The organism is Paenibacillus sp. FSL M7-1046 (assembly GCF_038007405.1).
Taxonomy (GTDB): Bacteria; Bacillota; Bacilli; order Paenibacillales; family Paenibacillaceae; genus Paenibacillus_AQ.
Window position 1 is genome coordinate 7552055 of record NZ_JBBOXB010000001.1, and the last position, 115343, is coordinate 7667397.

The 115343-nt window shown below is 47.0% G+C and carries 89 protein-coding genes and 2 pseudogenes (2 of these 91 running past the window's edge); 25 read left to right on the plus strand and 66 right to left on the minus strand.

Annotated elements, in window-relative coordinates; translation table 11 throughout:
* A protein-coding gene (locus tag NYE29_RS33975) for a bleomycin resistance protein (protein WP_083675615.1) crosses the window boundary here: on the plus strand, positions 1-143 show its 3' end. 580 nt of this gene lie to the left of the window's left edge; only the last 143 of its 723 coding nucleotides appear in the window; its start codon lies beyond the left edge, outside the window; it ends in the stop codon at positions 141-143.
* Here the strand turns inward: NYE29_RS33975 and NYE29_RS33980 are convergent.
* On the minus strand, positions 118-381 hold the full coding sequence (locus NYE29_RS33980; RefSeq protein WP_340899481.1) for a hypothetical protein: 264 nt from the start codon (positions 379-381) through the stop codon (positions 118-120). The two genes, NYE29_RS33975 and NYE29_RS33980, sit on opposite strands and share 26 nt — an antisense overlap.
* Positions 382-401: 20 nt before the next feature.
* Here NYE29_RS33980 and NYE29_RS33985 point away from each other — a divergent pair, with 20 nt between their 5' ends.
* The gene (locus NYE29_RS33985) at positions 402-1595 is read left to right on the plus strand and encodes a transposase (protein WP_076114670.1); all 1194 of its coding nucleotides are present in this window, start codon (positions 402-404) and stop codon (positions 1593-1595) included.
* A gap of 91 nt (positions 1596-1686) precedes the next feature.
* Here NYE29_RS33985 and NYE29_RS33990 read toward each other — a convergent pair whose 3' ends face one another.
* Positions 1687-1998: a hypothetical protein gene (locus tag NYE29_RS33990; RefSeq protein WP_340899484.1), complete on the minus strand. Its 312-nt coding sequence runs from the start codon at positions 1996-1998 to the stop codon at positions 1687-1689.
* A gap of 517 nt (positions 1999-2515) precedes the next feature.
* Between NYE29_RS33990 and NYE29_RS33995 the strand changes: the two genes are divergently transcribed.
* Complete coding sequence (locus NYE29_RS33995) at positions 2516-3979, plus strand: discoidin domain-containing protein (protein WP_076110681.1); 1464 nt, start codon at positions 2516-2518, stop codon at positions 3977-3979.
* A 55-nt stretch (positions 3980-4034) separates the two neighbouring features.
* A complete protein-coding gene (locus NYE29_RS34000; RefSeq protein WP_076110682.1) occupies positions 4035-4817 on the plus strand; it encodes a hypothetical protein in 783 nt (260 codons plus the stop codon).
* On the opposite strand, the gene NYE29_RS34005 is transcribed toward NYE29_RS34000, so the two are convergent.
* From NYE29_RS34005 to NYE29_RS34080, 16 genes and pseudogenes are all read right to left on the minus strand, one after another.
* Complete coding sequence (locus tag NYE29_RS34005; protein WP_340899888.1) at positions 4798-6498, minus strand: DUF4127 family protein; 1701 nt, start codon at positions 6496-6498, stop codon at positions 4798-4800. The two genes, NYE29_RS34000 and NYE29_RS34005, sit on opposite strands and share 20 nt — an antisense overlap.
* Before the next feature lie 905 nt (positions 6499-7403).
* Complete coding sequence (locus tag NYE29_RS34010; protein WP_340899486.1) at positions 7404-8042, minus strand: hypothetical protein; 639 nt, start codon at positions 8040-8042, stop codon at positions 7404-7406.
* Between the two features lie 217 nt (positions 8043-8259).
* Positions 8260-8646: a DUF5071 domain-containing protein gene (locus NYE29_RS34015; protein WP_340899487.1), complete on the minus strand. Its 387-nt coding sequence runs from the start codon at positions 8644-8646 to the stop codon at positions 8260-8262.
* Positions 8647-8863: 217 nt separating this feature from the next.
* Complete coding sequence (locus NYE29_RS34020; protein ID WP_340899488.1) at positions 8864-9343, minus strand: hypothetical protein; 480 nt, start codon at positions 9341-9343, stop codon at positions 8864-8866.
* Positions 9344-9508: pseudogene (locus tag NYE29_RS34705) on the minus strand (ParB N-terminal domain-containing protein); the annotation flags it as partial.
* Positions 9509-9792: 284 nt separating this feature from the next.
* Positions 9793-10515, minus strand: a complete 723-nt coding sequence (locus tag NYE29_RS34025; RefSeq protein WP_340899490.1) for a hypothetical protein — start codon at positions 10513-10515, stop codon at positions 9793-9795.
* Positions 10516-11118: 603 nt separating this feature from the next.
* Positions 11119-11520, minus strand: a complete 402-nt coding sequence (locus NYE29_RS34030) for a CDI toxin immunity protein (RefSeq protein ID WP_340899491.1) — start codon at positions 11518-11520, stop codon at positions 11119-11121.
* A gap of 8 nt (positions 11521-11528) precedes the next feature.
* Entirely contained in the window at positions 11529-13328 is a 1800-nt protein-coding gene (locus tag NYE29_RS34035; RefSeq protein WP_340899891.1) for an RHS repeat-associated core domain-containing protein, read from the minus strand.
* Positions 13329-14773: 1445 nt separating this feature from the next.
* Positions 14774-15160 carry a DUF5071 domain-containing protein gene (locus NYE29_RS34045; protein ID WP_340899493.1) on the minus strand — a complete coding sequence of 129 codons (387 nt, stop codon included), beginning with the start codon at positions 15158-15160 and terminating at the stop codon, positions 14774-14776.
* A 10-nt stretch (positions 15161-15170) separates the two neighbouring features.
* A complete protein-coding gene (locus tag NYE29_RS34050) occupies positions 15171-17879 on the minus strand; it encodes an RHS repeat domain-containing protein (RefSeq protein WP_340899495.1) in 2709 nt (902 codons plus the stop codon).
* Between the two features lie 318 nt (positions 17880-18197).
* Positions 18198-18671 (minus strand): contact-dependent growth inhibition system immunity protein, encoded by a 474-nt coding sequence (locus NYE29_RS34055; protein ID WP_340899496.1) that lies wholly within the window; start codon positions 18669-18671, stop codon positions 18198-18200.
* A 12-nt stretch (positions 18672-18683) separates the two neighbouring features.
* Positions 18684-24167 carry an RHS repeat-associated core domain-containing protein gene (locus NYE29_RS34060; RefSeq protein WP_340899499.1) on the minus strand — a complete coding sequence of 1828 codons (5484 nt, stop codon included), beginning with the start codon at positions 24165-24167 and terminating at the stop codon, positions 18684-18686.
* 282 nt (positions 24168-24449) lie between these two features.
* Complete coding sequence (locus NYE29_RS34065) at positions 24450-26453, minus strand: RHS repeat domain-containing protein (RefSeq protein WP_340899500.1); 2004 nt, start codon at positions 26451-26453, stop codon at positions 24450-24452.
* A gap of 69 nt (positions 26454-26522) precedes the next feature.
* The gene (locus NYE29_RS34070) at positions 26523-27644 is read right to left on the minus strand and encodes a GBS Bsp-like repeat-containing protein (protein ID WP_340899502.1); all 1122 of its coding nucleotides are present in this window, start codon (positions 27642-27644) and stop codon (positions 26523-26525) included.
* 239 nt (positions 27645-27883) lie between these two features.
* Positions 27884-29005: a GBS Bsp-like repeat-containing protein gene (locus tag NYE29_RS34075; RefSeq protein ID WP_076110692.1), complete on the minus strand. Its 1122-nt coding sequence runs from the start codon at positions 29003-29005 to the stop codon at positions 27884-27886.
* 38 nt (positions 29006-29043) lie between these two features.
* Positions 29044-30207, minus strand: a complete 1164-nt coding sequence (locus tag NYE29_RS34080) for an RICIN domain-containing protein (RefSeq protein WP_340899506.1) — start codon at positions 30205-30207, stop codon at positions 29044-29046.
* 154 nt (positions 30208-30361) lie between these two features.
* Here NYE29_RS34080 and NYE29_RS34085 point away from each other — a divergent pair, with 154 nt between their 5' ends.
* Positions 30362-30829, plus strand: a complete 468-nt coding sequence (locus NYE29_RS34085; protein ID WP_076114293.1) for a MarR family winged helix-turn-helix transcriptional regulator — start codon at positions 30362-30364, stop codon at positions 30827-30829.
* Positions 30830-30884: 55 nt separating this feature from the next.
* Here the strand turns inward: NYE29_RS34085 and NYE29_RS34090 are convergent, their stop codons facing one another.
* From NYE29_RS34090 to NYE29_RS34130, 9 genes are all read right to left on the minus strand, one after another.
* Positions 30885-32750, minus strand: coding sequence for an LTA synthase family protein (locus NYE29_RS34090; RefSeq protein WP_340899508.1), 1866 nt, complete (start codon positions 32748-32750; stop codon positions 30885-30887).
* A gap of 71 nt (positions 32751-32821) precedes the next feature.
* Positions 32822-33541 (minus strand): glycosyltransferase family 2 protein, encoded by a 720-nt coding sequence (locus NYE29_RS34095; RefSeq protein ID WP_340899509.1) that lies wholly within the window; start codon positions 33539-33541, stop codon positions 32822-32824.
* A 310-nt stretch (positions 33542-33851) separates the two neighbouring features.
* Positions 33852-34523 (minus strand): HAD family hydrolase, encoded by a 672-nt coding sequence (locus NYE29_RS34100; protein ID WP_439823196.1) that lies wholly within the window; start codon positions 34521-34523, stop codon positions 33852-33854.
* Between the two features lie 206 nt (positions 34524-34729).
* Positions 34730-34987: an AbrB/MazE/SpoVT family DNA-binding domain-containing protein gene (locus NYE29_RS34105; RefSeq protein ID WP_038588784.1), complete on the minus strand. Its 258-nt coding sequence runs from the start codon at positions 34985-34987 to the stop codon at positions 34730-34732.
* A 388-nt stretch (positions 34988-35375) separates the two neighbouring features.
* A complete protein-coding gene (locus tag NYE29_RS34110) occupies positions 35376-36011 on the minus strand; it encodes a DUF6033 family protein (protein ID WP_340899511.1) in 636 nt (211 codons plus the stop codon).
* 167 nt (positions 36012-36178) lie between these two features.
* Positions 36179-38275, minus strand: a complete 2097-nt coding sequence (locus NYE29_RS34115) for a glycoside hydrolase family 36 protein (RefSeq protein WP_340899512.1) — start codon at positions 38273-38275, stop codon at positions 36179-36181.
* 270 nt (positions 38276-38545) lie between these two features.
* Positions 38546-39874, minus strand: coding sequence for a sugar ABC transporter substrate-binding protein (locus NYE29_RS34120; protein WP_340899513.1), 1329 nt, complete (start codon positions 39872-39874; stop codon positions 38546-38548).
* A gap of 124 nt (positions 39875-39998) precedes the next feature.
* Entirely contained in the window at positions 39999-41645 is a 1647-nt protein-coding gene (locus NYE29_RS34125) for a response regulator transcription factor (protein WP_340899514.1), read from the minus strand.
* Positions 41638-43545 (minus strand): sensor histidine kinase, encoded by a 1908-nt coding sequence (locus NYE29_RS34130; protein ID WP_340899515.1) that lies wholly within the window; start codon positions 43543-43545, stop codon positions 41638-41640. Before NYE29_RS34130 ends, NYE29_RS34125 begins: the two co-directional genes overlap by 8 nt.
* 204 nt (positions 43546-43749) lie before the next feature.
* Between NYE29_RS34130 and NYE29_RS34135 the strand changes: the two genes are divergently transcribed.
* Positions 43750-44640: a carbohydrate ABC transporter permease gene (locus tag NYE29_RS34135; protein WP_038588766.1), complete on the plus strand. Its 891-nt coding sequence runs from the start codon at positions 43750-43752 to the stop codon at positions 44638-44640.
* Positions 44640-45476 carry a carbohydrate ABC transporter permease gene (locus NYE29_RS34140; protein ID WP_038588763.1) on the plus strand — a complete coding sequence of 279 codons (837 nt, stop codon included), beginning with the start codon at positions 44640-44642 and terminating at the stop codon, positions 45474-45476. The genes NYE29_RS34135 and NYE29_RS34140 overlap by 1 nt, the downstream gene beginning before the upstream one ends.
* An 88-nt stretch (positions 45477-45564) precedes the next feature.
* Here the strand turns inward: NYE29_RS34140 and NYE29_RS34145 are convergent, their stop codons facing one another.
* The 4 genes from NYE29_RS34145 to NYE29_RS34160 all read right to left on the minus strand — a co-directional run bounded on the left by NYE29_RS34145 (position 45565) and on the right by NYE29_RS34160 (position 49481).
* Positions 45565-46593 (minus strand): CapA family protein, encoded by a 1029-nt coding sequence (locus NYE29_RS34145; protein WP_340899517.1) that lies wholly within the window; start codon positions 46591-46593, stop codon positions 45565-45567.
* 76 nt (positions 46594-46669) lie between these two features.
* The gene (locus tag NYE29_RS34150) at positions 46670-47329 is read right to left on the minus strand and encodes a class I SAM-dependent methyltransferase (protein ID WP_340899519.1); all 660 of its coding nucleotides are present in this window, start codon (positions 47327-47329) and stop codon (positions 46670-46672) included.
* Between the two features lie 172 nt (positions 47330-47501).
* Positions 47502-48524, minus strand: a complete 1023-nt coding sequence (locus NYE29_RS34155; protein ID WP_340899520.1) for an SDR family oxidoreductase — start codon at positions 48522-48524, stop codon at positions 47502-47504.
* 18 nt (positions 48525-48542) lie between these two features.
* On the minus strand, positions 48543-49481 hold the full coding sequence (locus tag NYE29_RS34160; protein ID WP_340899521.1) for an aldo/keto reductase family protein: 939 nt from the start codon (positions 49479-49481) through the stop codon (positions 48543-48545).
* A gap of 189 nt (positions 49482-49670) precedes the next feature.
* Here NYE29_RS34160 and NYE29_RS34165 point away from each other — a divergent pair, with 189 nt between their 5' ends.
* The 4 genes from NYE29_RS34165 (at position 49671) to NYE29_RS34180 (ending at position 52952) form a co-directional block, all read left to right on the plus strand.
* Positions 49671-50258, plus strand: coding sequence for a sugar O-acetyltransferase (locus tag NYE29_RS34165; RefSeq protein WP_340899523.1), 588 nt, complete (start codon positions 49671-49673; stop codon positions 50256-50258).
* Positions 50259-50419: 161 nt separating this feature from the next.
* Entirely contained in the window at positions 50420-51451 is a 1032-nt protein-coding gene (locus NYE29_RS34170; protein WP_076114282.1) for an ROK family protein, read from the plus strand.
* Between the two features lie 56 nt (positions 51452-51507).
* Positions 51508-52131 (plus strand): sugar O-acetyltransferase, encoded by a 624-nt coding sequence (locus NYE29_RS34175; RefSeq protein WP_340899525.1) that lies wholly within the window; start codon positions 51508-51510, stop codon positions 52129-52131.
* 278 nt (positions 52132-52409) lie between these two features.
* Positions 52410-52952: an NADPH-dependent FMN reductase gene (locus NYE29_RS34180; protein WP_076113308.1), complete on the plus strand. Its 543-nt coding sequence runs from the start codon at positions 52410-52412 to the stop codon at positions 52950-52952.
* Between the two features lie 91 nt (positions 52953-53043).
* Here the strand turns inward: NYE29_RS34180 and NYE29_RS34185 are convergent, their stop codons facing one another.
* On the minus strand, positions 53044-54543 hold the full coding sequence (locus NYE29_RS34185; protein WP_340899526.1) for an MFS transporter: 1500 nt from the start codon (positions 54541-54543) through the stop codon (positions 53044-53046).
* Positions 54544-54928: 385 nt separating this feature from the next.
* Here NYE29_RS34185 and NYE29_RS34190 point away from each other — a divergent pair, with 385 nt between their 5' ends.
* Complete coding sequence (locus tag NYE29_RS34190) at positions 54929-55753, plus strand: MerR family transcriptional regulator (RefSeq protein ID WP_340899528.1); 825 nt, start codon at positions 54929-54931, stop codon at positions 55751-55753.
* A 58-nt stretch (positions 55754-55811) separates the two neighbouring features.
* Here NYE29_RS34190 and NYE29_RS34195 read toward each other — a convergent pair whose 3' ends face one another.
* The 4 genes from NYE29_RS34195 to NYE29_RS34210 form a co-directional block, all read right to left on the minus strand.
* Positions 55812-56576, minus strand: a complete 765-nt coding sequence (locus tag NYE29_RS34195; RefSeq protein ID WP_340899530.1) for a hypothetical protein — start codon at positions 56574-56576, stop codon at positions 55812-55814.
* A gap of 89 nt (positions 56577-56665) precedes the next feature.
* Positions 56666-56896: a hypothetical protein gene (locus NYE29_RS34200; protein WP_340899531.1), complete on the minus strand. Its 231-nt coding sequence runs from the start codon at positions 56894-56896 to the stop codon at positions 56666-56668.
* A gap of 5 nt (positions 56897-56901) precedes the next feature.
* Positions 56902-58125, minus strand: coding sequence for a Ger(x)C family spore germination protein (locus tag NYE29_RS34205; RefSeq protein WP_340899532.1), 1224 nt, complete (start codon positions 58123-58125; stop codon positions 56902-56904).
* The gene (locus tag NYE29_RS34210) at positions 58106-59635 is read right to left on the minus strand and encodes a spore germination protein (protein ID WP_340899533.1); all 1530 of its coding nucleotides are present in this window, start codon (positions 59633-59635) and stop codon (positions 58106-58108) included. The genes NYE29_RS34205 and NYE29_RS34210 overlap by 20 nt, the downstream gene beginning before the upstream one ends.
* 175 nt (positions 59636-59810) lie before the next feature.
* Here NYE29_RS34210 and NYE29_RS34215 point away from each other — a divergent pair, with 175 nt between their 5' ends.
* The gene (locus tag NYE29_RS34215) at positions 59811-60902 is read left to right on the plus strand and encodes a GerAB/ArcD/ProY family transporter (RefSeq protein ID WP_340899534.1); all 1092 of its coding nucleotides are present in this window, start codon (positions 59811-59813) and stop codon (positions 60900-60902) included.
* 2 nt (positions 60903-60904) lie between these two features.
* On the opposite strand, the gene NYE29_RS34220 is transcribed toward NYE29_RS34215, so the two are convergent.
* Positions 60905-63787 (minus strand): glycosyl hydrolase 115 family protein, encoded by a 2883-nt coding sequence (locus tag NYE29_RS34220; RefSeq protein ID WP_340899536.1) that lies wholly within the window; start codon positions 63785-63787, stop codon positions 60905-60907.
* A gap of 315 nt (positions 63788-64102) precedes the next feature.
* On the opposite strand from NYE29_RS34220, the gene NYE29_RS34225 reads away from it, so the two are divergent.
* Positions 64103-65752 carry an SGNH/GDSL hydrolase family protein gene (locus tag NYE29_RS34225; protein WP_445322193.1) on the plus strand — a complete coding sequence of 550 codons (1650 nt, stop codon included), beginning with the start codon at positions 64103-64105 and terminating at the stop codon, positions 65750-65752.
* Positions 65753-65901: 149 nt separating this feature from the next.
* Here NYE29_RS34225 and NYE29_RS34230 read toward each other — a convergent pair whose 3' ends face one another.
* Positions 65902-66786 carry a LysR family transcriptional regulator gene (locus NYE29_RS34230; protein WP_340899538.1) on the minus strand — a complete coding sequence of 295 codons (885 nt, stop codon included), beginning with the start codon at positions 66784-66786 and terminating at the stop codon, positions 65902-65904.
* Between the two features lie 176 nt (positions 66787-66962).
* Between NYE29_RS34230 and NYE29_RS34235 the strand changes: the two genes are divergently transcribed.
* Positions 66963-67757: an SDR family oxidoreductase gene (locus NYE29_RS34235; protein ID WP_076113297.1), complete on the plus strand. Its 795-nt coding sequence runs from the start codon at positions 66963-66965 to the stop codon at positions 67755-67757.
* A gap of 29 nt (positions 67758-67786) precedes the next feature.
* On the plus strand, positions 67787-68128 hold the full coding sequence (locus NYE29_RS34240; RefSeq protein WP_340899541.1) for a nuclear transport factor 2 family protein: 342 nt from the start codon (positions 67787-67789) through the stop codon (positions 68126-68128).
* Between the two features lie 76 nt (positions 68129-68204).
* Here the strand turns inward: NYE29_RS34240 and NYE29_RS34245 are convergent.
* From NYE29_RS34245 to NYE29_RS34255, 3 genes and pseudogenes are all read right to left on the minus strand, one after another.
* Positions 68205-68279: pseudogene (locus NYE29_RS34245) on the minus strand (spore coat protein CotJC); the annotation flags it as partial.
* 105 nt (positions 68280-68384) lie between these two features.
* Positions 68385-72932: an S-layer homology domain-containing protein gene (locus NYE29_RS34250; RefSeq protein ID WP_340899542.1), complete on the minus strand. Its 4548-nt coding sequence runs from the start codon at positions 72930-72932 to the stop codon at positions 68385-68387.
* Positions 72933-73206: 274 nt separating this feature from the next.
* A complete protein-coding gene (locus tag NYE29_RS34255) occupies positions 73207-74085 on the minus strand; it encodes a ketopantoate reductase family protein (protein ID WP_340899543.1) in 879 nt (292 codons plus the stop codon).
* A gap of 205 nt (positions 74086-74290) precedes the next feature.
* Between NYE29_RS34255 and NYE29_RS34260 the strand changes: the two genes are divergently transcribed.
* Entirely contained in the window at positions 74291-74815 is a 525-nt protein-coding gene (locus NYE29_RS34260; protein ID WP_340899893.1) for a TetR/AcrR family transcriptional regulator, read from the plus strand.
* Positions 74816-74914: 99 nt separating this feature from the next.
* Here the strand turns inward: NYE29_RS34260 and NYE29_RS34265 are convergent, their stop codons facing one another.
* The 8 genes from NYE29_RS34265 to NYE29_RS34300 form a co-directional block, all read right to left on the minus strand.
* On the minus strand, positions 74915-75484 hold the full coding sequence (locus NYE29_RS34265; protein WP_076113292.1) for a manganese catalase family protein: 570 nt from the start codon (positions 75482-75484) through the stop codon (positions 74915-74917).
* Positions 75485-75546: 62 nt separating this feature from the next.
* A complete protein-coding gene (locus NYE29_RS34270; protein ID WP_076113291.1) occupies positions 75547-75813 on the minus strand; it encodes a spore coat protein CotJB in 267 nt (88 codons plus the stop codon).
* Between the two features lie 4 nt (positions 75814-75817).
* The gene (locus NYE29_RS34275; protein ID WP_340899545.1) at positions 75818-76045 is read right to left on the minus strand and encodes a spore coat associated protein CotJA; all 228 of its coding nucleotides are present in this window, start codon (positions 76043-76045) and stop codon (positions 75818-75820) included.
* Between the two features lie 247 nt (positions 76046-76292).
* Positions 76293-77651, minus strand: a complete 1359-nt coding sequence (locus tag NYE29_RS34280; RefSeq protein ID WP_445322231.1) for a hemolysin family protein — start codon at positions 77649-77651, stop codon at positions 76293-76295.
* 21 nt (positions 77652-77672) lie between these two features.
* Positions 77673-78809 (minus strand): radical SAM/CxCxxxxC motif protein YfkAB, encoded by a 1137-nt coding sequence (gene yfkAB / locus NYE29_RS34285; RefSeq protein WP_076113289.1) that lies wholly within the window; start codon positions 78807-78809, stop codon positions 77673-77675.
* Positions 78810-79107: 298 nt separating this feature from the next.
* On the minus strand, positions 79108-80211 hold the full coding sequence (locus NYE29_RS34290; protein ID WP_340899546.1) for an HD-GYP domain-containing protein: 1104 nt from the start codon (positions 80209-80211) through the stop codon (positions 79108-79110).
* Between the two features lie 150 nt (positions 80212-80361).
* Positions 80362-81189, minus strand: coding sequence for an undecaprenyl-diphosphate phosphatase (locus tag NYE29_RS34295; RefSeq protein ID WP_038588572.1), 828 nt, complete (start codon positions 81187-81189; stop codon positions 80362-80364).
* A gap of 77 nt (positions 81190-81266) precedes the next feature.
* Positions 81267-82718 (minus strand): bifunctional metallophosphatase/5'-nucleotidase, encoded by a 1452-nt coding sequence (locus NYE29_RS34300; RefSeq protein WP_076113288.1) that lies wholly within the window; start codon positions 82716-82718, stop codon positions 81267-81269.
* A 137-nt stretch (positions 82719-82855) separates the two neighbouring features.
* Between NYE29_RS34300 and NYE29_RS34305 the strand changes: the two genes are divergently transcribed.
* Together NYE29_RS34305 and NYE29_RS34310 are read left to right on the plus strand one after the other, a co-directional pair.
* Entirely contained in the window at positions 82856-83569 is a 714-nt protein-coding gene (locus NYE29_RS34305; RefSeq protein WP_340899548.1) for a molybdenum cofactor biosynthesis protein, read from the plus strand.
* Positions 83570-83648: 79 nt separating this feature from the next.
* Positions 83649-84689: an HD-GYP domain-containing protein gene (locus NYE29_RS34310; RefSeq protein ID WP_340899549.1), complete on the plus strand. Its 1041-nt coding sequence runs from the start codon at positions 83649-83651 to the stop codon at positions 84687-84689.
* A gap of 128 nt (positions 84690-84817) precedes the next feature.
* Here NYE29_RS34310 and NYE29_RS34315 read toward each other — a convergent pair whose 3' ends face one another.
* The 3 genes from NYE29_RS34315 to licT form a co-directional block, all read right to left on the minus strand.
* The gene (locus NYE29_RS34315) at positions 84818-86275 is read right to left on the minus strand and encodes a glycoside hydrolase family 1 protein (protein ID WP_076113285.1); all 1458 of its coding nucleotides are present in this window, start codon (positions 86273-86275) and stop codon (positions 84818-84820) included.
* 19 nt (positions 86276-86294) lie between these two features.
* Positions 86295-88151 (minus strand): beta-glucoside-specific PTS transporter subunit IIABC, encoded by a 1857-nt coding sequence (locus tag NYE29_RS34320; protein ID WP_076113284.1) that lies wholly within the window; start codon positions 88149-88151, stop codon positions 86295-86297.
* Between the two features lie 220 nt (positions 88152-88371).
* A complete protein-coding gene (gene licT, locus NYE29_RS34325; RefSeq protein ID WP_076113283.1) occupies positions 88372-89217 on the minus strand; it encodes a BglG family transcription antiterminator LicT in 846 nt (281 codons plus the stop codon).
* Between the two features lie 300 nt (positions 89218-89517).
* Here licT and NYE29_RS34330 point away from each other — a divergent pair, with 300 nt between their 5' ends.
* The gene (locus NYE29_RS34330; protein WP_076113282.1) at positions 89518-89766 is read left to right on the plus strand and encodes a DUF7667 family protein; all 249 of its coding nucleotides are present in this window, start codon (positions 89518-89520) and stop codon (positions 89764-89766) included.
* 94 nt (positions 89767-89860) lie between these two features.
* Here NYE29_RS34330 and NYE29_RS34335 read toward each other — a convergent pair whose 3' ends face one another.
* From NYE29_RS34335 to NYE29_RS34385, 11 genes are all read right to left on the minus strand, one after another.
* Positions 89861-91720, minus strand: a complete 1860-nt coding sequence (locus NYE29_RS34335; RefSeq protein WP_340899550.1) for an ABC transporter ATP-binding protein — start codon at positions 91718-91720, stop codon at positions 89861-89863.
* Positions 91710-93485: an ABC transporter ATP-binding protein gene (locus NYE29_RS34340; RefSeq protein ID WP_340899552.1), complete on the minus strand. Its 1776-nt coding sequence runs from the start codon at positions 93483-93485 to the stop codon at positions 91710-91712. Before NYE29_RS34340 ends, NYE29_RS34335 begins: the two co-directional genes overlap by 11 nt.
* A gap of 501 nt (positions 93486-93986) precedes the next feature.
* Entirely contained in the window at positions 93987-94535 is a 549-nt protein-coding gene (locus NYE29_RS34345; protein ID WP_038588548.1) for a dihydrofolate reductase family protein, read from the minus strand.
* A gap of 155 nt (positions 94536-94690) precedes the next feature.
* Positions 94691-96088 carry a Fe-S cluster assembly protein SufB gene (gene sufB, locus NYE29_RS34350; protein ID WP_038588545.1) on the minus strand — a complete coding sequence of 466 codons (1398 nt, stop codon included), beginning with the start codon at positions 96086-96088 and terminating at the stop codon, positions 94691-94693.
* Between the two features lie 20 nt (positions 96089-96108).
* Complete coding sequence (gene sufU, locus NYE29_RS34355; protein ID WP_038588542.1) at positions 96109-96546, minus strand: Fe-S cluster assembly sulfur transfer protein SufU; 438 nt, start codon at positions 96544-96546, stop codon at positions 96109-96111.
* Positions 96533-97759 carry a cysteine desulfurase gene (locus tag NYE29_RS34360; protein WP_076113278.1) on the minus strand — a complete coding sequence of 409 codons (1227 nt, stop codon included), beginning with the start codon at positions 97757-97759 and terminating at the stop codon, positions 96533-96535. The genes sufU and NYE29_RS34360 overlap by 14 nt, the downstream gene beginning before the upstream one ends.
* On the minus strand, positions 97756-99057 hold the full coding sequence (sufD, locus tag NYE29_RS34365) for a Fe-S cluster assembly protein SufD (protein WP_340899554.1): 1302 nt from the start codon (positions 99055-99057) through the stop codon (positions 97756-97758). Before sufD ends, NYE29_RS34360 begins: the two co-directional genes overlap by 4 nt.
* A gap of 28 nt (positions 99058-99085) precedes the next feature.
* On the minus strand, positions 99086-99868 hold the full coding sequence (sufC, locus tag NYE29_RS34370; protein WP_038588534.1) for a Fe-S cluster assembly ATPase SufC: 783 nt from the start codon (positions 99866-99868) through the stop codon (positions 99086-99088).
* A 230-nt stretch (positions 99869-100098) separates the two neighbouring features.
* Entirely contained in the window at positions 100099-100671 is a 573-nt protein-coding gene (locus NYE29_RS34375) for a DUF1802 family protein (protein ID WP_340899556.1), read from the minus strand.
* A gap of 183 nt (positions 100672-100854) precedes the next feature.
* Entirely contained in the window at positions 100855-101316 is a 462-nt protein-coding gene (locus NYE29_RS34380; protein ID WP_076113275.1) for a Dps family protein, read from the minus strand.
* 371 nt (positions 101317-101687) lie between these two features.
* Complete coding sequence (locus NYE29_RS34385) at positions 101688-101990, minus strand: YunC family protein (RefSeq protein ID WP_076113274.1); 303 nt, start codon at positions 101988-101990, stop codon at positions 101688-101690.
* A gap of 201 nt (positions 101991-102191) precedes the next feature.
* Here NYE29_RS34385 and NYE29_RS34390 point away from each other — a divergent pair, with 201 nt between their 5' ends.
* Complete coding sequence (locus NYE29_RS34390) at positions 102192-102698, plus strand: hypothetical protein (protein ID WP_340899557.1); 507 nt, start codon at positions 102192-102194, stop codon at positions 102696-102698.
* Positions 102699-102788: 90 nt separating this feature from the next.
* Here the strand turns inward: NYE29_RS34390 and NYE29_RS34395 are convergent, their stop codons facing one another.
* Positions 102789-103166, minus strand: a complete 378-nt coding sequence (locus tag NYE29_RS34395) for a DUF423 domain-containing protein (RefSeq protein WP_038588519.1) — start codon at positions 103164-103166, stop codon at positions 102789-102791.
* Positions 103167-103338: 172 nt separating this feature from the next.
* On the opposite strand from NYE29_RS34395, the gene NYE29_RS34400 reads away from it, so the two are divergent.
* Entirely contained in the window at positions 103339-103803 is a 465-nt protein-coding gene (locus NYE29_RS34400; RefSeq protein WP_144024441.1) for a hypothetical protein, read from the plus strand.
* A 107-nt stretch (positions 103804-103910) separates the two neighbouring features.
* On the opposite strand, the gene NYE29_RS34405 is transcribed toward NYE29_RS34400, so the two are convergent.
* Positions 103911-104798: a hypothetical protein gene (locus NYE29_RS34405; protein ID WP_340899558.1), complete on the minus strand. Its 888-nt coding sequence runs from the start codon at positions 104796-104798 to the stop codon at positions 103911-103913.
* A 173-nt stretch (positions 104799-104971) separates the two neighbouring features.
* Positions 104972-106564, minus strand: a complete 1593-nt coding sequence (locus NYE29_RS34410; RefSeq protein WP_340899559.1) for an amidohydrolase — start codon at positions 106562-106564, stop codon at positions 104972-104974.
* 142 nt (positions 106565-106706) lie between these two features.
* Here NYE29_RS34410 and NYE29_RS34415 point away from each other — a divergent pair, with 142 nt between their 5' ends.
* The 3 genes from NYE29_RS34415 to NYE29_RS34425 all read left to right on the plus strand — a co-directional run.
* Complete coding sequence (locus NYE29_RS34415) at positions 106707-107354, plus strand: hypothetical protein (RefSeq protein WP_076113268.1); 648 nt, start codon at positions 106707-106709, stop codon at positions 107352-107354.
* A 139-nt stretch (positions 107355-107493) separates the two neighbouring features.
* Entirely contained in the window at positions 107494-114243 is a 6750-nt protein-coding gene (locus NYE29_RS34420) for a DUF7507 domain-containing protein (RefSeq protein ID WP_340899562.1), read from the plus strand.
* A 26-nt stretch (positions 114244-114269) separates the two neighbouring features.
* Positions 114270-115343: the 5' portion of a hypothetical protein gene (locus tag NYE29_RS34425; protein WP_340899564.1), read on the plus strand. 582 nt of this gene lie beyond the right edge of the window; 1074 of the gene's 1656 nt are visible here — the first part of the coding sequence; its start codon is at positions 114270-114272; its stop codon lies beyond the right edge, outside the window.

A 115343-nucleotide genomic window follows, 5' to 3' on the forward strand; every position in this document is an offset into this window, starting at 1 on the left:
CTGCATCCATGGATGAAATCGAACTTATGAGTAGTTTTATTGAAAAAGTCGACAGTTTATCTTTGACAGGTGCAGAGCTTGAAGAAGTGGTAGAAGCAACCGCAAGATTAGATGAACTCAAAGCCAAACAACCGCCAATCTGAATGAGTCAGAAGGGGCGGCTGTTTTAGAAATAACAACAGGCCATTCATTCTCAGTTATTTCCATTTCATCACACTCATCATTTGGATAGCAGTATGTAATACCTTTCTCATAATGCACAAATATTTTTATATGAGCATTTTGCATTAATCTAAGCCCTTGGTACACAAAGAGATTTTGAGCATAAAAAAGGACTTCACCCCAACTTGGAGAAGTTTTTTGGTAACGACACCAAAACACTCAAGAGGAGGAAGTCCCCTTTGTATATTCTCCAAGAAAGTCTATTTTCCTTTGAGGAGCTTCAAAAAATCGAATCAAAAGAGCGATTGCCCATCTTTTTCAGCGCACTGGACCTGCGACCTTACGCGAGACAATTGAGAAATCCTTCACCCCGAGGAGCGGACGGGCACTGCCGTCAAGGCATTCTTCGCGCATTACTCGCGGCTCCCTTAGAGAACATCGATACGTTCACCGGCCTAGCGCGCAGACTGGAGTTTGACCTTCGTTTCCGTTACCAATGTGGACTTCGGCTGGACATCCCCGCCCCTTCAATTTCCACGTTAAGCCGGGTTTTTGCCGAGTTGACTCGCAAAAGCCTTGCCAAGCAGTTGTTTGAGGATCTTGTGGCTCAGTGCCAAGAAGCTGGAATCATCGACGGCACTCATGTCGCCATCGACAGCGCAGCCATTCACGCCTACGAGAAAAAAGAACCCAAGCGAAAAAGCGAGCTCACTGGCCATGCCAACTGGGGTGCAAAGTTCGACACCTTCGGCAACAAAGTCAAGTGGTTTGGCTATAAGCTGCATCTGGCCGTCGATGCCAAGAGTGAACTTCCTATGGTGCTCCAGGTGACTCCTGCCCATGTGAACGACGGAGACGAAGGGCCTGCACTCATGACGATTGTCGCTGCAAAATCCAAAGTGAAATTCTTCATGCTGGATGCGGGCTACGACCAAATGAAAAACTACGAGGCGGCCCGGAACGTCAAGGCGCAAGCCATTATTCCGCTGAATCCACGAAATGAAAAGGAACCGCCAGCGGGGATCACCCGCAAAGGCACGCCTTGTTGTTCGATGGGATTTCCTATGACGTATTGGGGACAGGAAAAGGTACATTTGAAATTTCGTTGTCCACATGCGACAGGTCAAGTGGATTGTCCTTTGGGTATGGTCACTTGTTCGTCGTCCAATTATGGAATGGTGGTTAAAATCAACAGTCAAACGGATCTCCGGCGTTACGCGTTGCCGCATCGGGAAAGCCGAGGCTGGAAGGAACTTTACAATAAACGAACCAGTGTAGAACGCTGCAACTCTCGAATGAAGACCTATTTAACTGCAGACCAGCTTCACGTCTGGGGGATTCAAAAAGTGACAACACACCAATATTTGAATGCGATTGTGTTACTTGCCTCTGCACTTGCCATCGTCAAGCAACGAGTCCAAAACGCCGCTTGAAATTTCAAATTCATTGAAATTCTGCCCGTCTGTCCATTTATCGCTCCGCTCTCACAACACTGAGATTTCGCTGTGGCCTAACCATGGACTCTCAATCGAAATATGAATTATGCAAAATGCTCATATAATTCGCTTTAGATAGATCATAAAATAATAAACTCACTTTTTTAAATTTTTTGCTTTTAGCCACATCCACAAAAAATTCGACCTCATCTTTTGTAATGGCTCCCTCACTTTGTTTCACTAGTACTACAACATAATATGTTTTTAATTCCTTTACTCTTTCCTCGCTTGTTTGAGAATCGATTAGATATGGAATATGTTGATTGTTAATATCCGCTTGGATTTTGTTTATGAATTTATCATTACTTTCTATACTCACTTTATGGAAATAATCGTCCACATTAGATATCCACCCTAGAACTAGAGGGGCCACAAGAAAAAAGACTATTGAAATAATAAAACAGATTATCATCAGGTTCTGATTATTGTTTTTTATCGAGTGTATTATGAATAGTAGATAGCAGAGCACAATTGCCAATAAGATGAGACTGGGAATTACAGAACTGTCATATTGAGGCTCAATATAATTGGTTCCCCTATTCGTATTGAATACTATATTCACTACTGACAACCAAATTCCCACTCCCGCAACGGCACTAAATATGATGAATAATATGCTAACTAGAACAACCAGGATATATCTCCTCCTTTCGATTTCCCCTTTTAGGTAATTATCGGATTATATCCCTTGTTTGCATACGTACCACGAGGCATTAGGAGGAATTACAATGGCTTCCACTCTTTTGAACCGAATTCCCGTATACAAGTTACATTCAATCTTAGTATAATTTAACAGGAAATTATTTCATTTACCATTGTTGAAAAATACTATGTGACTTATGAAAGGTGCTAAAAGAATGAAGCTTTTAAAAAAAGCATGCTTGATATCGTCAATACTTGTGCTTCTTTGTAACTTGAGCCAAGTGTATGCTGAACCAGCCGATGTAGAGTCATTGAAAAATAACGCCAGCTATTATCAATACTCCAATGGGAGCAGCAGATTGAATTATAAAATATCCCCCTCTGAAACAACTTATTACCTATACGACTCCAACGGCAATACGACTAAAAAAATCAGTTCAAAAAAACCTCCCATGTTTACCTCTTCTGAATATAGTGGTTTTGAAGCTTATAGATTAGGTGACAGCAGCTCTAGCACCTTTTGGTCAAGTAATGGTCACCCTGTAGAAACTGGACAGGAATGGGTTGCTACGGATTTAGGTGAAAATCATATGATTAGTGGAATCAGTTTAACTCCCAGAACCACATTAGGCTTTCCAAAAGATTTCAAAATCCAATTCAGTGATAACGCTGTAACATGGTCTGACGTCCCACATCAGTCTTATACAAACTATGTTAATAACGGTTCTGTGCAATCGTTTAAATTTGATAGTTCAGTGGTGGCCAGATATGTTCGGGTGTATGCAACAAAGTTGGGGAAAGATGATATGGGCAACTATTACTTTCAATTATCCGAGTTCAATGCTGATCTTAGCAATATTGCAGCCTCATCTAGCTTGCAAGGTTGGTCTGTTAACAGATTAACTGATAATAATACCTCCACCCTTTGGTCTACTCCGGCTCATGGGAGTGAATCAGCTACAGAGTGGATTGCCTTCGATTTAGGCAACATGGAGACCGTAGGCAGTATTAGCTTAACTCCCCGAGGAACCTATAGTTTCCCTAAAGATTTCAAGATCCAGACCAGCAATGATGCTTTAACTTGGTCTGATGTTCCAAACCAAAGCTATACCAATTATGTAAATAACGGAAGTGTGCAAACCTTTACTTTTGAGAGCTCAGTACTGGCTAAGTATATCCGGGTCCACGCCACTAAACTAAGTAAGGATGACATGGGCTCGTACTATTTCCAGCTTGCCGAATTCAAGGCTAACATCACCAATGTGGCTGCATCATCAAGCTTAATTGACTGGCCTGCCAGCAGATTATCAGATAATAATACTGCGACTTCGTGGTCAAGTGTGGCACATAACAATGAGTCAAACACAGAATGGGTTATTTTGAATTTAGGAAGTATAAAATCGGTTAGCGGAATTACGCTAACCTCGCGGGCAACCTTAAGCTTCCCAAAGGATTTCAGTATTCAAGCTAGCAATAACGCTATACTGTGGACAGATATTCCAAATCAATCATATGCCAATTATGTTAATAACGGATCTGCGAAGAATTTCAATTTCACTACTCCCGTTTCAGCAAAGTTTATAAGGATTTATGCGGCGAAACTTAATGCTGATGATAGGGGGAGTTATTATTTTCAACTGAATGAAATAAAGGCTACTCTCAGTAGCCTAAAACTCTAATCATAGCAAAAACCCACCTGAATCAGGTGGGTTTTTATCAAGGAGACTTTATTTAATGAAAAAGAAATGGTTTTTTTCTTCTTTCCTCATATTTAATCTCTTGTTATTTAACTTTAATAACTTCATCTTTGCTGATTCTTACGAGCCGGCTCCGAATGAACAGATTAAAACAACTATACAAAATGAATTCAAATTAAAGTATCTTAATTCGTTGAATTCAGTGAAATCAGAATACGGCCTCGATGGAAAAGAAAATTTTGAAAATGTACAATTAAGTTCAGGAACTGCTTACTACAAAATATCTGATAATGCAAATAGTAGTGAGTTAGTTTTTGCAGGTTATATCTTTTCAATAAAGTTGAATAATATAGATGTTGGAACAATTTATTCAAACAATGACTCAGGCTCGTGGGAGATATTCAACATTACTAGTAATATAAATAATGAGCAATCATTTTTAGCAACACAATCATCCCTTAAAGAAGGAGAAGACATAAAACTTGTTAGTGACGTTAGATATGGTATAGATGCTTTATACATCCATGGGATAGCAGGGGAACGCGTAATAGATCTGAACAGCAACAACGCTACATCAGGTAGCCTCCACGCAGAGAATACAATATCCAAATCCGTTTTTGATGAAAAAATAAAAAACATTAAGGAAAAACGGGCTGCTTCTCCTACTAAAAACGGAGTCCTTGAAATGGGGGCAGGACAAGTTAATTTCACTGAACCTGAGGCTACCTCTAATAACCTTCCAGTAATTTTATTTCTTTTTGGCGTTATCTTAGTTATTCCTGTCTTATTTGTCTTAACACTTATTCTAAGGTTACATTAGGACTCAAGGTAATCTCAAAAGCACGGCCCCAAATAAAATCAGGATCATCATGAAGGAGTTCTGCACTGACATATTCCGAAAATGACCAAGTGGTTCCACAAATCTGGCGGACGTTATAAGCCGTTCCAGAACCGCCGTTAAGGAATGTACTTTTCCCGGAAAGTGAGGCTGTATGCGTCTGCATCCGCTCCCTCAGCACGTCTTGTAAATGCAAATAGTCTGCTGGACTATTGAACAAAATCATATTTTGATCTGCAATCGTAGCGATATTTGTATACAAAGAATTGGCTCTCGAGTACTCCCGGATTTCACCAATGGCCAACGTTTTGTAATAATAGTCTTTCAAGAATCGCTTAAACAAAAGCGTACCGTGAGCGTTGACTGCTGAACTGAGTGCCTCAGCATCTTTTTCCGTAACCAAGTACGTATACCGCGCCTGGCCCATACCCAGTGCAATCCCGATCTTGTTACCTGGTGTGTTCCAGCCACTGTATCCTAAAATACTCCCCGTATGCTCGCTACTCAGCAATGCTTCGGTTACAGTGGCATTCGCTGCGCCACCACCCACGAAATCAATGACTACAGTTGGAACGTGCTGGGTACTATTGGCAGCAATCCGGCTGACCGCAGCCGTTACCTGATTCGCAGCAGTTATCGCGATAATTTCTAAGGTAGGTGAAGTGCTCACAGACTTTCCGCCAACAATATCCACATGACGCAAAATATTTTGATGCACATCCATATATTCATATGGACTGGTGATGGTGGAGCCATGTGGTCCAAAGTATTGCACGGCATACCTTGGCTTTATTCCGCAGCGGTAGAGCTGATTCGCCATACGTGCCACTAGCGCCTGCCCCAGTCCGTCTGCATCTGGAAGAATAATAGCCCGATCTGGGTTTTGACCATTCGTTCCGCCAAGACAAGTATTGATGCGCCCTTCCAGAAAGTTAATCTCATTGATTTGTACCCCCTGCGTATTGGCATCATCGACACCCACCGCAAGGAAATCAATGTATCCCGCTTGGACCAGCTTCTCTAGAATGTAACGATTACTCTTGAACTTGTGCTGTCTGGTATTGTAATACTGGTCTTTATTAAAATGGGCCGTACTGCCATAAGAACCGGTTGGCGACAAGTGATATCCGGTGAGAATATCAGCAAACTGTGAAAAACTTTTCCGTGGCTGCAACATGAAACTGCGTGATTCTGTATAGGCTTCAAAGGTTAAACCTTCTGCATAAATCGTTGTGGCCAACCTCAAAATGGTATCCATTACATAGACCGGCTTCTTAGGATAAGATTGTTTAACTAAACGAATCACGTCGAGCAAATTCGTGATAGTCGCATCATAATCCGGGTAAGCTCCGCCTGCACTCGTCCGAAGACGGCGACTTCCGATCAAGCCCCCATAAGCTAGCATATCTGTTGAGATGATAAAGCCATCTACAGAGGCTGCATTATCAAGAATAAACTGCCGGATGTTTGCGGTATTTCCATAGGCGGGCGAAGAGGTCGCCAGTAATGTTGTTCCCGATGCTGTCTTTTGTGAATCCAGCCGGTTTCTAAGGTCGCCCACGCTTGGCGTGATCACATTGATCCCCGCCGATCTCCCTTGGACAATGACATCATCCAGATTGACCGGTCTATCATCCAACGGTACATACAGTACATTTTTCATTTTTATCAAGCTCCCTCCTAAACCCATGTCGTTCTCCTTTATTTGCGCCTTCACTTACAGGGTAATTTAAGCGGACGTAATACAACCAAAAAAAATATTTTGTTTGTTGTTCGTCCAGCGAGGTACTGGGGCACCGGGGGGCAAAAAAAAGACCTTGAGGACTATTATATCCTCAAGGTCTTACACCGAAAACCTGTTATTGTATTTGCCTTTTTAACTCTTCAATATCATCAGTAGTTTTTAGCATGCATTTCTTTAAGTACTTTTTTCGAAGCTTTTGCAATTGATTTTTTCAAAAAGTAAACTTCTGTATCAAGTGAAGCAACTACCTCCAAGCCAAACCTTATTTCTTCGTATAAAATGATGTTCTAACAGGTGAAGATTCATGTGATTTTATGCATTTATTCCACCCTGTCAAAATGAGGAACGAGTGCAAAGCAAACTAAACAAACTGACGCCAGTGGAGTACCGGCGCCGCTTTGCAGCCTAGGTGTTTTTTCAAAGTTTATTTTTGGGATCTTGACCGCTAGTCCTAAGCGTGGTTGTCCATCAGAAATTAGTGGTTTAAGTTTTAAAGTTGTCCTATAGGGTTCCAATTGGGATGAGATTTCCTACCCTTGGAAAACCATAAACATCCTCCATTAACCCATTTCTCGTTTCATATCTTGTATACAATTTTTTATCATCCATATCGTCATCATCAAAGCCAAAGTGAAATCCACAACATCGACATATATTCGTCATGTTGATCTCCCCAAGATAATCAAAAATCCCTACATTATCACCAGCTTGCCTTTGCAAAAATGTTACAACTAAACATTACCTTGGTTTCAGAACCCCAAATTTTTGTGACCTGACCCAAGCCTCGGTTCTTGAACGCAACTTATCTTACGCCAATATTATTTCTATGATAAATACACAGCCTCATCAATAAAGTCTTCAACAATCGATAAGTTTAATACGGGAATAAGTATTATCCTGTTACTTCTTCTTAGTACATCCGAACAATGGGCCAACCTTCCTCTTATTAAATTTTTCCACTCATCGTCCAACCACGGAAAACAAAAAACTTGCTTTCCATGCGCCAATCCAATAGCGGCTGAAGCATTCCATCGTTCGTTACTGATATACCTTATCTCCCGATCCAGTCGTGAAGGTGAAAGCTCAAAAGAATCAACTAATTCATCAACAGTATAATCAACTGATGTTCCCCTCTCCAGTTGTTCTCGTACTGTCAATTGTCTTTTAAACAAGCCTCCTTTAAGACCCTCTCCAACGTACCAGCCGTTTGTATAAAGCAGGTTCCTCTCCACCAGCCGATCATTTATTAGGATTTCGCCTTGGAACTTCTTGCAATTACCTGAAAGTAAATAGGATAAAGCCCAGCCACCCTTGGTTGGTTGGCCTACAATACCATAGACTTTTCCTGAATGAAACCGACAGGAAAAGTGCTGAAGCTGATCTGTCCAAGAAACAAAATTTCGCATAGTCGGTTTACATTTTACAGATATATCTTGCATTTCAAGAGAAGCAATTTGTTCCACTATTTAAACCTCACTTTTCTAATATTTGTGATATTAAGCGGCCCATTCGCAGCTCTTGCTATTTGTTGCAATTCGAGGCTACGGTCCTATCAATACTCAGTACACCTCGCGGTATTTCGAATTCAATAACAGTCTCCAGTGAACGGGCCCCGGAATTCCTTGCTTGAGCCAATGTGGCTTCAAGGTCCTTTTTTTTCAAATAATACAATATCCATATTTACTGTAGAAGCGCTAAAATCTCGGTTGCCTCTTCGTCAACATATTCTTGTCTTTCACGTTCAGTAGGGTTTAAAGCTAACCTTTTTAGATCAGCCTCCATTTCCGATAATACAGTTGGTGGTAATTTGTTCACCAAATTCACAAGTATTGAGTATTTCCAACAGTCATCATTAGAATCGAAAATCCCCCTTAGATAAGGTATTAATTCAGTGCCTAAGGGAACGAGCATATCTCCGATTTCCTCTGTAATTGGCCAATTTGAATCTTTAGTCCACTCTAATAGATCAGAAATAATAGGTTTAATTATGTTTATATCCAATGTTTTCAAAGTATTAACTGAATTGAGATCGAATTTATCCTTTGGGATTAAACTATTGATATCCATTACTATTCCCCCTACTTAAAATTATTTTTAACTGTAATTGCCTTTAAACTAAAGTTAGATAATAAGGACTAACCTCGGCATTCTCTCTTGATTCCATCCATAACATGGTGGTATCTGATGATTTGGTGAAGCATAGCAGCCCGACTCATTCAGCACTGGTTGGGGGATACAATAAAGAAAAACCACATGGAGTTGTCCACTCGCATGTGGTTCTATACTATTTAAATAGCTTTCTAAAAATACTTTTCTTACTTTTTCCTTTAATAAAGTTGTAAAATCTTTCTCTTGGTAAGCATTTAACATTCATTGAACCATATCGAATGTTAAACTCTTTATATTTTTCTTGGTACAATTCATTAATAAAAATCAAAAAATCCTCTTGACTCGAAAAAGTAAGACAATTACCATCATGATCCTTCAACAATATTGGAAAAATGTGATTGTTAATCATTGATGAAATTTCATAAATTTTAAGAGAGCAATCATGAAACCAAGAAAAACAGCCCTCAATTGAAAGTTCCTTTATAATTTCAAAGTCCGAATGTACTGTCATAATCAAAAATTCTTCCACTTCATATTCATTTGCACTATTCGAACTATATTTAATCTTCATCTCATTTAGTTTATTTAGAAATTCATTTTTTGAAATGCCATTGTCTACAACGGATAACTTAATATAGAAACTCTCTGCTCCCATTTATTTCTCCACCTTAATAGGTACTTGTTTTAGACCAGCTTGCTGCGCTGGCCACCAACGATGATGGCCATCCACGATCTGCATAGTCCCATCATCAAGTATTCTCACTAATATTGTACCATTCTGATATATATATTCTCTAGCTGATTTCAATGCCTCTGTATTATAATTACCACGATTGTAATCAAATTCATCTAATGGATTTCACCAAATTCGATATATTCGTTTTAATCTTTTCATAAGAATTTAATAAGCTATACAGATTGCAAATAATAGACTAACCGATCTACTCCAAACACCAAACAGGGTAAGAATAGTAACTTTAACCCAAGGTGGCGATGAAGATGAAGAGTGAAGAAATTCAACGATTGAATACAGCCATGAAAGAACTCTTAGATAAATGCAAGAAAAAACCACAAGGAGTTACGATAGTAATCAAAGTTTCCACTTCATTGAGCTATTAAATTTCGAAGTGATTGGATATAGCTGTTTGAGGATTTTACCAATAGCTTTTCATAATCATGGAATTGCGTATTTTTCCACTCTTGAAAATCACTTTCGTTATTAACACCTTGTTGTCTTAAATAATATTCAATGCCCATGATAGATAAATTACAAAAAGAGATGTAATCGTTAAAACTCACTTCGCTATTCACTATTGAACTAAATCTCTTTTGTGCTTTATCAACAGCCTGATTAAGAATCCCCTTCCAAAGGTCTTTACTAAAGACCCCTCTTTCAAAGAAATGTTGTAATATCTCATAATTAAGAACTTCATAATTAGCAGTGACATTAAATAAGGTCTTCTCAAAATCAAACAAGTCATTATTAGCAAAACCATTAAATAAATAATCAAAATGACCATATGTATCATCTATTGAAAACCACTCAACTATCTTTTCTGCGATAACAGGAATCAATTCATTAATGTGTCCTAATAAGAATGAACCTATAATTTCATGTTCATCATCATGATTTTTATACAATTTTCGAAATAAGTTTAGTAAAATCTTATAAGAACCTGGCTCGTGTTTTAGCGCATTCTGTTGAAGTGATTCTATAACATTGTTAATATCCATTTCACACCCCTCACCAGTTTTTCCTACGATAGATTTGAGTATAGTAGTGTCAACACTATCACATTTATCCGTATTGAATTCATCCACACTCACACCGAGTCTAGTAGTAACTCATTCACCTTTTATTACCCAATATCAGGATGGTTAGAGAAGTGATTGTTCGGCCCTTTCCGAGAAATAAAAACTTCTGGGTACTACGGCCTCTGCTGACTTCTCACAGCAAGCGCTACTCCGTCTTTCGGATTTTTTCCCTACCGGGCGTCTGTGAGATCTCCCCGGGTAAGAGCGATAACTTTCTCCTCATCCATCTGCCACATTTACATCCTGGGATTCGGGCAGTATTGGACTTCGCTTTGTTAGGCAAGCTCGTCCGTCCCAGCATGCCTTCTATGTGATTTCTGTTCGTCAGACCGAGGGTTTGCCTCTGGCTTCCTTCAGATTCCGCCTCACGGCGGACACCCTTGCCTTTGGCTAACAGTTCCTACTGCCAAGCCTGTAGCGGACTTTCACCGCCTAGTTATTGCCTATGCCGGGCGCACCTATAAAAAAACCTTTGCTTAGTAGGACTAAGAAAGGTCTTTGAGTGACTATTATACCATTACATTTAGAGTACTAATTCGTATCATCAGAACTACTGAAGCCCAAATCAGAAAATATATGATACAAGGTCATTATAAATCTATTTAATAAAAGCAATCAGTCTTTGAAGCCAAGCATTACTTGTCCTTCATGAAAATACTCAATTACATAACCGGATGATGGACAAAAAATCCATGTATCTGAACCTACTGCAGTAACGTCATCGATGTTATTTAATACTTGACTTAACTCTGTATAAATGCTAGGAGCATCAGTATAATTCCAGAGTAGAAACACTTTCGAATTAAAATCACCGTTAAGTTCATTCTTTATAATTGATATAACCTCTTGAGGCTTTGAGATTTCATAGCGCCTTGATATGTTATCCCAATTTATTCTTCCCCAAGATGTGACTGGAAACCAGCTCACAAGATGATTAAACAGTTCTTCTGTTTTTTGAATAGTTACTATCTCCGTACCGTCTCCTAGCGCTTGAATACATTCCTCAAATAAAGTCATATAGCCTCCTATGGTTGAAGGTGCTTTAATAGCGACCTAAATGTATCTTCATTTCCTTCAAAGGGAATTACCAGTTTAATTGCATTATTACCTTTGCCACCACGATAGTCTTCAATATTAATGTGAGTCCCCTTATTTGGATCGTAATCTAGTCTCCATAATAACTTCCCATCAGCAGATTGTCTCCCAACAACTTGACCGTATCCTGCACTACTAGGTAATCGACCAATTACTGACTTAGAGCCTGGGCCTAGGTCACCAACAATATCAAGTGCTAAGTTTCTAGCCTGTTCGTAAGACTTAAGAGTGGATTCAAGCGTTTTTTTTACTCCGATACCAGTAAAAGTAATAGCCCTCTCAATTTGCCTACCTTCTTTGCTTGCCAACTTAACAATAAGTCGACCACCTTTAAACAATTTTGCAATAGGTATAAAATTAGCAGCGGCAAGGGTTTTATCAAATGATGATGCATTAGGGTTTAATATTGTATTTATGTCATCTACAACTAAAAAGTCTGCAACTGCGATGGAGGCTTCGATAGTCCCCGCCCTAAATTCATTCCAACATGTTCCAGCACCAACATTCATACAATGCTGAATCATTTTTTTGTTACTATAGCCTGTTCCAGTTGGAGATAGTTGATGTCCACTGGGGTCAGTATAAATCAACGGATTATTACTCACATACGTATACAAATTCTGACTCAGCGGATTATCAATCTGCCCTTCAACCGTATCCTCATTTAAAAACCGCCCGATACTCGGATCATAATACCGTGCACGCAGATAGTAAAGTCCCGTTTCTGCGTCGTAAATCTCACCAGCATATTTAAAGGAGTTTTGTATCCCTTCCGTCTGGCTCGTGATATTCCCCCATTCGTCATAGCTGTAGGTGTTAACTGGTGTTCCGCTGGTATTGACGATTTGCACCACATCGCCATGACCGTTGTACAAATAGTAGTAATCCTTTGCTGCCGTCTTGTCCTTTTTCACCAATACCCGGTCTCCACGGACAAAGGAGGATTTTTGTATTACAGTGCTGCCGCTTAATTTCTCCTCTGCGATAACTTGACCACTAAAATCATAGTTGACCTGAGTATGGCTCGTTCCAGTGCTCTTCAAATACCGAAGGCCGTCTGCATAGTAGGTAAAGCTGGTCGTATTCCCATTTTTGGTCAATCCGGTCAAGGTGTTTTGTAAATCATAGGTGTAGCTTGTATCGCTCAGATCCAGACTGGAGCTGACGCTCTCGCTTGAGGTTAGACGATTGCCACGCACATCATACGTGTACTGTGTGCTTTGACCATTGGGCCGTTTGATTGACAGTAGACGATTTAAAGCATCGTATCCGTAACTTGTCGTTTTTGCTGCTCCATTATTGAGGACTTCAGTTACCGCTGTAATATTCCCATTATGATCATAGCTGTAGTTGTATCCCGAAAGCACGGAGCTACCCTTTGTATTCTTCATGCTTTCAATCCAACCGAGTGCTTTGTTGTACGTGTACTCTGTTTTTAAGATACTTCCATCCGTCAACGGCGGGTACGTAATTGTCTTGACTCGGCCATTGGCATAGTAGCTGTACTGTACATTGTCGGATGCGGCTTTGCTTAGGGACGCGCTGCCGTTGGTTTGGACGTTGATCAGGCGCTGACTGTCAAACTGGTAGTTTACATAAAACCCAAGATTGTAATCATTTATTTGTGTCATTCGGCCCAGTACATCCAACTCGTTTAAGATGTACGACGCGTGGCCACCCGCACCCGTAGAAGAATATCCAACGGAGTAGTCGTTGCGTACTTGGTTCATGCTATCCAGGTAACGCTTCTGCGTTGCCCTTATGGTTCCATCAACATAACTATTGATCGTACGGTACTTTGGCGATCCATCTCCATAGATAACATCGATTTTTTGCGTCGTAGACGTATTATTGATTACTCCACTAACGGAACTGCTCTTTAGTTGACCTCTCTCGTCGTAGTTGTAACTGAACACACTGCCCATACGGTCCGTTTTACCGGTCTGTTGACCCAGATTATTATAGGACAACTTTGGGCTAATTGGTCATAGGAAGATGTGTGACATTCGGAAATGTTGAATACGATCCTGACTTGCATTACTGTAATTACATCTTCAAACAGTTTAAGATAGTTCCAGAAGGGGTTACTTCACCAAAAAAATCAGAAATTTTGATGATTTCTTAACCAAAACAGATGAACATGAAGAAGTTGAGGTTACAACCGAGATGATGAAGGATACTAATACACAACAATACAGCACTATTTGCAGAATAGGCACCTTATTGAGTGCATTCAGGAGAACAAAAACAGGAACGGCTAATTGAACAGTTAAATGCATTACTGACATACTGATCCAATCGAAGCAAATGAAAATCAACGTTTAATTCTCGATTCTGAATAAATTGGACAGTTGCTCGAGAAGGTTTACCGAATTTTACGTCTTTCTTGATCCAATCCTGAATCGTTTGTTTCTAAACACAAATTTCTTTTGCAACTTTTTTGTACTCCATGTGAAACCTATCTGCTATTATTGTAATCCTATCATCTTATTCACTGACATACTCAGTCAGTCAAATGTCTTTTCAAAAGAAAAACCACATGGAGTATTAATCTCACGTGGCTTTGATAACTAAAACTACATTTATTCATTGGAGTAATTAAGTATCTTTCTTATATATGTCGCCGCTTCACTCATTAATTGAAATAGATCAGATAATTGTTTAGAACGTCTTTCCCAAAGTGAATTAGACCAATCCAAAGATTCTATAATCAATATTGCGTATTCTGTTCCATACCAGCCTAAATCAAGGACATACTTATCGTCACCGTATGTCACTTGAAATAAGTCTTCTTCTTTTAAATATCTAGGTTCGTTTATCTCATTATAAGTAATAGTCCCTGGGGAAAAGTTGATTTATTCAAACATAATTCACCTCTATATAGACCGATTAAGATTAAAACCTGACAAGCAGACGATCCTTTGTTTCCATCGGTGCTGATTGATTCGCTTCATAAATTGGCTACCATGAAGCTTATTTCAAAAAGATGTTGTGACCACATCAGCTTTGAGTCACAGCTACAGCCCTTCCGGCCGGATTCGGGATTTAAGTTGTAAGGCGGCAGAAGGAACACCTGCAGACCTGTTCATAATGCAAGAGCAGCCCCTATTGATAAAACAATGGGCTTGCCCTACATTTTGAAATAAAGAATATCACTCCTCAGTTTCCTTCATATTTACTGTAGAAGCGATAAAATCTCGGCTGCCTCTTCGTTGACTAATTCTTGTCTTTCACGTTCAGTAGGGTTTAAAGCTAACCTTTTAAGATCAGCCTCCATTTCCGATAATACAGATTTCGGTAAATTTTTAACCAACTTCACTAGTATTGAATATTTCCAACAGTCATCATCAGAAGCGAAAATTCTCCTTAGATGAGGAATTAATTCACTGCCCAAGGGTAGCAGCAACTTCCCAATTTCTTTTGTAGTAGGCCAATTTGCATCTTCAGTCCACTCTAATAAATCAGGTATAATAGGTCTAATTAAATTGATATCCAATGTTTTCAATTTATTAACTGACTCGATATCCATTTTATCTTTCGGGATTAATCTTTTGATATCCATCTTTATCCCCCTACCTATGATCATATTGAAAAGTGATTGCTTTCAAAACTAAAGTTAAATAATAAGGATTAGTATCCGCACTCACTCTTGATTCCATCCATAACTTATGTTCGTATGGATCAGCAGCTCTGATACTCACATGACCTGTTACAGGATTATCTACCTTTGCAGTCAAGACTCCTGTAGCGTTAATCGCTTCGATTGATGTAAACCAACCTTTAGGTTCATCTGGCGTAAGAAACGCGGATAATCCCTTTGTATCTTTAAGTCGAGGTGTATGATTTGTATTGGTCATTGAGCCACTATGATATATTATCTGCTGTTTCTTATCTGAGGTAGTAGTATCACTTATAGCGGTGTCCATAGACAGTGCAGCCGTTATTCCTACAGCTTGAACGAATGCATTAAGTATTGAACCCACTTGTGCACCAGGAAGTGGAACGGCTGCTGCACCGCCTTTGACCACGTAATTATGGGGGTCAATCTTTGCAGCATTAACAACCGCTTGTGCTTGAGCGTTTTTATAGATTTGCAGTAGTTCTGTTATGCGTTTTCCAGAGTTGTTATTCTTAATGGAATCTGGAACATATATAGAGCTAGATCTGCTACACCCCCCACTATGCCCATATCGACCATTACCAGACTCACAATAATGTCCTGTAGGATCAGTATTAATTAGTGGATTATTATGCACATACGTATACAGATTCTGACTCAGCGGATTATCAATCTGCCCCTCAACCGTATCCTCATTTAAAAACCGCCCGATACTCGGATCATAATACCGTGCACGCAGATAGTAAAGGCCCGTTTCTTCGTCGTAAATCTCACCAGCATATTTAAAGGAATTTTGTATCCCTTCCGTCTGGCTGGTGATATTCCCCCATTCGTCATAGCTGTAGGTGTTAACCGGTGTTCCGCTGGTGTTGACGATTTGCACCACATCGCCATGACCATTGTACAAATAGTAGTAATCCTTTGCTGCCGTCTTGTCCTTTTTCACCAATACCCGGTCTCCACGGACAAAGGAGGACTTTTGTATTACAGTGCTGCCGCTTAATTTCTCCTCTGCGATAACTTGACCATTAAAATCATAGTTGACTTGTGTATGGGTCGTTCCAGTGCTCTTCAAATACCGAAGGCCGTCCGCATAGTAGGTGAAGATGGTCGTGTTCCCATTTTTGGTCAATCCGGTCAAGGTGTTTTGTAAATCATAGGTGTAGCTTGTATCGCTCAGATCCAGACTGGTGCTGACGCTCTCGCTTGAGGTTAGACGATTGCCACGCACATCATACGTGTACTGCGTACTTTGACCATTCGGCCGTTTGATTGACAGAAGACGATTTAAAGCATCGTATCCGTAACTTGTCGTTTTTGCTGCTCCATTATTGAGGACTTCAGTTACCGCTGTAATATTCCCATTATGATCATAGCTGTAGTTGTATCCCGATAGCACGGAGCTTCCTTTTGTATTCTTCATGCTTTCAATCCAACCGAGTGCTTTGTTGTACGTGTACTCTGTTTTTAAGATACTTCCATCCGTCAACGGCGGGTACGTAATTGTCTTGACTCGGCCATTGGCATAGTAGCTGTACTGTACATTGTCGGATGCGGCTTTGCTTAGGGACGCGCTGCCATTGGTTTGAACGTTGATCAGCCGCTGACTGTCAAATTGGTAGTTTACATAAAACCCAAGATTGGAATCATTTATTTGTGTCATTCGGCCCAGTACATCCAACTGGTTTAAGATGGACGACGAGTGGTTACCCGCACCCGTAGTAGAATATCCAACGGAGTAATCGTTGCGTACTTGATTCATGCTATCCAGGTAACGCTTCTGCGTTGCCCTTAAGGTTCCATTCACATAACTATTGATTGTACGGTACTTTGGCGATCCATCTCCATAGATAACATCGATTTTTTGCGTCGCAGACGTATTATTGATTACTCCACTAACGGAACTGCTCTTTAGCTGACCTCTCTCGTCGTAGTTGTAACTGAACACACTGCCCATACGGTCCGTTTTACCGGTCTGTTGACCCAGATTATTATAGGGCACACTTTCGCTTTGGGCGGCGGCGTCCTGCTTCGTCGTCATCAGTCCGATTTCGTTGTAACTCTTCGTGTTTAAGGTTTGTTCCGACTCACCCTTGCCCTGAATGGTCACCTTAGATATTTGTCCATTTCCGTCATAGCTGTACCGTGTGGTCTGATTCAGCGCATCCTTAACACCAGTTAACTGATTTAATGCGTTGTAACTGTAAAGGGTTGTCACGCCAGCCTCATTGAGATGGTTCATCGGGTCGGTATATCCCGTAAGATTGCCGATAATATCGTAACTGTAGCGTTCTGTGATGGGCTGCGACTGATTCGGCCAATCTCTAAACGTCCGCTTCGAAATCACCCGGCCCCAAGCATCATACCCCACCGTTATTTCATTGGAAAGCGCGTCTTTCTGATAGATGGGTCTGCCCATATCGTCATAGTGATACTGGGTGAACACCCACTTTCCAGCGTTATCATCCAAGTGTTCCTCTAAAAGGGCCAAACCCATTCCGTTATAAAGCACATTCGCATAGGTTTTGACCACGCTGTTATTCGATAACTGAGTGACAGTTCGGATAGAATCCACTTTTAAGACTGGTGTTCCCGTATTGACAGCATCAAAGTTTAGGGAACTTGTGTTGTAGTAGTTGTAATCTACTACCTCGCTGTACACTTCTCCGTTAGCGTTGGAGCGATTTGGATAGGTCTCTTTTTTCAGACGCCCTGCGGCATCATATTCAATGATGCCCTACCTCCCTATCCAATTTTCTTACAATATAATCCTACACTCTTTAGGCACGCAAATCGTTCGAAGGACGTGCTAAAATTCTTCAAAACCTCTATAAAGCACACGACTCAATCTTAGGATGCCTCATGAACAACAAAAGAGCTGCGCAAATGCAGCTCTTCTGAATTTATTATAATTTTGTTAGGTGTTGCTATTATTTCCAATATATACACAAAGTTAACATTATATGGTAATTCATAAAAATTAGTGTTTAGATTTTTGAAGTGTATTTTTAATTTTCAATAATAATTGATAGTATTCTTCTCTTTCTTGATCAGAATATACCTCTTTATCTTCCGGAAAATTCAGTTCATTATTTTTTAGTAAACATAAAAACTCCTCCACAAAAGAACTAAGCATACTTGTAACAATCGAATTTTCATCCCATTCGTTTTCGTTAACTTGCGCAATTGCTTCCATTATTTCTCCATCCCCTAAATAACCAACAAGAGGGTTTATTCTTAACCTATTCAATGCTTCTGGAATAATGTATTGAAGATGCATCGTTTGTCTAATCAACTTCGCTATGTCTCCATGATTTAAATTTTTTATTTTTTTCTTCTGAATACTGTTATACCAAACCGAAAGCGGTACATCTTCGTCAACCTCAAAATCCTCAGTAAAACCTTCTAATTTTGATATTTCATTAATTGTAAGTTCACTTAAGTTTTCATTCATAATATCACTCTCCTATGGATTAACCGAATCTCTAATTTTCTTTACTTCATTTAGAAATTTTTGTCCTTTATTAATTGCATCTTGAACTGCCTTTTTTGTTACTTCTGAATTATTCTCGATAAATGGTTTGCTTCTTTGAGCATTTTTCAGTTTTTCTATCAATTTTTCAATCTTGGCTTCTGATTGCTCAACTTCCCTAATATGATTCCACGGTTTACCATTTCTAGGATTTAATTTCACCTTTCCATCTTTATCATATAAGAAACCATCTTTTAACTCTTTTTCGTATGCTTCAAGATGATCTTCATCATTTACAGCTTCTAAGTTTCTTTCAATTTTGTCGATTTGATCTTTTTGTGTTTTTGATAGTTCGTTATCAATAATCTCTTTATCACTAAGCGGCTTATCACTTGTAGCCCATCGGTATAGTTTATAGATACCATATCCTGCCGCTACAACACCCGTAGCAGCTAATGCTATTTCCCCAACTCCTGGAACTAAATAAATACTGGCAGCCGCTGCAACATGACCACTAGGATCAATATAAATCAAAGGATTATTATGCACATACGTATACAAATTCTGGCTCAGCGGATTATCAATCTGCCCCTCAACCGTATCCTCATTTAAAAACCGCCCGATACTCGGATCATAATACCGTGCACGCAGATAGTAAAGTCCCGTTTCTGCATCGTAAATCTCACCTGCATATTTAAAGGAATTTTGTATCCCTTCCGTCTGGCTGGTGATATTCCCCCATTCGTCATAGCTGTAGGTGTTGACCGGTGTTCCGCTGGTATTGACGATTTGCACCACATCGCCATGACCGTTGTACAAATAGTAGTAATCCTTTGCTGCCGTCTTGTCCTTTTTTACCAATACCCGGTCTCCACGGACAAAGGAGGATTTTTGTATTACAGTGCTGCCGCTTAGTTTCTCCTCTGCGATAACTTGGCCACTAAAATCATAGTTGACTTGTGTATGGCTCGTTCCAGTGCTCTTCAAATACCGAAGGCCGTCTGCATAGTAGGTAAAGCTGGTCGTATTCCCATTTTTGGTCAATCCGGTCAAGGTGTTTTGTAAATCATAGGTGTAGCTTGTATCGCTCAGATCCAGACTGGAGCTGACGCTCTCGCTTGAGGTTAGACGATTGCCACGCACATCATACGTGTACTGTGTGCTTTGACCATTGGGCCGTTTGATTGACAGTAGACGATTTAAAGCATCGTATCCGTAACTTGTCGTTTTTGCTGCTCCATTATTGAGGACTTCAGTTACCGCTGTAATATTCCCATTATGATCATAGCTGTAGTTGTATCCCGATAGCACGGAGCTTCCTTTTGTATTCTTCATGCTTTCAATCCAACCCAGTGCTTTGTTGTACGTGTACTCTGTTTTTAAGATACTTCCATCCGTCAACGGCGGGTACGTAATTGTCTTGACTCGGCCATTGGCATAGTAGCTGTACTGTACATTGTCGGATGCGGCTTTGCTTAGGGACGCGCTGCCATTGGTTTGAACGTTGATCAGCCGCTGACTGTCAAATTGGTAGTTTACATAAAACCCAAGATTGGAATCGTTTATTTGTGTCATTCGGCCCAGTACATCCAACTGGTTTAAAATGGACGACGAGTGGTTACCCGCACCCGTAGTAGAATATCCAACGGAGTAATCGTTACGTACTTGGTTCATGCTATCCAGGTAACGTTTCTGCGTTGCCCTTAAGGTTCCATTCACATAACTATTGATCGTACGGTACTTTGGCGATCCATCTCCATAGATAACATCAGTTTTTTGCGTCGCAGACGTATTATTGATTACTCCACTAACGGAACTGCTCTTTAGTTGACCTCTCTCGTCGTAGTTGTAACTGAACACACTGCCCATACGGTCCGTTTTACCGGTCTGTTGACCCAGATGATTATAGGACACACTTTCGCTTTGGGCGGCGGCGTCCTGCTTCGTCGTCATCAGTCCGATTTCGTTGTAACTCTTCGTGTTTAAGGTTTGTTCCGACTCACCCTTGCCCTGAATGGTCACCTTAGATATTTGTCCATTTCCGTCATAGCTGTACCGTGTGGTCTGATTCAGCGCATCCTTAACACCAGTTAACTGATTTAATGCGTTGTAACTGTAAAGGGTTGTCACGCCAGCCTCATTGAGATGGTTCATCGGGTCGGTATATCCCGTAAGATTGCCGATAATATCGTAACTGAAGCGTTCAGTGATGGGCTGTGACTGATTCGGCCAATCTCTAAACGTCCGCTTCGAAATCACCCGGCCCCACGGATCATAAGACTCCTCGATGTAATTCATCGTTTCGGAGGTGCCCGCCGCAGTCAGGTAGCTTACCGCTTTCCGCTGCTTCAAATTATAATTTGTCACAAAGACATTACGATAGGAATCCGTTAAACTTTTTTGTTGGCCCCAAGCATCATAACCCACCGTTATTTCATTGGATAGCGCGTCTTTCTGATAGATGGGTCTGCCCATATCGTCATAGTGATACTGGGTGAACACCCACTTTCCAGCGTTATCATCAAAGTGTTCCTCTAAAAGGGCCAAACCCATTCCGTTATAAAGTACATTGGCATAAGTTTTAACCACGCTGTTATTCGATAACTGAGTGACAGTTCGGATAGAGTCCACTTTTAAGACCGGCATTCCCGTATTGACAGCATCAAAGTTTGCGGAACTTGTATTAGAGTAGTTGTACTCTACTACCTCGCTGTACACTTCTCCGTTGGCATTGGAACGATTTGGATAGGTCTCTTTTTTCAGACGCCCTGCGGCATCATATTCATATGTTGTGGTCTTGCCATTCCCGTCGCTCTGACTTTTCAGCAACCCGTAACCCATCTCATAGCTCATCGTGGTTTTCACAATCTGCTGATTGGATGTACCAATGTTGAACCACTGCTGTTGTTCGGTAGGGTAGGCACGGCGGCCTTCGGGCCCGTACTGGGTCACGCTTTTGGCCACCAGTTGGCCTTGGGCAGTCTTCTCCGCCGTTGCCTGGGATATCCCTCCCGTACTATTAAAATAATTATAACTGTATACCGTCCTGTCTCCTAACGCATTGGTTACCGTTGCCGGCCGCCCTTCAGCAGTATAGGTATAACGTTCGTTTTGCGGCGTTGCATCATTTTCATTGGTATACCAGGACTGCGTTTCCAGCAAATGATACTTAGGTTCATACTGGTAGGTGGTTGTATAATGCTGTTTGATTGCCGGATTATTAAACTGATCTCCGGTCAACGGCTTCGTTTGACTCTCAACCTGCCCCCAGCTGTTATACACGGTTTCGGTGTATAAATGATTTGCGGTTGCTTCACTGTCTTGGGGAGCATACTCCGAGAGGGTAGTCCTTGTGGGATACCGGGTAAAGACTCCATGAAACGCCGTATTGTCAGTGATCTTCCGCTCGCCTCCAGCCTCACGGGTTTCCGTCCGAAGCACTCTGCCATCTTTATCAAATGTATGAGTGGTTTGGAGCCCATTACTGGCAGTCGTGCTAACCACAGTTGATGTCGTACTAAACCGAAAATCCGCAGGCAAAACAGCGGGATATTGATCCGGGGTATTCCCCGTATAATCACCTGTATACGAATAGTTTATTTCCTGATACGTCTTGGATGCCGTCTTGTCCTTTCTAGATTTCGCCCGATACTCTACGACGGTGGAATTCGGGCCGGTATGACGATCGGCTTGTTCATATTCATATTCTGTAACAGAATTGGGATACGTAATTTTTTTCAGTAACGAATTAAAAAGAAATCCGTCGTAAGAACCAATATAAGACGAAAAGCCATTTTGATACTCGAAATAGGTTTTCTCTCCGTTTTGATCGGTAATTGACGCAAGGTACGGAATATACTTTTGAAGTGGGGGTATGCCTATATTTCTTTGAATTTCCCCCAATACTCTCCCTTTCGTCAATACCACCTTCTGAACTTCTTGCGTTGCGTTCTCTTCGCTATAGACCCGAATATCTACGTTTTCCCCATCAAACACCTCGGAATCCAGGTCTTCCTCGTAATTAAATTTCACCACACGGCCAACGGTATCCGTTATCGAGAACAATCTTCTTGATCCGTCGTATTTAAATGTAATCGTATTGCCGAAGCGATCTACGATTCCAATTAAATCCCCATCAATGGTAAAGTATTCTCGTTTAAGATCTAAGTACTCAATATAGAAACTTGATCTTTCTTGCCCGTTACTGAATGCGCCGTCTGTATTCGCATTTTCTGATACCAGTCGCTTGTCTTTGCCTTTATAATTGAGTAAATTTGTATAAAGTGAGAGTTCATCATTACTATAGTCATCACGAACTCTATACGCATTGCCTGTTCCATCGTGGTAAATCCACCCAAACTGACTAACCCTTTGTAAGTGAGGGAATTGATACGACCACCCACTGCCTAAGACCGGAAGACGATAATTGTAGCTATATTCCCAACTCTGAAAGTTGGGATTCCACCATGTACTAATAAGAAAGGGAATACTTTGGTTGGAATTGTACATAAGGCCAATATCTAAGTCCAGTCCGTCCACACCGGGCAAATGAATCAGGTTTTCTTTCCGGGTCACACTTCCTGACACCGGATCGACCATTTCACTGGAAGTGTTGCGGTCATTAAACTGTGGCTTATAAGTTTGATTGATTTGAGCTTGAATGACCAAGTTGTTGATCACACCGGATACGGCTGCATCGAAGGTACTCATGGAGAGGGCTAATTCTGATCGATATCCTTTTCCGGTACCCTCTTCTTGTCCATATACTGAGGAGGAAACTGTTTGCTTTCCGTTAAAAGAAAAATGGTTCATAATCTCAGCTGCATATACATTTTCCTGTACAGTGGGCTTACTGAATATTCCTGCTTCTTTTTCAAGCTCCTGCTGGATATCTTCCCAGGATCTTTTCTCATTCAGTTTCCATTTCCAAAGTTCCAGCGGGGTTCGCTTCTCCTGTAGCAAGCTCAGATAGTTTACCCAATATACATCAACCTTGGAGGCTCCAGCCAGAACAAGCGGTTCAATTTCTGTTTGGGTTAAATCCAGGGACCTGGGTTTAGATGCACGGGCAAGAGGCTTCTCTGAATTTTCCTTTGTGTTCCTGGGAACTAATTTCACACGCGTTTCATAGGTTTTCTCTCTTAACATTTGAATGGTTAACATGTTCGGATCGTAAACGTCTCCAGTTACGGATACAACCTCGTCTATAAGCTTTTTATTTTCAGCAAAGGCTGATTTCATCTGGATATTTCCGGGATTAAATGTAGGCTCAATTTGCTGTTTGGATATTGTATTCAATGGGGCTGGAGAAGGAGCAGGACTTTCCACCTTAGTTTCGGCCTTCACATATTCAGAGGAAAGGTTCGGATTGCTCTCAGCAGCGGCTATACGTTCATTTGTAACTGGAAAACCGCCTACTAATATAGTAAAGGATAAAGCAACGTTGAGAAATGAATTCATCTTTTTTCTATTCTTCAAATAAATACTCCCCTATCATTCATTTTTAAAGTCATGTATAGCAAAGAACGAATCTAGTGCAAGAGCGGTCCACCCCCTAATTCAATTCACATAAGCTATTACCGGTCTCCAGATTGTTCCGTCATAGGCGGCTTCGGCATTTTTACCCGAGTTTCCGAAAACAAAGGGAGGTTCTATAAAGAAAGCTGATAATAGTAAAACTATGACGCCAAATATCCATACAGCTGACCTTTTCTTCATTAGCATTCCTCTTTCGTAAATTACTTTCAGCGCATAGTAGCACTATTCCGTTCGAGTCCCCTTCAGATTGCCATTCGAGTCATAGTTATAGTAAATAATCTTATTGTTGGGTTGTTTGATCTGCACCAGCCTTCCATTATCATCGTATAGATAAGTTGTCGCTTGCTTAATAATAATGTCATCAATGGAGAGAGCGCCTCCACCATAAATTCCCCAGAACAAATAGTAGTTTTCTTGATTCCCGGTAGTAAAGCTGACCGTTTCTACTCCTTTTGTTCCCGAGGCACTATTCCATGTAGTCCAGCCTTTGGTTTCAATATCATCTAGCCCACGTGCTGAGAAGTAAAAATAGCGGTTGGCATTGGTTGAATCCATATCAATAGATTTATAAGAAAAGGTCACTGAATAAGTCGTATTGCTCTGAAACTTCACTTGATCCAAATCTGTACTTGCGAAATTCGCCCACTGCTGGGAAGCTGTGGAGCTTAAATAGGCAGAATATGAACCGCTGACGGTTTTTGAGGATTCATTGGTAATCATTCCGGATACGGGTGAAAAGCCAGTCCCGCTATACGAGCCACCTTCAAAAGATTCGCTTACTTTAGAGATTTCTATATCATCCAGCGAAAGAGCACCACCTTGACAGATGCCCCAAACCAGAAAGTAATTATCCTTGCTCCCTGTCGTGAACGTAACGGTTTTGCTGCCCTTACTGCCACTAGGGTTCTGCCAAGTAGTCATTCCTTTCTCTTCTAGCTTGTCTGAACTTCGGGCCAGGAAATAGAAATACCGGTTGGCGTTCGAAGAATCCATGTCAGCTGATTTATAGGAGAAAGTTACTGAATAAGTCGTATTAGGTTCGAATTTATACTTATTAAGATCTGTATTTACAAATTCCTTTGTTGGTTCGGTCGCCAGTGATTTAAGGTAAGCTGAATATTGTCCAGTAACCACTTTGGACGATTCATTAGTAATGACTCCAGAGCCAGCATTGAAATTAGTATTGGTAAACGAACCACTCTCAAAGGATTCATTCACTTTTGTGATTTCTATATCGTCAATGGACAGGGCGCCGCCTTTAAATATTCCCCAGATCAAATAGTAATTCTCTTTGTTTCCCGTTGTGAATGTTATCGACTTTCTTCCCTTATTCCCACTTGCGTCGCTCCAGGCCGTCCAGCCTTTATCATCTGTATTATCCGTACTTCTGGCTAAAAAATAAAAACGGCGATCACTTCCGGTTGGCACCATATCGATAGTTTTATAGGAAAATGTAACTTTGTAGGTCGTATTTTTTTCAAACTTCACTTTGTTAGTATCCGTATAGGAAAATGCTTTCCAATCCTCTGAGTTTAATGAAGAGAGGTAAGCTGAATATTGACCATTAACTATTTTTGCTGGGTCACTCGTAATAACACCAGATCCGGCAAGGAAATTAGTCTGATCAAATGAACCCTTTTCAAATGATTCGCTCTGTGCGGAAATTTTCTTCACGATTGTTATATCATCAACAGAAAGGGCACCCCCTGCGTGGATTCCCCAAATTAAGTAATAGTTAGCTTTATTTCCGGTTGTGAACGTCATCGTTTTTATGCCGTTTCCCCCACTTGCATCATTCCAGGTTGTAAACTGCTTGTCTTCCAGGTTGTCAGTACTGCGAGCAAGGAAATAAAAAAAACGGTTCGCATCCAGCGGCTGCATATCCAATGATTTGTAGGAAAAAGTCACCGAGTAGGTTGTGTTTTTTTCAAACTTAATTTTGCTTTGATCTGTATAGGAAAATTCCTTCCACTCCTCTGATGCTTGAGAACTCAAATAGGCGGAATACTTTCCACTAACTATCTTTTGTGCATCACTGGTAATTGTCCCATTCACAGGGAGATAGCTGGTTCCATTAAAAGTACCACTTTCAAATGATTCTTTAGGAGCCACTACGTTATCTGCAGCAAAAGCCTTGTTCTGAAGAAGGCTGAATACAACAATAATCATTAAAAATGGCAGTACATAGCTAGTAATTTTATTGGTTTGCATTCTTGCTCTAATCATCCTCTCCACTTTTCCAACTCCGTTCTAATTACTACTTGGCATTCGTTATCTCTGCTATTTGTACCTCAGCTACCTGTTAACATTACAAACTAAAGCCCCGGCATATTTATTATCAGCATAGATATGCGTGATATAGCTTCCCACCTCAGAGTTATGTCTTTGAAAGAATACCGTGGCTTTCCAGACTCCAGGGGCAACCTTCACACCTTCAATCCACTCAAGATCATCCTGCTCTTTATTAGAAGTCCATGTAGGGAACTGAACACGTTTTATATTAGGGTCTAGTCCGTATATCAAAACATCGTATGAACCGGCCGAGATATTGGCTGTTTTCGGTCCTGATACACCTACACCTCCCTTAACAGCAACTGACGTTCCTCCGATATAGTTTGAATTGCCATACTTGTCATGGGCATAGATATGTGTGAAATAGTTACCTGCTTCATAATTGTGCTTACTGAAGGGTATCCGTATCTTCCACGTTGTATTGCCAATCCGCTCACCGATCACATAGGGCCGCTCAATATCATCCTGGTCATTCTTTTCTGTCCATGTCGGGAATTTCACTTCTTGTATGGTTCTGGACACGCCTTCTATAACCACCTCATAGTATTCAGCATCTAATCCGACCGTTTGAGGAGCTCTGACGGTTTGAGTATTCTTAACTTGAGTCGTTACACCCGCTACAACTTTGTTATCCGCATAAACATGTGTTGCATATGCACCAGTTTCCATCCCATGTTTGGACAGAACGACCGTACCTCTCCAGAGATTTGGAGCAACCTTCACACCATCAATCCATTCGAGATCATCTTGCTGATTGTATTCCGTCCATGTCGGAAAACGTACGGTTTTAACACTGTCAGGAACCCCTTTCAGATAAATATCATAGGAGACTACCGAAGTGCTGAAGATATACGGTTCTGCGGGTGTGGCCTTACTGCGCTTAAGAAGGTTTCCATTCGCATCATAGGTATACTGAATCATTGAATTATCGGGAAGAATCTCCATCTCAAGCCGACTCTGATTGTAAATGTTGATCTTCTGCCGCTGTGACGTGCCGTTCATATCTTTGATTATATAATTGGAATCAACACCTTCTAATACCGCAGCCGCTGAAGTCTGAGAATTAAAGATAAAAAAAGTTAAAAAGACACTGGCTAGCAGGGTCACTATCATTGATTTTTTCAAGAACGTCCCTCCAAAATCCTGTTATTTATTGATAAAAATATTAGATTGCAATTCCTAGAATCGATTTATTATAGCAAATCATTTATCCAGAAATTGTCGAACTTTGTTATAAAATTCTGTGTAAATTTATTTAATGCTATCTCATAAAAAAAACCACATGGAGTATGTGACTCACATGTGGTTAACATTACATTATTTACACAAGCAGGTTAACTATTCTACATTAGATCGGGCATCTGTTAACGATTAACATTGCACGTCCAGACTCCGGCATATTTATTATCAGCATAGATATGCGTGATATAGCTTCCCACCTCAGAGTTATGCCTTTGAAAGACTACCGTGGCTTTCCAGACTCTAGGAGCAACCTTTACACCTTCAATCCACTCAATGTCATCCTGATCTTTATTAGAAGTCCAGGTAGGGAACTGAACACGTTTCACATTAGGGTCTAGTCCGTATATCAAAACATCGTATGAATCCGCCGAGATATTGGCTGTTTTCGGTCCGGATACACCTATACCTCCCTTAACAGCAACTGACGTTCCTCCGACTCCAAGCATGTTACCAGATTGATCAAAAAAATAAAGGTGTGTTGAATAGTTTCCTGTTTCGAAATTATATTCGCTAAAGGGTATGCGAATTTTCCATGTCGTATCGTTTACCTTTTCTCCGATGATCCATGGATCCTTAATGTCATCTTGACCTTTATACTCTGTCCATGTGGGAAACCGTACTTCTTTAATTGTTCGTGCGACTCCTTCCACATAAACTTCGTAATATCCGTCAGTTAATGACACTGTTTGAGGAGAGATGATTTTTGTAGTATCTTGGATGTTAATATTAAGACCTTTCACTAACTGATTGTCTGCGTAGATATGTGTATTGTACGCACCTCTTTGCCCCCCGTGTTTCGACAGGATAACCTTACCTTTCCAGAGGTTTGGGGCAACTTTCACACCAGCTATCCATTCGATATCATCTTGCCCTTTGTCTTCCGTCCATGTTGGAAAATGTACATTTTGAACACTGTCAGGAACCCCTTTAAGATAGATATCATAAGAGACTGCTGAAGTGCTGAAGAGGTACGGTTCTGCAGGTGTAACCTTATTTCGCTTAAGAAGATTTCCATTTGCATCATAGCTATACCGGATCATTGAGTTATCCGCAAGAATCTCTGTCTCTAGTTGATTGTAATTGTAAATGCTGATCTTCTGCCGCTGTGGCGTACCATTCATATCTACAATCAGATAATTGGAATCGATCCCCTCCGGTCTCCCAGCCGCTGAAGTCTGAGCATTAAAGCTAAAAAGAGTTAAAAGCACACTTACAAACATGGTCACTATTGTTGATTTTTTCAAGAAAGTTCCTCCAAGATTCTATGATTGGTTGCAGGTGATTAAAATAAGGAATAACGGGCTAAGTTAAGACTATTGCTTTTCATTTTACTAGCTTCCATTTTTGAGAGGATGTTCCGTTGTCTGTGTATATCTGCAAGCGTGTTCCATCCGCATTGCTTCCTCCGGGTATGTCCAGCACCTTGTTGCTGTTTACATTCTTCAGAACCATCTTCATTCTCATTTATTGTCCAATGTTGAGAAGCCGTTCCATTATCTGTCCATACCTGTACAGCTGATCCATTGTTTGTGCCTCCCCCGGACACTTCAAGCGCCTTCCCACTGTTTACATTAATCAGTTTATACTTGTTGCCTCCTGTATCGAACACTTGCCATCGTTGAGAGGCAGTACTATTATCTGTCCAAATTTGTACCGGGGTGCCATCAGCAGTGTTTCCTCCAGTAACATCTAACGCTTTTTGATTTCCATAATTCAACACTTTGAATTCAGCTCCGTTAGAAATTGCCTTGACCAGTCTCCACTTCTGTGCCGATGTTCCATTAGCTGTCCATATCCGAACAGCTGATCCGTTGCTCACGCTCCCGTCTGCTACATCAAGCACTTTATTACTGTATACATTTAAAAGTGTATAGGAGCTATCACGGTTATCCACCATACGCCATGCTTGAGCCTCGGTTCCATTATCATCCCAAAGTTGAACTGATGTACCCTCAGCCGTTTTTCCTCCCGTAATATCAAGCGCTTTTCCACTATTCACATTGATTAATTTATAGGTTTCATTTGGTGCATTACAAATCAGCCAGCGCTGCGCATCAGTCCCATTGTCTTCCTCAATCTGTATTTTCGTACCGTTGCTTGTGTTCCCTGCAAAAACATCCAAAGCTTTATTACTATTTACATTGATTAATTTGAACTCAGAAGTTTTGCAGGTTAAGCTTTTCCTCCCAATCATATTTCCATTGTTGTCGTACTGAAAATTCATATATTTACCTTCAGAAATGCTGATAAGACCTAACTGTCCTGTTTTTAGATAGGTATATTTCATCGCAGTAGTTGTACTGGGATAAAACAAGATGCACATACAAAATACTATAAAGAATATGAACTTTTTCATTAATAACATCTTCCTATCTTCTGATAATTTTCTTGATTTCCCAATGAAAAGTATAGGCGCGATCTTCAGAATCCATTTAATATAGCTCAATCTAAAAACACCTCTCGTTTCTTAAAGGCATTATAGCAAATCATTTATACGGAAATTGTCGAACCTTGCTATAAATTCTGAGTATATTTATTGACTCCTAAAGTGATTAAATCTGGGCTATAATAATAGGTAAATAAGCTTATGAGGTGTATTAGTGAAAGAAGACAGATATGAACATGTGGATGAATTATTGGGGGCTTTTCAGCAATTCTCCAAGATGAATTGGCAGAAGCTAACGATGTTTGGGCTAAAGCCCAGTGAAATACGGGTGCTGATCACGATCAGGCTCCGCAATACAAAAGCGGACAAGCAGGTACTGACTGTCTCCGAGATCAGCAAGCTGCTTAAGGTAACTTCCCCTACGATTACGCAGATGGTGAACAGCCTGCTGTCACAAGGTTTTGTTGTGCGCACCAGCGACTCACAGGACCGGAGAATCAGCAGCATTGTATTGACGGAAAAAGGCGAGCTGCTCGCAGATAAAGCCGTCGCCAAGATCCGGGAGATGTTTAAAGGCATGGTCGATTATTTGGGCCAGGAGCAAAGTGAAACTTTAATTGATCTCCTGAACAGGGTACATGCCTACTTTGAACAAATACAGGATCAGCCGGATGGCTACTAGAGTGTACAAAAAAAGCACAAAGCGTAGGTTGACAACCTATACTTTGTGCTTTTGATTATTGTTCCAGGTCCGGCAGCTGTAAAATATAGCTGTTGGACAGATGCAACAGACGCTGTACAGCATCAAATTGCGCTTCTGTAGATCCGCCCTCAAGACTGGAGTTATCCAGCTGACTGTAGTTGGTACCGTCCGCGTAGGCATCTCCTGTTACATAAATGCTCTTGTCGTTAATGAAGGAGCCTGTCGGCAGGAAATGTCTGACCGGCAGCAGGTTGGTCTGCTGATTAAACAGATCTTCACCAAAATGCAGCTGATTCTGAACCGATACTCCCAGCAGATTGGCCACCGTCGGCAAGATGTCGACTTGGCCGCCTGTGTGATCCATTACCGCAGGCAGTTTAGCACTCGGCGAATGGACGATGAACGGAATGTTGAACATATCGGTGTAGCCATATTCATGGCCGACCAGTCCATTGATCAGTTCCTTCTCATCGCTGCCAAGCGTGTACATCGGCAGTCCCTGGTGATCGCCATAGAAGACGACAAGGCTGTCATCCCACAGGCCGCTTGTCTTCAGTTCCTCAAGGAATTGCCCCATCGCATAATCCGCGTAATTCTGGGCGCGAATATAATTGCCTAGCAGCGTTCCCTCGAAGCGCTCCGGCAACTCCATCTTATATTTATCTTCCGGCATATGGTAGGGATGATGGGCAGTCATCGAAATCACCATCGCATAAAACGGCTTATCCCCGGCATCCATCTGGGAAAGCTGCGGCACTGTTTTGGCAAACAGTACTTCATCCGATGCGCCAAAGGCAATATGGTCATCGTCGCCAAAAAAGGCCTGGTCATAATAGGTGTCAAAGCCTACCGCTTTGTATAACTCCTTGCGGTTCCAGAAATCCACACTATTGGTGTGGAAGGTTGCCGTGTCATAGCCATTCGAGGCTAGCAGCTTCGGCAAACTCGGTACAGATTTCTCCATATACGCCGAAGAGGTAGCCGGCTCATTCTTGGGAACGTAGAAAGAGGTGTTCACCACAAACTCCGCATCCGAAGTTGTCCCTTGGCCCGCATTCGTATAAAAATTATTGAAATACGTGTTTTCTTGTACCAGCGTATTAAGATTGGGAGTGATCTCCTGGCCGTCAATGGTCAGTCCGAGCAGGAAGCTCTGGAACGACTCCATTTGCACTACAATAAGGTTTTTGCCTTTATCAGCCCCATAAAATTGCGCTGTTACCGGCTCCTGGATTCCTTTCACCTCATTGACCGCCTGCTGGGTAATCTCCTTGCTGTCAATAAGCTCCTCGTCCTCGGTGGTATCCGCAAACAGGGTATACAGTTCGTAATTGAGAATCCCCATACTCTCTGCTTTTTTAATCTCATTCATGCTCGCATGATTAGGCCAGATGCTAAAGAAGCAGAGTCCGATGGAAACGGCCGTGATGACCAGCAGAACTGCCCGGTTCATGCGCTTCAAACCTCGTTCCTTCCATTTGGCAATATATTTGGGACGGAACATAAAGAAGAGGAAGAAAATAATATCCACAAAAATAAACAGGTAATAGGGGGCGATCAGAGAATACGTGCTCTCTCCTACCTTAATGACTTTATCCGCTTGCTGCAAAGCATGATATGTAGCGATCACACCGTAATACTTGTAATACATCAGAACGGAAAAATAAATAACCGTAATCAGCAGATTGGCGATCATGTAGTACAATATCTTCCGCTTCGAGGCCAGCCATTCAATCAGACTGAACACAATAATGAAAAAGGGGATTTCCGTTAACACCATACTCCAGTTGGGACCGTCGTTAAAGACGACAAACCAGGCAACTGCACTCTTTATAAGCAAAACTAAGCTGAATAATACTATAGGCTTGTATAATTTATTTTTAATATTGAATTTGTTCATAATGACTCTATCCCTTTCTTTAAAAACTTGGCCAGCCGCCGCACCTCCTCCCGATTTCAGAAAGCTTCTCGTTAATCCGGATTAGGCATAGATCTGATGCGGTACCGGATGACCCTTTTTTTCAGCCAACCGATGACAACAGCGTCTACGAATCCTGTAATTGCCGGACTGAGCACACCATATTTGGAATGTCCGTGTTTTCGCTCTTGATGCGTTACTGTAACCTCGATGACTGTAAATCCGTTCATTTTGGCCAGTGTAGGCAAAAAACGGTGCATGCCATTGTATAAAAAGAAGCTGTCCGCCACTTCCCGCCTCATAAGTTTTAAGGGAGATACAGAATCCTGGATCCTTTCGCCTGTAAGCCAATTCCTTACTCCGTCGCCGATCCATGAGGATATCCTTTTCAAAAAAGTAACCTTCCGGTTCTCCCGTTTGCCGTTCACAAAATCCACTCTGCCGATAAAGGGCATCAGCCTGAATATATCGCGCGGGTCGCTTTGCAGATCGGCGTCCATGAGTGCGACCAGTTCTCCCCTGGACTGCCTTATGCCCGCCCAGACAGCAGCCGTCTGCCCGCAATGTTTCTCGAAATGAATGACCTTCACCGACTTGTCAGACCGTGCAATCTCATCCAGAATCAAGGCGGTCCGGTCCTTGCTGCCATCGTCGACTAGCACAATTTCATAGCTGTCCATCTTTTCTTGCACCGCATCCGTTATGCTCTGGTGAAGCTCCCGGATATTGCCTTCTTCATTATAAACCGGTACGACCACAGACAATCTAACCAAACAGACTCACCTCAGTACCAATTAATATATTCACGCCGCACCCGACGGGTTACAGGACAGTAAAAAAACGCAGGTTAGTGCGTTCCGGTCCGATCCAAAAGATTTAACAGTACTACTGCATTAAATCACAAAATAGATAGGTTATCAACCTATTTTTCCAGGCGTTTTGTCCGGCAAACCGCCGAAATACTTAATCTTTTCCAGAGTAGAAAAATAACGCCCCTTGTCCGCAGCACCGCGGAGCAAGGGGTGTTTGTAGGCAGGCTTGAACTGCAGATGTACCAGGAATGGAGCATCCCGCTTCTATCCGTTACTCAGCCCGGTCGTACAATCCGATTAATTCATCGAAGGAAGTAATAATAACGTCTGAGCCCTTCAGCTCATCCTGACGTCCGAAGCCTGCATAGGCACAGCCGATTACGGTCTGTCCGTTTCCTTTGCCGGCCTGCACATCGGAGGAACGGTCCCCAACCATCCATGCGCTGCTGATCCCGTGATTGTCCAGCAGAATGCGCAGCAGCTCGGTTTTGGTCGCAGTGCCTTGTCCACCAGCGCTGTACAAGCCCTCGAACAAATCCTTCAGCTCATGCACAACAACGATGCTGTGGATGTAATCCTCCAACCCGTTGCTGGCCACGAACAGCTTGACTCCACGTTCATGAAGTGCGGCAAGGGTCTCCTTAACCATTGGATAGAGCAAGGTGCCGCCTGCTTCCAATCCCTCAACCTCCATCTGCAGCAGCAGTTCATCCGCCCGGCGGTGTACAGCTTCATCGGCATCCGGCATTACATTCTTCCAAATTTGCTCCAGCAGCATGCCAAGACTGCCCAGAATAAGTTCCTCCGGCGGAGTCGGCCCGGTATGCAGCCCTTCTTCCCGCAGGATATCGAACATTTTATGGTAAGCAGGCAATAACAGGGTTTCCGTCTGGAACAACGTTCCATCCATATCAAATACAATTGCTTCCGGTTTCTTTAGCATCAGGTGACTCATCCTTTCCAAATTGTTTTGCGAGTGATCTCTGCTCTGCACATGCAGCTCTAGGTTACATTCCTTTATGATATAGGAAAGCAGTGTGAATTGTCTATGGAGTCGAGATTAACAAAAGGGGACCAGTGGCGGACACTGTAACGTGTCTGCCACCGGTCCCCCGCTGTCATTGGAATCTGTAAGGTTAGGAAAAGAAATTAGATATGGTCAAAACTTGAAATCAATTCATCAAGAACATCTTTGCTTACCATTTTACCTTTGAAGTTAATCAGGTTTTCCGCACTTCCAGAGAAAATGCAGGTAGGCTCATATTTTCTGAGAATGATTTTTTCACCATCAACAAAGATCTCCAGTGGGTCTTTTATGTCAATTCCCATTGTTCTGCGAAGCTCAATCGGAATCACGATACGTCCCAGTTCATCTACTTTTCTTACAATACCTGTTGCTTTCATCATTATGCATCCTCCCTTGATATAAACACTTTATATAATCATTTGTGTTAAAAGCTATCATAGCTTCTAAATAGTAGTAATGATTACGCTATATCTGCATTTTAAAGTGCTATTTCTTTCCTGTCAATTTTATTTCTACAACTTTTGATATTTATCGACAAATTATTCGTTATAATCTAGAGTCGATTCGACAAAATATTCGAAGTTTATACATTATAATAGCCGAAAACGGCTACCATTGACAGTTTTTTATGGAAAAATGTTAAATTAAAATTTATTAATTGTAAGCAATAGAATGAAGATTCAAATGGCATAGCAAAAACCGCCTAAATGGTCGCAAACGCGTTGACCTAGGCGGTTATCATGTTCCAAGAAGTTATTAATCAATTAATTAAAACAGATCCTTTTTCCGCAGCATTGAATCCAGACTGGCTTGACGCACACTATTTATATACACGCTATTTGCTTCTTCATTGCTACTGGAGGTCTCTGTAAATGACCCGAATTGTGAGAGGAGCGTGCTGCTGTTTAATTTACTCAACAAGTCCAACTGCTCGGCCTTCTTCTTTTGGTCTGCCTCTACTTCTTTCTGAATCTTTTCCCGCTCGGCAGGTGTCAAATAATCACCAATAACCCAAAACGTAGCTGTTCCATCCGGATGTATAATTACCCCGCTGGCATCACCCGGTTTATCATTAGCGCTGGACGCAAAATGGTCCTGTATGATATCTTCTACTTTTTTTTGCAATTGTGGATCTGTTGCCGACTGAATCAGTATATTGGGAGCGATCGTAACATTTCCTTTGCCAACACTATGGGAATACACACTCTTTACTGCTTCTTCGGTCTTGGGTATAGCTTGCACATTGATCTTAATGCCGAATTTATTTTCCAATTCCGTCAAAACTGCTTCCGAATTCGTTGTCGATAATGCATCTTGAAAAGAAATCCCTGAATTCTGACTTTTCTGGCTTGCTATTGTTGCCCCCGCACGATTAAGGCTGCTGAGTGGAGCTACATTCAACAAATTAAACCAACTCCTTTATTCTTTTTTTCCGAAGCATCCATTTAGTATATCGGCTTCCGGAATTTGTATTTTAGACTTTCCTCAATATGTACAAAAAAAGAACCAGCACCCGCTCCCCAAGAATCAGGTTGAGGGGGAGCCGGCCCTGGCTGCAAGCTTTACGAACTTTACGAAGTAATCTCAAACAATCTCGCTGTTTTTCCCGGTGGGAGGGCCACCGTCAGTACTCCTGCTGATTTATCCCAATTCCAGGCCAAGTCATGCTGCTGCGGATAGGCACAGGCGATGGCTGGTTCAAGCCCCTTCAGCTCTTCTATCGGCAATTGGACATTCTCGGCTTCTCCGGCAATCCGCCATACCGCGACGTACCTGCGTTCCCCGCGCCGCAGCCCGAGGCTAACCCATTCGCCCCCGCTATCCGGCAAGCCGAGCGGCCAGAAAGGCGTGGCATGCGGGATATCACTGCGGATGGTTTTGTAATAATCCAAAGCTTCCTTCACCAGTTTTCTGCGGCGGGGCTCTAGCTCCGCCAAATGTCCGCTCTGGTGCACACGCAGCAGCAGCGCATTGACCATATTGAAGATGACTTCCTCATCATCGCCCTCACGCAGCGGATACGACCAGACCGCGGACTGCTCCGGTGTCAGTGCCGCCGGCGAGCCTGCGGCTATGGCCGCGTACTGTACATAATCCTCCTGGTCGCTGGTCGACTGGATACTGTGCCGGCTGAGCATCGCATAATCCATACGCATGCCGCCGCTGGAACAGTTCTCAATCACAAGATTTGGATAACGCACAAAGATGCTGTCCAGCCACGCCAGATAGGCACGGTTATGCTGCAGCAGCCCATCGCCGAAGCTGTCCGCATCTGTCTCTGTTCCAATGCCTGCATTGATGTTGTAATCCATCTTAATGTATCCTACGCCGTACTGCTCAACCAGACGGGCAATAACACCGTTAGCATGTTCAATCACTTTCGGGCTGCGGTAATCGAGCTGGTAGCGGCTGCGGTCCTTAACCCGTTTGCCATGCCGCATGAAAAACCAGCTGCCATCGGTCTCCGCCAGCTTCGGACTGTTGATGCCTATAACCTCCAGCTCCAGCCATAGCCCGGGAATCATTCCTTTGCTGCGGATATAGTCCAGCACATATTTAATCCCTTCCGGGAACCGCTCACTGGAAGGCTCCCACTGCCCTACGCCATCCCACCACTCTCCAGGCGCATACCATCCGGCATCGATGCAGAAATATTCACAGCCGACATCGGCGGCGGCGTCGATTAAGGGCAGCAGCTTCTCCGTCGTCGGGCTTCCCCACAGGCAGTTCATATAGTCGTTAAAAATAATCCGCAGCAGCTCATTATCCTCATTGGGTCTGCGGATCATCCGGCGGTACGCCGTAAGCTGTTCCGCTGCTCCCTGGAATCCTCCCTGTACAGCACCCACAGCTACAGGCACCGAGGTGAACTCCTCACCCGGGGCCAGCTTCAGCCACCAGTGATTGTCATGCTCTGTAGGCCCGCTGGCCAGCAGTGTAAGCTGATCATACTGATCCGTCAGCTCCCAATGCCAGGAGCCGTTATGCTCAATCTGCCAGAACAGGCTTGTCCCGCTCTCCTTGTTGTGCAGCACAGCCATGGGAAGCAATTCTGCCGCTGACCAGGAGCCTGTATTGCTTGCGGCAATCCGTTTCGAGCCGCGGTCGGCCAGATGGGACATCCCCAGCTCAGGCAGCCGGTAGGTCCGCCACTGCAGCTCACTCTGCCACCCGCTATGCGCGAGGGTTACCTCGATCTTGTCGTTGCGGTCTCCGCTTCCCTCCTTGTCTACACCTGTAAGAGCAAATGAGGAGATGTATTCCACGGCCGCCTCTGCTTCCCCGGCATTCTTCAGCACTGTCCAGCTGCGTACAATCTGCACGCCCTTATAGAACTGAAAATGCTGTACCGCCTGAATTCCCGTAATGTGATCGGTCAAGGTTAGCTCCAGCTTGCGTCCCAGCGCATTCCCCGTGTCGCTGTGCCCGGCATATACCATCCGGAGCCCCGGATAGGAGGCCCGGTGGGTGCGCCCGTGATATTCGGCGCGGTCTTCACCCGACAATTGCAGCTCCAGCAGCCGGAAGCCCGGTTTATTCTTGTCGGCGATAGCCCCGGCTTCCAAAGGTGACGCTCCGAAGTGCAGCAGCCGGACATCCTGCTCCGCTGTAATTTCAATCGTAAGATAAAGTCCATTTTCGGCGATTTCAATGATCTTGCTGTCCATATTTAATTTAGCCTCCTGCCATATGTTGGTGTCTCTCCTGATTATAAGGTCTGTTTTTGTATTCGTAACTGTTCGCGCTCTACAACTACAAAATAAACTCCCAGCGGTGAAAGAGTAACGGAGGGGAATTTTGGAATTGGAGGAGCGGAAGCGGCCGGAAATCCAAACATTCACCGCAGTTACGGCATTCACCGCCTCCCGCCAACAAAAAAGGGACGGCCCCCCCGGTAAATGAATCTTACCTTCGAGACCGTCCCACATCGAAATGTTTTATTGAGCCGATCCGAATTGGATCCAGGCTTTCTGAATTTCGTTGACCGCTTGATCCTTAGTTTTGCTGCCGCCGATGTAAGCCTGCATCAGTTCACCAAATTTCTGGTGGAAGGTATCCAGGGAGTAGTTGACCGACAGGTCGCCGGATTTCTCCGTCTTCAGGATTTCTTCCATTTCCTTAGGCATTTGCAGGTCAGGCATTGGGGCATCCTTGATTGGCGGGATTACCTTAGCCACGGTGGAGAACCAGTTTTTGCCGTACTCGGAAGTATACAGCCAGTTGAAGAACTCAATAGTTTCCTTAACTACAGCAGAATCCTTGTTGATGCGCAGCGCCTGGTCAGCACCAGTAATAATCTGGGACTGTTCCGGTTTGTCGCTGACAGGGTAGCCGGCGATGCCAAGGTCAAAGTCTGGTGTAATTTTCTTAATGGCTTCTTCATCCCATGCGCCTTTACCGTTCATGAATGCGGTTTTGCCAAGAGCGAAGTCGCTGACTTGAGCATTGCTGTCGCGCTCCAGCGGCTTGTCCGTACCGTGCTTAACTGTAGTGTCAATGTAATTAAAGAAGTTATTGTACAGCAGCGGGTGATCCTTGATGGTCGTCTTGCCGGCGATGAAATCTGCTACAAGCGTTTTAGCGTCTGTTCCCGCATCGATTGCAGCCGCATCCACAAAGTGTTGGAAGATGTGCTTCCATACCCACCACTCTTTGTAGGCATTGGCGAACGGTGTAATGCCTTTTGCCTCCAGCTTGGTGATCGCATCATCCAGCTGGGCGGTTGTCTTTGGAATTTCTGTGATTCCGGCATCAGACAGCAGTTTTTTGTTATACATCAGTACGAACAGGTTGCCTTTCACTGGAAGTCCCAGCACCTTGCCGTCGGTAGAGCTCATATTGGAGCGGACCGCATCGGTCATCGCTGCCGCAAGCGGCTCATTCGTAAGATCGGCACTGTATTCAGCAAAGGTATCAATATCTCCACCGGCTGTCGTCTGGAACACGTCAGGAGTGCTGCCGGCAGCAATTTTCGATTTAAGTACCGTATTGTAGTCAGCCTGCATAATTTCCAGGTTGATGGTAACGTTCGGTTTTACCTTTTTGTATTCTGCGATGTAGGCATTGAACGCCTCGGTGTACTCCGGAGATGCGGTAAACATATTAATCGTTACGGGCTTGGAAGAATCAGTTGTGGCAGCATTATCCGTCCCATTTGTACCAGCCGTATTATTAGTAGCGGCATTATTGTTGTTCCCGCCGCAACCGGCCAGCAGACCGCCGACGAGCAGCAGACTTGCAGATAGTCCCATAAATCGTTTTAACATGATGTTGCCCCCTCTTTCTTATGCATCTTGTGTGGTCTTGTTGCTATTCTAAATAAAAAGAAAAAGGATAAGAATGTACATAAGTGAACTTATAAGGGTAAAAAAGTGGGCTAATGTAACCGTTTCACTTTTCTACCCCGGGCAGCAGGAGCCTGAATTCAGAAGGTGAACAGTCGTAATAATTGCGGAACGCCTTGCTGAAATAGTTTTTGTCCTTATAGCCCAGCATCTCGGAGATATCCTGGATTTTGAGGGCAGGATCAGACAGCAGGTCCTTGGCCTTGTCCATTCTTACCTTTTGTACATACTCATGAATGCCGTAACTGTATTGGGCCTTGAACAGCTTCATCAAGTATTCTCTGCTCAGGAAATATTTATCCGTGAACATCGATATTTTAATATTCTCGAAATAGTGGTTATCAATGTATGCTTTAATATTTTCCAGTACATTGCCACGGTTACCGGCAAGGGATCTGCCGATTTCACCGGCATAGACATCCAGAATATGATTCAGCACGCCTTCAAACTGCTCAAAGGAGGCAAAATCACCGGCGATCCCCAGCCCGCGCAATCCCTTGTCTTTGCCGCCGCGCAGCCGTTCAGGAACCGCATTCAGTTCCTTGGCGATATCGTTCAGCAGAATAATGAACTCTTGAATCGTCCGGTCAGCCGCACCGAGGCTGAAATGCCCGGAAGACTGCCATTGTCCGGTGAATTCGCCGAGGATGCTTTTGGCATGATTCACATTTCCGCTCTCCAAAACATTGCGGATAAGCGGCATCCGGCCAGTCAGAGAAGGGCTGTCCTTAACTGGTAGTTTAGTACCTGCACCGGCAGCAACAATGCCGCTCTTTAGATTCAGCAGATCAATGGCGTCCAGCGACGCTGTGGCGGTGTCATACGACTGTGCGATATCCATACAATCGCTATAAGGCTCTCCAATGCCTCCTGCACAGGCAATTCCGAACAACTCCTTCAAAGTCGAAGCAGCCTTTTTCATATGATGCAGGGACAGAAAGGCCGCATCCTGCCCGTAACCGCCCTTCATGGTAAAGATAGCGATAAATTCACGCTCTGCCCGGGGGCTGACGAAGCTGAACGCTTCAAAATCCCCGCCGCTGTTCTCATTAATGACATTCGTTACGGCAAAATGCATCAGATCCCGGTCCTCATGAAATCTACCCTTGCGGACCTGCTCCAGATTGAGCAGCCGGACAATCCCGACAGCAAAAAAATGGCCGGGTGTATCTGCACCGATCAGCGGCAAAAAGGCTTCATTGGACTGGTTCTTGAAGCTGCGCTCGATAATCGACAGATACATTTTCTCCTTCAGCTTCGGAATGGACATGTTCAGCGTGATGTTCTGGCTGATAAATTCGCTTTCTTTCTTGCGTTTCGCCTCCAGCAGGTCGACGGCCTTGTGCAGCGCACTGTTCAGATCAGTCCGGTTAACCGGCTTCAGCAAATAGTCGACAACCTTGGAACGGATGGCCTGCCGGGTATATTCGAAATCATTGTAGCCACTGATAACAATCAGCAGCAGATCCGGAAATTCATGCTCGGCGATTTGCAGCAGCTGGCTGCCATTCAGCTCCGGCATCTTCATATCGACAAGCGCGATATCTATTTTGTGCTGCCGCAGCATGGCCAGTCCAACGTTGCCGTCTGTAGCCTCCAGCACCTGATCTACCCCTAGTCCCTTCCAGTCCCCCAGAATGTTTATGGCTTCGCGCAGCGGCTCTTCATCATCTATGATCAGTACTTTATACATGTTGTCCCAGACCTCCCTGCGGTAATTGCATTTCCATTGCCGTTCCGTGCTCATTACTGCTGATCGCCAACCCCGCTTCTTCTCCATATAAGAGCTTCAGCCGTGTATTCAAATTTTTCAGCCCGATGCTTTCATTTCCGTCATCGGACAGGTCTCCTCCAAATTCCTCCCACTGGATCTGCAGCGAGCTCAGCACTTCCGCAAGCCGTTCCCCGCTAATGCCAGGCCCGTCATCCAGTACAGAAATCACATTGTAGGTTGGAGTAATCCGCGCCACAATCCTGATCGTGACTGTAGAGGATACCCTCTCCAGCGCATGCTTAATGCAGTTCTCCACCAGCGTCTGAATGGACAGCTTGGGAATACTCAGCTCCAGCAAGGTCTCGTCCCAATCGTAGACGATCTGCATCCGGCTCCCGAAACGGGCCTTCTGCAGCGCCAAATAGCGTTCAATATGCCTCAGCTCTTCCCTGGCCGCAACAACATCACGTCCGCTGATGCAGTAACGCAACGTCAAAGCCAGATTATCAACCATCTCAACGATATCGTCATTGTTGTTCTTCAATGCCTTCGTAGAAATCGCCTGAAGGGCATTGTATAAGAAATGCGGGTTAATCTCCGCCTCCAGCGCTTTGAGCACCGCGTTTTTCTCGACGATTTTCATTTTATAACGTTCATTGATCAGTTCATTGGTTTTCTCCACCATCTTATTGAAATGGCGCGACAGATACGCGATCTCATCGTTGCCCTCCACCTGTGCCTCGGCATCAAAGCTGCCGGTACTGAACCGCTTCATTTGCAGCGACAGATTTTTCAGCGGATTTGTGATCCTGTTGGAGATGAAGCTGACAAGGATCACCGAGACGATCAGAAACAGCAGGCCAATGAAGTAGTTTAATTTACGTGTCGTTGTCGCCGCTTCATAAATTTCTTTGTAGGGAATCGGCTTGATCAGCTTCCAGCCCTCTTTTTTATTAATGTCATAGATCACCAGATATTTTTGTTCATCAGCCGACCACGTAAGTCGTCCGCCTTGGGCTGGGGTCAGCTGGTCCAGCAGGCCTGCCGCTTCACTTTTGGCATAAAATTCACGGTCATCCACCACAAACGCCTCATTATCCGGGCTGACATACATCAAATGCTCTCCGCTGTTGAACGGAATGTCCTTCATGATCTCATCGGTGACGCTGGAGTTGAAGTACAAGGACAATACCGCCTGCGGTTCTCTGGACGCGATTGAACGGAGCAGCCTGTGGTAGCCCATGAAGCTTTTGTCTTTATTAATAGGATAGTCATCCTGTTCCGAAGTGTCCTGCACAAAGGATTGATAAGAACGGTTAAACGGGCTTGCCAGCGCACGCTTATACCAGGTGAGATTCTCAATCGGGGGGTGCTGGGCGACCCGGATTGTAATATTATAGTTCTCTTTGGTGACATAATAATACTTCTGCTCTTTGATCACGTAGAGGGTTATGGCCTCCAGGTCATTGCGTGAAAAATAGAGGTTCTTCAGGTAATCCTCCACATACATCTTGGAAGCATAATCTTCCGATTCGTGCATGATGGCGTAAGTAATCTCATCATAGGAGATTTGCGGCAGGGACAGCTGCTCGATCCCGTCAAGGTAACTCTCCAGATTACGGCCGACCAGCAGCAAGTTGTTGCTTGTGCTCGTTATTCTGCTGTTCACTGATTCCTTGCGCAGCATTCCATAGGAAATGAACGTCAGCGAGGTAACCACCAGGATAATAATGGTCGTGAACAGCAGAATCAGCTTATTCGCCAGACGGCGTGAAATCCGCTCCAGTAAAGGCTCAAACAGCTTATGCAGAATTGATCTAATGATGTGCGGCGGCCTCCTTTGCTTGCAGGGTTCAATACCGGAAATGGTGGCCTCCATAAAATGCCAGGACCCTTTTCTCCAGCTTCAGCATCTTTTTGGTGTTCTTTTCAGTTCACCTTTTTACCCCTAACTGTACTCTTAAATCCATTTTTGAGTATAGGGGTCTGCTCTATAATACACAATATAGACTAACCGGAATGGTTATGTGTGGCAAGCCAGGCACATTACTCCCACCCTATAAATACAAGAAGAGGTGCTTCCATGTTAAAAACACTCGGCAGAAAATGGCGTGAGAAAATAGAATTCGGAATTTTCACGCTTCCTGTTCTGATCTGTATCGCTGTAGCATTCTACATTCCTTTTGCCATGACCATCCGTTATTCGATGACCAAATGGAACGGGATATCCAAACACCCCAAATTTGTCGGACTGGATAACTTCAAGCAGATCTTCACCGGAGATACCAACTTCTCCGATTCGGCGTGGTTCACCATCAAATATGCGGTGCTCTACATCATACTTGTTAACGTGCTGGCCATCCTGCTGGCCGTGCTTCTGGACATGAAGCTGAAGACGACTTCCTGGCTGAGAGCGGCTTTCTTTATCCCTTATATCCTCAGTCTTGTTATCGTCGGCTTCATCTGGAAATTCATCTTCATGCAAGGCTTCAACTCCCTCGGAGAAAGTACAGGCTGGGGCATATTCGGCCTAAGCTGGCTAGGGACGCCGGGACTGGCCTTTATCTCGATCTTAGGAGTCTCCATATGGCAATCGGTCGGCTTCTATCTCGTCATCTATATTGCCGGTCTGCAATCTGTACCTGAAGACCTGAAGGAAGCAGCCACCGTGGACGGTGCCGGACCGCTGAGAAGATTCTTCAGCATCACCCTGCCGCTGCTTGCTCCATCCATCACCATTTCGGTATTTATGGCCCTGACCAACTCGATCAAGGTGTTCGACGTTATCCTGTCGCTGACCGGCGGCGGCCCTGGCGGAACTACCTACAGTATCGCTTATGATATTTACCGGGATACCTTCCAGAACAATCTGTACGGATATGGTACGGCAAAAGCGCTCATCCTCTTCCTGGCTGTGCTTGTCGTGACGATCATCCAGCTTACGTTCTTCAAGAGAAGAGAGGTTGAGGCATAATGAAAACAAACAACAGCAAAGCGGGCAAGATCATTCTGGAAGTTGTTCTGGTCCTCCTATCTCTTTTGTTCTTGTATCCGCTGTTCCTGACCGTAATCAACTCTCTGAAAAGCTTCAGTGAGGTCATGACTGACGTTATTGCCCTGCCGAAGAAGTTGACCTTCAGCAACTACTCCTATGTGTGGGAGTTCATCAATTATCCAAGATTGTTCCTGAACAATTTCATTATTACCGGCGTCGGCCTGCTGGGAATCGTGTTCATTTCGTCCATTGCGGCTTATAAGCTTGCACGGACAAAATCCAGATGGAGCGGAGTGATCTACTTCCTCTGCATCATGCCGATGCTCATTCCGTTCCAGTCGATCATGCTGACCGTACTGCAGACTGCCAAGAACCTGAACCTGTCCGAAAGCACTTGGGGACTGGGTCTGCTGTATTGGGGCTTCGGAGCTCCGCTGGCTGTATTTATCTATCACGGCTTCGTCAAAGGCATTCCGCTGGAAATCGATGAAAGCGCCACGATCGACGGGGCTTCCGGCTTCCGCCTGTTCTTCAGTGTAATCTTCCCGCTGCTGAAATCGGTAACGACGACCATCGTCATCATCGACGTCATGTGGATCTGGAATGACTTCCTGCTTCCGCTGCTTATGGTCAACGGCTCGCCGGATACGAAGACACTTACACTTGCAGCTTATACATTCGTGGGCCAATACACTTCGGACTGGCAATATGCGATGACGGCCATGGTAATGGCTGTACTGCCGTCCATCGTCGTATTCATCTTCCTGCAGAAGTATATTGTTAAAGGCGTTGTCGCCGGGGCAGTGAAGGGCTGATTTCAATACAGTGTTAAACTTCATATGACAAAAAAAGAGCATGTGATTAGCCATTAGGCTCGATCACATGCTCTTTATATTATTGAGGTCAAAGATCCTCTGTAACTGTACCGTCTGCCGCTATGACAGCATTGAACGACAGCTTGTTCATTCGCTTGATGGTCTCCTGATTATAGGCATTGCCCATAAAATTCGGCTGTCCGCCGATAATCTTAACCGGCGTAATTTTGCCGGTTACGCCGCTATCGCTGATTGTAAAGTTGACCAGCATCGAATGCAGGGTCTTCTCTCCGCCGCGCGTAGAACGGTTGAACACAAAATTGCCCAGCGAATAGTAGATCGGCTTATGCTTGTAATATTCGATCCCCATCAGGTTGTGGCTGTGCGCGCCAAGGATAATATCCGCACCGCAGTCGATCATTTGCTTCGCCAGCGTCCGGGCGTAGTCCTCGGGATAGTCCTTGAACTCCTGGTTCCAATGGATATACACAATGGTATAATCGTTGTCCTTAGCCGACTTCTTAATCGCACCCATCAGCGGCTCCGCAGTGTAGGCTGAAGCAGCTCCGGGATTGTTTTTCCCGGCATACCAGGAGGTGCCGGATAACACGCGGCTTGTGCCCAGCACAGCTATCCGTTTGCCTTTGACAGTCTTAATATACGGTTTGAAGGCTTCCTCAATATTGTTGCCTGCACCTGTATGGCCGATCTTGTGCCGGTCCAGATGCACCAACGTATCCAGCATGGCGTTCTGCCCGTAATCCAGGATATGGTTGTTGGCCACGGTCACGCCGTCAATTCCCGCATAGGTGAGTCCACCCAGTGTTTCCGGCTTGGAGCGGAAGGCAAAGTTCTTCTCGGCCGCCTTCCCTCTAACCGATACCGGCGTCTCCAGATTCGCAAACGCAAGATCCGCTTTCTGCAGGACCGGTGCCACTTTGGTGAATGGAAAATGAACCCCGTATTTTGCAATCTGCTCACCTACAAAACCGTCCAGCAGAATATCTCCGGCAAAAGCAAGTGTGATGTTCTCCTGCCCCCCTGCTCCTTTGCTAAATACAGCAGACGAGGGAACAAGCAGGCACAAAATAACTGTAATGATTGCCAATCTTTTCAATACTCTAGCCCCTTTTTATAAGATATTGTTCTACTATACTGAAAGCAGATTCTTAAAAGAAGGGTATAAAGTCCTGCTAGTTTTGCGCTTTTTTGAGCACAGCTCTGAAACAATTCAGTCCGCCCCACAAATCCGTTCGCACAGCATCCTCAGGAAGATTGAAATCCGTCTCCCCCCAATACTGGAATCCGGACTGCAGCAGCACGTCGTTCATCAGCGGCAGATTGACTGTAGGATAATCAAAGGTCAGTACCAGCAGGCCCTCTCCGTTCAGCGTTCTGTGGAACTCCTGCACCGCACGCACAGAATCCTCCAGCGACAGATGCTCCAGTACCGAGATGCAAAAAATCGTATCAAAGCTCTCATCGGCATACGGCAGCTTGGTGAGATCGGCCTGGGCCAGATGAAGACTTGTTGTCCGTCTCGCCCCCGCCTGCCGCGCCGCTTCGGCTCCGATATCTTCGGCAATGTTCTGGAGGATCGCTTCCTTTGACAGGATGCGGGCATCAAGATCACAGGCATAAACCTCGTCGCTGAATCCGGCGAGATAGAACTTCAGCGGATGGGAAATGCCGCAAGCGGCATCCAGCACCACATCATGGGGTGAAATAAAGTTTGTACACCACTCGTATTCATAAGGGCGGCTCCACCAGGATTCCGGCAGATCGTAAATCAGCTTCTCACGGCGTGCATCGGAATTTACAAAAAAACGGGAGACATACGGATGTGTCGGCATGGCCAGGACTCCTTTTAAGGGAATTTCGGTAGTGAGAGTATATTCAAGATTCCCCGTTTCATGCCACGCCTCACATCAGCACGTATAAGCAACAAAATTCCCCACAAAAAGACGGTGATCCTTATTAGGAATCACCGTCTTTTGAGCTTATGTGCACCCTATGAGCTTAAACTTAAACGTAATAAGAAAGCAGCTTGGGATCAATGCCATGTTTGCTGATCAGGTTGTCCAGCATCTTCGACCATTCCTGGTCCATCAAGCACAGCTTAGGATGACGCTCAAACCACGCCACCGACAGCTTCACTCCTTCTGCGAATGGAACCGTAGCCTCGTAATCCGGCACAAGCCGTTTGATTTTACTGTTGTCGAACACACTGCTTACCGCCTGGTCCCCGATCAGGCCATCCGCTGTGCCCGCCGGTGTATGGGCTGCGATGAAATCCGTGGAGATATGCACAACCTTCGGCTCTCTGCCTGCAGCCTCCCCAATGGCAGCATAAATCTGATTCCAGCTCAGCACTTCATCAGAAGTGATATGGACAGCCTCTCCAATGGCTTCAGCATGTCCCAGCAGGCCGACAAACCCTTTGGCAAAATCGGTATTGTGGGTCAGCGTCCAGAGTGAGGTTCCGTCCCCATGAATCACGAGGGGCTGGCCTTTGCGGATACGCTCTACCAGTGACCAGGGATGCTGCCAGCTCGTCAAAGCTGCAGGAATTGCTGTAACGCCATAAGTATGCGACGGACGGACAATCGTAACCGGGAAGCCGTTGCTGTGATGGGCTTCCAGCAGCAGTTCCTCACAGGCGATTTTATCGCGTGAATACTGCCAGTATGGATTGACAAGCGGCGTCTCTTCCGTGATCCGGTAATGCCGCTGCGGCTTCTGGTAAGCCGATGCCGAGCTGATAAAGACATATTGCTTCGTCTTGCCGGTAAACAGTTCGATGTCGAGCTGTACCTGCTCAGGAGTGAACGCGATCCAGTCTACCACAACATCAAATTCATACCCCTTCAGCACTTCACGGGCTTCCGCCCCCTTGCGGATATCTCCCTGGATCACCTTCGCACCTTCCGGCACGAATTCGCCCCGCTCTCCGCGATTAAACAGATACAGCTCTATCCCGCGCTGAACGGCCAGTCTGGAGACGGCCTCGCTGATTAATCCTGTCCCTCCGATAAATAATACCTTCATCTCTGTCTGCTCCTCTCTTTAGCCCAGAATTTCTTCAATCTTGGTCACAATATCCCCGGAGAGTTCTATGCCTGAGGCCAGAACATTCTCCTCAACCTGCTCCGGACGGCTTGCACCGACCAGCGCGCTTGCCACATTTGGCTGTCGCAGAATCCAGGCCAGCGCCAAATTGCCGACAGAAATGTCCAGTTCAGCCGCAACACCCTCAAGCAGACGCACTTTGGCAATCTTCTCATCCGTTATCCCTTTGCGCATCCAGTCCAGCTTAGCTGCCCGGCTATCCTCAGGAATATCAGAGACGGAGCTGTATTTCCCCGTCAGCAGACCTTGGGCCAGCGGGGAAAAGACAACCTGTCCGATTCCTTTGCGCTGGCCGAGCGGAATGATTTCTTTCTCAATATAACGTTCGAACATATTATAAATAGGCTGGTTAACAACGATATGATCCAGCAGGTAACGGTCGGCGACCGCGAGTGCTTCCGTCATTTGTGCTGCCGTCCATTCACTTACACCCACATAGAGCACCTTGCCCTGACGGACCAGATCATCCAGTGTCCGCAGTGTTTCTTCAATAGGAGTTTCCGGATCATAGCGATGGCAGTACATAATGTCCACATATTCGGCCCCAAGCCGTTTCAGACTGGCATGGCACTGCTCGGTAATATGCTTGCGGGACAATCCGCGGTCATTGGGCCCCTCCCCCATAACGCCGAAAACCTTGGTCGCCAGAACATAGGACTCGCGGGGAAATCCGCGTAAAGTTTCGCCCAGCACTTTCTCCGCCGCTCCTTTTTCATATACATTGGCCGTATCAAAAAAATTAACACCCAATCCGTAAGCGGTTTCAATGGCTTTAACGGCATTCTCACGTTCCACGTAACCGCCGTAAGTCAGCCAGCTTCCCAAGCTGATTTCACTGACCTTAAGCCCTGTTCCACCCAATCTGCGATACTTCATTTCACACTGCTCCTCTCCATAGATCCGGCTCTAATGGCTCCGGTTGTTTTGTACACAACTTTTATTCTAGATCAGTTCACCTGTAAATTCCATCCTATTTGAATAAAATAGAAATCGTATGGTAAAATTTAAAGGTCTATTTTACCAATATACGGCAATAAAATGATAGGAAGTGGAGACCAGATGGTTATGACAGAAAAAGAAAAATCACATTTAGGTTTATTGTACGATGCAAATTATGACAAGGAATTGATCGAAGAACGTTTATACGCTAAGGGAATGTGTTATGAATACAACCGGCTGCATCCGGCAAATACCGAAGGTAGAGAAGAAATCATCAGAAAACTTCTGGGAAGCACAGCAGAGCGGTTCCTGATCGAACAACCTTTTGTCTGCGACTATGGCTATAATATTGAGATCGGAGAAAATTTCTATATCAACCACAACAGTGTAATGCTCGATGGGGCGAAGATTACCTTCGGCGACAATGTATTCGTAGCGCCCAACTGCGGATTTTATACTGCAGGGCACGCACTTGACGTGGAACAGCGCAATCAAGGGCTGGAAGTTGCCTTTCCGATTGCAGTTGGAAACAACGTCTGGATTGGCGGCGGCGTAAGCGTCCTGCCGGGCGTGGCCATCGGTGACAACACGGTCATCGGCGCCGGAAGTGTCGTAACCAAGGACATTCCCTCCGGTGTGCTGGCAGCCGGCAATCCCTGCCGGGTCATCCGTGAAATTACGGAAGCAGACCGGGATAAATACCGGCGGGAATAGCCGTTAGAGTCCATTGGATATTGTGATCTTAAAAAAGCAGCCCTGGTGAGGGCTGCTTTTTTCTTTGGCTTGCTGGACAATAGCAAAAACTCAGGGTATATTATTTACAATACTTTTAATAACCAATATCGAAAGTGTCAAAGGTATGGAGGATGCACCCAATGAATCAGATCGCCAACAATTCCATTCGCGTCAAAAGGATAAATCAGGAACTGATCAAGGAAGCCTTAAAAGCGATGAAGCAAGGCACAAAGGCTGCGGTAGCCAGCGTTACAGGGTTAAGTATAGCGACCTGCGGAAACATCCTCAATGAGCTGGTCGAAACCGGCGAGGTTATTGAAACCGAACTGGAAGCTTCCAGCGGAGGACGCCCGGCAAGGCGTTTCCTGTACAATGCCGATTTCTCCTATATCGCCTGCATCTATGCCAAAACGGAGGACGGCTCGTTATCCTTAACCTTTGCGGTAACGAATTCAACCGGTGAACTTGTGGAAAAGGGTCTGCTGGAACCCGAGCTTATCGACGCGGCAAGCTTTGATCATCTGGTCGCAACGCTCACACAGAAATATAACAATATTAAGGCCGTTGGCATAGGTATTCCGGGTCTTGTACATCAAGGCGTTATTAATATATGTGATATCCATTCGTTAATCAATGTTCCGCTGGAATCACTGCTTAAGGAGAAGTACAACGTCGAGGTCACTGTTGAAAATGATATGAATCTCACCGCCTACGGATTCTACAACAAACAGTCCTATGATGAAGACAAAACCATCGTGGTGCTGACCTTTATCCGCGGCAGCTTTCCGGGCTCGGGGATTATAATTGACGGACATATTCACAAGGGAAATACCCGGTTTGCTGGCGAAGTTTCTTTTTTGCCCTTTGGAATTTCCCGGGAAGAGCAGTTCATCCGCTTGGGTGGGGATGACACCTTTCTCCCTTTGGCAGTGCATGCTGTAGCTTCATTGACCGCGGTTATTAATCCGAAGACCATTGCACTTACGGGAGAGCAATTCAGACAAGAAGATGTGCAGCACATTCTGGAAAGCTGTCTGGAGATCATCCCCGCAGAACATATGCCTCAGCTTATTCTGCTAGATGACCCTGATGATGATTACATGAACGGCCTTATTGCCATCACACTCGAAAGCATGACCTATTCTTTACAGCTTATAGAGAAACGCCGGTAATTCTGGCGGCAATCTTGCAGTAAAGATAATAAAGAACACTTCAGGAGGCCGAAATCATGGCGACAAACAAAGAAAACATGCTAGCGGGCAAGCTCTACCTTGCCGGAGGCGGGGATTTAGCCCGAGACCATAAGAAATCCAGAATGCTCACCCGTTTGTTCAACAACAGTACGGAAGAACAGTTAGGATATAGAGTGGAATTGCTCAAGGAATTATTCTGTTCTACAGGGGAATCCTTGTATATTGAACCCCCTTTCCGCTGCGATTATGGCTGCAACATCTCAATCGGCAATAACTTCTATGCAAATTATGACTGCATCATCATTGACGTGGCACCCGTAACCATCGGCAGCAATGTGTTATTTGGTCCAAGGGTAGGTGTATATACTGCCGGCCACCCCATTGATGCGGAGGTCCGCAATACCATGCTCGAATTTGGCAAACCGATTACCATTGGAAACAACGTGTGGGTCGGCGCAAATACAGTAATAAATCCCGGTGTAAACATCGGCAACAATGTGATCATCGGTTCCGGGGCCGTAGTCACCAAGGATATTCCCGATAATGTTATTGCTGTGGGCAACCCCTGCAAAGTGCTTAGAACCATTACCGATGAAGACAAACAGCATTGGGAAACTCTCAAAGACGAATATTATAGAGATATTGAGATTGATCAATAAGCAGCATTAGAATCCGCCGTTTTGGCGGATTTTTTTAAATATAAGAATTTATATGCTTCACGCTATAAATTATCCTTCTATTTCTCGCTGAAACGGATACCGTCCTTTTGAGGACGGCGAAGCCGTTTCCACTTGTAGTACGCCTAGTAATTTCTGCTCAAATTCAAAAAAATTAATAGTTTCGAAAAACCACTTGCTTTAAAAAAGTAATATGCTATAATAAACGCATAGAAGTTATTAGAAACTATAACTAAGAAATCACTCAGGAGGTAATTCAAATGACAAAGTTAAACATCGGTATTATACTCGGCAGCACTCGCCAAGGACGGGTAAGCCCGCAAGTAGGTGAATGGGTAAAAGGAATCGCAGACGCACGCGGAGATGCCAACTATGAGATCGTGGACATTGCTGATTTCAAATTGCCGCTGCTTGGTGAAAGTGATGATTACGCACCCGCTCAGGCTTGGGGAGCAAAGCTTGCCACACTCGACGGATTCGTATTTATTGCCCAGGAATATAATCACAGCCTTACGGGAGCACTCAAGAATGCACTGGATTCTGCCCGTGATGAATGGAACAATAAAGCTGCAGGTATCGTAAGTTATGGTTCTGCAGGCGGTGTACGCGCCGCTGAACACTTGCGTGGAATTCTCGGTGAACTGCAGGTTGCGGATGTCCGGGTACACCCGCTGTTGTCCTTGTTCACAGACTTCGAGAACGGTACAGTCTTCAAACCGGCTGATCTGCATACCGCAAATGTAAACGCGATGCTTGATCAAGTGCTGGCCTGGAGCGGAGCGCTAAAGACATTGCGTCAATAATAGTAGAACGGTATTTCGGGCCACTTCACACCGTGAAGTGGCTTTTTTGCGTTACTCCCTTTCCCCTCTCCTCATCTCCTGGTGCCCAGCGCTAAAGTTTTAAAAGATCATGAGCCTTGGACCGCCCTCCGGCTAACCGGACGATTAGCGACGCTGCTGCCAAAAATACAGTTACACCCGCAAGAATAATAATAAAAGAGTGGTCAAAGGCAGTACGGCCTGCCTCTTTCAATGCTTCTGCAGCCTGAGGAGGCAAGCCTTCTGCAACCAGCAGTGCTTCATCCAGACTGTCCTTCACAATCGCAGGCACCTTAAGGCCCGAAGGGATTTTCATAGACAGGGAATACACTAGCGCCGACATACTTCCGATGATAGCTATGCCCGATGCTCCCCCCATCTCATATGCAACCTCTTCAATGGACGCAGCCATCCCTGCTTTATGTGAAGGGGCATAGTTCATAATCGAATGAGAGGCTGCTGTCATACCTGCTCCCAATCCGGCACCCAATAAAGCCAGTCCAACAATTTGCCCGGCTATACCTGCATTAAACTGCGTTAAATAGATGCCCATCCCCAGACTGGCAATCAGCAGAGAGAGGCTCTTCAACCGGATAACATCAAAACGATGCATGACAGCCCCCGTTATCGGGCCGGCAATTAGAGCTGCAGCCGGGATGCTTATCGTGAACAACCCTGCTTGGAGCGGTGTCAGACCTTCCACCAATTGAAGACGCTGGGTCACAATATATTGGATCCCCATTTGTGCAAATGCACCAACCAGGGCAGTGATAAAACCAGTGGAGAATCTTGTGATTTTGAATAAAGAAAGATCAATTAGCGGACTGCTGCTTTTGTTCTGGCGGCGGATAAAGATAATCAGTGCCAGGGCACCGGCAACGGCCCCCATTATAGCGAATGTTATGGATCCGTCACGCCGCGCAAATTCTTTAATTGAATAGATAAGTCCCACCATAGCGATCATGATTTGGATCGAACCGATGAGGTCCCATTTCTTATCTTTATTGCCAGCATGTTGCGGAACATAAATTACTGTTAAGGCCAAGGCAATGATCGCAATCGGCAGGTTAATCAGAAACACGGAACCCCACCAGAAATGTTCCAGCAAAAGCCCGCCGACAATCGGACCAAGTCCTGCACCGCCGGAGGAAATGGAGCCCCAAATGCCGATTGCGAGTGCACGTTCACGATCATCCGTAAAGGTAACTCTGATAATGGACAATGTCGCAGGCATCATCATGGACGCTCCAACTGCAAGAAGAACCCGGGCTGCAACCAATACTAGAGGGACGGGGGAAAAGGCTGCGGTAAGTGAAGCAACAGAAAATACGAGCAACCCGAGGGTGAAAATTTTTTTATAACCCAAACGGTCCCCAAGTGTCCCCATCGCCGGAAGCAAACCCGCCATAACGAGAGAGTAACCATTGAGAATCCATAATTTTTCTGACGCAGACGCACCGAGATCATGCGTTAAGCTGGGCAATGCAGTATACAGGATGGTCATATCCATCACAATAAGCAAAAGTGCGCTTGATACGATAGCCAGAATCATCCAAAGTTTGAACTTAGACATGTTGTTCCTCCAATAATACAAAGTATATTTTACATTTCAAACGTTAAACTATAGGGTAACCCTATAGTCAAGCGATGATTTTCAGGATAAAATATTAAGCTATATAGATTGAACTTGAGAATTACATTTAGGGAAAAGTGGCGGAGGGGAATTTTAGAACTGGAGGAGCGATAGCGTCCGCCTGAAAGCTTTCCGTAGGAAAGCTCTCTTCGGAAGCATGGGCAAGGTTTGGATTTCTACCGCGATTCGCGGTTAAATTCAGGAAATCCAAACCTAACAACGGCCGGAAGTCCAAACATTCTCTGGAGTCACGGCCATTCCCAGAATAGAAGAATTATAAGTTCAATTTATATAACACATCTAGAATCGGATGGAGGAACTGCATATGCCGGAAAATCACAGTCAATACCTTACTACCAGCGAATTTGCCAAAACTTGCGGAGTCACCAAACATACCCTGTTTCATTATGATGAAATCGGGCTATTAAAACCGGAATATACCAACTCAAAGGGCTACCGTTATTATTCCATTCCGCAATCTTACACGCTTGATATTATAAATGTGCTGAAAAAGGCGGGAAGTTCACTTCAGGAGATCAAGGGATTCATGCAAAATCAGAACACCCCTTTGCTCCTGGAGCTGCTCAAACAGAAGCTGGATGTCCTGGAAGTCGAGCGGAATAAAATTAAAAGGATGCAAAGCCTGTTGAAAGGCGCTATTGAAATGACGGAGCAAGCTCAGGGGAAGGCAGACGATGGGCCGTCGATAGAGGAATGTGAAGAGGAGTATTTCATTGCCGTGCAATTACAACAGGGCGATGGTGATAAGGAGTTTGCACACAAATTAAGCGAACACCGGGAATATTGCGAGCATCACTTTATTGATTGCGAGTTCCCGATTTGGACCATTTTAGGCAAGGACCGCCTGGAGTCGGGAGATTATTATGCGGATTATATTGCCAATAGGCTCAAGACCCCGATTCCGGGGGAGCGGATGATCATCAAACCCAAAGGACGCTATGTCATCATGAATCATAGAGGATCGTATGAAACAATGCCCGTAACGTACTCAATTATAAATAAATATATAAGCAGCAAAGGAATGGCTATCTCCGGGAGTGCTTACTCAGTGGATCTCCTCAACTATTTGGCAGAAAAAAATCCGGACAACTATGTCATACAAATATCAGTTGAAGTTTCAGACAGCTAACCTGCACGGAACAGAAGGCGGAGCATTCCTGGGAATCCTCCGCTTTGGTTAGATAGGATCATGACCTTGTGATCTGCGTTGTCGGAATAATGCTGTATGCATATCTATTATCATATTGTAATGGAGCAGTTGTTGCCTTCCCCAATGATACGCGAATCGGCATCTCCTGGAGTTGTCTTAACGGCCCCTCTTCTCTTCCTCTTATAGCGGATGCTTCCTTCTCAGCGGATGGTTGTGCCGAAGGCCCATCACAAACTGTTACATGCAATCCGATTTGTCCATCTTCTGTAATTGAAACCGCCTGTGACATCTGTTCAACCGACTTCGGATCTATCGCTTTATTGATCTTTATGTCGTTTTCAAAATATTTCTCGATTTTATCTGCAATCCATTTCGCATATTCAGGATCTTTGTCCATCTTTTCCTGTGTGGCAGGATGTATAAAAACTACATGAAGACCTTTTTGTATTTTTTCAAGATCACGTTGCACCCATGGTTCATAGCCTGTCGCAGTCTGGGTGGTTGGTTTCCAGGTTTTTAAGGCCTCAGCATCTATATGATCTTCAAAAAGCTTTGAATCAGGAAAGTCCAGCCTGTTCCAATACGTAAATTGAGACGAATCCAACACATGATATTTTAAGTCAGGGTAAGTCTCTTGCAGACTCTGCTTCGCACTGATAAATGTATTTGTTTTTTCCACTTTTTGTTCAACGCCATTTAATAGGTTCTTGAAATCAGACACATTTGCTTTGCTATTGTTGAGATTATTATTGGTAATAAGCGGTCTGAAAGAATTCAATAACGCAACTCCCTGCATACCCATCACTCATCCTCCTCATTTTGAATAGGATACCATTTTTTTCAAAACCATGCTGTTAATTTTTGCAGACATCAGGCAACCCATTTACGAACCTAATAAAACCATGATTGAAACAGGCTGTTGACGGGCCTATAGATCACCATGACCAGAAGGAGCGGGCTTGGTACTTTGATTCTGTACAAGAAGCAGACAGTCGCACCAAGGCCCATGATCCAGAGCGTACCCCAGACCAGCAAATCCCGGGTCCTGCTTCCCCGCTTTAGCAAAGGCACATCGACGGCTATACAGACAGCCGCAATAGCCAGAAATAACAGCAACAGCATTTCGCTCACTCCTTGACATCGTCAATAAAAGATCTGTCTGTAATACCGATCCGGTTAATCGACATGGTGGCTTTGTAATGGACAGGCAGCGATTTCAGGTAATTGTCCCCCTTTGTCTGCTGCAGCCTGGCCCAAGCTTTAGGATTGGCACGGTAGATCATCTGTCCAAAGCCCATGACATCCACATTGTAGCGCTCGATAATTTGCTTGACGGTAGTTTCCATCCGCAGAATTATCCGCTCTTCCGATTTCCTTTCCAGTTGTCTAATCACACTCTCCGCCTCCAGGTTATCCTTGCTCTGGACTTCTTGCACATTGCCCTCCGCCTTTACATGAATATAAATATGCGGTTCACCGCCGACCATCTTCATTTTCCGTTTAGTGGTTGTCCGTATCGCTTCAATAACAATAGGCCGGCCGTCGTCCCCTATTACATTACCTGAGGTTTTGACAACGTTATCGGTGATGTAATTGTAGCCGATTGTCTCTTTATCACTTAACCACCCGACCATCCTGTCTTTCTTGAATACAGCTAAGCTACGGTATTGTAAATTGGCTTTAGGTACGCTCTGTTCCAGATTGCTCATCTTGTCGCCTTCGCTGGTATTGCCATCCACCTCCACTCCGGTCAACACCGGGTTAATTCCTTCATACAGCAGATCATCAACGAACTTGTTAAGGGAGACAGCAGTTGTTTTGGCTGATATCTTGTAGGATTTGTCCAGGGAACTAAACAATTTATTCGCCGGTATTTTATCAAGCGGGGTGAGAACCTTCAGCACTTCTTCGGCTGTGGTCCCTTTCGCGACCATGACAAAGTAATCATTCCGCGGCTCCCGGCTGCGCTTCAGTACATCAAGTGTCTCGGCGATCCCGGCCCGGGCTAGCTCCTCTCCGATCACCAGTACACGGATATGCCCTTTGTAGCTGGTTCTCGAACTGATGAGAGTGTATTGCCGGTCCGCTTCATAGATCGTGGGCACTGTGAAGCTGGATACAACCACTGGTACCCCGCCGCCGCCGCCCGCTCCTCCAGCTGTCTGTGAAGAAATCGAAGAAGGAATAACCACCTGCATCGTGACCTTGTAGCCGGATTCTGACTTATCCAGTCCCATTCCCAGCACAAAGGCTATTTCATTTAATTCCTTTCTTTCCCAGCAACCGCTAAGCAGCAGGGGAATGAGAAGGGCAAGCAGCAGCCGAAGGAGTTTACTTTTTATTGGGCTCATAAGCCGGTTCCTTCCCCTTGGAAGTGTCTTGACGGTTTAAATTCTGTACTTTCAAGTTAGCCGGCCTTGTCTTTAAAAGCGGCCAAGGAAGGCGGAAGATCGAATCCTTCAGATCTTTCGATTCGTATGGAGCGATTGGACTCATATAAGGCATGCCGAATGAACGAAGGCTTGCTAAATGCAGCACAATCAAAAACACGCCAAACAATATCCCGTACAATCCTATAAAACCAGCAAGCACGATAAATACAAAACGAATCATTCTTGCGGCAATGGCCATGCCCGACTCCGGTATGACAAAGCTGGAAATGGCCGTAATGGATACAATAATAACCATCGCCGATGAGATAAAACCCGCCGCAACAGCTGCCTGGCCAATGACCAGCGTACCGACGATAGAGATGGCCTGCCCTATATTCTTCGGTATTCTCACGCCCGCTTCCCGGAGAATCTCATACGTCAATTCCATAAGCAGCGCCTCCACGAAAGCCGGAACCGGGACGCTCTCCCGTTGTGCGGCAAGGCTTATGACCAGACTGGTAGGGATCATCTCCTGATGATACGTAGTAACCGCCACGTAAAAGGAGGGGGCAAGCATCGTAATAAAAAAAGAAAGAAAGCGAACAAACCGCAGCAAGGTACCAATATCGGACCGCTGATAATAATCTTCGGCAGATTGGAAAAAGGAGACAAAAAAGCAAGGCACCAACAGGACAAAAGGCGTTCCGTCCACAAGAATCGCCACTTTCCCTTCCAGAATTCCCGCCGCGATGGTATCCGGCCGGTCACTGTTATAGATTGTCGGGAAAGGCGTGGCAGTCTTATCCTGAATAAATTCTTCGATATATCCGCTCTCCAGAATGCTGTCTGTATCTATTTGGTCCAATCGGCGCTTTACCTCCAGCACCAGGTCAGGGCTTGCGATATTAGTGAGATACATAATGGACACGCTGGTCTGCGTCACCTTGCCGATCTGGAAGGTTTCGAGCCACAGGTGACTGTCTTTTATTTTTCTTCGGATCAATGACGTGTTCGTTCTCATATTCTCTGTGAACGCCTCCATCGGTCCCCTCACAACCGATTGCGAGCTGGGTTCACTTACACTCCGGTCATCCCACCCGGGAAGCCCGATCCGCAGGGCACTCGATATTCCGTCCACCAGCACCATCACATTGCCGGACATCAGCTGATACACAAATTGTCTCAGATCATCAGTAACAGATAGATCTCCTGCGATGAGGATACGTTTCTGCAGAAGCTCAAACTTCTGCCCGGCATCAAGATCCCGCAGCAGCTCGGGGGCACAGCCTTCCTGAAGGGAAAAAAGAATAGAGTTATGCAGCACCTGCGTGTCTATAAGACCATCTATATAGATCACTGCAATTTGCGTACATGGATCCAGCTGCAATTCTTTGATTATCAGATCGGTGCTTTTCCCGAGCAATTGGGATAGCTGCTTCTGATTATCCTCTAGCCGGTGTGACAATGGGCTCCTAAGGATATCCTCCATAACGTAACCTCCGTTTTTCGTGAACAAGCTGTCCTTAGTATGATGCGGAATTTGATAATTATCCCGATTCCACCTCTATTTTGTTTAGGGTGCATAATTATGGAAGGATATTGCATGCTAAGGAAAATGATATTGAAACGCTGAAGAGGGCTTGCAGCAGATACGGAGGAATCACATGGGACTTGAAAAGGACCAGATCAGTACCGCTCAAATGATAGTACTCGGGCTTTTTACTCTTATTGGGGACATGGCGCTTACATATCCTTCTGTAATGACAGCAGGAGCTCACGAAGATGCGTGGATCGCCGGCCTCATTAGTATTCCCTTGGGTCTCGCAACCCTAAAGCTGATGATAACTACAGCCAATATTGATCCTAATAAAACAATTATCGAGCTTTCACAACAAATTTTAGGAAAATGGGCAGGTGGAGCGGTAGCTCTGAGTTATTTATTCTTTTTTCTCATTGCTGCCTCTACCTATGTCAGGGAAATTGAAGATTTTATGTGCACACAGGTTTACGAGGCGACCCCCGGGGGAGTTATCCGCTTCATGGCCATTGTTCTGCTGGTGTATGGCTTAAGACTGGGTCTGGAAACGCTGGGGCGGGCGGCCCAGATTTTCCTCCCTTTCTTTACGGTTTTTCTGATTGGTATGCTCGCTCTGCTGATTCCCGATATGCGTATAGAGCAGATCTATCCGATTATGAATACACCGTTTCCTGACATGCTGCACACGGTTTTTTTCGGGGTGTTTTATCCGTTTGGGGAATTATGCGTATTCTTCATGGTGTATCCCTATGCCAAAAAACAAAGCAATACAAGCCGGAATATATTCATCGCCCTGCTCATCGGAGGGGTTGGACTAAACCTTATTTTGTTTCTTTCCCTGACGGTGTTGGGTGCTTATTTCTCCGAGCACAACTTCTATGCAGCCTATATTCTTGCCCAAAGAATCAACATTGGCAATTTTCTCCAGCGGCTGGAGGCTTTAATGGCTACCACATGGATTATTAGCACCTATTTCAAAACAGCGCTTTACTTCTACGCCTTTGTCTTAGGGACCGCCCAGCTGCTGAAGCTGAAATCATACCGTCCCCTAATTTTTCCGGTGGCATTTTTGCTTTACGGGCTGACCCATCTGATTGCAAAAGATATTATTTTCTACGTCAAAGAAGTCCCCGCCTCCTGGGTAGACTGGGACTTCACTTATTCCATCGTTTTCCCGCTGATGCTGCTCATTGTCTATCACATCAAAAAACGCATCTGAACCTACGCCCGTCCCGTACTGTAGCTCTCCTCCGGCCCAAGGCAGGTATAGGGCAGTGTGAAAGCAGACAGCACTAGCTTTTGCACAACCAGGCCGGCAGTGAGTCCGTAAAAACGAAGAGTGTGCACCCCTTGGGTCAGTGCATGACGGGTGACGGGCGTATGAATATTATCCATAACGGCGCGGCACCAAGGTTCATTGTCATGGTTTCCGCCTTCATAATCCGGCGGCAGGGCGTCTGCAATCACCGGAGTTTCGCCATCAAAACCTGCCGCATATTTCAATCCTCTGACCGGTGACAGATTGTTCGTCGGGGCAAGATAAGCGGTCAAGGTGTACTCCCCGTCCTGACGCACCAGAATCCGGTACTCGAGATATGGCGCATGCTCCGGCCCGGCAAAAGATGCTCCGTCCGGGAACATTTTGACTGAGGATAAAGAACGGCCATAGTTCTTGATAATCCTCCATTCAACTCCAGATTTCGAAACACGGCTTAGGGCATGCTCCGCCTCAATCGCCACGATATTATGAGCTTCAATAAAGGTTGCCGGCGGCACCTCCCGGAGGTCAAACCAGTCCAAGGATACCTCGATCCTAACCGTTCCTCCGACACCGGTGAGGGTAATTTCACCCGATTCCTTCCCCTTTGCTTTCTCCCAGTCCACACTTACCTGTATCGTCTTCCCTGTGTCCACCCACTCCTGCGTGCTATCCAGCCTGATCCAGTCCGCATTGCAGTCTGCCCTATACATGAAGCCCGCCGCTCCGCCATTGCTGATCGTAATCTCATACGTCTCTTGGTGCAGATTGCTGAATACCGGGAGATTAGCCGTACCCGTAACATATCCTTGCTCCGTTCCCTCTACATCAACGATCATTTGAGATTTCTGGCCAGGAATTATGGTGTGCACCGCCGGATACTTCCACCCTTCCGCATCCCAGTGGACATACCCGACATGAGCGGAACTCATCATCCCCTGCCATTTCCCTCCTGAAAGCCGGGTATTATAATAACGCTCCAGTTCCTTATCCCGCTCGATTGCTTCCGTTGTCAACTTCGCATAGGTATTGGCCAGAACACTGCCCCGCTCAGCGTACAGCTTGCTCAGTCCGGCATAGATGTGCATTTTGACCACATTGGCCGAAGCTACCGCAGGATAATAGACGAGCTGATAATAGGCATCTGTCTGCGAATCAGGGATCAACGCATTATAGGTATCGGCTGCGTTCTCAATTCCAAGCGCCAGCTGCAAAACTCTCTGTGCCTCGTGACCGTTCACAAGACTAAAGGTTGAAGTGCTGATAATTTCCGGTTTGCGCCGGCCGTTCATTCTAGTGTAATCCGATAACAACTGGCCGATTCCTTCTACACTTCCTGCCTCCAGAGAATGGCTGAATTGCTGCTCCACCCACCGTCTGGTATATTCGCCAGTCCGGTTGATTGCACGGCTCCCCCAAGCTTCAAAGTCATATGCCAAATCCAGAAAATAGGATATCGGCAATTCCATGGGCTTAAGGTCTCCTACATTAACGACCCATACTTCGCGGATGCCGTAATCGAACGCCATGGACATTTGCTCCCAGATCTTCTCCAGCGGAATGGTATTCACCCATTCATAGGAATGCGGACCGCCATGATAGTCAAAATGATAATACATGCCCCAGCCGGCACTGCGGTGCTGCTCGTGTACCGCGGGGATTTTCCGCAGATTGCCGAAGTTGTCGTCAGCCAGCAGAATCGTAACATCCTTCAGTACCTCCCAGTCCTTCAGTCCCTTTACCTCTGCAGTGCCGTACCAGTATTTCTCTACTTCCTTGTATACAGCGAGAATTTGCGGCGCATGGTCCAGATTATATTTCCGTAGTAAGTCTTTCTGGGTCAGGATGATGTCCTTAAGCAGTTCAATATTCTCCCGGTCAGAACCCTCCAGGGCGGAATCGGCCTCCCCCCGCATGCCGAGGGTGATCAGGTTATGAAAGCTCTTATTACGCTTGATTCCGTCTTCCCAGAAATCGGTGATCGCCTGTTTATTCCGGGCAAAATCCCACAGGTTGCTTGTTCCATACTGCTTGTATACCTTCTGCCATTCGCTGCCTGCCCGGAACAGAGGTTCATGATGGGAGGTTCCCATGATGATGCCGTATGCTTCAGCATGCCTGGCATTGGCGATCGGGCTGCTTTTGCCGTTCAGGCTGAATTCAGCGCTCCACATGGCCGGCCATAAATAATTCCCTTTCAGCCTGAGAATCAGCTCAAATACCTTATCGTAGAACTCTTCGTTGAAGTCGCCAAACGCCTGAGTCACCCAAGAGCCCAGGGAGGGCCAGTCGTCATTCAGAAATATCCCTCTGTATTTGACGGAGGGTTCCTTGGATGTGATATTGAGCTGTTCTGCAGAAAAATCCAGCAGCGGCTTCTTGTCCGGGACAACATCCCCCCAGTATACCCACGGGCTGACTCCAATCCTTTCGGAAATTGCATAGATGCCGTATATCGTGCCCCGCTTATCACTCCCGGCGATCACCAGCGCCTGATCTACTCCGGGAACCGGATGTTCCACCCTCTGAATCCGGTAGCATTCCCGCTTGCCCTGAATGGAGGATACGTCCAGAATCCCCTCTGCAATTAACGTATCAATGACATCATTGCTGCCAATCGATCCGGCAATAACAGCCATTCCAGCCAGGTGCTCCTTTTGTGTAAGGATGGAAGGCTCTGTACCCGTCACGAGATGTATATCCGCTGCAAATGACTTGGCTACCCGGCGTAATCCGTCATAATCCTCCCCCTTGGGATCTATGTAAATCTTGCCCGCGATTCCCTCTTTTACAAGCGTAAATTGCTTGACCGGCGAGGAACCAGGCTTTGTACGATTCGTTATCATTGCATTGTCGCTCCTTGTTTTTCTTGATTAATGTAGGTTCAGACAAAACTCTGCTTAGGCATATTATATAATTAAAGCGGTTTCAATCAACATGTACAAACTAAAGGACTTATTGTAATAACTATTGGGATTTATGAATATCGTTGAGCTCTCCCGGATTTCAAGTCTATAATGAAATTGTTCGAAAGCGCCTTCATACACATTGGAAAGTGAGGCTGGTTTAAAGTGGAAGACAATAGCAAGGTCCATTCTGCCGGTAGAAATGAAGGTCCTAAGGCACCCAAGGACCCGGCTCAGAAAAGAAGCGGATTTTTCGTGCTGTTTGAAACAGCTATTGAGGCGACAGCGCGGACTCAGGGCAGGCCTTCACAGGAAATTTATCTCGAAGGCAACTATCTGATAGATAAGGCCAAATATATAGGTGGGGTCACAGATGAGAAAATTCTGGGTCTTTTGGGGAGCTGGACTGGATTTCGCCGTCTGGTTCATAGTATCGGGGTGTCCGTAAAGACAGCCAGGGCAGATGCGGAGGTGTCTTTCCATCTCCAGAACTGGGGCAAAACGAGTAAATATGAGACAGGCACCCGGCTGGTTGTTCCCTGCCCAAGCGACGGAACCGAAATCATGCTCAAGCTAGAGGATTACACATGGTCCGAGGATGATGAGTCTCCCGGAAAATTCGCCTTCGAATTCAGCCGGGAGGGCGAGCTGGCGACGGTTAGTATCATTTTCTATCTGAATGACGGTTATGCCGTGCCTGAACTTAGCACTGAACCTCAAGTTTCGTTCGGCTCGAATGAATACAGGGACATGATCGCAAAATCCTTGATGCATTCAGGCAATAATACAAGATTGAAGACAGCGATAGCAAAAGCAGTGAAAGGCGAGGACGTCACGATCGCCTACATCGGAGGTTCCATCACTCAAGGTGCGGGGGCCAAGCCTATACATACCGGGTGTTATGCCTATCAATCCTATTTAAGATTTAAGGAACTATTCGGCAAGGACGGCGGAGAGAACATTCATTATGTGAAGGCCGGAGTAGGCGGAACGCCATCGGAGCTTGGGGTCATCCGCTATGAAAGAGATATTCTCAGGGACGGTGCCGTTACACCGGACATCGTAGTGGTGGAATTCGCGGTAAACGACGAGGGCGATGAAACAAAGGGCAACTGCTTTGAAAGCCTCTGCCTGAAGATCCTTTCCGCGAGCAACCAGCCGGCGGTTATCCTGCTGTTCAGTGTTTTTGTGAATGACTGGAACCTCCAGGAACGGCTCTCCCCCGTAGGCATGCACTATCATCTCCCTATGGTCAGTGTAAAGAACGCAGTGACAGAACAGTTCCGTCTGAGCAAGGCTGAAGGTAATATCATATCGAAAAGGCAATTTTTCTATGATATCTATCATCCCACTAACGAGGGTCACCGGGTAATGGCGGATTGCCTCACCTTCTTATTCTCCGAGACCTATAAATCGCTTACGACCGGCGGGGATATCATACTGAATAAACCGCCAGTTCTGGGGAATGATTTTGCCTGCACCCGGCTGCTGGACCGCAAGAGCCATATAGGCGCTGCCAGCATTGAAGCAGGCGGTTTTTCGGGAAGCGATACGGAATTGCAGATGGTGGAAATGGACGCGAACCCTTACGGGACCCCAGAATTTCCGCATAACTGGATGCATGAGGCTGCTTCGGGGCAGGACAGCTTCAAGCTGACGATAACAAGCAAAAACCTTATCCTGGTATACAAGGATTCAGGCAGTCCCGAGTTTGGAAAAGCGGACATTCTCGTCGATGGCAAACTGGTGGTCACTGCTGATCCGCATGAGAACAACTGGACACACTGCAACCCGGTTATCCTGTACCAGAATGAGCTTAACTTGGAGCATGTGATAGAAATAAGAATGGCCGCTGGTGATGAGGACAAATGCTTCACGATCCTGGGCTTCGGCTATAACGTATAAGAGCTACATATCTGTACAACCCATCAAGACAAATATCAAAAAGAATCAAACAACCCGAATAAGGCGCTGTTTGATTCTTTTTTATAGTCCTCGTACAAATCAGCCAGCGGGTCATTACCGATCAATAAAAAACGGCCTCAACCATGACATCAATCAAGTCGTTGCTGTTCATTTTCAATGTATGCAATAAACCGCTTGGCAGTTGGAGAAATATGACGATCCTCTCTCCACTTTAAGCCTATTTCCCAATACCATCCCTCATCAGTAATCGGAATCCAAACAAGTTCATCCAACATCAATCCCATAGTCTTAGGCAGGACAGATACACCGAGATTTGACTTAATAAATCCGGCTACTGTGATTAAGTCCTCGGCTTCATACGCCGAATCAAGGACAAAACCAGTATGCTGGAAACGTGACATAATCGTCGCTTTTAATCCGCAGTTGTTTTTCAAACCAATGAATGGTTCGCCCGACAGCTCTGCCAAACTCAAAGCTGGACGATTCGCTAAATGATGCTGGGAGGATACAACAATAAACAACGGTATATTTTGCATAACCACCCATTTATGATTGTCTAAAGTAGATTCCTTCGATGTAATCATAAGATCCGAGTGTCCTTGTTCCAAATGATCATCTATATCTCCAAGATTTCCTTGTGTCAATTCAAAGCGGACTTTGGGATAGTCTAATTGATAGCTTCGGACTAAATGGGGAATTAAGTCAACGCCAAGAATATTGAGATAAGATAAAGTAATAACCCCCGTATCCGGGTTAGACCATTCTTCGATTTCTTTTACGCCGTTTTCAATATTTTGCAATGCTTTGCCGACCCATTTAGAGAACATTGCGCCATTACGGTTCAGCTTCACATTTCGCCCATTGCGCTCAAACAAGGGAGCGCCGATTTCGTTCTCAAGTTTGGCAATCGCATGACTTAGGGCTGGCTGGGTAATGCCGAGTGCCTTTGAAGCCATCGTCATGTGTTCTAACCGTGCAACAGTCATAAAGTACTCTAATTGTGTAAGCTCCATAACATGACCTTCTTTATATTAATATTATTCATAAGTTTTATGAATATAATAAATTGGACGTTATAAAAGAGTCAAGTGTAATATTATATCCAGCTCCTCTTGAACATTACATAAAGGTTTAAGGGACAGAGCGCAGAACACACCGATTCAGTTATTCATAATAAGGAGGTATAGATATGAGTAGATCATTTGAGTACTCGGCAACAGAATTTAAAGGCAAGAAAGTGCTTGTAACGGGCGGAACAAAAGGAATGGGACAAGCTGTTGTGAATAGACTTGCAAGCAGCGGAGCAACAGTCCTGACAACGGCCCGTTCCGTTTCTGCTGACATGGCACATTCGGTTAAATTCGTTCAAGCTGATCTTGTGTCACCTGAAGGGGTAGAGCAAGTGATTACAGCAGTGAAAGAACAGCTTGGCGGTATCGATATTATTGTCCATTGTGTAGGCGGATCAACTACTCCGCCAGGTGGCGCTCTTGTTCTTAGCGATGACGATTGGCTGCAGGCTTTAAATTGGAATCTTCTGGCCGCAGTCCGGCTTGATCGCGGCCTTATTCCATTAATGTTGGAAAATAAATCAGGTGTTATTCTTCATTTCACCTCAATCCAAAGGAGATTGCCCCTTTATGAAACTACATTAGCTTATGCAGCAGCTAAAGCTGCTCTCGCTAATTACAGCAAGGGACTTTCTAATGAATTTTCTCCCCGTGGCATTCGGATTAATTCATTGTCTCCTGGTTTTATTCAAACTGAGGCAGCAGATGCGTTAATTGATCGGATGCAAACTACAACAGGAAGCAGAGAAAGTGCGCTCCAGCAGCTTATGGATTCGCTCGGAGGAATTCCAATTGGCAGGCCGGGATTACCTGAAGAAGTCGCTGAGCTGGTTGCATTTTTGGTTTCTGACCGTGCAGCATCCATTACAGGAAGCGAATATGTCATTGATGGCGGTACCATTCCGACAGTTTAATTGTTCAAACTAAATAAGGGGGAGAAATAATGGAAATCGATCAAATCCCTGCTGCGATCAGTAAATTTATTGATGCATCGAATAAGCCCGATCCGGAAGCATTTGTAAACTGCTTTTCAGAAGATGCCGTTGTGTTGGATGAAGGAAAAAAGCGGATTGGCCAAAAAGCGATTAAAAAATGGAGTGATCAATACCATTTTGGAGCAAACGTAACATTAGAGCCAAAAGCAGTAAAAGAAAATAAGGATGCGGTTGTTGTAACATGCAAGTTGGATGGAACTTATGACAAAACAGGTTTACCCGATCCGTTATTGCTGGAATATCACTTCAGCATTGTAGATGATAAAATTGTGAGCTTATCCATTTTCTAAGATATTACAAAAGAGATTAAAGAGGACAATCGGATAGAGGTGTACTCCCGGTTTCACCGTTGGGAAAAAGCAGTCCCAGCCATTGGTATGTAGCCAGGGCTTTCTCTTCGGCAGCGATGTCTTCATAGAGGCCGGCCAGCGGATCGCCCTGATACAACCAACAAAACGAGCAACCCGGCTTGGGCTGCTCGTTTTATTCAGCTTATTTACATAAGCCTTAGTCGTTAAACTCTACAATGAGAAATTGAACTGCTTCTTAAGGTGCAAGGACCTTATCCAAGAGACGGATGATCATCACTACTGATTCGGCGCGGGAAGCAGCTTCGTTCGGTTTGAAGACTCCGTTGCCTTTACCCGATAGGATACCTGCATTAGCGAAGGCATTGATTTGCTCTGCTGCCCAGTTCGTAGAAACGTCGGAAAATTGCGTCGATGTGCTGGTAACATAGTTCGTAAGACGAGCCAGCATGGTCACGATTTCCGCACGGGTTATCTCCTGCTTGGGATGGAATGAACCATCGGAGTAGCCCATAATCACTCCATTCTCTTGAAGCGCAACAATCGCCTCCGAAGCCCAATGCCCTTGCGTATCGGAGAATCCGGTCCCCCCCGAAGCTGTCAGACCAAAAGCTTTTACAAGCATTGCAGCAAACTCAGCGCGCGTTACTTTGGCGTCAGGACGGTATGAACCATCCGCATAGCCAGTTACGATCCCCATCAGGGCCGCACGTTCAACGAACGATGCACTCCACAGAGCTGCAGGTACGTCCGGGAATTTAACAACAGAAGCTGTTCGCTCTTTCGCCACTATAGCTTTAACCTTATCTAAGTCTACTCTGTCGTTGAACACAGGTTTCACTCCGTTTGGCTTCGCAGGCTCTACAGTTACAGCTGGTGTTGCTGTCGGCGTTGATGTTGGTGTTGGCGTTGCTGTCGGCGTTGCTGCCGGTGTTGGCGTTGCTGCCGGTGTTGCTGCCGGTGTCGTGCCTCCATTGTTGTTGCCTGTGGCCGCCGTTACCGAAACCGAAATCTCCTTCTTGATTCCCCCAAAAGATATTACGATCGAGGCCGTCCCCGTGCCAGCCGCTGTCACTACCCCTGTTTCACTCACAGTAGCAACAGAAGTCGCGCTCGATACATAATTCGCATCCAAGGTCTTAAGGACAGTAGAAAGATCTGAATACTTTGCCGTCACCGACAAGGCTTGCGTTTGACCTGCTTTCAAGGAGAGCGAAGCAGGTGTTACAGCCAGATCAACCAAGGTCAGAATTGGAACCTCAGTAACCACAATTGGAATCGCAATTGATTTGCCGCCGAACGAAGCCGTGATCGTTACTCCTTTACCTGCTACAACGCCCGTAATGACACCTTCACCCGATACCGAGGCAATGGCAGGGTCCGAAGTCGTCCAAATGACCTGATCCGTTACAACTGTATTCACTGCATTGTCATATACTGCCGTGATAACAGAAGCAGCTGTCTGACCCGCTTGCAATGTGTGAGTGCCTGGATCGGCAGTCAGCTTAAGCAGAACAGGAACCGTACCTTCGGTCTGAACGGTTACAGAAATATTAACTGGCGACATATTGGCGTAACTCGCCTGGATTGTAGCCCCGCCAATTCCGACAGCGTGAATGATGCCTTTGGCATCTACCGTAGCTACACTCTCATTCGAAGAAGTCCATGTTGCTTGATTCGTGACATCGACAGCGGAGTTATCGCTATAGGTAGCGGTAAGTACAGTCCCGCGCTCGTCACCGACCTTTAACGTCAATTGGGCCGGTGATACTGCCACGGAAGTCACCTTTAGCTCATCCTTCTTCTCAATCGTGTAGTTGTCGATCAATTCTTCGCTTTCCGTAGTACGAGCTTGAATTATGATTTTATCATGGCTAACTTGAATTGCAGAGTATACCGGAACATCATCGTCAAACATGAAATTCAGATACTCATATTTTGTTCCATCGTAGAACTTCCAGCCAGATGCGCCTCCGTCCAAATAGACAGTCCCCTGCTCTCCGTTCAACAATGGCTTCCCTTCACTCATTGGATAGGTGCGCGCGTACACGTGGTCGTGGCCTTCCAGCACCAAGTCTACTTTCAATTCTTCCAGAATAGGGGCAAAATATGTTTGTGTATATTCGATCATATTTCCGCGTCCATCTTCGGTATGATAAGCAGGCTTATGGAACATAACAATCTTCCATTTTTTATTACTTTTTTGAATATCCTCACGAAGCCATGCTGCTTGCTTGTCCATGGTTACTTCGTCTGCTTCGGAGTTCAGCACAATGAAATGCACCTCGCCTGAATCGAACGAATATGCATACTCCTTCTGGATCTCAGGCCCATTATTTGGAAGATCCAATCCCTTGGCAAAAATATCTTTGCCTTCCCCTTTAACATCATGATTCCCCATTGTGTAACCAGAAGGAATAGAGGATGCGTAGATCGATGAAGCTTCCCAGAACTGGTTCCACTCATTCAAGATCGACCCATCGTCAACCATATCGCCGCCATGCATAATGAACTGGGTATCCGGATAATTAGTTAAAGCATTGCTGATCAATTGTTGATAAATTGCAAGCCCATTATCACCTTTGGTATGCGAATCGGTTACAAACACAAAAGAAACGGGATGATCCGGTACTGCCTTCAATGTCTTGTAATCGTACCATGTACTCCAATGTCCTTCGTAGCCAACTCTGTAATGATAATCCGTACCTGACTCGAGGCCAGTAACCAATGATTTATGGAACTTAATTTCGCCCAGAGGCCCACCTGCGACCTCATGAATGACCTCCACATCAGAAAGCGCAAGCTGCTCTGCCGCTTTTTCCGGTGCATTACTCAAGTCACTATTAACCAAATCGCTATCTTTCACATATTGGATAGAAGTTTGTTGAACTCTAGGTGCCGTCTGCCACCCTACGCTCATCATCGTACTCATATCTTCGGTAACAAAGGTTTGTACATATTTCGGATCGTCCCCACCAAACTGAGAAACAACCGTCATGCTGATACTCTCGCTGGTACCGCCATCCTTGACCGCTTGCACTTTCCAGGTGCCTATTGCAAGGTTAGCTAGTGACGTATGGATCTCTCCCCTGGCATCCGTCAAGCCCAACCCTTCGGTAAGATCCTTCTGCTGTACATCAGCGGATGGTATGTAACCGGTCTTGGTTCCATCTGGCATATACACTTTTACAAATCCGGTTGTACTTCCTGTTGCGGCGAAAAATTGCCCGTTTTTCTCTGCCGCCAGTAACACTGCGGACGAACTATCAGCGCTCGTATATATATTGGAACCCTCAGCTGTTACGGTCACATAAGTCTGAGGGCCGTTTGTATCGGTAAAATCAATTTCCGCTCCTTCTACCGGATCTCCTGCGTGAGTTGTGACGGTGATTATATTCTGTGTTTGCAGGCCTGATCCCTTAACTTTTAGAGTGTACGGAAACCCGATCTTATAATTAACCGGTGAGGCAAAGGAATTCACCGAAGGGCCGCCGTCATACCCAAAGCCGCCCCCCACCATAGCAATATGCTTATACGTCTCGCCACGTTCTATCTTCGCGGATCTATTCACGTCGAAATCGATGATTGCCAGCGCATCCGCATGGTCGCCTTGCAGTCCCTCTGCACTAAATTCAACATAACCGCCTGCATTATCGATGGTAGTCTGCACATTGCTTAAATCGGAACGTGCGTTAATAGCATTCGCTTGCAGCGTCTCTGGATCGAACTTGATCTTAGCATGCACGTGCTTGGCTTCGCCTACATCCTTCGCCTCGAGCTTCAACCGGTAGGTCTCGTTGCTGACAGCTTCCGCTGGAGCTTCTAATGTAAACATGGCGCCATGCTCAATATTAAAAGCATACTCTGCTGCTGCCGGATTGCCGGCCAGATCTTTAACTTCTGCCAGCACTTGATGATAGCCGCCGCCGAGCGGTATAGCCGGGTGATAGGTTATCACCTTATTATTCAGATCATATGTATAGGCCGCCGGTGCAACAGACTGACCATCTACAGTTAACCGGATCGAGTCGGGATCGATACCCGACTTAACATCATCCGCTGACAGGATAATGTCGGAGACGGGGGCGTTCAAGGTTTGATTGGGAGTAGGTGTAGTTGGACTTAATACAGGAACATCCATATCTTCATCCACCGGTTCATCATAAATGAGCCTGACGTCGTCAATCCAAACCGAGCCTTTATTCTTTTTGCTCATTTGTCTTTCTTTCATCTGGAAGTAGAACGCCAGGGTACCCGGCAGAGTCAAATCAGCCCCTATTTCAGCCTCTACATACTTCCAGCCGCTCCAGTCTATACCTACCTCTTCACTCCTAATCTCATACGTTTTGGATTTTCCAGTGGATGAAACGTAGAACTTAGAGGTTAGACCATGTCCTTCGTTATTGGCGTATACCCACATCCCGATTTTTTTGGGAACTCTGTTTGTTAACGCCAACTGAGTTGCAGGCCCTACCGCAACTTGGGATGGATTATCTGTTACACCAATGAAGTCATAATCAATCCGTAAGGACTTTGCCCCGTTACGAACGTATTTCGGATTCGTTTCAAGCGCCATACTGCCGCTATGAATGCGTGCACTGTCAAAGGCTAAGTCAGCTAAGTTAACCTTTTCGAAATCTTCTGCCATGACGATACCGCTAGGCTCCGCTGCATCTCCATAGACGGTCGATGACGATGAAAGGGAGGGTGGAATGAACGGGAGCAGAACCGTCACTGCCAATATCCCGCTCAATACTCTCTTTACAAATGGATGATGATAACTCACTAACTTTCACGCTCCTTGTTGTCTGTTCTTGTTAACTTCGAAACCTCTTTATAAAAATTAAAATTTTAAAGAACAAGTTATTACAGCATAACGCGGCAACATGTTCGTAAGATCATCGCAATGTAAGCAATAAAAAAATTTCAGAACATGAAAAAAGAGCCGCAGAACTATCTCTGGGCTCTTTCTCCTCAGCGGCGATGTCTTCATAGAGATCGGCCAGCGGATCACCTTTGACGGCAATATAGGCCGGGCGCTCTCTTCGGCGCTGATGTCATTATCGAACAGATATTTTTTTATGAAAATCCTCATCCAATAACATTATTTCAGCCTTCCTGCTGACAGCCTGGTTTCCAAGCTTAACATCAATGATAAACTCATCGCCCAGCATCTGGCGGTATTGGGATATAATATCTTCTACAGGCAATTCACCCATTAACTTCGTTTCAGGCGGAATTACCGGAATTCCGGCTTGCGCTACCAGATGAATATTTTGTTTAATATCTGCGGCAATCTTACTTAGAGTATTCTCGTTTCTTGCTGTCTCTATATCCACCATTCCGTCGTTCGTATAGAGATGCTTGTTCACTACAGCGAGCGCAGCATGCGAAACATGGAATGCTTGAATGTCTTTTTGTATTTCATAAGGCAAATCAACTGTTTCAAATATTTGGGCAAGCCTCGTCACTCTTTCAGTCAATTGTCCATTTATTTCACCAAAAAAAGTTTTGGAACCGAATTGGGCGTATAGAACACCGTCTTTGATGTCTCCACCTGCACCCGGGAATCCTGGAAGTAAACGATCACCCACGATTTCAAGCCAGCGGTCGTATCCCACGGTGTTGCTCAAGGTGATTATTGTTTTGCTCTGATTATTCTTGATCGCAGACAGGGCAGATTCTGCCTGATCATAGCGCACAGGAACAAAGATGAAATCGTAGGTATCGTCGCTCGCAAGCTTTTCTATCATCTTGATAGATATTTGCTGTATCGTCTCATTATCGTTATATCGCAGCCCATCCGTTTTAAGCGAATCCAACCTCTTTCCCCGGGCAAGCAATGTGACGTCCAGTCCTGACTGTGCAAATCTGAGTGCGTATAAACTGCCAATCACACCGGCGCCAACTATCAAAAGTCTATTTTGTTTGATGTTCAATACTATCCTTCCTTTCAGCTAACTATCACAGTTTGTTTAAGCAACACCTGTCTGATACGATAATAGTAGGGTACTATTACGATTTCAATCAGCAGAGTAAAGAAAAAGTTGCATAGACAACACATTTAGATATCTGATGTTTACATAGGGAGGTATTGATACGGCAAATCAGGAAGATCCAAGAGTTTTACGCACACGACAGTTAATTAGGGAAGCATTCAGAGATTTGTTGCGGTATAAAGGATTTAATGCAATTACCATAAAAGATATAGCACAGAGAGCTACCATTAACCGTGCCACCTTCTATGCCCACTATGAAGATAAATACGCTTTGCTGGAGAAAATTACAGAACAGGCTTTTCAAGAGTTGATTCCTGAGCAAGTGGTGAAAGCGCAGGAGTTCACGGATGAAATATGTACAGAGTTGATCTTGCTGACACATAACTACATCGTAGATTTTTATCAGGTATGCAGAATGGACTCCAAATCTATTGATACACTTGTTCATGAAAAGGTAAAAAAGATGCTGCAGCAAATGATCGAAAGCATAATTTTGAACGGTGATAATCAGCGTATGGCAGACCGCAATCATACTAAGGTCATTTCGGCTATGACAGGTTCAGCGATCTATAGTGCTGCGTATTACTGGTTTATAAGCGGGGAAAAAGATCGAACCGATCTACTTGTAGATACTGTCCGCTCTTACGTGATGAACGGTTTAAGGCTCTAATCGAAACTGCATTGAGTTGTTACCAGAATAAAAGAGCCGCAGAACTATCTCTGGGCTCTTTCTTCTCAAACCGAGTGCTTACTACATCGTTTCAGCTGATCAAAACACCTTCTTCTTCCCCCGCTCATCAATCAATATCTGCACCGACTCCTTGAACCGGATTGCATGAATAATCTCCCGCTCCCGCAGGAATTTCAGGCTGTCCTGCAGATCCACGTCATCAGTCATATCAATCAGCCATTGGTATGTAGCCCGGGCTTTCTCCTCAGCGGCGATGTCTTCATAGAGATCGGCCAGCGGATCGCCTTTGGCTGCGATATAGGTCGTGGTGAACGGGACACCCGCCGCATTGTTGTAGAACAAGGCGTGGTCGCGTGTCGCATAATTCGGGCCAAGGCCTGCCGCTTCCAGCTCACAGATAGAAGCGTCCTTGGTCAGCTTGTAGATCATGGTGGCAATCATCTCAAGATGGGCAAACTCCTCCGTTGAAATATCCGTGAGTACGCCGATAACCTTATCGGGAATCGCATATCTCTGATTCATGTAACGAAGCGCTGCCGCCAGCTCCCCGTCCGCGCCTCCATATTGCTCCATCAAATACCGCGCCATCCTCACATCGCATTTGCCGACACGTACCGGGTACTGCAGTTTTTTTTCATATATCCACATTCGGGAACGAACCCTCCTTATAGTTTTATTCGCCTAGCCGCTTCGCCGGGGCCAGCGTGCCGCTATACCTGCCAGGGCCAAGGGCTCTGGCTCCATTCCCAAGGACATTTGGAGTAGGCGCGGCCAAAGTTCTGCAGCGGGCCGTACAGCTCCTGAAATTGATTAGCCAGCCGGGTGCGCTCCTGAGTCAGCTGATTGAACTGTTCAATCGCTCTTAAGTCCTCGGGATGGGTATCCAGATACAGGTTAAGCTCCACCAGGGCAAAATCCAGAACCTGCAGCTGCTCCAGCAATTCATAGTAACGGGGCTCGCAAGGATTTGCTTCCATCGTCCTAAATTCCTCCTTTGCCGGCTTTGGATTCATACGGGCTGAACAGAGCGGGCCAAAGTGTCCCCGCCCTCAGTGCTTCAGGTAACGGAAACTGCGGCAATCCCGGGGGCTGAAAAGCAATAAATTGGTTAGGCGGCACAACATACGTTTTGAACGGCACCGGCGGACAAGGGTCAAATGGTCCCCTATACGGGGTCCATACACGTTCCTCGGAGTTCAATAGATACACCCTCCTTAAAGTTTTGTTAGCAAATACTTCCTTGATTCAGCTTCGTACAAACCACGCTTCGAAGGATTTGCTTGATTTACCTTTCTTCTGAACACACATCTCTTCGTAACTAATTTATGACTGGCTGGGGTGGAATCAGAACGCCCACGCAAAAAAACCGCACCTTTTACAAAGAGAAGGAATTCTCCATGTAAAGATACGGTTTGTAAACTGTCCGGCTGCATTGAACCGGCAATATTGTAAAAGCTTATTCCTTTTTTTCATCCGTCCCGGTATCGTCCTCTTCACTTACAACCGGCTTTTCCCGGTGGATATTGATTCTTGTAATCCGCAGCCGGGTGGATTCTTCTACTTCAAAGGTGACATCGCCCACAACAATCCGCTTACCCTTGGACGGATTGCCTTCCAGCTCTTTGAACAGCCAGCCGCCGATGGAGTCGACCTCATCATCCTCAATAATCACACCCGTAAGATCGTTGACATCCTCAATCAGCATCCGGCCCTCAACTGAGATATAATCTCCATTGCGCTCGACGCTCGGACGTTCATCCTCGAACTCATCATGCAGATCGCCGACAATTTCTTCAAGAATCTCCTCAGCGGTCAGAAGTCCGGCTGTACCGCCGTATTCATCAACAACCAGCGTAAGCTGGGCTTTGTTCTTCTGCATCAGGCGCAGTGCATGGCTGATCTCCATCGACTCTGGTACATTCAGAATCGGGCGGACCAGCGAAGCCAGATCATTCTGCTGCTCTAATGGTGCGAACAACAGGTCGGTAATGTGGATGAAGCCGATAATCCGGTCCTTATCCTCGTTGGCAACCGGATAACGCGAATGTTTCGTCTCCGTAATGATCCGCATATTCTCTTCCAGTGTAAGATTGCTATAGAGCACATCCATATCGGTACGCGGAAGCATAACTTCACGGGCCAGCAAATCGGAGAATTCAAAAATGTTATCCATCAGCTTCATCTCGTCTTTATCAATGACACCGCTCTTGGCGCTCTGATTCATCAGAATCCGGATTTCTTCTTCCGAGTGAGCCGCCTCGGCTTCACTGGCCGGTTCAACCCCCACCAGTCTAAGAAGAGCATTGGCGGATGCATTGAGCACCCAGATAAAGGGCAGAAACAGGTTATAGAAGAACATTAGCGGTGCAGAGAGCAGCAGCGCGGAGCCTTCAGTTTTTTGAATCGCCAGGGACTTTGGAGCAAGCTCACCCAGCACAATATGTAAAAATGTAATAATGGAAAATCCGACAACGACAGACACAGTGGAAATCAGTGTATGATCGGTGACGCCGAGTTGGAACATTAGCGGTTCAACCAGCAGCTCTGAGATGGCCGGCTCACCGACCCAGCCGAGACCCAATGAGGCGAGGGTAATACCGAACTGGGTCGCTGACAGGTAGGAATCGAGCTTTTTGTTGACCTTCAGCGCGTATCCAGCCATCTTGTTGCCTTCACTGACAAGCTGGGTCAGACGCGATTGTCTGACCTTTACCAGCGAGAACTCCGCCGCTACAAATATACCATTCAACAATACAAGCACCAGAACCAGCAAAAGATTAAGCAGCAATCTTCCTATGTCAAATTCCGTATGCACCACTATAACAACGCCTCGTTTCTACAAAGTGATCGCTTTCCTTGATTTGAAATCTACCTCTGGATAATACATATCGGCCACCAAAAGGTTGGGCCCGCAGCAGCCAGCTTCATCACAGTGGCAATTCACTTTCTGATTAAGCGGATGCTTAGTCTGCCACTCGGCGAAAATGTCATCCAGCTTGCTGGTACTGATGTTGCCAAAGGCGGAAATATCGGCAAAATCCGTGACAAACACATCACCTGTAAATAAATTTACATTCACACGGTTTCTTCCGTCCGGATCATTGCGCAGCGTCACATTCTTCTCGGTACGCAATCTGCGCAACAGCTTCTGATCCTGTTCCAGGAAGCTGCAGGCAAAAAACGGCAGAGTGCCAAACAGCATCCACATCTCCGGATCGCGGTGATCCAGCAGGGAATGAATGGCATCACCCATTTCCTTCAGAGACAGCACAGGGAGCGAAGAGGCAAAGCTGGAAGCGTACATCGGATGCACCTCATGCCGTCTTGCGCCCATATCGCCAATCAGCTTATGAATTTCAGGCAGCTTGGTGTGTGTACGATAGTTAATCATAGATTCTGCTGAGATCAGCATACCGTCTTCACTGAGCCGCCGTGAATTCTCAAGCATCGTGTCATATAAACGATACGCCGCTTCACGTGACACCGGATGGCCGCTGTTGGCGAAGCCTACCTCATGGAAGTCGTCTCCGTTCACATAATTGAATGAGATATGCATCACGTCCAGATACGGCAGCAGCTGCTCGTAACGGGCGTAGGGCATAGTCAGATTGGAATTGATCTGCGAACGTATGCCCCGCTCACGGGCATATTTCAGCAGCGGCACGATGATATTCTCTACAGTCGATGCGCGGAACATCGGCTCCCCGCCGGTAATACTGATCGTTTGCAGATGTTCTACCTGTTCCAGGCGGTCCAGCATATTCTTCAGAGGCAGCATTTCTCCTTCTTTCATCGTCAGGCTGTCGCCAACCGCACAATGTTCACATCGCATGTTGCATAGATTGGTAACCGTCATCTCCACACTGGTCAATACATGCCGTCCATGCTTGCGAAGTGAAGTAATCGGATCCCATGGATCGTAGCTCGGCGACAGTTCACGGACAGTTGTGGAGGATGGTTCTAATATACTCATTTCTTATTGCTCCTTTAGTGCGTATTCCTTATTATTAACCCAAAATAAATCAAAAAGAACGTTGACTTAACCTATATCATACCACGAGCAGCAAAAAAACTGCACTTTCTGGCAATTATGCCGCTCCAAGCGGCGTAATTGCCAGATCCTTTTGTTGCGGCCCGGGGAACCTTTCCTTTGGAAGAGTATAAAAAACAGCGGGGAAGAAAGCAGGCCGCACCGCTGCGTAACCTGCTTTCTTCCCTCGCTGCGAAACGGCAGGGAAGCCGAAAAGCTATCTCCCTGCCGCCAACATCAGTTAGGTCACCTTCACCATAGATTGATCCTCATCTGACACGCCGACGATCACAACGGAAAGTGCCCGGCCAAGATCCCGTTCAAAGGGAGTAACCGCCTCACCCTCGGGGCCGGCAAATACCCGCACAACCGGCCTGTGGGGGATACTGGGATCAATTTTGACCACGACGCCGCTCTCGCCGGTGCTCAGCTTCACTGTGAGCCCAAGCGGGTAGATCGCTACACGGTCTCTGAACAGCTCCAGCTGGTTTTGCTCATACAATGTCCCTGATCCAACATACAGCGCTTCTACCGCCTGATGCGGCAGCATCGCTTTTTTATAGATCCGGTTCGAAGTCATGGCATCGTAGGAATCGGCTATCCCCAGCCACTTGGCATATTCATGGATTTGCGAACCGGTCAGCCCGCGGGGATAGCCGGAGCCGTCAATACGTTCATGATGCTGTAGGGCACAATGCGCCGCGAGCAGCGGGATATTCGGCTCATCCTTGAGAATCCGGTATCCGATTTCAGTGTGGGCCTGCATATGGCGGAACTCCTCGTCGCTGAGCATCCCCGGCTTCTGGATGATTTTGACCGGAATCTGCGTTTTGCCAATGTCATGCAGCAGCGAGCCCAGCCCAATTACCCGCAGCTCCTCTTTGCTGTAGCCATGGGCAATTCCAAGCACCAGCGTATACAGACAGACATTAAGCGAATGGACATAAAGGTAGTTGTCAGCTGTATGCATATCCGCCAGCATAATCATCGGGTCCTCCAGTGATGACATGTCTTCCAGAATGGAGTCCATCATCTTGGAGAATTTTTTGTCGAGATGATAGAAGCCTTTAGTTATGCCGGAAGCACCGGACATATCCTGAAACTGGCTCCTAATGACCTTCAGCGCCTGATTGCGCGTCTCATCATGCAGCATTCCAGTAATTACGATATCTTCCGTGATGGCATCCTCTATATAGATATAGCCGATGTCGATCCTTGCCAGCCGCTTAATTAAGGCATCCGTAAGTTCTATTCCGTCCGCTAACAGAACAAGTCCTTCATCATTATAAATTTTTTTACCCAGCTTCATTCCCGCCTGAAGCCGATTCACGGATACTAAACGCACCTTGGCTCACTCCTGCCCTTAACGGTAAATTACTATTCTGTTTCAAAATCTTAGGGTCAACACGCTGTGTCTATACCGTTGCCTTGAGCGATCCGGCAAGAAATTTGTGATGAACGGATACATCCTTGCCGGTACCAAGTTTTTTGGAGATTAACGCATAATAAACAGCCAGAAAACAGCTGCCAGGATAAACCGGTAGATCGCAAAGTGTGTCGGTCTGATCTTTTGAATCAGCTTCATGAACAGGATTACGACCACATAAGCGACTATAAATGAAATTACGAATCCAATGGCAAAATCCCAAATGGTGTCACTTGTAAAATACTTGTACGAATCCAGCAGCTCATAGCCCGAAGCCGCACACATAATCGGAATGGCGATGAGGAAGGAAAAATCCGCCGAAGCCTTATAGCTGACACCGCTCAGCATACCGCCTGAGATCGTAGAACCGGAGCGGGAGAAGCCGGGCCAGAGTACGGAAATAATCTGATACATGCCGATAGCCAGCGCCTGCCCGTAAGACAGATCATCAAGCTCATGCGCAGTTACACGGATCTTGCGTTTGTTCACCCATTCTGCAACGATCATTAGAATCCCGCCGGCGACAAGTGCCCATAACACCGTCGTAGCCCCGAAAAGCCCCTTGATAAAGTCACGGGCAAAAAATGCCACGGCCAGCGCCGGAGCAATTCCGAGAATGATGTGCACCAGATTGAGACGTGAAGCAGGCATCACACCGCCTCTGCCTTGACGGCTGCGTCCGATCCCCAGCAAATTCAGAACCCGCTGGCGGTAGACCAGAGCAATGGCCAGAATCGCACCGAGCTGAATGACAATTTCGTATGTCTTCATTATCGGCTCTTGCTCGTTATAGCCTAATAGTTTCGTGGTAAGAATCATGTGGCCTGTCGATGAAACCGGAATAAACTCCGTAATCCCCTCTACAATAGCCAGAATAATTGCTGTAATAGTATCCATCTTAGCCTCCTGTTCTTGAACATATGAAACTTGTTGCAGCTTGTTGCTCTAGATTTACATATGTAGGTGATGCCACATTAAGTCGCTCTGCTCTCCCAGCGGACGAGCATACATTCCTCAAGACTTCCCGGATGCTGCAGCTCCATCCGCAACAGATCGCGCAGAAAATGTGGCAGCAGATACACTGTATCACGCCCGTTAGCGATACTCTCATATCCGCTCCGAAAAGTGAACATGTCCAAAGTCCCTACTTCATATTCCCGGCTTTCCTCCAGCGGTTCTCCATCGACAAAAATGGCAATATCGTTATCATAAGGCATGACCGCCGGATCGTACAAGATTTTTAATCCATCCACAGCCAGGCTTCCCAGCACGTTCCCCCGGAAACCATAGCCGAAGATTGCCTTATTGCAGAACTCGTCTGACAGGCTCTGTTCAAGCGCCGTGCGGATGTCTTTGCCGGCAAGCTTGACAGTACAAGGATTAATCGGTGAGGGACAGAGCGCATGAAGCATCCCTGCAGTGATATTCCCCTTCGGAAGCGGCCCGAGCAGCTGTCCGGTATTGACTAATGCGATCGGACTGCCTGTGAAACGCCGCACCGCCTGCGCCAGCAGATTGCCAAAGGGTGATTCGCCCTGCAGATCCAGCGGCAGCTCGCGGTCACTGATCGCCACCGTCTCCTCCAGCACTTCAAGACCACGCTGCAAATTCATCCTAACGGCAGGAGCAATAACATTCTCTCTCAGATTAGGATCAACAGCAATACATCCGCCGTTCAAGAACTTGAACGAATCTCCAGGCGCTGTCCGTTCAAACACAAGCCTTCCTACATAGCGGCCGAATTTCCCCGCACCGCAAACGGCGGTCCCGTTAATGATGAGCGGCGTTTCCAGCATATGATGCGTATGTCCGCCGAGGATCGCATGCACACCTTCCAGCTTCTCCGCCAGCGCCCGGTCTGCAGGCAGGCCAAGGTGAGAGAGAATAATGACAAGGTCGACCTGCGGGGCCAGAAGACGGCACTCCTCACGCAGCGCCTCCTCAGGGTCCATGACATCCCAGCCCATCAAAGAATAGAAGGAAGTGAAAGCTGCCGTAGCTCCCGTAATCCCGATTCTGATGCCTTCCTTCTCCACAATCGTATGGCGTTTGATCCAGTGCGGAGGTTCTCCCGTCGACGAATCCAGGAAATTGCAGCACACCACCGGGCACTGTAGGCCGGTGAATATCGCAGACAATGTCTCTTGCGCATCTCCCTGCGAGAAGGTCAGTCCTTCGTTGTTGCCGATGGTGACAGCGTCGTATCCGGTCAAGTTTAGAATATCAATGTTCGCCTGGCCCATAGTACCTTCGGTTTCCACAGCTGCCCGGTCCATATGATCCCCGATATCCACGAGCAACACGGGATCTTCACCCGCCTCAGCCTTTAGAAGTTCTATCTGCGCAGCAATCGGACTCATCATTTCGAAGTGGCTATGTATATCATTCGTATGAAGTATGGTCAATCTTTGCGGCGCGGATTCCATCAGCTTCTATCCCTCCCACCTGTTTAGCCGTTCTGAATGTAGCGGCAGGTGTCTCATCTTATAAGACCTAGCATAACATTTTCAGGGCTAATATGGTATATTTGAATCATTATCAGAACCTAAGAGGTGAATAAACCATGCATATAACTATACGTCTGTTTGCCGGGCTGGCCGAGGTAATCGGCTCTTCCACCCTGTCTTTTCACGTTCACGATAACTCCGTAACTGCGGGCCGTTTAAAGGAGCTTCTCTCTGCCTCCTACCCTGATGCGGCGGCACAAATCAGCGTTTCTTTGGTAGCTGTTGACCATGAATACGCTCCTGATGATACTGAGATCTCCGAAACCTCCGAAGTCGCCCTGATTCCTCCAGTTTCGGGAGGAGAAGCAGTACCCTCAACTAGCGAGACCGAAGATGGTCTGTTCAGTATTACCGGCCTGCCGCTGAATGCAGAAGCTCTTCTGGATAAAGTGCTTGACAGTGATCACGGAGCTTCATTAGTCTTCGTCGGAACTACGCGTGAGATGACCGGAGACCAGCGGACAACAGCGCTTCATTATGAAGCTTACATCCCGATGGCGCTGAGCAAGCTGCAGGAAATCGGCAGGGGGGTTCAGGAACGCTGGAACGCCCGCTGCGCCATTGCGCACCGGATAGGGCTCGTAGGCCTTAAGGAAGCCAGTGTTATTATTGCGGTGTCAGCGGCGCATAGGGATGTCTGTTACGAAGCGAGCCGCTACGCCATCGAGAAGCTTAAAGCCTCCGTTCCAGTGTGGAAAAAGGACATCAACGAATCTGGAGAACAGTGGCTCGGCTCTGACCAAAAAGCACAGAATTACCAGATAGATTAACCAGTAATTCAAAACCATTGAATATTCCCGACTTTGTTGCTATGCTGGAAAAAATAGCTAATGTAAGGTGGCATATTCATTGAAAGTACACGTCATGGATCTTAAACCGGGTGATTGCCTGCGGATGGACACCTTTAATTCAAGAGGGCTGCATGTATTACCTAAAGGATCATCTCTCCAGATCGAGGAGATAGCCAAGCTGATACAGCATGGGGTAGATTATGTTGATATCGAGGAGGCGCATGTAGCACAAGTCCCAACCAGCAGGTCTTCCATCATTCAGGCCGTAGCCGCCAACTTTGATACAAGTATTGAAGGCTTTGAATCGGTATATATGGAAGCGTTAACCAAAGGGAGCTTTAATCAAACCGTAGTGGACGATATTCTCCAGCCATCACTGAACTCCTTGGATAAACACAAGGATGTAGTCTCTCTGCTGCTTCTGCTGAACCGGGATGATAATTACACTTATAACCATTCACTTCAGGTGGGCATGCTTTCTTATTATATCTCCTCATGGCTGGGGTATTCCAAGAAAGAATGCTATGAAATCGGCCGGGCCGGATATTTGATCGATATCGGAAAATGCCGGATCTCCCCCTCCATTCTGAATAAGCCGGGCAAGCTGTCCCCTGAGGAGTACGATCAAGTCAAATTACATACGATTTACGGTCACGAAATCATCCGCAGCTCCATGAATGATCCTTATACCGCGTTGGTTGCCCTGCAGCACCATGAGCGTGAAGACGGCTCCGGGTACCCCAACAACCTTACGAAATCAGACATACACCCTTATGCCCAGATTGCTGCCGTAGCTGATATCTACAGCGCAATGACCACACACCGTGTTTATCAATCCAAGCAAGAATTGATCTCCGTACTGCGTGAAATCAACAATCTCAGCTTCGGCAAGCTAAACGGCAGACCTGTACAAGCCTTTATCCAGCATTTAATGCCTAATTTCATCGGTAAACGCGTGCTGCTGAGCACGGGAGACATGGGTGTCATTGTCATGAACAATCCGCTGGATGTTTTCCGACCGCTTGTGCAAAGCGAAGGCATATTCCTTGACCTGTCCCGCGAACGCAAAATCGCGGTGGTTGAAATTTATATGGAATAGTTAACTTCGGTTTAAATATTCCCACGCAAGAAGAGGTTCCCTTTCGCCAGTGACGGCTGAGGGAACCTCTTCTTTATGATCCATAATTATTGCTTGTGAGAAGCAGCTCACACTATTACTCCTGAGTCCTACAATTCCTCACCATTGCTGGCGATGACTTTTTTGTACCAGTGGAAGGAATCCTTTCTGGAACGGTTCAAGGTACCGTTGCCGTCGTCATCCAAATCAACGTAGATAAATCCGTAACGCTTGGACATTTCAGAAGTGGACATGCTCACCAGGTCTATCGGCCCCCAGCTTGTATATCCGATCAGCTCAACGCCGTCCAGTACCGCTTCCTTCATTTGAGCAATATGCTGTCTTAAGTAATCAATACGGTAGCTGTCATGGACAGAGCCGTCTTCCTCAACCTTGTCATACGCGCCAAGACCATTTTCGACGATGAACAAAGGTTTCTGATAACGGTCATACATCGTATTCAGCATAATCCGCAAACCGATGGGATCAATCTGCCAGCCCCATTCCGAAGCCTTCAGGTAAGGGTTCTTCACACCGCCGAACAGATTGCCCTGTGCGCGTTCTCCTTCCGGACTTACAGACACGGTCAGCGTCATATAATAACTGAAAGCCACATAATCAACGGTGTGGAGTTTCAGAATTTCATCGTCACCCGGCTCTTTATGAATAACCACATTGTTTTCCTCGAAAAACCGCTCCATATACTTCGGATATTCCCCGCGGGCATGCACATCCGTAAAGTACAGATTCATCTGGTTCTCCTGCTGATTCTTCAGGACATCCTCAGGATTGCAGGTATTCGCATAACTTTCCATCCGGGCAAGCATACAGCCCATCTGCGAACCCGGGATGATCTCATGCACCAGCTTGGTGGCGAGAGAGCTGGCGACAAACTGGTGATGCAGCGCCTGGTAGATTGTCTGCAGCTTGTTCTCTGCCCGGTCGATTACAACGCCGCCGCCCGTGAATGGACTTAGCGTCATCATATTGATCTCGTTGAATGTGATCCAATATTTCACTTTGTCCTTGTAGCGCCGGAATACGGTCTCCGCATAACGGGTGAAGCAAGCGATAACCTCGCGGCCTGCCCAGCCGTTATATTTGTGAGTCAAGCCCAGTGGTGTTTCGTAATGGGCCAGTGTCACAAGCGGCTCGATGCCATATTTATGCAGCTCGTCAAAGACATCATCATAGAATTGCAGTCCTGCTTCATTCGGCTCGGCATCATCGCCGTTCGGGAAGATGCGCGCCCAGTTGATCGACAGACGGAACACTTTGAAGCCCATTTCGGCGAACAAGGCAATGTCCTCTTTATAACGGTGATAGAAGTCCACCCCTTCACGTTTCGGGAAACGTGCGCTGAATTCCCCGGACAGAATCTGTTCAATCCGCTCGGAGGAGATTTCTATAGCATGGTCATTTGTCCGCTCGGCCTTAGGCACGTAGGCAACCATATCCGCACTGGACAATCCTTTGCCGTCGGCATCGTATGCCCCCTCCAGCTGATTGGCGGCTGTAGCGCCGCCCCATAAGAAGTTCTGCGGAAATCCTTTTTTGATCACTGTCATGATTTAATCTCCCTCTTTTCTAATTGATAATGGTCAACAGCAGGTCGCCATTTTGTACTTTGGCTTCAGTAGTCTTAAGCACATCCAGATAATTTGCAGAGTTGGTCACGATCACCGGTGTTGCAGTTACAAAGCCGGCTTCACGAATCGCTGCTACATCGAATTCCAGCAGCAGTTGGCCCTGCTCGACCTTATCTCCCTCTTGTACCCGTTTGTCAAAATGTTTTCCTTTGAGCTTCACGGTATTGACCCCGACATGAATCAGCAGCTCGGCACCGCTCTCGGAGGTAATGCCAATCGCATGGCCTGTCGGGAATACAGTTGTTACGGTTCCTTTCACCGGTGAGGTCAGCCGGCCTGAATCCGGTTCAATCACGATCCCCTGGCCCATGGCTCCGGAGGCAAAAGCTTCGTCCGGCAAAGCTTCCAGCGGCATAAGTGTTCCTGTCAGCGGGCTGGCCACCGTCTCCTTGTCAATCAGCGAGGGTGACGATGCGGCAACAGGCCCGGGAGCCTCCTCAGCAGGTACTGCAGGGTCATCAAATCCAAACAAATACACCAGAATAACCGCTAATACAAAAGCAACAACGATACCGATGACAACCCAGGAGAATCCGTCGCCAAAATAGGTCGGCAGAGCCAACAGACCCGGTAAGGAGAAGCTTATTGCTTTGGCTCCGCCGATAGCGATGATCGCACCACCGATGGCTCCGGAGATGCAGGCGTAGATGAACGGTTTCTTCAGCTTCAAGGTGACGCCGTAGATCGTCGGCTCGGTGATCCCGAACACAGCAGCCAGTGTTGAGGAGCCGGACAAAGCTTTTAGCTGCGGATTCTTTGATTTCAGGAACACGCCGAATACCGCACCCGCTTGCGACAAGACTGCAGCAGTAAGGATAGGCAGCATGGTGTCATAGCCCAAAGTGGCAATATTGCTGAGCATAACCGGTACGAAACCCCAGTGTACACCGAAGATTACGAACACCTGCCAGAATGCTCCGGCAATGGCACCGGCAACCAATGGACTTAAATTGTAGAGCCAGGTGTAGCCGGAAGCCAGCCCATCGCTGATCAATGAACCTACAGGACCGAAAGCCAGGAAGGTCAGCGGAATAACGATAAGCAGTGCGAACATCGGAACCAGGATATTTCTAACCGATTCATGAATGAACGAACGGAACCACTTCTCTATATAGGACTGCACCCAGACCGCCAGAATGATCGGAATGACACTGGATGAATAGTTGATCAGTACAACCGGTATTCCCAAGAAGCTGAGCGGGTCCGGTGCGCTGACTGCGGTTATCACTGCCGGATAGACTAAAGCGCCTGCTACAGCAATGGAGACAAATTGATTAGCCTTGAACTTGCGCGCAGCCGTAACTGCCAGAAATACCGGCAGGAAGTAGAATACGCTGTCCGAAGCCGCATTCAGAACCAAATAGGTCCCGCTGGCTGCATTAATCCACTCCAGAGATAAAATTAAGGCGAGCAGCCCTTTGAGGATCCCTGCCCCTGCCAGTGCCCCGAGAATTGGGGAAAAGATACTGGAAATGATATCGACGGCTTTGCCCAGAACACTGGTACTCTCTGAAGACTCATCGGCTTTGCCGGATTTTTCGGCATCCTGGAGTGAAGTTTCCTTCATAATCTGCTCGAACACCTGGCTTACATTGTTGCCTATGACTACCTGAAACTGACCGCTGTTCTCCACCACAGTGATGACGCCTGGAGTTTTCTCCAGTGCCGCTTTATCTGCCTTCCTCGAATCCTTAAGCTTGAATCTTAATCTTGTGGCGCAGTGGAACACAGAGTTCACGTTGTCTTCGCCGCCTACAAGCGTAATAATCTGTTTGGACAAGTCTTTGCTGCTCATATTAGTTTGCTCCTTTACAGCTTAGAATGTAGATCGTTGCAGCAAGTATAGGTTGTGCCAGCTGTTGACCTTATACTCCTGCAAACAAGAAAAACCTGAACTCACAGCAAAAAGGAAACGTCATCACACGCCCATTTTGCCATCAGTTCAGGTTTTGCCTGCCTTACCAGTAACACCCTGTCAGATGATCATTATTTTGTTTTCACTTTCAACCCAAGCTTTACTCCAGATTGTTGCGTTCCGTTACCCGCTGGATATGGATGGTCAGATATACGTATTCATCCTTGCTTAAGCTTTGGCTATAGGACTTTTCCAGATAATCATTGATTTTGTTGGCGCATTCAAACGCCTTCACATAAGTCTGCTTAAGCTGATTGTACAAAAAATCCTCACCGCTGCTGCTGCTCTCCTTCTTCAATACCCGCATGGAGAAATATTGCAAATGTGTAAGGAACCGCGAATAATTCAGTGAGCTCTCGTCCAGTACGACCTTGTAGTGGTAAGTGACAATATTCAGAATGTTCTGGACAATTTCTGTCATCTTGATCGTGGACTTCATTTCACTGCCGTCCATTCTGGCATTTACCAGATGCAGCGCGATAAACCCGGCTTCATCCTCGCCCAGCGAAAGTCCGGTAGCCCTTTCAATAATCTTCAGTGCATCCATCCCAATGGAGAATTCCTTCTTATAGAAACGTTTAATTTCAAACAGCATCGCATTTTTCAGTGCAATCCCCTTTTCAAAACGTTGGACAGCAAAATGGATATGATCTGTCAGGGTCAGATAGAGATTGTCGCTAAGCTCTGTACCGAGAACTCCATTCGCATAGGTGACAATTTCATTCGCTAATTCCAGATGAGCCACCGGAATGTCGTTCAGAAGTTCAGTCAGTCTGGCCGTGAATTGATTTTCGTTCAGCAAAAAGATTTTATCGACCTTTTCCGGATCTACATAGTCGCCGGCTACTTTATTGAAGGAAATTCCCCTGCCCATCACAATGACTTCCTTGCCTTTCTGGTTCTTGGTTAAGAGCACATTGTTGTTAAGTATCTTCTCTATAATCATCTGTTGATCACCCCCCGACATATAGTTTGTACAAAAAAAGCCTAAGCTGATCCCAATATCATTAAAAAAATGATACTCGCATCAACTTAGGCATTGCCCGCCTTACCGGTCACAATCCTGTATTACTGTTATTGTAGCACAAAAAAAAGCGATTTCAAGATTTTTGTGTTCTTTTAGTCAAAATTTTATTATTCCCGGTGATTCTGCATGGTTTGGATTAACCACCGCATGGCGAGGCTTAAGAAGAGGCAGTGATTGAAGTTGTTTGCGAACTGCTCACAACCTTTGAGGAGGAAACCTATGCTACCGGTTCATCAGCGTCTGGCAGAGCTTTATACTGCAAGCTGCAGGCGCCCGCTAACGGCGGCCGAAGAAGCCGAGCAGCGCCATTGCCTGCAGGTGAACACCATGTATTGCTGGGAGATGGCAAGGCTCACCAATGAGGCTGTTCTTGCTGCGCATACAGAGGACACCGAATGGCAGCAGGAGATCAGCGCACAGATGTTTGAAGTGCGTATTTCCGGCAAAGTTGGGAAACGACGTGAATAGAAATCCCATCTTATCCGCTATTGTAAATAGGATAATCCAAAAAAAAGAGCAGCCCCTCCAGCAATTCTCATGCCGGATGGGGCCGCTCTTACTTCTATAAGAAGCGGAACTGCGCTTCGATTAAACCGTTATAAATGCCATCTCTGGCGGTAAGCTCGGCATGATTGCCTTCTTCCTTGATCTCCCCGTGATCCAGCACGATAATTTTATCGGCGTGGCGGATCGTTGACAGACGGTGGGCCACGATAAAGGAAGTGCGGCCCTGCAGCAGAATCTTCAACGCTTCCTGAATTTTGATCTCCGTCTCGGTGTCAATACTCGCCGTAGCTTCATCCAGGATCAGAATACGCGGATCGGCCAGGAGTGCCCGGGCAAAGGAAATCAGCTGACGCTGTCCCATGGACAGCGCACTCCCCCGCTCCTCCACCTCAGTTTCGTAACCGCCGGGCAGTTTCATGATGAAATCATGGGCATCCACTGCCTTGGCGACCTCTTCAACCTCCTTATCGGTGGCATCCAGCCGCCCGAAACGGATGTTGTCGCGGATCGTTCCTGAGAAGATAAACGTATCCTGCAGCACGATACCAATCTGCTCCCGGAGACTCTGCAGGGTAACCTCACGGACATCCTTGCCGTCGATAGTAATATCGCCGCTCTTAATGTCATAGAACCGGCCGATCAGGTTAATGATCGTACTTTTACCGGAGCCCGTGTGGCCCACAAGTGCGATCGACTGGCCGGCCTTGACGTCCAGATCAATACCCTTCAGCGCCGCACGGCCCTTTTCATATTCGAAGATGACCTTGTTAAAGCGGATATCCCCTTGAATCTTCGGCAGCGGTGTTGCCCCCGGTTTATCCTGAACCGAAGGCTGCTCATCCAGATACTCAAAGATCCGTTCTGAAGACGCCATTGCTACCAGCAGCTGATTGTACATCTGTCCCAGTCTGTTGATCGGGTCCCAGAAGTTGCTCACATACGTACTGAATGCCACCAGGTAACCGACGGTCAGCTCTCCGGATTGGATCAAATATGCCCCCAACCAGAACAGGATCATGGTGCCGAATCCGCCTGTTATTTCAATAATCGGGCCAAAGGCCTGGTTCATCGCTGAAGCCTTGTTCCATGATTTCCGGCTGTCCATGTTCATGGCGTCAAAGTAATGCATATTTTCCTGTTCCTGTGTGTAGGCCTGTGTTACCCGGATACCTTGAATCGACTCATTCAAATGTGAATTGATCCGCGAGTTCTTCATCCGCACATCCTGCCAGGCAATCCGGATCTTCTGCCGCAGCTTGGTTGAAACCAGGAACATAACCGGCACCGTAACCATCACGGCAAGCCCCAGTTTCCAGTTGATCAGCAGCAGAATCACTGTAATGCCGACCAGTTGAACACAGTCGATCATTAAATTGACGACCCCGTTGGTGAACAGATCCTGCAGGGAGTTAATATCATTCGTCACCCGTACCAGTACCGAGCCGGCCGGGCGTTTATCGAAAAAGTTAAAAGATAGCTTCTGGATATGCCGGAACAGGTCCGAGCGTAAATCATAAATAACCCGTTGGCCGATAACATTGGTATATTTGATCCGGTACACCCCTGCAATCCACTGGATCAGGTACAGTACAATTACACTTACCGTAAGTGTGTACAGTAACGTTAAGCTGGGGTTTCCCTCTTTCGGGGCAATTGCCTTGTCAATAGCCATACTGGTCAGAAAAGGGACCGTGAGCTTCGTGACTGTGCCCAGAACCATCAGAGCGGAGACGAGCGGAAGCATCTGCTTCGCGTAAGGCTTCATATATCCGAACAACCTCGTGAACTGCTTCCAGTCAAAGGATTTGTCGATCTGGTCGTCATCCTTGTATACAAAGCGTTCCTCAAGCGTCTGTTCCTCGGTTTTATTGTGCTTTGCACTAGCCGCTGTGGCTTGTTTGGCTTCAAGCTTCATGCTGAATCCCCTCCCCTCTCACCGAATTCCGGGCCAGATAATCGGCGTATTGAATCCGGTACACATCCTGATACGGGCCGGGAACTTCAATCAGCTCCGCATGTGTTCCCTTTTGAACCATCCGTCCTTCATCCATCACGATGATCTGGTCGGCATGACGCAGAGAGGAAATCCGGTGGGCAATGATCAGCGTGGTCCGTCCGCGCATAACCTCCTGGAAGCCGGTCTGGATCTCATGTTCCGTCTCCATATCCACGGCACTCGTGGCATCATCCAGAATGAGGATACGCGGATTCTTAAGCAAGGCACGGGCGATAGCAATCCGCTGCTTCTGTCCGCCCGAAAGTCCCATCCCCCGCTCGCCGACTACCGTGTCATATCCATCAGGCATCTCCATGATGAAATCATGCGCTTTGGCAAGCTGTGCCGCCCGGATGATTTCCTCCATGCTCACATTTTTGAGGCCGTAAGAGATATTATTGCGGATAGAGGACGAGAACAGGAACGTCTCCTGAAACACAGTCGAAATCTGCGAACGCAGGCTGCGAATATTGTACTCCCGGATATCCACGCCATCCAGTGTAATGCTTCCTTTATTTACATCATAGGCGCGCATCATCAACTGGGTAATCGTCGATTTGCCGGAGCCGGTACCGCCGAGAAACCCGATAACCGCACCCGGCTCCGCTTCGAAATGAATGTCTTTTACAGCCGGCATTTTATTCCCGTACGCAAATGTAACATGGTCGAAAATGACCTCGCCCCGCACCTCGGAGGATACAAGCTCGCGGGCATTCTCCTTATCCTTTACATCAATCTGCTGGTTAAGGACTTCAAGTACACGTTCTCCCGAAGCTTTGGATTGCGTATAGTTGTTGATATGGAAGCCAAGACCCCAGACCGGACCGATAATATACCAGATCAGACTGAAGAAGGCGACCAGTTCACCCAGTGACATGCGGCCCTTGATGACCAGCGTTCCGCCGACACCGAGCAGAATGGCTATACTGACGGAGGCCAGAAGCTCCATGACCGGGAAAAATTTGCTCCACAGCTCGGCGGCAAAAATCTGGTTATCCTTATAACGTTCATTACGGTGCGAAAATTTCTCAACTTCATAAGCCTCTCTGGCAAACGATTTGACCGTCCGTACACCTGTAATATTCTCCTGAACAGCCGTGGTCAGAGAGCTGAGGGCCAGCCGCATCTCCTGAAAGGCCGGATGAATTTTCGATTCGAATCTGAGTGCTACTGTAGCCAGAAAAGGCATAGTGATCAGTGTGACGAGCGTAAGCTGCCAGTTGATCGTGAACATCATAATAGACCCAAACAGCACCATAAAAAATACATTCAGCAATTGGGCGAAGCCGAAGCCGATGAAATTCCGGATCGCTTCAAGGTCCCCGGTCAGCCGGGACATCAGGTCTCCAGTCTTTGCCGTATCATAGTAACGGAAAGACAGAAATTGCAGCTTCTCATAGCAGGCATTGCGCAGCCGGTAGGCCAGAAAGTTACCCAGCCGTCCTCCAAAAAAACCATGCGCAAACTGCAGGCAAGCTTTGACGATTACCACGGCCAGTACAGATAGAGCGAGTACGGGCACCTCAGTAAACTTCAGGGGAACAATCACATCATCAATTAACCTTCGTAGCAAATTCGGGGTAATAAGCCCCACTGCAGTTGCGGCAGCCAAGCATAAAATCGACAGAATCAGATAGTGCAGCTTCTCCCGATAAAAGCCCCGCAGTTGCCTGAGAACATCCATATCTCTCCTCCTTAAAGCTTTACGAAGTAAAGCTTACTTCGTAAGCATGAACTTGGCTTTACGAAGTAAAACTCACTTCGTAAGCATGAACTTGACCCTACTTGGCGGCGCCTGCCCCGTAAGATACATTTGGCTTGCGATGCAAATCTCACATCGCAAGCCAGCTTTTTTAGCGCTTCCATTTTAGGGACTTTAAGCAGTTTATCACCCATATTTTAATGCGGCAAAGGGTAGAATACGCCGTTTTCCACGTTTTTCCCGAATAAAGATGGCTTATATGATAATAAAACGATACCTATAGCTTTAATTGCTTCCATTTCCTCGCAAATACTGTTCAATTAAGCAAACACAAGATTCAGGGTGTATATTTATGCATATTTCATCCATTTCCGTGAAGCTTGTTACAACAAAAAAAACGCAACAGCCAAAACATGGGGTTCATGTTCCAGCGGTAGCGTTTTTGGATTGCATTTTGTTGTTTCCTCTGCTGCTGTACAGCTCTTAGTTCTTTGCAGGCCGGTAGCAGACTACTGCCACACCGGAGGAGAACCGCTTAGTCTGCACCAGCTCAAAACCCTGCTTCTCCAGCCCATCTCCAAAGAGACGTTTGCCCTTGCCCAGCACCACCGGAAACACCATTAACCGGTACTCATCCACGAGACCCAGCGAGATCAGGGACTGTACAAGCGTGCAGCTGCCAAACACGAGAATGTCTCTGCCGGGCTGCTCCTTCAGCTTCGTGATTTCTTCCACCAGATTATTCTTGATCACAGATGAATTGTTCCACCCGGCTTCTGTCAGGGTTGTGGAGACTACATGTTTGGCATAACCATTCATCATCTCGCCGTATTCCCCGGTCTGCTCCAGCATATTAGGCCATGCAGCCGCAAAGCCTTCATAGGTTACGCGCCCCAGCAGCAGCGCATCGGCAGCTTTTAACTCCGCGAATTTAAACTGATCCTGCTCATCCGAGCTGTATTGAAAGGTCCACTGCGGGTCCTCCATTACACCGTCAACAGTTAAAAATTCAGACACAATCAAGTTTCTCATGTGGGCCTCCTGAATACGTAGTGGGCAAAAGCAAAACATGTGCCCGGCAGGCCTGAAAGATGAGAACATCAGGGCTGCTGCGGACACACATTATGGTGACAACTATAAATATTAATTTAAATTGTAGGAAGGTGGAAAACCTTAGTACAGCAAGGTTATCCGATACTTCCTTCCATCTCGAACTTGATGAGACGGTTCATTTCGACCGCATATTCCATCGGCAGTTCTTTGGTGAACGGCTCGATGAAGCCCATGACGATCATCTGTGTGGCTTCGGCTTCTGTGAGACCGCGGCTCATCAGATAGAACAGCTGCTCCTCGGAAACCTTGGATACCGTCGCTTCATGCTCCAGCACGATATTATCGTTCATGATCTCATTATATGGAATCGTGTCCGAAGTGGACTGGTTATCCAGAATGAGCGTATCACATTTGATATTCGATTTCGCGCCTTCCGCCTGACGGCCGAAGGAAGCGAGTCCGCGGTAAGTTACCTTGCCGCCGTGCTTGCTGATCGATTTGGATACGATCGTCGAAGTCGTGTCCGGTGCCAAATGGATCATCTTGGCGCCTGCATCCTGGTGCTGGCCTTTGCCTGCCACTGCAATCGACAATACGGAACCTTTGGCTCCCCGGCCTTTTAACACAACCGCAGGATACTTCATTGTCAGCTTGGAACCAATGTTGCCGTCCACCCATTCCATGGTAGCATTCTCTTCAGCAACCGCACGTTTGGTTACGAGATTGTAGATATTTGGTGCCCAGTTCTGAATAGTAGTATACCGAACACGGGAGTTCTTCATACACAGAATTTCAACAACGGCACTATGCAGGGAATTAGTGCTGTAGATTGGTGCGGTACAGCCTTCTACGTAATGCACAAAGCTGTCCTCATCCGCGAGGATCAGCGTACGCTCGAACTGACCCATGTTCTCGGAGTTGATACGGAAGTAAGCCTGCAGAGGCACTTCGCATTTCACACCCTTCGGAACATAGATAAAGCTGCCCCCCGACCACACGGCACTGTTCAGTGCAGCAAACTTATTGTCTGTCGGCGGAATGATCGTGCCGAAGAATTTCTTTAACAGCTCGGGATGCTCACGCAGCGCAGTATCAGTATCGGTGAAGATAACCCCTTGGTCTTCAAGGCTCTTCTGCATGCTGTGATAAACAACCTCAGATTCATATTGTGCTGATACACCGGCGAGGAACTTCTGCTCCGCTTCCGGAATACCCAGCTTATCGAAGGTTTCTTTAATCTCGGAAGGAACTTCCTCCCAAGTTTTTCCTTGCTTCTCGGAAGGTCTTACATAGTACTGAATGTCTTCGAAATCCAGATCATCCATGTTGCCGCCCCACTGAGGCATCGGCATCTTGCGGAATTGCTCCAGAGCTTTCAGGCGGAAGTTCAGCATCCATTCCGGCTCGTTTTTGATTGCGGAGATTTCCTTCACAATTTCGGCCGTAAGTCCTTTACCAGACTGAAATATCGACTTGTGCTCATCACGGAACCCGTACTGGTATTCCTCCATATCAGGCGCTTTCTTAGCCATGGTGTCAGCCTCCTTGTTATCTAATGTTGTTGGTGTTCTTCTTCGACGTCTATTCCTTTGCGAAGCGCGTTCCATGCCAATGTGGCACATTTGATCCGCGCCGGAAATTTATTAACACCGGAAAGGGCTTCTATATCTTCATAGTCTCCGAAATCTACTGTCTCACCCTTCATCAGGGAGGAGAACTTGTCAGCAAGCTCAAGCGCATGCTCTATAGTCTGTCCCTTGACGGCTTCCGTCATCATGGAAGCCGACGACATGCTGATCGAACAGCCTTCGCCGCTATACCGGGCATCTTTGACGATGCCGTCCTCTACCTTAAGCTGCAGCGTAATCCGGTCGCCACAGGTCGGGTTGTTCAGCTCAATCTTCACAGCGTCGTCTGCAAATGAACCACGGTTCCGGGGATTTTTATAATGATCCATAATTACGCGTCTATACAAGTCATCCAAGTTCATAGGCGAAATACTCCTTTGCCTTGATTAAAGCTTGGACCAGCGCATCTACATCCTGTTCCGTATTGTAGAGGTAGAAGCTGGCCCGTGCCGTTGAGCTTACCTCAAGCCAGCGCATCAGCGGTTGGCAGCAATGATGGCCGGCGCGGACGGCAATACCTTCCGCATCCAGCACCGTCGCCACATCATGCGGATGCACATCACCCAGATTGAACGTGACTACACCCACCTGACGATTACGCGGGCCATACAGCGTCAAGCCGTCAACCTCTGCAAGTCGCTGCTCCGCGTAAGCGGCAAGCTGGATTTCATGACGGTGAATTTCATCCAGTCCGATCTCCTGCAGGAAATCAATTGCTGCTCCCAATCCGACGGCACCGGCGATAATCGGTGTCCCGCCTTCGAACTTCCAAGGCAGCTCTTTCCAAGTGGATTCATAAAGACCGACATCATCAATCATCTCGCCGCCGAACTCAACCGGCTCCATAGCTTCCAGCAATGCCTTCTTGCCGTACAAAGCACCGATGCCGGTCGGGGCCAGCATTTTGTGACCGGAGAACGCATAGAAATCGCAATCCAGCTCCTGGACATCGACCTTCATATGCGGCGTGCTCTGTGCTCCGTCCACCACGATAACTGCACCCTTGCGGTGAGCAATGGCTGCAAGCTCTTTAACCGGATGGGTAACCCCCATAACATTGGATACATACGCGATGGCTACGATTTTGGTCTTGTCCGTAATCGTATTCTCGGCATCCTCCAGGGTGATCGTTCCATCCTTCTGCAGTGGAAGAAATTTCAGGGTTGCCCCAGTCTTCTTGGCCAACTGCTGCCATGGAATAAAGTTGCTGTGATGCTCCATCTGGGTGATGACAATTTCGTCGCCTTCACTAAGAACAGCAGGGCCATAAGAAGAAGCCACTATATTTAACGCTGTCGTTGTGCCGCGGGTAAAGATTATCTCCTTCGTGCTGCGGGCATGTATGAACTTCGCAACCTTCTCGCGGGCTCCCTCATAAGCATCCGTAGCCCGGCTGCCCAGAGTATGCACACCGCGGTGGACATTGGCGTTATCCCATTCATAATAGGATTTCACCGCTTCGATGACTTGGCGCGGTTTCTGTGAAGTTGCCGCACTGTCCAGATAAACCAGCGGATGGCCGTTAATCTTTTGATTCAGGATGGGAAATTGCTCCCGGATGTTACTGTTAATCATTGGCCTAACTTCCTTTCCACAAGAGATTGGAGCTGATTGCGCAGTCCCTCCAGTGGAATTTGCGACACTACCGGTGCCAGGAAGCCGTATATGATCAGTGTTTCTGCATCGTGCCGTGTAATTCCGCGGGACATCAGGTAAAACACTTGCTCGTAATTGACCCGTCCTACGGAAGCGGCATGGCCGGCTGTTACATCATCTTCATCTATAAGAAGGATCGGGTTGGCGTCGCCGCGTGCTTTCGGGCTCAGCATCAGAACTTTTTCGGTCTGCTGTCCATCGGCTCTTGTCGCACCTTTTTCGATCTTCGTAATTCCGTTAATAATAGAAGTCGCAGAATCCCGCATAACAGCACGGGTAATCATGTCACTCGGCGTATTCTTGCCGAAGTGCTGTGCCTGAGTCGTATAGTTCAGCTTCTGCGAACCCGATCCTACCGCGATCACTTTGGCATCGGAGCTTGAACCATTGCCTTTCAGCACCGACTTCGTGTCACTCGCTGTATCGCCGTAGTTCATTTCGCCGACAATCCACTCAATAGTTCCATCGTTCTCAACAACTGCACGGCGGTAGGTCACATCTGTAGTGTCCACGCCAAGCTGATGTACCGAGGCAAAGCGCACTTTGGCGCCCGCACCTACAAATACTTCAACCGCACCGTTATGCAGTCCGGCTTCCGTTTTGTCGGATACATAGTTGTCTACATAGGTTACTGAGCTGTTCGATTCGGCAACCACCAGAATATGCGGAACGAAAGCAGCTTCCGCATCGTCCGTCAGCAGCACCGCTTGCAGTGGAGTGTCGATAACCACATTTTTGGGAACATAGAGGAATACTCCGCCGTTCCACAGGGCGGCATGAAGTGCAGCAATGGAATGCTCGTCTGGCAGCACCGCCTTATGCAGATAACGCTGGACAAGATCTCCATGCTCTTTGACTGCTGTCTGCAAATCGGTAAAAATCACGCCTAGCGCAGCAAGCTCAGGAGACAGCCGTGTATAGACAGCGCCTGAATTACGTTGAATAATCAGACTGCCTTCCTCCTGACCCTGAATCAGGGCAGTTATGGAAGCAGGTGCTTCACTAAGTGCTGTAAAAGGCTGGCTTGCTTTGTAGGTTCCATAGTTGTTCACGTTCCAGCGTTCAATCCGTGTCTTTTCCAGTTTCGGCAGCTCCAAGCTTGCTGCCAGTTCCAGCGCCTTTAACCGGCTGTCCTTCAGCCAGCTTGGCTCGCCGCTGCTCTGCGATAATTCGCTGAGACGTCCGGCATCCACCGGAAGAATGGTTTGCGTCGTCATAAGTGGTTTCCTCCTTCCTGGCGTCTCTTTAAGCTTCCTGTCCTACAGTTTCATCTTCAATGCCGAGTTCTTCTTTAACCCATTCATAACCTTCTGCTTCCAGACGCTGCGCGAGTTCAGGTCCGCCGGATTTCACAATGCGGCCCTGCATCATAACATGCACGTAATCAGGCGTGATGTAGTTAAGCAGACGCTGATAGTGGGTAATAACCAGGAAACCGCGTTCCGGGCTGCGCATCGAGTTTACACCTTCAGCGACAATTTTGAGTGCATCAATATCAAGGCCGGAGTCAATTTCGTCAAGAATGACGATCTTCGGATCCAGCATCATCATTTGGAGAATTTCGTTGCGTTTCTTCTCGCCGCCCGAGAAGCCTTCGTTCAGATAACGGTGCAGGAATTCCGGATTCATATCCAGTTCCTTCATCTTAGCTTCCATCTGACGGATGAAACGGATGAGGGAGATTTCACTGCCTTCTTCACGGCGCGAATTGATGGCACTGCGCAGAAAGTCGGAGTTGGTTACTCCGCTGATCTCGCTTGGATATTGCATGGCCAGGAACAAACCGGCGCGTGCGCGTTCATCTACTGCCATCTCCAGCAGGTCTTCACCTTCCAGCACAGCCGTGCCTTCAGTTACTACATACTTTGGATGACCCATGAGTGCCGAAGCCAGTGTACTTTTACCTGTACCGTTCGGACCCATGATAGCGTGAATTTCGCCGCCCTTCATCTGAAGATTGATACCCTTCAGAATTTCTTTTCCTTCGATTGTCGCTTTTAGTCCTTCAATGACAAAATCTGCTGCCATAATAATTATTCCCTCCACTCATCAATTTGCAAAATCAGAAAGCTGTATTGAAACAGGGGATCCCTGTTTGCCAGCACAATTAGATTTTATATCACATTATAATTATTATAAAGTGAATTACAGTGATTATCAATGATTCTCACTAATTTTATTACAAAGGAAGTTTTTTTACAAATATCTATTTTCAATTTTCATACCCGTCATCCACGTTTAGCGCTTTTCTCAGCCTGTTACTGTCCAAGGGCAGAGATGATTTCCTCTTTCCTGATCCGGAACTCTTCGTCGCCCAGAACCGGGCGCAAGTTGCCGGCTTCAGGCGGGGACTCCAGTTCAATCCAGGAGCGGCAGCCTGAATACTCCGGCAGCACTTGAATAATGGCGGGAGCCTCGGGAACGTATACACGAAGCAGCAGGACATGAAGCGGTTCCTTCGCTTTCCAGCGCAATCTTTCGGACGCAAGTCCTTCGCTCCAGATGTGATAGGGATACAGCCGTTCCAGCTGATTCAAATCACGAACCTCCAGATCAGCAGCAACTTCACCGTATGCATTCAATGAAATCACAGCGGGGTCAGCGCCGCCTGCTTCCAGTGTCTGGCCGACGAGCGGGCGGTATGGCTCCTTCAGCAGTTCGGCACGTTGGTGTTCATAAGTGGGATAGAGATAGAACGAAGGGCTTTTAAGTTCAAAACGCCGTGTTTCTTCCTCTATCCCCCCTTTGCGCATCAGCATAATCATCCGTCCTTCTGTCAGCGTTTGGATAGCTGAGGCCCATTCTTTTAAAGCTACGGGGTTAGCGTTCAAGGACAATCACTCCTTCCACTCATCCTGTTCAAAATTATCATCTTCACTATAAATTATATCCCTTGCCGCAGGAGTCTACAAATTTCGCAGCCTGCCAACGCTCATGCCACAGTAACACAAAAACAAAGCCTCCGCACAGGAGGCTTTGCAGAATTTCAAATGTAATTTCGGGTCAGGCTGGAATCAGCCCAGGAACGAGCGCAGCATCCATTGCTGCTTCTCCAGATCGGAGCGGATCTTGATGAACAAATCGGCTGTCGGCTGATCGCTGGCGTTCTCTGCAAGCTCAATGCCTTCCGCAAGTTCTTCGGATACCGTAGCAAAATCTTCAATGAGGGATTGGACCATGCCCCGGGCATCTTCTTTGCCCGTTGCTTCCTGAATGGTGGCAATCTCCAGATATTCTTTCATTGTAGCTGCAGGGCTGCCTTTGATACTCAGCAGGCGTTCAGCAACTTCATCCATTTTCAGCGTAATATCATCATAAAGCTCTTCAAATTTCACATGCAGGGCGAAAAATTGTTCGCCTTTGACATACCAGTGAAAGTTATGAACTTTAACGTACAATACATTCAGGTTCGCAACTTGACGGTTGAGGACTTGTTCCAATGATGCAGTGTTTACTTTGTTAGATGCTTTAGCCATGATATGATCCCATCCTTATCCATAATTTAGCCGGCTGCTTGTCCAAGGTCCGGCCTTGCAATTGTCTATACTTACTTTACCCTTCCAGCGGTTAGCCGAAACAAAATGGAAGCCACATCTGCAGTGAAATCGAGCTCTCTCCGAGGGCTTAAACCAGCTCCTTATCCGTAGGATGACCAAGATTGCCTGCCTTATGCCCTTTAACTGCCCGCATAAGTGGAAACGGATACCGTCCTCAAAAGGACGGTATCCGTTTCAGCGAGAAATAGAAGGATAATTTATAGCGTAAAGCATATAAAAATGCTTATATTTCAACAAAAGGGCCCACTGGGGACCCTTGCAACACGCCAAATTATTACCTTCATTACCGCTCAAAGCATGCGGAGCAATGCCTCACTGCCTGCCATCCCCGGCACAATCCCAAGATTTTCCGCCTCTATAGTAACAGACTCCAGCGGAGCTGCCAGGAGCTGCGCCAATGTGCGTACGCCTACGGCCCGTGCGGCAATAATCTGCCGGTCACTAAGCATCTTATTCAGCAGTCCCACATCCAGCGCTCCGCACATAATATACCCTCGGCTTGTGCTGATGGTGAGCAGCGTTGTTTTGGGAAGTTTCACCTCGACTCCAACTAAGGTGTGATCTCCGACCTGAATAGGTTCTATGGTAACCAATAGCAGCGCCTCCTTTTTTCGTCATCCACGCTCTATGTGTATGCGGAGCCCTTTTGCTGTGTGTGGACGATGGTCCTATATCCTAATAAAATACAGAGACTTTAAGCCTTATTTCCAAGCAAAGAAGTATATGATTATTGTTTATTTAATGGTATAGTTTATTTACTTTACGAATCGATTTAGTAAAAAGCTGGGGGATTTATGGACAAGAAACTACAACACACGGACGGAAATTATTTATTTAACGTCGACATCCTGATTAATGCCCGTACCAACCCGCTTGCACTGCAATATTTACTTGAAATGTTGAATAACAGCGACAAAATCACAGATTTCAACATTAACTCAGGTCTTGAGCTGGGAAGAACCATTGACAACCTTCTACGTTCTGCGAAGATAGCTCTGCAACAAGAGTCAGCCCCTCCAGTTCCATTTAAATTGCCAGTGAAGCCGGCGGACAAACAACCGGAAAAACCCACAGAGGATAAGCCGTCAGTGGAAAGCCGTGCGGATGCTTATGGAAAGATCAGACAGTACATTCAGAACAATCAACTGGTCCGTATTCGGACGAACCGTCATGGCAAGCAGATGTCCATGCCCTGCCGTATTCTAAATTTTGATGAAGCGGCCAACTCGATAAGCATCTACCACGTTGATGAGAAACAGGTCTATACCTTTAACCTCAATGAAATTGACGAATTTCATTAGCACGAACCTGTGCAGCACAAACAAGCACCCTACCGGAATGGCATTCCGTGAAAGGTGCTTGTTTTATTTGCTTATGCCATCCGGCTGGCTTCAGTTCTTACGGGAAAGGGCTTCCCAGGCCAGACATATCCAGCCGGCAATAAAACATACGCCGCCGAGCGGGGTAACCGCTCCAAGGATTTTTATTCCGGTAATACTCAGTACGTACAAGCTGCCGGAGAAGAGAACAATTCCTGCGATCAGCAGCCTGCCGCTCCAGCGCAGGCGGACACTCTCTCCCCATTGTCCTGCAATAATCGCGACCAATATCAGTCCCAGTGCATGAATCATATGATAATGCACACCGGTTTCATACACCTTCATGTAATCCTCGCTGATCGAAGCCTTCAACATATGCGCTCCGAATGCGCCGATCCCCACTGCCAGCATAGCCAGCAAAGCTCCCCAGGCGATAAATCTCCGTTGCATAATCAGAATACAACTCCTTATTATTGGACTTCCCCTATCTTACCTTATCGGCAGGGGTCAATTCCAGCGGAGTTCCGGGATTTTTTCAATGTGGGACTTGCATTTGAAGCGTTCTTATGAAAAAGTGGATAGTATCAATAACCCATTCTTTTACAAGGAGCTCACTTTTATTATGGACTATAATCCTCCACCAAAATCCGATTCACAGGAAACCCGGCAGGACAGCCTATTTCCAGGACAAAATGATCTGTCAAAACCTGAAGTGCCTTACACCTACCAAGAGAATAAACGTGATTTCAAACATTCCGGCCCGGGTATCGCCTCTTTCGTGATCGCGATGGTCACATTTATCGGTTATGCGATTACTTTTGTGATGGTAGGGATGCAGGCTTCCTCCATTCTTAGTGAAAGCAACAGCATCATCAATGAGTCTGCAGGAACGTTCATGTTTCTGGGGTTGACCGTATTGATTCTTGCAGCTGTTAATGTAATCGGAGCAGTTGTCGGAATTATCGGGCTGACTCTCCGCAACCGCCGCAAAGTGTTCGCCGTTATCGGCACCATTATCAATGCTATCATCCTTCTGTTGTTCATGCTGCTCATTTCTACCGTTCTGGTCAATGCCGGCTCCTACTGATTATCCCGCTATTTACTTCCATTTATAGAAAAGAGCCACTCCCGTTGATCGTGGAGTGGCTCTTTTCTTATTTAATACTGCAACTTAAGCTGAAATGCAGGCACCTGCTAGCGGCTTACGATGGAATCCAGCGATGCGTAGACATGTGGCCCGAAGCCTTCCGAGGCCTCTCTCTGTGGAATATTGAGTTTGATCATGTAGCCCTGACCGTCAATTTCCTTGACGATCGTTTGCCGGGTCAGGCCGGAACCTGTTGCGGTCAAATATAAGCGCAGGTCAGACATTCTGAGATCACGCTCTTCCTTGCTGAGTGCTGTCACCTTGCCAGTAACAGACAATTCCTTACGGCCTTCCTGCTCCAAAAGATCGAGATTAAAATCAGAAGGCAATTTTTCAATTTCGGCGTAATAATCAGGATCCACCTTCATAGATAACCGGTTGCTTGCCGCATCAAAGGTAAAGATATCAAATACATAAAGCGAATAACCTTCTCCGTCCGCAAGCGTGGCAGTCTTCTCTTCCGCCATGCCTTCCAGCGTAAGCTTCATGGTTCGGGTCTCCGGCAGTTTGGCCGCCGGGGCTGCCCCTTCTTCCGCCTTGGACAGCTTGGAAAGAATCCGCTGGACGACGGAAGGATCACCCTCCACCGACTTTTCTACATATTCAAAAACTACAGGGTCCTCCATCTCAAGACCTTCAAGCACACTCTCGGTGCCAGCATCCAGTTCAAAAGCGGTAGGGCCTTCTTCCGTTTCTATTTCAATCGAATGACTGTCAATTTGACCGACATAGCTGCCGGTTCCTTGGATGACCTGTGCTTCAGCAGTAGCGGTAGGACTAGGTGCAGGCGCTGCTGTGTTTGTCGCTGGTGAAGGAGAAACCGTTGCCGAAGGCTCACCCGGAGCCTCAGCAGGAGTGTTGCCTCCGCAAGCGGTTAATGTCAGCATCAATACAGCGACTGCCGCAATAGCCGGTAATGAACGTTGTGATTTCATGTTGACTGCCTCCTCATAGACGTGCGGTATGGTCAATATCTGCTTGCTACCCTTATTAACGTTTAACCCATAGTCGGGGTTGCATAAACTTTGCCGAAATTGGTGGGGAGCGCACTAGAAGTGTATGAGGCGGCATTTCTTCAGCTCATCATCCGGTACCCGGACTGCTTTTTTCATTGCGCACAGTAGGCGATTTTCCCATTGACCACAGTCATCCGTACTTTCACCAGCAGCAGTTCCTCGGGATCACTCAACACGTCACGGTCAATTACCGTGAAATCCCCCTGCAAGCCCGGTGCGATACGTCCGCGTTCCCGCTCTTCTCCCGCGGCAGCCGCACTGCCCGTTGTGAATAGACCTATCGCCTCCGGGATGCTCAGCTTCTCACCCGGCAAGTAGCCCTCATGGGATTCCCCCGGCTTGCGCCGGGTAACGGCAGCGTGCAGCCCAAGAAATGGATTCAGCGGTTCAATCGGCGCGTCACTGCCACCGGCACAGGTAATTCCGGCCTTCATCAGCTTATTCCAGGCATACAGATGCCCTGTTCTTGCCGGGCCTACCCGTTCCAGCACCCAGGGAAAGTCACTGGCCACAAAACGCGGCTGGATATCGGCAATGAGCCGAAGTCCGCGCATTTGCTCCACCAGTGCGCCATTCAGCACCTGGGCATGTATGAAGCGGTCCGGCAGGCCGGCTTCCGGAGACAGCCGGTGATGGTCCATCGCAGCCAGCGTCATCCGGGCTGCCGCATCTCCGATTGCATGCACAGCAACCGGGAATGACAGCCGTCTCGCCGCGCCGACAATTTCATTCAGCTTCTCCTGTGTGTGGATCGCAATGCCGGATGTATCCGGGGCATCGCTGTAAGGCTGCTCCAACAGTGCGGTCCGTCCGCCGATGGCACCGTCGGCGAACAGCTTGACCGCACCAAGCCGCAGCCACTCGTCACCGCTGCCTGCCTGCAGCCGCAGCTCCTCCACCTCCTGCAGATAGCCATAATACAGCAGCTGGTGTGTGCGGAAGAACAAGCCTTCTTCGCGCAGCTCACGGTGAATCTGCAGCATCGTCTCCACACTGTCCAGCAGCCGCAGATCCTCTGTATGCACGGCTGTAAGCCCCAGGGAGAGCGCGTCGGCAATTCCCCGGCGGACCGCATTCTTCTTGGCGGCATAATCGGGCACCGGCTGCACGGCATTAAACGGCTGTGAGGCATCCTCATAAACCCAGCCGTTCAGCTTCCCTTCAGCGTCACGTCCGTAAGCTCCGGAAGCAAAGTCCGGTGTGGATTCGGTCACGCCTGCCCGCCTGAAAGCCTCGCTGTTGCCGAGGAAGGCATGAAAGCAAGTGCGCGTAAGGAATACGGGATGCCGCTCTGTCACCGCATCCAGCTCAGATATATGCGGCGCTGCGGCAGGCCGGAATTCATTCTCGTTCCAGTTCAGCCCGAGGATCCATTCCCCGGCAGGCGTAATCTCTGCGCGTCTGGCAATTGCATGCAGCATCTCTTCTTTGGAGGTCATACCCGTGAAATCCAGCATGTCCAGCTTCATCCCGTGCATGCCCAGATGCACATGCGCATCGGTCAGACCGGGCAGCACATAGGCTCCGTCCCAATCGACAACGGTGTATTCTCTGCCGCTAAGCTGCAGGGCCAAATCCCTGCCCTCTCCAACGGCAGTGATCCTGCCGTCCTCCACGTATACAGCATTATCGCCGGGGTGGCTGCGAAATGGCAGAACGCCATTTTTAAATAAGATTGCGGTCATGTACTTCTGCTCCTTTGTTATAACAACTTTTATATTAAAAGCATGTTTCTTTCAATCTATGGGCATGAGCCGGAAGCATGCAACTGCGGAATTAATACTATGGTGAAGAGCCTTATTTACGTTCTAAAAAGGAGTGGTTTCCTTGAAAATCGATATCGGCTGCGGTTCCGCTAAAGAATTGGGTTATCTGGGAATCGACTGCATTTCATACCCCGGGGTGGATCTGGTCTGCGATATTAATAAAGGCATTCCACTGCCGGACAATACCGCCGAATTCATTATGGCCAGCCGCGTTCTGCCCTATGTAAACAATCTATTTGCGGTGATGAAAGAGATTCACAGGATCTGCATCCATAAAGCCGTTGTCTGCATTCTTGCACCTTATGCACATAGCTTCCCTCACGTCTCCAATCCTTTTTTCAAACAAAAATTCGACGAGTACACTCCCCGGTATTTCACAAACCGCTTTTTCCAGCCTTCGGCAGGTCCGCTCTCTCCGGTGATTCCCGATTATCCGGTCCCCTCTCCGCCCTTCGATTACAGACTGCTGCGGATGGAGCTGTTCTATCAATACCCGTTTAACGACTCGCTCTACGAAGCAGAAGAGCTTGAGATTCTCAAGACGCTGCAATCTAATGTAGTTCATGAAATCATGTACCACTTTGCCGTCATTAAGAAAGAAATCACCCCGGAGGAGCTCGAAACCATGAGCAGGAATCATTATCCTGAACCGCGTGTGCTGCTGGAACGGCGGCTTCTCTCACAGCATAGACAAGATTTCAGCAAGTAGAAAAATAAATATGTATTTTTTAAAAAATCCCCCGTGGACAAACAATTATGCCCGTCACCCGTCATAGGCTAATATACCACAAGAAATTTGGCACATCGTCCTTATCCAGGAGACGGTCTGCTTTTTTTCGTCTAAGCAATTGCGCAGTTCAGCAACCTTGAAGGAGGTGAAAATCATTCCTCTAGTCGTTCGGGCTACGATTAACGCAACCGGCGCAATCACATTTACCGGCAATACACTTGGACTAAGCAGATCCGAAACGGCCGGGGTTCCCGGTACACAGGATAGTATAGGTGCATTCAGTACGGTCAACACAGCCTCTGTATTCGGCACCTATCCTGCCGGTACGACCAGCCTGTACCAGAACAACAGCTCAGCCGCCATACTGACGCTTCCCGCAGGAAGCACAGTGCTGTACGCAGAACTGATCTGGGCCGGCTCCTATATTAACGGCTCGGTTAATCTCAGCGCCTTCATCAATAATCCGGTCTCCTTCACCACACCCGCAGGGACAACGGTCAGTGTTTCTCCTGATGCGGCTACAGCTAATATAGTTGACCTGGGAGGCGGCGCCTCCGCCTATGTACGCTCAGCCAATGTCACCAGCATTATTCAGGGCGGCGGTGCCGGAACCTACACGGTCGGCGGTGTCGTAGGCACCATCGTTATCACGGGTGATGCAACCGCCAACCATGCCGGCTGGACACTTGGTGTGATCTACCAGAACCCCTCCCTCCCTTTCCGCAATATGTCGCTGCGGGCAGGAGCTGTGCTTGTACAAGCCACTTCAGCCCCGGTTGTCACGACCATTACGGGTTTCGCCACACCAGTCACCGGTGCTCTGGGCGGACGCATCTTGTTCAGCGCGCAGGAAGGCGACGCGAACCGTTCAGGCGACCAGGCGCTGTTCGGCCCGACCTCCGCCACACAGGTGGCCTTGTCGGGTCCCAACAATTTTGCCAACAACTTTTTTGCTTCGCAGATTAATAATGACAGCGGCGCTCTGAGTACGACCGGAACCTTCGGAACCCGCAACCAGACCAATGGCAGTCCAGGCACCAATATCATCGGTGGACGTCAAGGCTGGGACATAACCAACGTCGACGTTTCGGCAAGACTGGTGAACAACCAGTCCTCTGCACTGCTGACGTTGACCACCTCTGGCGACGCCTATGTAGTCAACGCGAATGCGCTCCAGATCAATATTAACGCACCGGTAATCACGCTGACCAAAGGCTCCAATGTGGCCGGTCCGATCGTCGGTGATAACATAACCTATACCGTTACCATCAACAACACAGGTACTGCCAGCGCTACGAGTGTGGTACTGTCGGATACACTGCCAACCGGCTTGACCTTTGTAGCCGGAAGCGTTGTGGTCGCCGGTATTTCCAGGCCTAGCTATGATATTTCAGCCGGCATTCCCTTAGGATCACTGGCACTCAGCTCTTCTGTAACGGTTACATATCAGGCCAGAGTGACCTCGCTGCCGCCCAGTCCGCAGACGATTGCCAACTCTGCCAATGCCGCATTTACCTTCCAGAGTGTGGCCGGCGGCCCCATTGTTTCGGGAGTTATCCCTTCCAATACAGTAACGGTTCCAGTGTACTCGCCGGTTCTGGGTATGGTCAAAAGCGCCAACACCGTCAACGCAACCGTTGGCGATGAGATTACCTATTCCGTGCAAATCTCCAACACGGGAAATATCGGTGCGTCCACGACGCTGACTGACAACATCCCTGCCGGAAGCACCTACGTTCCCGGGAGCTTTACTGTCAACGGGACTCCCCTGGCAGGCAATCCCGCCACGGGCATCGCAATCGGCACGATTGCCGCCGGAGGAAGCTCCACCGTTCAGTTCAGGGTTGCCGTGAACAGTCTGCCGTCGCCGCCGCGGTTAACCGACCAGGCCGCTGCAGCCTATACCTTCCTGGTGCCTGACGGTCGTACAGTGGCCGGTTCGGCGGCATCGAATACGCTGACCATTCCGGTGACACTGCCCAATGTTGCAGTGGTCAAGAGCACCAGCTTCCCTGACGTTGCGGTAGGGGACACTTTGACCTATACCTCCGTCATCAGCAACAACGGGATTTCGGCGGTAACACATGTGGTCCTGTCCGATCCGATTCCTGCAGGTACCACCTTTGTTCCGGGCAGCGTGACCGTTTCCGACTCAGCCCGTCCTGCCGCAGACCCGGCAACGGGAATCTCTGTGGGAGCAATTCCTCCTGGCAACAGCGCAACCGTAGCTTTCCAGGTGACGGTCACCTCTGTACCGGGAACCGGACAGCTGTCCAACCGTTCTTCGGCATCCTATAGTTCCGGGCTGTTTACAGGCATTTCCCAATCCAACATCACCACAACACCTGTGTATCAGCCTGTCATTGGCATTGTCAAAAGCGCAAGTCCGGCCAGTGCGACTGTAGGCGGCAACGTGCTTTACACCCTTCAGGTGCAAAACACAGGGAATCTGGCAGCAACCGTCACCCTAAGCGACAATATCCCCGCCGGCTCTACCTTTGTTGCGGGAAGCGTTACAGTGAACGGTTCCGTTCGTCCTGCGGATTCTCCGCTCACCGGAATTCCACTAGGGGCCGTAGCTCCCGGTTCTACGGTAACCGTCAACTTCCTGACCACGGTGCAGTCACTGCCCTCTCCGGCGGTATTGACCAACCAGGGAAGCAGCAGCTATACCTACCAGTTGCCCAGCGGGCGTTCCCTCAGCGGGGAAAGCCTCTCCAATACGGTCAGCATCCCGGTTTCAGCACCGAACATCACCTTATTCAAGACAGCCAATCTCTCCGCCATCGCTGTCGGGGAGAATATAACCTATACCGTAGCGGTGTCCAATCCGAGCGGGGTAGCTGTAAACAACGTCGTCCTGTCTGATCCAGTACCCGCGGGAGGGGTATTCGTGGCCGGGAGCGTCACGGTGAACGGGGCAGCTGCACCATCCGCCAACCCGGGGGCGGGCATTGCTCTTGGGACCATCGCGGCAGGGGGAAATGTGATCGTCACCTTCAAGGTGATTGCTGCCTTCCTGCCAAATCCCGCCGAACTGAATAACCGGGCCAGCACATCTTTCACGGCAGGAGCGTTCAGCGGAACTGCACTGTCCAATACAGTGACGACGCCGATCTTCATTCCGGTCATCAATCTCGTTAAAAGTGCCAACAGCGCCCAGGCTTCGGTAGGCAGCTCCCTATCCTTCTCGATCCTGGTCAGCAACACCGGTAATATCGCTGCCACGCTGAACCTGACTGACAGTTTGCCGCCGCAAGCAGTATTTGAACCGAACAGCGTCATCATTGGCGGAACACCGCTTCCCGGTTTTGACCCGGTAACCGGAATCCCGGTAGGTCCGCTTGTGCCGGGCGATAGTGTCACCGTCAGTTTTCTGGTCACCGTGACGGCGCTGCCCCCGGGCCAGCAGTTGCCCAATTCAGCAGCTGCCGCAATCAGCTTCACTCTGCCTGACGGACGGCAGCTCGGAACAACTGCTGTTTCGAACACGCTCAGTGTCCCTGTCTCCGCTCCCAATGTCAGTATCGTCAAAAGCGTGAACGCCATTGATGCCGTTACGGGTGACATTCTTAAGTTCACCTCGGTGCTGACAAACACCAGCATCGCGGCTGTCAGCAACATCATTCTCAGTGATCCTCTGCCTGAGAATGTTACCTTCATTCCCGGAACCGTAATTGTGGGCGGCGTTTCCCAGCCGCAATCAGTTCCGTCCGCCGGCATTCCAATCGGCAGTCTGGCCCCAGGGGCGTCAGTCGCCGTAACATTCGAGGTGAGGATAACAATGCCGATTCCTTCACAGATCAACAACCAGTCGACCGTCAGCTTTACCTCCGGTGTATTCTCCGGTTCTTCCTCTTCCAACGTAACCACGACACCGGTAATACAGCCGCAGATTTCCCTTGTCAAAAGTGCCAATGATCTTAATGCAACAGTTGGCGATACCATTATCTACACGATTGTTGTCAGCAATACAGGCAATCTGGCTGCGAATGTTACTTTGACTGACAACATTCCCGCAGGGACCACCTTTGATCCCAACAGCGTCATCGTCGGAGGCTTCCCGCAGCCGGGAGCCGCACCCGATACCGGTATTACCGTCGGCACCGTAGCTCCGGGGGCCAGTGTTACCGTCAGCTTCACTGTCTTTATTGTTTCCTTGCCTTCACCACAGCAGCTTGTCAATCAGGCCTCCTCCTCCTTCACTTTCACTCCGCCTGACGGCCGGCTGCTTACGGGTACGGCTGTATCCAACACGGTAACTATCGCGGTCTCCGCTCCCAACCTTTCCGTAGTGAAGAGCACTCCTGCAACAGCAGCTGCCGTTGGAGATACGATTGCCTATTCCGTAAGCATTACCAATACCGGAATCGATCCCGTAAATAATGTATTGCTCAGTGACCCCGTGCCTGACGGAGCCTCATTTATACCCGGCAGCGTATCAGTAAACGGAGTGCCTTTCCCCAATGCCAATCCGTCTTCCGGGGTTGCGATCGGAACGTTGGCCTCCGGCGCAACTGCAATCGTCTCTTACAGCGTAACGGTCATTTCCGTTCCCGCTGACGCCTCTATTGACAACCAGGCGACCGTTACCTATACCTCTGGTATTTTCTCAGGTACTACTTTGTCGAACCCGGTAGCCGTTCCCGTCTTCCAGCCGAATGTCTCTGCGGTTAAAACGGCCAATACGACAAATGCTACAGTCGGTGATACCGTTACCTATACCTTGACTGTCAGCAACACCGGGAATTATGGAGCCGCTCTGACTGTAACAGACAATATTCCGTCAGGCACCACCTTTGAGCCCAACAGCGTCCTGATCAACGGGCTGCCTCTGCCTCAAGCAAATCCGACTACTGGCATTGCCGCAGGAACTGTCGCTGCGGGAGCCACTGTCGCTGTCTCCTTCTCAGTCGTGATTACCTCACTGCCGTCTCCGCAGGTGCTGGTCAATCAGGGAACCGCTTCTTACAGCTTTACATTGCCTGGCGGACGCACAATCAACGGTTCGGCACTCTCCAACACGGTCACGATTCCTGTATCCAGCCCGAATCTCGCCGTGCTCAAATCCACCGTGACAACAGCAACTACCGTCGGGGACACGATTACCTATTCTGTGACATTGACCAATAACGGGATCGCAACCGTCAATAACGTCGTCTTTACGGATGCACTTCCTGCTGGTACCGCCTTTGTGCCGAACAGTGTGCTGGTAGACAGCGTCGGGCGGCCCGGAGCTTCACCCTCTACCGGGGTAACCATAGGCAGTATCGCTCCCGGAGCTTCAGTGACCGTAGTCTTTACTGTAACCGTAACTTCGCTGCCGGCAACCGGACTGCTGAACAATCAATCCTCCGTCAGCTTTACATCCGGAGCACTTTCCAACGTAGGATTTTCCAATATTGTCACCACACCGGTCTACGAGCCGATAGTTGCAGCAGTCAAAAGCGCAAGCTCCGTCAACGCTACTGTCGGGGATACCATTACCTATACCGTAATTGTAAACAATACAGGCAACTATCCGGCTACAGCCACTTTGACCGATACGATTCCGGCAGGAACCCTACTTGTGGCAAACAGTGTGCTGATTAACGGATTCCCGTCCCCGGGAACCGATCCCGCAACCGGCATTCCACTCGGTTCTATTGCTGCCGGTACCAGCTTGACAGTCACTTTCTCCGTTCTGATCACTACGCTGCCGCCAAGCCAGCAATTGACCAACCAGGCTACCATCACCTTTGCGTATACCCTGCCGGACGGCCGGACCTTCAACGAATCGGCAGTCTCCAACATCAATCAGATTTCCGTTTCATCGCCTAACGTATTGGTATCAAAGGCCTCCACTGCAACAGATGCCGTAGTAGGTGATACCGTTCCCTACACAGTCACCGTTACCAATAGCGGGATTGCATCGGTCAACAATGTCGTGCTTAGCGATCCGATACCACCGGGAGCTTCCTTTGTCACAGGCAGCGTAGTTGTCGACAGCACTCCTCTGCCGGGAGCGAACCCGGCCAATGGAATTTCCCTTGGCACTCTGGCTCCGGGAGCTTCTGTCCAGGTCTCCTTCAATATTGTTGTTACTGCGCTGCCGAATCCGCCGAGCCTTAACAACCAGGCGTCCGTGAGCTTTACCTCCGGTGCTTTCTCGGGTGCTTCCTATTCCAATAACCTGATTACTCCGGTGTATCAGCCGATCATCAATATCCTAAAGAGCGCAGATACAGCAAATGCAACCGTCGGAGACACTGTCACTTACTTCTTTAGCGTCACAAACACCGGGAACTTGCCGGCTGTGGTTACCCTTACGGACTCCATCCCTGCAGGAGGTGTATTTGTTCCAAACAGTGTGCTGGTGAACGGTGTGCCGCAACCAGGAGCCGATCCGGCAGCTGGAATCAACCTTGGAACGGTTGCCCCTGGAGCTACAGTCGTCATGACAGTCACCCTGCAGGTTACCGTGGCTTCGCTGCCTTCACCGCAGCGACTCGTCAACCAGGCAGCCGCAACCTTCACGTTCACGCCGCCGGACGGACGACTGCTCTCAGGCTCTTCCTTGTCCAATGTACTTGTGATCCCTGTATCGTCTCCGGACGTCACCGCAGTCAAGAGCACACCGGCTATCGATGCCGTAGTCGGCGACATCCTTACCTATACAATTGTAGTGACGAACAACGGTATCGTCGCCGTCAACAACGTTGTGCTGGTTGACCCGATTCCTGCTGGAAGCCAATTCGTTGCGGGCAGCGTTACCGTAGACGATATCGTCCGTCCTGGGGCCAACCCCGGATCAGGTGTTGTCATCGGCACGATTGCTGCCGGAGCTTCAACGACGGTGACCTTCAAGGTTCAGGTAATCGCAACATGACCCCTGCCTCATTTCCTCAACCTGTCGTGACGAATCAGTCCATGGTACTGTTCAGCTCGGCAGCGGGTATAGACGCTATAACCTATTCCAATACCGTCCATACCCCGGTCCTCAGCCCCGTACTTTCCTTATTCAAAAGTGCAGACAAAACCAGCGTCTCCCTTGGGGAGACGCTGGTATACTCGCTTGTTGCCAAGAACAGCGGCAACGTGGCTGCACTGGCAACGATCAGAGATATTCTCCCTGAAGGTGTATCCTTCATTGCTAATAGTGTGCTAAGAGACGGAGTCCCCCTTCCCGGGGTATCTCCGTCTTCCGGCATACCGCTGGGAACAATATCACCGCAGGCACAGGTCCGCATCGCCTTCCAGGTCATTGTCGTTTCGCTTCCGCCTTCACTGGAGCTTCGCAATGAAGCCAGGGGATTTTATTCGTTCACTACACCGGAAGGCAGGCTTGTGCAAAGCGAAATCCGCTCCAATCCGGTAAGAGTTTCTTTGCTTTCCTACCAGCTCTCCACCCTTCTGGCCGCAAGTACTCCGACTACATTTACCGGAGATGTAGTCACTTATACGCTGCTGCTCAGGAACGAAGGAGCACGGCTGCTGAACGATACTATCGCATTCATTCCCGTGCCGGATGGTGCCATTTTCGTTCCGGGAAGTGTTGTCGCCGGGGGGATCTATTATCCCGATGCTGATCCGGCAGAAGGAATCCGGCTGGGGGTCCTAAGTACAGACACAGCCGCCGAAATTTCTTTTCGCGTGCGGATCACATCGGTCCCTGAGAATTCCGTATTAACAACGCAGGCGCGCACCACTTACCAAGTAGATGAGGTTACTGAGGTTACCGAGAGCAATACCGTGGAAATATCCATTGTCCAGGCAGGCGTTACGGTCAGTCTGAAGGTTGATCGCTACAGCGTGGCGCCTGGAGACAACCTGCATTACAAGTTCACCGTACAAAACAGCGGAAATCTGGCTGTAAATGCTGCACTGGTGGATGCAATTCCTGCAGGAACATTGTTCATCTGGGACAGCGTTATGGTTGACGGTGTGCCCATGAAGGGGATTAGACCGGGAGAATTCATCCCGCTGGGC

What these genes read in the sequence shown, in the direction of transcription:
- NYE29_RS33995 (WP_076110681.1), top strand. Translation starts at nt 2,516, where the DNA reads ATGAAGCTTTTAAAAAAAGCATGCTTGATATCGTCAATACTTGTGCTT.
- NYE29_RS34000 (WP_076110682.1), top strand. Translation starts at nt 4,035, where the DNA reads ATGAAAAAGAAATGGTTTTTTTCTTCTTTCCTCATATTTAATCTCTTG.
- NYE29_RS34005 (WP_340899888.1), bottom strand. Translation starts at nt 6,498, where the DNA reads ATGAAAAATGTACTGTATGTACCGTTGGATGATAGACCGGTCAATCTG.
- NYE29_RS34015 (WP_340899487.1), bottom strand. Translation starts at nt 8,646, where the DNA reads ATGGATATCAATAGTTTAATCCCAAAGGATAAATTCGATCTCAATTCA.
- NYE29_RS34020 (WP_340899488.1), bottom strand. Translation starts at nt 9,343, where the DNA reads ATGGGAGCAGAGAGTTTCTATATTAAGTTATCCGTTGTAGACAATGGC.
- NYE29_RS34030 (WP_340899491.1), bottom strand. Translation starts at nt 11,520, where the DNA reads ATGACTTTATTTGAGGAATGTATTCAAGCGCTAGGAGACGGTACGGAG.
- NYE29_RS34035 (WP_340899891.1), bottom strand. Translation starts at nt 13,328, where the DNA reads ATGAACCAAGTACGCAACGACTACTCCGTTGGATATTCTTCTACGGGT.
- NYE29_RS34045 (WP_340899493.1), bottom strand. Translation starts at nt 15,160, where the DNA reads ATGGATATCAAAAGATTAATCCCGAAAGATAAAATGGATATCGAGTCA.
- NYE29_RS34055 (WP_340899496.1), bottom strand. Translation starts at nt 18,671, where the DNA reads ATGAATGAAAACTTAAGTGAACTTACAATTAATGAAATATCAAAATTA.
- NYE29_RS34065 (WP_340899500.1), bottom strand. Translation starts at nt 26,453, where the DNA reads ATGATTAGAGCAAGAATGCAAACCAATAAAATTACTAGCTATGTACTG.
- NYE29_RS34090 (WP_340899508.1), bottom strand. Translation starts at nt 32,750, where the DNA reads ATGAACAAATTCAATATTAAAAATAAATTATACAAGCCTATAGTATTA.
- NYE29_RS34100 (WP_439823196.1), bottom strand. Translation starts at nt 34,523, where the DNA reads ATGCTAAAGAAACCGGAAGCAATTGTATTTGATATGGATGGAACGTTG.
- NYE29_RS34105 (WP_038588784.1), bottom strand. Translation starts at nt 34,987, where the DNA reads ATGATGAAAGCAACAGGTATTGTAAGAAAAGTAGATGAACTGGGACGT.
- NYE29_RS34115 (WP_340899512.1), bottom strand. Translation starts at nt 38,275, where the DNA reads ATGGACAGCAAGATCATTGAAATCGCCGAAAATGGACTTTATCTTACG.
- NYE29_RS34120 (WP_340899513.1), bottom strand. Translation starts at nt 39,874, where the DNA reads ATGTTAAAACGATTTATGGGACTATCTGCAAGTCTGCTGCTCGTCGGC.
- NYE29_RS34125 (WP_340899514.1), bottom strand. Translation starts at nt 41,645, where the DNA reads ATGTATAAAGTACTGATCATAGATGATGAAGAGCCGCTGCGCGAAGCC.
- NYE29_RS34130 (WP_340899515.1), bottom strand. Translation starts at nt 43,545, where the DNA reads ATGGAGGCCACCATTTCCGGTATTGAACCCTGCAAGCAAAGGAGGCCG.
- NYE29_RS34135 (WP_038588766.1), top strand. Translation starts at nt 43,750, where the DNA reads ATGTTAAAAACACTCGGCAGAAAATGGCGTGAGAAAATAGAATTCGGA.
- NYE29_RS34140 (WP_038588763.1), top strand. Translation starts at nt 44,640, where the DNA reads ATGAAAACAAACAACAGCAAAGCGGGCAAGATCATTCTGGAAGTTGTT.
- NYE29_RS34150 (WP_340899519.1), bottom strand. Translation starts at nt 47,329, where the DNA reads ATGCCGACACATCCGTATGTCTCCCGTTTTTTTGTAAATTCCGATGCA.
- NYE29_RS34155 (WP_340899520.1), bottom strand. Translation starts at nt 48,524, where the DNA reads ATGAAGGTATTATTTATCGGAGGGACAGGATTAATCAGCGAGGCCGTC.
- NYE29_RS34160 (WP_340899521.1), bottom strand. Translation starts at nt 49,481, where the DNA reads ATGAAGTATCGCAGATTGGGTGGAACAGGGCTTAAGGTCAGTGAAATC.
- NYE29_RS34165 (WP_340899523.1), top strand. Translation starts at nt 49,671, where the DNA reads ATGACAGAAAAAGAAAAATCACATTTAGGTTTATTGTACGATGCAAAT.
- NYE29_RS34170 (WP_076114282.1), top strand. Translation starts at nt 50,420, where the DNA reads ATGAATCAGATCGCCAACAATTCCATTCGCGTCAAAAGGATAAATCAG.
- NYE29_RS34175 (WP_340899525.1), top strand. Translation starts at nt 51,508, where the DNA reads ATGGCGACAAACAAAGAAAACATGCTAGCGGGCAAGCTCTACCTTGCC.
- NYE29_RS34180 (WP_076113308.1), top strand. Translation starts at nt 52,410, where the DNA reads ATGACAAAGTTAAACATCGGTATTATACTCGGCAGCACTCGCCAAGGA.
- NYE29_RS34185 (WP_340899526.1), bottom strand. Translation starts at nt 54,543, where the DNA reads ATGTCTAAGTTCAAACTTTGGATGATTCTGGCTATCGTATCAAGCGCA.
- NYE29_RS34190 (WP_340899528.1), top strand. Translation starts at nt 54,929, where the DNA reads ATGCCGGAAAATCACAGTCAATACCTTACTACCAGCGAATTTGCCAAA.
- NYE29_RS34195 (WP_340899530.1), bottom strand. Translation starts at nt 56,576, where the DNA reads ATGGGTATGCAGGGAGTTGCGTTATTGAATTCTTTCAGACCGCTTATT.
- NYE29_RS34200 (WP_340899531.1), bottom strand. Translation starts at nt 56,896, where the DNA reads ATGCTGTTGCTGTTATTTCTGGCTATTGCGGCTGTCTGTATAGCCGTC.
- NYE29_RS34205 (WP_340899532.1), bottom strand. Translation starts at nt 58,125, where the DNA reads ATGAGCCCAATAAAAAGTAAACTCCTTCGGCTGCTGCTTGCCCTTCTC.
- NYE29_RS34210 (WP_340899533.1), bottom strand. Translation starts at nt 59,635, where the DNA reads ATGGAGGATATCCTTAGGAGCCCATTGTCACACCGGCTAGAGGATAAT.
- NYE29_RS34215 (WP_340899534.1), top strand. Translation starts at nt 59,811, where the DNA reads ATGGGACTTGAAAAGGACCAGATCAGTACCGCTCAAATGATAGTACTC.
- NYE29_RS34220 (WP_340899536.1), bottom strand. Translation starts at nt 63,787, where the DNA reads ATGATAACGAATCGTACAAAGCCTGGTTCCTCGCCGGTCAAGCAATTT.
- NYE29_RS34230 (WP_340899538.1), bottom strand. Translation starts at nt 66,786, where the DNA reads ATGGAGCTTACACAATTAGAGTACTTTATGACTGTTGCACGGTTAGAA.
- NYE29_RS34235 (WP_076113297.1), top strand. Translation starts at nt 66,963, where the DNA reads ATGAGTAGATCATTTGAGTACTCGGCAACAGAATTTAAAGGCAAGAAA.
- NYE29_RS34240 (WP_340899541.1), top strand. Translation starts at nt 67,787, where the DNA reads ATGGAAATCGATCAAATCCCTGCTGCGATCAGTAAATTTATTGATGCA.
- NYE29_RS34265 (WP_076113292.1), bottom strand. Translation starts at nt 75,484, where the DNA reads ATGTGGATATATGAAAAAAAACTGCAGTACCCGGTACGTGTCGGCAAA.
- NYE29_RS34270 (WP_076113291.1), bottom strand. Translation starts at nt 75,813, where the DNA reads ATGGAAGCAAATCCTTGCGAGCCCCGTTACTATGAATTGCTGGAGCAG.
- yfkAB (WP_076113289.1), bottom strand. Translation starts at nt 78,809, where the DNA reads ATGAGTATATTAGAACCATCCTCCACAACTGTCCGTGAACTGTCGCCG.
- NYE29_RS34295 (WP_038588572.1), bottom strand. Translation starts at nt 81,189, where the DNA reads ATGGATACTATTACAGCAATTATTCTGGCTATTGTAGAGGGGATTACG.
- NYE29_RS34300 (WP_076113288.1), bottom strand. Translation starts at nt 82,718, where the DNA reads ATGGAATCCGCGCCGCAAAGATTGACCATACTTCATACGAATGATATA.
- NYE29_RS34305 (WP_340899548.1), top strand. Translation starts at nt 82,856, where the DNA reads ATGCATATAACTATACGTCTGTTTGCCGGGCTGGCCGAGGTAATCGGC.
- NYE29_RS34315 (WP_076113285.1), bottom strand. Translation starts at nt 86,275, where the DNA reads ATGACAGTGATCAAAAAAGGATTTCCGCAGAACTTCTTATGGGGCGGC.
- NYE29_RS34320 (WP_076113284.1), bottom strand. Translation starts at nt 88,151, where the DNA reads ATGAGCAGCAAAGACTTGTCCAAACAGATTATTACGCTTGTAGGCGGC.
- licT (WP_076113283.1), bottom strand. Translation starts at nt 89,217, where the DNA reads ATGATTATAGAGAAGATACTTAACAACAATGTGCTCTTAACCAAGAAC.
- NYE29_RS34330 (WP_076113282.1), top strand. Translation starts at nt 89,518, where the DNA reads ATGCTACCGGTTCATCAGCGTCTGGCAGAGCTTTATACTGCAAGCTGC.
- NYE29_RS34335 (WP_340899550.1), bottom strand. Translation starts at nt 91,720, where the DNA reads ATGAAGCTTGAAGCCAAACAAGCCACAGCGGCTAGTGCAAAGCACAAT.
- NYE29_RS34340 (WP_340899552.1), bottom strand. Translation starts at nt 93,485, where the DNA reads ATGGATGTTCTCAGGCAACTGCGGGGCTTTTATCGGGAGAAGCTGCAC.
- NYE29_RS34345 (WP_038588548.1), bottom strand. Translation starts at nt 94,535, where the DNA reads ATGAGAAACTTGATTGTGTCTGAATTTTTAACTGTTGACGGTGTAATG.
- sufB (WP_038588545.1), bottom strand. Translation starts at nt 96,088, where the DNA reads ATGGCTAAGAAAGCGCCTGATATGGAGGAATACCAGTACGGGTTCCGT.
- sufU (WP_038588542.1), bottom strand. Translation starts at nt 96,546, where the DNA reads ATGAACTTGGATGACTTGTATAGACGCGTAATTATGGATCATTATAAA.
- NYE29_RS34360 (WP_076113278.1), bottom strand. Translation starts at nt 97,759, where the DNA reads ATGATTAACAGTAACATCCGGGAGCAATTTCCCATCCTGAATCAAAAG.
- sufD (WP_340899554.1), bottom strand. Translation starts at nt 99,057, where the DNA reads ATGACGACGCAAACCATTCTTCCGGTGGATGCCGGACGTCTCAGCGAA.
- sufC (WP_038588534.1), bottom strand. Translation starts at nt 99,868, where the DNA reads ATGGCAGCAGATTTTGTCATTGAAGGACTAAAAGCGACAATCGAAGGA.
- NYE29_RS34380 (WP_076113275.1), bottom strand. Translation starts at nt 101,316, where the DNA reads ATGGCTAAAGCATCTAACAAAGTAAACACTGCATCATTGGAACAAGTC.
- NYE29_RS34390 (WP_340899557.1), top strand. Translation starts at nt 102,192, where the DNA reads ATGGACAAGAAACTACAACACACGGACGGAAATTATTTATTTAACGTC.
- NYE29_RS34395 (WP_038588519.1), bottom strand. Translation starts at nt 103,166, where the DNA reads ATGCAACGGAGATTTATCGCCTGGGGAGCTTTGCTGGCTATGCTGGCA.
- NYE29_RS34400 (WP_144024441.1), top strand. Translation starts at nt 103,339, where the DNA reads ATGGACTATAATCCTCCACCAAAATCCGATTCACAGGAAACCCGGCAG.
- NYE29_RS34405 (WP_340899558.1), bottom strand. Translation starts at nt 104,798, where the DNA reads ATGAAATCACAACGTTCATTACCGGCTATTGCGGCAGTCGCTGTATTG.
- NYE29_RS34410 (WP_340899559.1), bottom strand. Translation starts at nt 106,564, where the DNA reads ATGACCGCAATCTTATTTAAAAATGGCGTTCTGCCATTTCGCAGCCAC.